We start from the raw sequence: 115,343 nt of genomic DNA on the forward strand, positions 1-115,343 counted from the left end.
GGATGAACATCGGGAACAGCAACAACCATAGGTTCGTCGTACAATGGCAGCTCAATAAAATGTTCGGTTTCTTTTACCGCAGCCAGAATAAGGCAGTCCAGCTTGCCAGTTTCAAGCTGATGCACCAGCTGATGGGTTTGAGCCTCATGCAGGAACAATTCCAAATCGGGAAATGACTGCTTGAGGGTTGGGATAATCAACGGCAACAGGTACGGACCAACCGTTGGAATAAAACCGATATGCAGCGGGCCAGCCATACTTTCACCTTGCTGGCTTGCCAATTCGGTCAGAACTTTCACTTCCACCAAGACCTTCTGTGCCTGCGCCACCAGACTCAGCCCGGCATCGGTAAATAACACCCGGCGACTGGTACGCTCTAGCAACGAGACCCCTAATTCGTCTTCCAGCTTGCGGATCTGCCCGCTCAGCGTCGGCTGACTGACAAAGCAGGCTTCTGCCGCCTTTCTGAAATGTTTGTGCTCAGATAAAGCAACCAGATATTCAAGATCACGGATGTTCATGTGGCTTTTGCTCAACGATAGGAATTAACTATCAAAACCATAGCAGCAAACGATTGGAGCTATCAAGCCAGAAATCGCATAATCATCACATCAAAACGGAGAGCAGATTGATACGCTCCAATTGAACCAGACAAACAATTAAAATTTAAGGAATACGATTATGTTTACATCTAAAGAAGGTCAGGCTGTACCACAAGTTACTTTCCCAACCCGCCAGGGCGACCAATGGGTAAACGTGACAACAGAAGAGTTATTCGCAAACAAAACGGTGGTGGTTTTCAGCCTGCCGGGGGCATTTACCCCGACTTGTTCTTCAAGCCACCTGCCGCGTTACAACGAGCTGGCATCCGTTTTTTCTGAGCACGGTGTTGACGACATTCTGTGTGTATCAGTAAACGATACCTTCGTAATGAACGCATGGAAAGCCGATCAGGAAGCAGAAAACATCACTTTCATCCCAGATGGTAACGGTGAGTTTTCACAGGGCATGGGTATGCTAGTCGACAAAAAAGAGATCGGTTTCGGCCCGCGTTCATGGCGCTACAGCATGCTGGTCAAGAACGGTGTAGTAACAAAAATGTTCATCGAAAATGACGAACCAGGCGACCCGTTCAAAGTCTCAGATGCCGACACCATGCTGAACTACGTTGCACCAAACCACAAGATGCAAGAGTCAATCACTGTATTCACTAAGCCGGGCTGTCCGTTCTGTGCCAAGGCAAAACAGAATCTTATCGATAAAGGTCTTCAGTATGAAGAGGTAATCCTAGGTAAAGATGCAACGACAGTGAGCCTGCGTGCCGTATCAGGCAAGAGCACAGTACCTCAGGTATTCATCGGTGGTAAACACATCGGTGGCAGCGAAGAACTAGAAGCGTACCTAGGCTAATCCGGCCAAAGCAATAATAAAGTGGGTGGGGTGAGCGTACCCCACCATGACGGAGATTTAGGCCGGATACTGGCAAGACTTGACTGGAGAGAACCGAAATGAAAACCCTGAATGTTGATGTTGCAGTTATTGGTGGTGGTACTGCAGGCCTGGGCGCATACCGTGCAGCCAAAGCCCATACAGATAATGTAGTAATAGTTGAAGGCGGCCCTTACGGCACCACTTGTGCACGTGTGGGTTGCATGCCATCGAAACTACTGATCGCCGCGGCGGAAAGCGTTCACCAGATCGAAAAAGCACCGGGCTTCGGTATTCATCCACAGGGAGAAATCGTGATTAACGGCCGTGAAGTCATGGACCGGGTAAAGCGTGAACGCGACCGCTTTGTTGGCTTTGTGCTGGAAGGGGTTGATGAGATCCCTGCGGAAGACAAAATTTCTGGCTATGCCACATTTATCGACAACACGACCCTGGCTGTTGATGACCATACCCAGATCACGGCCAAGCGTATTGTTATCGCTACCGGCTCTCGGCCGGCTTACCCTGCAGCGTGGAATGAGCTGGGGGATCGCCTGATCATCAATGACGATGTATTTGACTGGGACGACCTCCCCCGCTCAGTGGCCGTATTTGGTCCGGGCGTGATTGGCCTTGAACTTGGTCAGGCGCTAAAACGCCTTGGGGTTGAAGTGGTAATGTTTGGCCTTGGCGGCCAGGTTGGCCCGCTCACCGACCCAGCTGTGATGGCCTATGCCGATAAAACCTTCAACGAAGAGTTTTACCTCGATGCCGATGTCAAACTGGACAGCATGAAGCGCCAAGGAGACGTCATTGAAATCAAATATTGCGGCAAAGATGGCGAGCTCAAAGAGATCACCGTTGATTACGTACTGGCCGCAACCGGTCGTCGACCTAACGTCGACAAGCTGGCGATTGAAAACACCACGCTTGAGCTGGATGAACGCGGTGTACCTGCTGCCGATCACTTCACTCTGCAAACGTCCGTCGACAGCATTTTCATCGCCGGCGATGCCAGCAACCAGCTACCGCTGCTGCATGAAGCTGCCGATCAGGCACGGATTGCTGGCGATAATGCCGGACGCTTCCCGGATATCCGCGCCGGACTGCGCCGCTCCACGATCTCGGCGGTATTTTCCGACCCGCAAATCGCAATGGTTGGTGAAACCCACAAGGAAATCATCACCCGCCTTGGCAACTGCGGTTGCTTCGAAACCGGTGAGGTGTCATTTGAAAACCAAGGCCGCTCACGTGTCATGCTGCGCAACAAAGGGGTGCTGCATGTTTACGGCGAACACGGAACCGGACGCTTCCTGGGTGCCGAGATGATTGGCCCGAATGCCGAACATCTGGCGCACCTGCTGGCGTGGGCGCACCAGAACAAGATGACCGTTGCCGAGATGCTGGATATGCCTTTCTACCACCCGGTGATTGAAGAAGGTGTCCGTACCGCCCTGCGTGACCTGAACGCCAGGCTGCACCTGGGTCCGGCAATGATTAAACACTGCCTGGACTGCGGCCCGGGCTGCTAATCAATAGAATGTACTGGTACCAGTAATACCGGTAAAAATATGCCCTCACCTGGTGAGGGCTTTCCGTTAGCGCATAGCTGAAAGTGTTTGCGCCTAATTAAGCGTACAATGCAGGTGTCATGGGGTGATTTGAGAACTAAACAATGGGATGTAACCGCTGCCGCAGTCGTGCTTTCAGCCAACAGGCGTTCAAACAAAAGTTAGGCCGTTGTCGCCAATGCATGGGGCAGCTAACCATGCTAAGTGGATTAAGTTGGGCCGCGTGGTGGTATTTCTACCGTAGCCAACCTGCCATGGTTGAATCTATCGCCCTCATCTTTGCCGCCAGTGCATTTTCACTGTTGCTCGCGGCCCACCTGCTGGTCGCCTTCATTCGGCGCCTACGTATCAGACCAACCGGGATGAAATAGTCTGAAATTCTTGTTATTAAAGAAAAAACCGGCTAATAGACCGGTTTTTATCTTTTAAGTCGTTTTATCCAAAAAGGCCGATAAATTCAGATTTAAGCCACATTCACGGTCGGAATAGCCAGTTCCTGATCCAGCCGCACCTCCAGTGCCACTTCATCGCAGGCATGCTGACGCGGGCAACGATCGCAATCTTTCATCACCTTTTCCGGCAGCAATGATTTAGATGTCGGTATAAAGCCCTGCTTCATAAAGAATTCTGGCACCCGGGTTAGGACAAAGACATTCTTAATCGCCATCTGGCGGGCCTTCTCAAGCAAATACTCGACAACCGCCTTGCCCTGCCCCTGATGCTGCCAGCCGGCTTCTATACCCAGCGAGCGGATTTCAGCCAGACCTGAATCATAAACATAAAGCGAGGCACAGCCTGTTACAGTACCGTGGTGTTCGGCGACCGCAAAAGAGCCGATATCGCGCACCAGTTCATTGCGTTTACGCGGCAGATTTTCACCCAGGCCAGCCCAGTAAACCACCATGCCTTCAATCGCGTCGAGATCAGTGAGACGAGCGCCGCGTACTTTCACCTCGGGTGAATAACGCTTCTCTAACCGCTTCTCAACCTGCCCAATCGCATAGTCGACCTGATTAGGCGCCACGCCTCCTAGCGCGCAACGCTTATCTAAGCATGACTCAATAGTCAGGATCGGATAGACATCCTCTTCAATTACCGCAGAAAATGCTTTCATCTCATCAAGTGACAGCTCTTCTAAGGCACATCCTTTAGCAATAGCGGCCACAACCGCTACCCCCACAATGTGGTGCGCCTCGCGGAACGGAATGCCTTTTGCCACCAGGTAATCCGCCAGCTCTGTGGCATTCGAATAGCCTTGCATGGCAGCTTCGAGAGTACGCTCTTTGTTAACCTGAATACCGTCAAAACAGAGTGCTGCCATTTCCATGCAGTCATTCCAGCTGTCTAGCGCATCAAAAAGACCTTCTTTATCTTCCTGCATGTCTTTGTTGTAAGCCAGTGGTAACGCTTTAACGGTCATCATCATACCCGTCATGGCCCCGTAGACCCGGCCACATTTACCTCGGATAAGTTCAAGAGCATCCGGATTTTTCTTTTGTGGCATCAGTGACGATCCTGATGTCACGGTATCCGCTAACTCAATGAAATTCGATTCACCCGAGTTATAGAAGATTAAGTCTTCCGCCATCCGTGACAGGTGCAGCATCGAAATTGACGCCGTCGATAGCAATTCCATCACATGATCGCGGTCAGAGACTGAATCTAAGCTGTTACGAGTCGCCCGTTGAAAACCAAGGCTATGGGCCAGCATTTCACGATCAATCGGATATGCCGTACCCGCCAGTGCGCCAGAGCCCAGAGGACAGGTATCAAGGCGATTTAACGCATCATGCAAACGCGAGTAATCACGCTCAAACATTTCAACGTAAGCCAGACACCAATGGGCAAACGTGACGGGCTGAGCACGTTGCAAATGGGTATAACCAGGCAGGACGGTGGCTTGATGCTCACGCGCCACCGACACTAGCTGATTTTGCAATTTATCAAGCATAAGAAGAAGCTCTTGCCCCTGCTGACGGCACCAAAGTTTCAGATCAGTCGCGACCTGGTCGTTACGAGAACGTCCCGTGTGCAGCTTCTTACCTAAATCACCGACTTTGCCGATTAGCTGTTGCTCAACCCAGCTGTGAATGTCTTCGGCATCAGAATGTAAAATCTGCTCCGGATCTTCCATCACGGCTAGTTTCAGCTCATTCAGCGCCAGCTCTAACCGCTGCTGCTCACCTTCCGTCAACACATCAACCTGGTGCAGTGCTTTTGACCATGCTATAGAACCAACGATGTCCTGCTCCGCCAAACGGTAATCAAAACGTAGTGAATCGTTGAACTGCTTAAACCGTGTGTCAGCTGCCTGACTAAAACGTCCGCCCCATAATGCCATGGTACTTCTCCTATGCTTCGCGACTCGACTTGCTCATTGCTTCAATGAAATTATTTTTGTTTTTTCAGTTCGTTCAACGCACGAATACGACTTGCCAGCGAGTAAAGACGAATAAAGCCGCCGGCATGACTGTGGTCATACACCTCATCTTCCCCGAAGGTCGCAAACTCTTCTGAGTACAAGCTGTTCAGCGAGCGTTTCTGAACCACAGTCGCCTGACCTTTATACAGTTTTACCACAACTTCGCCACTCACATCTTTAGCAAGTTCCTCGGCGGCGGCTAAAATCGATTTACACAGAGGGGTAAACCAGCGGCCATCGTAGATGAGGTGCGAGGCTTTCAAGCCGACCGTTTCACGGAACTCGTACGATTCTTTATCCAGCACGAGTTGCTCAACGGCACGCAGGGCTTCGTTCATGATGGTGCCACCCGGCGTTTCATAACAACCACGGGACTTCATGCCAACCAGACGGTTTTCAACGATATCGATACGACCGACACCGTGCTCGGCACCTTTTTCATTGAGATATGTCAGGGCATTAAATGGTGACATTGCCTTGCCGTCAACCGCAACGACTTCGCCTTTCTCGACCAGAATTGACACTGTTTCCGGGGTGTTTGGTGCGTCTTCCGGATCTTTTGTCCATACCCAGCATAGTTCATTCGGCTGGTTCCACGTATCTTCCAGCACACCGCCTTCGGTAGAGATATGCCATGCATTGGCGTCACGCGAATAGATTTTTTCCAATGTTGAAGTGCAAGGGATATCACGCTCTGCCAGGTAATCCAGCAGGGCTTCACGGCTACGCAGATCCCATTCACGCCAAGGTGCAATCACAGTAAGGTGCGGAGCCAGAGCAGCGAAGGCTCCTTCAAAACGAACCTGGTCGTTGCCTTTACCTGTACAGCCATGGCACAGTGCATCCGCCCCCACTTTCAGGGCACACTCGACCTGCGCTTTGGCAATGATTGGACGCGCCATGGACGTACCCAGGAGGTATTTCCCCTCATAAATCGCACCGGTTTTCAAGCTTGGGTAGATATAGTCTGCCACCATCTCTTCTTTCAGATCGGCGATATAACAAGATGATGCACCTGATGCGATGGCCTTCTCTTCAATGCCTTCAAGCTCTGCTGCGCCCTGGCCAACATCGGCAACGAACGCAACCACTTCACAGTCATAGTTCTCTTTCAGCCATGGAATGATTGCTGATGTATCCAGACCGCCGGAATAGGCTAATACGACTTTAGTTACCTTGCTCATGATGCTCTCCTCGTGCCCGCTCGACGGTCATCCCGTTCAGGCTGCTTTAAAATGTTCTGAAATAAATTGTTCTACAACTGTTTTTGTTAAAACCCCATTTCGACTGTACTGTTGGCAGTGACAGTGAATACAGGCTTTACACCGAAAATTTAGTACCGATACTCTGGCCATCAAATAATGCTGCCAGCCTGTCGGGATAACGCCAGGTGGCGACTTCAATCGGACGGCCTAAGGCTTTTGCCGCTTCAAAAGCCGCACGAACTTTTACGATCATGCCGTCAGTGATCACCGCTTGAGTGATCAAGGCTTCAGCTTGTTGCTCTGTTAGGCTCGGGATCAGGTGTCCCTTGCCATCTAATACGCCGCTGACATCCGACAGCAGTACCAATTCCGCATCGAGAGCGGCGGCGACAGCAACAGCCGCCTGATCGGCATTCACATTCATCAGTTCACCGTTGGCATTAAGGCCAATTGAACTGACGATAGGCAAATAACCCGACGCCATGATTTGGCTTACCAGGTCGCAGTTACCCGGCGCGGCCTTACCCACCGCCCCTAAGTCCGGATCCAATTCGGTGACCTGACACAGCCCGCCATCAGCCAGACTCAGCCCCACCGCCGAAACACCGGCTTTCATCGCTTGTCCTTGGAGTATTTTGTTCGCGGTTCCCGCCAATGCGCCGGCAATAAATGGGATCAGCTCTTTCGGCGTTACCCGAAGCCCTTCTTTCTTAACGGTCTCCAGTTGTAATTTCTTCATCAAATCATCAACCAGGTAACCGCCGCCATGTACGATCAGTAATGGACGCTGGGCGCTTTCCTGATAGTGATGAATGGCATCAAACAACTTTTCCAGCGTTTCATCACACGACAGCGCTGCACCGCCTAATTTAATAACCAAAGGGATCTGACTCATGGTGACGGCTCCTATACCAACGCAGTTAATTGCGCGAAGTCATTTCGAATATTTATGCACTGCACCGCCTGACTGGAGGCGCCTTTCCATAAATTATCAATCGCAGATGTTAAAATAATGTGCTGACCCTGTACTTTCCAGCCAATATCGCAGAAGCAGGTATTGACAACATTCTGGATACTGGCCGTTTGCTCACCCAGCAGCCTGACTGCATGGCCACCAGCAATCCCCGGATAGGCCATCGCCATTGCCTGCCCGACCTGCTCAGCCTCGACACCCGCCGCTAGCTTCGCGGTAATCGTCGCCAGAATACCGCGCTTGAAGCTGCCTAGGTGGGGAGTGAAAATCACTTCACTGCCGAGGTGGTTGGCAATTTCCGGTTGGTGGCGGTGACTGAACAGGCCATAAGCCTGTAAACTCACCTCACAAAAACTATTGATCATGGATGCTTTACGCCCTGCCCCCGACACCCCGCTCACCGCATTGATAACAGGCCATTGATTTACATCGAGCAAGTCAGCTTCAATCAGGGGTTTAAGCGCCAACTGAGAAGCCGTTGGATAACAGCCGGGCACCGCAATTAACTGGGCATGTTTAATCGCCTTGCTGTTCCATTCCGCTAAACCATAAACGGCCTGTTCCAGCCATTGAGGGTGCTGATGGACAAAGCCGTAATACTGATTATAGAACTCATCATCCTTTACTCTGAATGCACCAGATAAATCAAACACCTGACAACCGGCGGCCAGAAAAATCGGAGCCAGGTCATGGCTCACTTCATGGGCTGTTGCCAGTAAAACAATGTCCGCCTGCTCGGCAACCGCAGCCGGTTCAGATAAAGGTTGCAGCGGCAGATCCACGATACCCTTGAGCTGGCCATGCAGATCGCTGATGGGCTTATTGGCATCCAGGCTATTGGCCGAGACAAACAGGCCTGCCAATTGAAGATGCGGATGGACATGCACCATTTTTGCCAGCTCAGCGCCGGTATAGCCGCTGGCACCGATAATGAAGGTGTTCAACATAAGAAATTCCGTTTTATCTGCTTTGGTTTTTTGTAAAGCATTAGGTTTTGAAACAGTGCTGTTAACACAGCGAGTGATGGGGTGCACGAGAGGCACCAAGCGAATCAGACTTAGCGTCGTCGGAGGGAGTTCTGATTGTTGATCTTCGCTTGGTTCATGTTAATTTTTTCCTACTTCTGGCTTAAGAGCCCGGTTGCATTTGTTATCAATCAGCGCAAGAAAATACAAATAAATACTTATTCATCTTGCTTGCATTTATATTTTTACCGTCTAATCCTTAGGCTGTCAACAACAGAAGTAGAAAAAATGGTCATTTCAGGCTTTAGCTATGCTTATAAAGAGCGGATTTACCAATCGGTTCCTCGCTCTGCCAATATACGGTTCGAAGCAAAGCAATGAGACGGGCATATCTCTGGTCATCAAAAACGACAGTATTGCCGGAGGAAATTTTGCCGGCTTGCCATTTCACTGACAGTAAAATGACACAAATAATGTGCCACATGACACATATTGACGAAATAAACTTTCAGGACGAAAAGCAGAGTATGACCAAAATCAAGGTAGACTCGATTTATCGCCCGCAAATGCAATCACGGTTGACCTGAAAGTGGGATCGCGGATAGATTGTCACAATACTGTTGCAGATTGGATGTAACAAAATTACGAGATGGATACGATATGAAGGAAAAATACAGCGCGTTAAGAAGTAACGTAAGTATGCTCGGCCACATGCTGGGTAATACCATTAAGGATGCACATGGCGAGCCTCTGTTTGAGAAGGTGGAAACCATACGTAAGCTGTCAAAATCGGCTCGGGCAGGTAATGACGACGATCGCGCGAGACTGATCGATGAATTACAAAACCTCCCTGATGATCAGCTTCTTCCTGTTGCTCGTGCCTTCAGTCAGTTTCTTAACCTGACCAATATCGCCGAACAGTACCATACGATCTCACGCCACTGTGAAGAGCACATTTGCAGTCCGGATTCTATCGATTCCCTGTTTGGTAAGCTCAACGCCAATAATGTCAGTCAGCTTGACTCTATTCAGGCGGTGCGTGATCTGAACATTGAGCTGGTACTGACGGCTCATCCGACAGAGATTGCCCGTCGCACCATGATCCACAAACTGGTACAGATCAACAAGTGCCTGTCGAGCCTTGAGCTGAGCGAACTTTCTCACAGTGAACGCCTGCGCGTGGAGCAACGCCTAGAGCAGTTGATTGCCCAGGCCTGGCACTCTGACGTCATCCGCAAACAGCGACCGACGCCGCTCGATGAGGCCAAGTGGGGATATGCGGTGGTAGAAAACTCGCTGTGGCAAGCGGTGCCTGAATTCCTGCGTCAGTTTGACGAGAAACTGGTTCACCATCTGGGCGAAGGCCTGCCTCTTGATGCCTCACCGGTTAAATTTACCTCATGGATGGGAGGAGACCGCGACGGTAACCCGTTCGTGACCTCAGAAGTCACCCGAGAAGTGCTGTTGCTGTCCCGCTGGAAAGCCGCCGATCTGTACCTGGGGGATATCCAGGAACTGGTTAGCGAGCTGTCAATGGTCATATGCAACGATCAGGTTCGCGAGCTCGCCGGCGATGAGCATGAACCCTACCGTGCCATCCTGAAAAAATTACGCACCGAGCTGACCAACACCCGCGACGTGCTGGATGCCAAAATTCAGGGCCATGACGCGCCTAACCTTAAAGTGATCACTCATGTTGATCAGCTGTGGGATCCTCTGCACGCTTGTTACCAGTCTCTGCACGCTTGCGGCATGGGGATTATTGCAGACGGTCTGCTGCTTGACGTTCTGCGCCGTATTAAGTGCTTCGGCATTCACCTGGTCCGTCTTGATATCCGCCAGGAAAGTACCCGCCACTCTGATGTTATTTCAGAGCTGACCCGTTATCTGGGGATCGGCGATTACGATCAGTGGAGCGAACAAGATAAGGTGGCGTTCCTGATCCGCGAACTGGCGTCAAAACGTCCGCTGTTACCACGCGACTGGCAGCCCTCAGCAGAGGTCCAGGAAGTCATCGATACCTGTAACACCGTGGCCGAACAACCCCGCGAAGCGCTGGGCGCCTATGTGATATCAATGGCACGTACCGCTTCTGATGTATTAGCGGTGCACCTGCTGCTGAAAGAAGCAGGCTGTCCGTTCCGCATGGATGTCTGCCCGCTGTTTGAAACACTGGAAGATTTAAACAATGGCGCCGCCGTCATCAGGCAATTGATGAACATTGACTGGTACCGCGGCTTCATTCAGAACTACCAAATGGTGATGATCGGCTATTCTGACTCAGCGAAAGATGCCGGGGTGATGGCGGCAGGCTGGGCACAGTACCGCGCAATGGAAGAGCTGGTTGAGGTCTGTGAAGAGGCGGGGGTTGAACTGACTCTATTCCATGGCCGCGGCGGCTCTATCGGCCGTGGTGGTGCACCGGCACATGCCGCACTGCTCTCTCAGCCTCCTCGCAGCCTGAAAGGCGGCCTGCGTGTTACCGAGCAAGGGGAAATGATCCGCTTTAAGCTGGGCCTGCCGGATGTGGCAGTCAACAGCCTGAGCCTTTACACCAGTGCCATTCTTGAAGCAAACCTGCTACCGCCACCCGCACCAAAACAAGACTGGCGCGATCTGATGGACGTGCTGTCTGAAGTTTCCTGCGAAGCATACCGCAACGTGGTGCGTGGCAATGAGCAATTCGTGCCTTATTTCCGCGCCGCGACGCCAGAGTTAGAGCTGGGCAAACTGCCATTAGGCTCCCGTCCGGCGAAGCGAAACCCGAACGGCGGGGTCGAAAGCTTACGTGCGATCCCTTGGATTTTTGCCTGGAGCCAGAACCGCTTGCTGCTACCTGCCTGGCTAGGTGCCGGTGAGGCGATCCAGTACTCAATCGACAAGGGCCATGCCCAGCTACTCGAAGATATGTGCCGTGAATGGCCCTTCTTCTCGACCCGCCTGGGCATGCTGGAGATGGTGTACAGCAAAACCAATGTCGGCATTGCACAGTACTATGATCAGCGCCTGACAGATAAGTCATTGTGGCCGCTGGGTCAGCAACTGCGCGATCAGTTGCAACAAGACATTAAGACGGTGCTGAATGTTGAAAACAACGCGCACCTGATGGAGCAGGATCCGTGGGGTGCCGAAGCCATTCGCTTACGTAATATCTATGTCGAGCCACTCAACATGCTGCAGGCTGAATTGCTGTACCGGACGCGCCAGCAAGAAGAAATATCACCGATACTGGAAGAGGCGCTGATGGTCAGTATCGCGGGTATCGCAACGGGAATGAGAAACACGGGTTAATTTGCCGCACCGGAGAAAAAATCAGATAAAGGTCACTTCGTGTGACCTTTATTTTATCCTACCTGAACCGCCGTATCCCTGTTGAACACCATGATCTTATCGCCCAGCGTTTATTTTATTCTGACGCAATATTGAGACAAACGCCCAGCAATGTCTTGCACTAGAGTAAATGATGAACCTTGTGAAAGCAGGTGATGCAAAACCGATTGCAATGCCAGTCTGGATAAAGGTCACATGATGAGTAATTGACAGCCTAAGTGAATAAATTATTTATTCTGTCAGGTATCAGTATTGAGCATATTGATGATATCCTATGTGATCTCGATCAGGCAGTGCAACATGACGATTATAACAAACGCCAAAGAGCGAAGGGTAACGTCCGGTTGATTGTATTTTTTACTTTGCAGTATTTTATCGGATAGAAGAGATGTCACTACCACACGTAATTTTAACCGTGCTAAGCAATCGCGACGCAACCGGTTACGATATCACCAAAGAATTTTCACACAGCATCGGTTATTTCTGGAAAGCGAGCCACCAGCAGGTGTATCGCGAACTGAATAAAATGGCCGGCAATAACCAAGTAACCTGTCAGCTTGAACCTCAGGAAGGTAAACCGGACCGTAAGGTCTACTCGATTACCGATCTAGGCCGTCAGGCATTATTTGAATGGTTCCAGGAACCCGCTCGCAATCCAACGATCCGCGATGAGTTCTCGGCCAAGCTACTGGTTTGCGGTGTTCATAATTCAGAGCCAATGCAACAACAGCTTGAGGCGCTCATTGAAGAGTCTCACTCGCTAATGAACAACTATGAGGAGCTGGAAAAAGTCCACTTTGCTAACTACAAAGAAATGGATCGCCAGTCTCGTCTTGACCGCCTGACTCTTCGCCGCGGCATGCATAACCGCCAGGCGTGGATTAACTGGGCAGAAGAAGTTCTGGCTGAGCTGAAAGATCTGGATAGCGAAACAAGCAAGGTTGCGATCACCAAGTAACGGAATATCGCTATTTCGCCATACCGACTAAAAAAGCCGCTCAGAGCGGCTTTTTTATTGGCACCGATAGCATGTCCCTATTGGGATTAAGCCTCGACTCCTGGCTTTACGCCCAGGGTATGACAAATGGCATAAGTCAGTTCTGCCCGGTTAAGGGTATAGAAGTGAAAGTCTTTAACCCCTTCGCGGCTCAGAATTCGCACCATATCGATCGCATTGCTGGCACCAACCATCTGGCGGCTAAGCAGATCGTCATCCAGCCCCTGATATTGCTTCTCTAACCAGCCTGGAATTTTAACGTTGTTCGCCAGTGCAAATCGCTTGGCTTGCGTCATGTTGGAGACAGGCAGGATACCCGGCACAATTTCGACATCGATACCCGAGGCTGCACAACGGTCGCGGAAACGCAGATAACTTTCGACATCAAAAAAGAACTGAGTGATCGCACGGTTCGCCCCCGCATCGACTTTGCGCCTGAGGTTGATCAAGTCGGACTGAGCACTTTTCGCCTCTGGATGCACTTCCGGATAGGCAGCCACCGAAATATCAAAATCGGCCTCCTTACGTAGCAACTCAACCAGATCTGCAGCATACATATCAGGCTTTACGCCTTGTTGGGGTAAGTCTCCGCGTAATGCCACGATGTCGCGGATCCCATTGTTCCAGTAATCACGGGCAATGGTACGCAGCTCATCGCGGGTGGCATCAATACACGTCAGGTGAGGGGCCGCGATAAGCCCGGTTTGATCCTTAATCTCTTTAATAATGCTGTGAGTTCGATCCCGCTCACCCGAGTTGGCTCCATAAGTCACTGAGACAAATTTCGGCTTCAGCGTTTTCAGACGATGAATAGAATTCCATAGGGTTTCTTCCATTTTCTCACTGCTTGGCGGAAAAAATTCAAACGAAACATTAATGTCACCATTAAGATCTGCAATATTTTGATTTAACGAATCTAAGTGACTTGCGTGAGAATACCCCATAGTCAATCCCTTCCTATTCTGGCCTGCCCTCGGCCTATTCAGCAACAAATGTGACGTCTGAGAAATAACCGTTTAGACGTCTATATGTCTACAGAATGTCTTGTAACCAAATTAATGTCAACAAAGTGATCATGAATTTTTCTCAACTTCACATTGCATAAACTTCAACATCCCTTAAACACAAAAGCCCGCTACGGGCGGGCTTTTGATGGATATCTGGTGATTAATTCCATATTTGCGTTATACAGCGCTATATCCAGCCGAACAGGTCGCCGTTTGGCATACTCTATAACATCGCAGCCAGACGGTTAATATCAGATAACAATGCGCCGGCGGTAACATCACGCCCGGCTCCGGGTCCGCGGATCACCAACGGATTATCACGATACCAGCGGCTTTCAATGGCAAAAATATTGTCGCAAGGCAGTAAGTTGGCCAAGGCATGCTCTGCCGGCAACGCTTCCACCCCTACATGTGCTTTGCCATGCTTATCCAGACGCGCAACATAACGCAGCACTTTATCTTCTTTCTGGGCTTTGTTCAGACGTTCGAACAACAGCTCGTCAAGCAGATCGATCTGCTCAAAGAATCCGTCAAGCGTCAGCTCCGCCAGTTCTGCAGGCACTAGCGAGTCCACCTTGACCTGCTCCGGCTCTAACGCCAGCCCTGACTCACGAGCCAGGATCACCAGCTTGCGCATCACGTCGCTGCCGTCGAGATCATGCCGTGGATCCGGTTCGGTCAGCCCTTGCTGCCACGCCTGCTCCAGCAGTTGAGAAAAAGGCTGCGAGCCATCGAACTGCTGGAACAGCCAGGATAACGTTCCGGAAAAGATCCCCGATACCGCAATAATTTCATCCCCACTTTCACGCAAGTCCCGTACCGTGTGATTCACGGGCAGGCCCGCACCGACGGTGGCGTTATATAGCCAATGACGGCTGGTTTTGGCAAAGGCATCCTGCACCGCATGGTAATCGTCGCTCGAGGCTGAGCCCGCGACTTTATTCGCTGAAATCAGATGCAACCCATTTTCAGCCACACTGGGGTATTTGGCCGCCAGTTCAGCACTGGCCGTCACATCCAGCACCACCACGTCATCATAAGGGTTAGAGGCGAAGGTCGCGAGCAGCTCCCCGTCGGCGTACTCCACGGCTTCATCCTCGAACGCGCTAAGTGCACGCGTCGGTTCAATGCCCTGAAAATCAACCCAGTAACGGCAACTGTCAGCAACCCCGATTAAGGTAAAACTCATACCATGGCGCTTCTCGAGCTGTTCTTTCTCGGCAGCAAACAACTCAAGCCAGCGGCTACCAATATTGCCTTTGCCGCACAACACCAGGCCAATACGTTTCTGAGCCTGAAACAGGCTCTGATGAATACCGGCAATCACGTTTTCAGTATCGACCTTACGCAGCACCGCAACCAGGCTCAGGCCGGATTCCGCTTCTTCCATAAACTCCACCGGCAGCCTTTTCAACTGCTGATAGAAGCCGTGGCAATGCACGGGGTTATTGACCACACCCGCCCCTACCGCGGCAACCATTGAGAAGCCTTCTCGCAACCTCAACTCGGCAGCAATCCCACTGTCTTGCAGCAGTGCCAATACGCCATTCACCACCTCGCTGGTATATGCCAGCAAAATACGTCCCTGATCGGCCTCAGTGCTCTGTGCCAGCGGTAACAGTTGCGCCCGCAGCAAGGTACGAACCAGCTCGGCCTTTACGGGTTCAAGTTCATGTGAACGCGGGACATCTATTTCAATCAGGCATATCTCGTCTAACGAGGTGACAATTTTGGCACCACGCCCGGAAGCTAATATCCGCTCTACTCGGGTCGAACCGGATTCCGGTTGATGGCTGCTGCGCAAGGTTAAACCAATCGCACTCTGGGCAACCGGCTGTAAGGTTCGGCTATGCAGCACGGGGGCCGCCAGGCGGGCCAGTTCATTGGCTTCATCCAGGCGCAGCAGAGGCAGCAGGCAGGCATCACCGACTTTGCGCGGATCTGCGCTGTATACGCCAGCCACATCGCTCCAGATAGTCACCCGCGACACCTCCGCCAGGGCACCGATCACCGTGGCGGAATAGTCAGAACCATTACGCCCCAGCAACACCGTTTCTTGCTGCTGATTACGCGCCATGAAGCCGGTGATCACAATACGATGCAAGCTGTGCTGGGCCAGCTGCTCTTTCAGCAACGGCCAGGATTGAGCACGATCCACTTCCGGTTGAGCCACCCGCTCTGCGCGGAGGAAGCTTCGCGAATCAAGGTAAGTCGCCTGCATCTCATGGTGATTGAGTAAGGCGGCCAGCAATCGGGCAGACCACAGTTCGCCATGGCCTAAAATTGCCGCGTATACCGGTTCTGTCATATCCTGCTCATTGAGCTTAGCCAGGTTACTCAGTTCTAGATGCAGCTGGGTCAATAGCGCATCAGCAACAGAGCCGGTCACCAGCGCTTCGATTAATCCTTGCTGATACTGGCGCAAGCTCTGCAACGTCTCATGGGCCTGCCGCCCGTCTTTGCCGAGTTGTTCAATCCACTCAATCAGCTTATTCGTTGTTTTTCCGGCTGCTGAAACCACAATCAGATCTTCAACATCGGAATACTCTTGCAGGATCGCGGCGACCCGACGATAGCAGTCCGGATCGGCCAGGCTACTGCCGCCAAATTTATGGAGCTGGCGATGGGCTGGCTGTGTCATCATGCCCCAACCTCCGCCGTTTGCTTAAATGCCTGCTCAAGATCTGCGATCAGGTCGCGAGGATCTTCCAGGCCAACCGACAGCCGTAACAGGGAGGGCTTAATACCGGCTTCGGCCTGCGCTTCATCGGACATCGCACGGTGAGTCATACTGGCAGGATGGGCAATCAGGCTTTCCGTGCCCCCGAGAGATTCTGCCAGTGAAAAACAGTTAAGAGCCGCGACAAATACTTCCAGCTGACGCGGGCTGCCTGCCAGTTCAAAGCTGAGCATTGAACCAAACCCCTGCTGCTGGTGAACGGCAATATCATGACCCGGATGATCCGGTAACGCCGGGTGATAAATCTGCCCGACCAGCGCCTGAGTTTGCAGGTATGCCAGCACCTGGGCTGCATTTTCTTCATGCATTCTCATCCGGGGCACTAAGGTTCTTAACCCTCGCAGGGTTAAATACGCATCAAACGGCGCGCCTGTTGCCCCGATGCAGTTCGCCCACCAGGCAATATTCTCGGCTTGCTCCGGATCTTTGGCAATCAGGATCCCCCCCACCACATCAGAATGACCGTTGATATATTTCGTGGTGGAGTGGACCACAAAATCAGCCCCCAATTTTATCGGCTGCTGCAAGACCGGCGATAAAAAGGTGTTGTCAACCGCAACCAGCGCACCAGCCTGTGCTGCATGCCGGCACAAGGCTTCAACATCAAGCACCCGTAACAGCGGGTTTGACGGGGTTTCAACCCAGATAATTTTAGGTTTTTTCGCCAGTGCCGCCGCAAGTGCGGCCGGATCGGACTGATCGACAAACTCAACCTTGAAATCACCTTTATTGGCACGGGTATTAAACAAACGGTAGGTTCCGCCGTAGCAGTCATGCGGGGCAACAATTAAATCTTCCGGGCCTAACAGCGCTGAAACCAATAAGTTGATGGCTGCGGTGCCGCAACTGGTGACCACGCCTCCGGCCCCCCCTTCCAGTTCTGACAAGGCATCGGCTAACATATTGCGGGTCGGGTTACCCGAGCGTGAATAATCGTATTGGGGAGGCTCACCGAGCTCTGGAAAGCTATAGGTGGAAGTAAGATAAATAGGTGGAACAACGGCATGGTGTTGGCTGTCTGATTCAATACCGGCACGTACGGCGATGGTGGCAAACTGCTTGTCACTCATAATAACCTTCCTTGTCTCGGGCTAAGCCCTGTTCCCGAATAAAATTGCAGCAATCACATTAACTACATTTAATTGAGCCGTCAACACTTCTAGACGTCTATATGTCTTTCCTTATGGCAGTAAATCCCGCTAAAATTCGGAGATATAGTTATTTGATCCCAACATCGCTGAGAAGGTATAACATGGCAGAGTGGAATGGCGAATACATCAGCCCATACGCGGAACACGGTAAAAAAAATGAGCAAGTTAAGAAAATTACTGTTTCGATTCCATTAAAGGTTTTAAAAATACTGACGGATGAGCGTACTCGTCGTCAGGTAAATAACCTGCGTCACGCAACGAACAGTGAATTGCTTTGTGAAGCATTCCTGCACGCTTATACAGGTCAGCCGTTACCAACCGATGACGACATCCGTAAAGATTGCCCTGATGATCTGCCAGCAGAAGCCAAAGCCCTGATGGACGAAATGGGGATCAAATACGAAGACATCAATGAATAATCGCACAGCTACGCGATCGTAAGCCACCCGCTATCTCTATTTACCGATGATAGACTGATATAAAAAAACCAGCCAATCGGCTGGTTTTTTGTTATCGGCATAAAGCGATCTGTCGGTATTCAGTTTGCCGCTCTATTTCAAGAGCACTTTTATTTGTCTTCCATGTAGCCAACAGGCATCTCAATCTGGGCAACGCCCGAATCAATCGCCGCCTGGGCGACAGCTTTGGCCACACGAGGAAGCAAACGTGGATCCATTGGCTTGGGAATAATGTATTCCATACCAAATGCCAGCTTGTCGACGCCGGCGGCTTTTAATACTTCCGCAGGAACCGGCTCTTTGGTCAGTTCACGAATGGCTTTAACTGCGGCCAGTTTCATTTCGTCATTAATTTTGCTCGCGCGTACATCCAGGGCACCGCGGAAAATGAATGGAAAACAGATAACATTATTGACCTGGTTAGGATAATCAGAGCGGCCAGTCCCCATGATAAGATCATCGCGTACCGCATGTGCCAGCTCTGGCTTGATTTCCGGATCCGGATTGGAACAAGCGAAAACAACAGGCTTATCAGCCATCAATTTAAGTGCTTCAGGCTCCAATAAATTCGGACCCGATACCCCGACAAAGATATCAGCGCCTTCGATAACATCTTCCAGTGTACGTTTATCGGTATTATTCGCGAACAGCTGCTTATATTCGTTAATGTCATCACGGCGCGTATGGATGACCCCTTTGCGGTCAAGCATGTAGATCTTCTCGCGCTGGGCACCCGACTTGATCAGCAGTTCCATACATGCCACCGCCGCCGCACCGGCACCTAAACAGACAATAACAGATTCACTGATCTCTTTACCTTGCAGTTCAAGGGCATTCAGCATTCCGGCGGCTGTGACAATCGCGGTACCATGCTGATCATCGTGGAAAACCGGGACGCTACAGCGTTCAATCAGACGTTTTTCAATTTCAAAACAGTCTGGCGCTTTGATATCTTCCAGGTTGATCCCGCCAAAGGTATCAGCGATGTTGGCCACTGTATCAACAAACTCATCAATCGTGCGGTGCTTCACTTCAATATCAATAGAATCGAGACCCGCAAAACGCTTAAATAGCAGTGACTTACCTTCCATTACCGGCTTCGAGGCCAGAGGACCGAGGTTACCTAAACCCAGAATTGCCGTGCCGTTAGTAATGACCGCAACCATATTGCCTTTACCCGTGTATTTATACACATTCTCTGGATTTTTGGCGATTTCTCGAACAGGCTCAGCGACACCCGGGCTATACGCCAGCGCCAGATCTTCAACCGTATCTGCCGGCTTAGTAAGTGCTACTGCAATTTTTCCTGGTACTGGGTAAGCATGATAATCAAGTGCTTGTTGGCGAAAATCTTCAGACATAGTGTTCTGGGTCCTAAGTAAAAAGGAGAGCTTGATCCTAAATGAAAATGATGTTCAGTTCGATCTTGAGAGGCAGATCATATTCTATCGCGATAGAAAATCCTAGTTCAGTACAACAGGTCCAGCCAATTGGATGCTCATTTAGGATACTTATGCCGAAAAGCGGGTGGGAATTGTGCTACACAGGAAGAAAGGAGAGATAACGCAGCCAGGATGACTTAATAAAACGGTCGAAAACTCGTGAGCAAAATGAAAAAAAGGGATGCATATGCATCCCTTTTTTCGGAATTCATCTGGCTAATATTATTTAGCAGAAAGAGCACCGAAACGCTTGTTGAACTTGTCGATACGACCACCAGAGCTAACTTCACGCTGCTTACCAGTGTAGAATGGGTGACATTTGTCACACACATCAAGGTTAACATCTTTACGCATAGTTGACTGGAATACGAAGTTGTTGCCGCAAGAACAACGAGCGTTCACTGCTGAGTAATCTGGGTGGATACCTTGTTTCATGGGATAACCTCAAGCTAAGGCCGTGTCGCTCTCCCGATCCAAAGCCGGGCACCACACGTCGTTAAATACAGTATGCCGCAAATGCGACAAATTAGGCGGCGTATAGTAATCAATCATGCAGCCTAGATCAACCAACTCGCTACTTTTTTCATCACATTATTCATCGCCTGCTTGCTATGGCTCGATTTATACCCAAACGACGTCAAAATAGATCAACCCTGCCTGTTGCAATTGCCGGGAGAACTGCTTGTTACTGACAACATATGCCGGGCTACCTCCGTTTATTTATCCGTTTGGGATAAAGCGCCGGGCAAGGTACACTTCCCTGATAACATAAAAGTCTTCCTTCATTATAGATCCTGCAGCCGTTCAGCTCTCTCGAACTGGATAGCTACAGCTTTTTCAGCGGTTAGTTATGACACCCAAGATTGCCAAAGTGGCCCTTCCAGTTCCACTGGATAAAGCCTTTGATTACCTGGTCAAACCCGGCACATTCCCAGTCGTGGGTGGTCGGGTACGCGTTCCATTCGGGCGGCAGCAGCTGGTTGGACTGGTCATCGCCCTGACAGATCACTCTGATTTCCCGCTTAACCAGTTAAAACCTCTTAATACGGTGATCGATACCGCACCATTGTGGCAACCCCCGCTGTTCAGTTTGCTATCTTGGGCCAGCAGTTATTATCAGTATCCATTAGGGGATACCCTGGCCAACGCCATGCCGGCGTTACTGCGCAAAGGACGGAGTGCCTCTCCTGCCACCCTGAAATTCTGGACGCTGACCGAAGCCGGCCGGGATCAACCGCTAACGGCACTCAAGCGTGCGCCGCGACAGGCACAAGTGCTGAATATTTTGCGCCACGGCAACACCAGCCATGAAGCCTTACTGGCCGAGGAAGTCAGCTCTGCAACGCTGAAAAACTTGACGGAAAAAGGCTGGATTGCAGAGCAACAGGAAAAACCGCGCCAGAACAACTGGCACAACGATTTTGCCCTGACCGAAGAAAAACCCCGCTTGCATGAAGAGCAGGCCCTGGCCGTCGCCACCGTCAATGCCAATCCCGATTTTGGCTGTTATTTACTGGAAGGCGTCACCGGATCCGGCAAAACGGAAGTCTACCTCAATCTGTTAGAGCCGGTATTAGCCGCTGGCAAGCAGGCACTGATCCTGGTGCCCGAAATCGGCCTGACCCCGCAAACCATAAACCGTTTTCGCCGCCGTTTTAATGTTCCGCTGGAGACCGTGCATTCTGGCCTCAATGATACCGAGCGCCTCTCTTCCTGGCTCGCGGGGCGCGATAACCAGGCAGGGATCATTATCGGTACCCGCTCAGCCTTATTCACCCCCTTTAAGCACCTCGGCATCATCATTGTTGATGAAGAGCATGATGCCTCGTATAAGCAGCAAGACAGCTTGCGTTATCATGCCCGAGATCTGGCCGTCATGAGGGCCAATAAAGAAAATATACCCATCGTATTGGGATCGGCCACGCCGGCGCTGGAAAGCTTGCATAACGCCAAAACCGGTAAATACCACCACCTGCAGTTAACCCGGCGGGCAGGCAATGCACAGGTCGCCCGGCACGGCGTCTTAGATGTCAAAGGATTGTATTTGGAAGCCGGGCTATCCGCCCCTTTAGTGGCGCAAATGCGCAAACATTTAACCGCGGGTAACCAGGTCATTCTGTTTCTCAACCGCCGCGGTTATTCGCCGGCGATGATCTGCCATGAATGTGGCTGGCTGGCTGAATGTGACCGTTGTGATGCCTACTACACCCTGCATCAGCAGTCGGGGCAGTTACGCTGCCACCACTGTGCCACCCAACGTCCGATCATGCATCAATGCGAGAGCTGTGGCTCGACCCAGCTTCATGCGGTCGGGGTCGGAACCGAGCAGCTGGAACAACAGCTGGCGACATTGTTCCCTGAATACAAAACCGTGCGTATCGATCGCGACAGTACCCGCCGCAAAGGGGCGCTGGAAAATTACCTCGAGGCCATCAAGAATAATGAATTCCAGATCCTGATCGGCACCCAGATGCTGGCCAAGGGTCACCATTTTCCCAATGTGACCTTAGTATCGTTGATTGATGTCGACAGTGCGCTGTTCAGCAATGACTTCCGGGCATCAGAACGCCTTGCCCAACTGTTTATTCAGGTTGCAGGCCGTGCCGGACGCGCCAGTAAACCGGGTGAAGTTCTGCTGCAAACTCACCACCCGGAGCATGCCTTGCTGCAAGCTTTGTTGCACAAAGGATATGATCATTTTGCCGATAACGCGCTGCTTGAACGCAAACAAGCCTTGCTGCCACCTTATACTCATTTGGCACTGTTTCGCTCAGAAGCCAATAATAGCGACCATAATGTCCAGTTTTTGCAGCAAGTTCGCAGTATTTTCGAGTCAAACCCGCTATTTAGCCAGACCGATGAACACCATAAAAGCTATGTCATGGGGCCAAATCCCGCCCCTCTGGCACGCCGTGCTGGTCGTTATCGCTGGCAGTTGTTACTGCAAGCCCCTGATCGTAAAACCCTGCAACGCATGTTGACCATTGCCAAACCCGCGATTCAATTACTGCCTCTTGCCAAGAAGGTTCGCTGGTCAATTGATGTCGAGCCACAGGATTTAACTTAAAACAAGCAATGCGATACAGATCACATTGTTAATGTAATTTATGCTATTGAGGGCATGTTTAATCGCACTCTTAGCGCCTACAATAACAGCCTTGTCGGCATAGGTATCAGCTCTATTTGGCTAGGGTCCTCCGGCAATATTATGAGAGAAATAATAGGAGGAACTGCAATTATGGCGACAATGAAGGATGTTGCCCAGCTTGCCGGTGTCTCAACAGCCACGGTTTCCCGTGCCCTGATGAACCCGGAAAAAGTCTCGGCCTCGACCCGGAAAAAGGTCGAACAAGCCGTTATGGAAGCTGGCTATTCGCCCAATTCACTAGCTCGGAATCTTCGCCGCAACGAATCAAAAACCATTGTGACAATTGTCCCTGATATCTGTGATCCCTACTTCACAGAAATCATTCGCGGCATTGAAGAAGCCGCGATGGAACATGGCTATCTGGTTTTACTTGGTGACAGTGGGCAGCAAAAGGTCCGCGAAAATTCCTTTGTTAACCTGGTGTTTACCAAACAAGCGGACGGCATGTTATTGCTCGGCTCCGATTTACCCTTTGATGTCAGTAAACCCGAGCAGAAAAATCTACCGCCTTTGGTAATGGCGTGCGAATACGCACCAGAGCTGGAATTACCCACCGTTCATATCGATAATTTAACCGCCGCGTATGAGGCCGTTAACTATCTGACTCAGATGGGCCACAAGCGTATTGCCCAAATATCCGGTCCGGATCAAGCGCCACTATGCCAGTTCCGATCTCAGGGATATCAGCAAGCACTCCGCCGGGCTGGCATTGAACTCAACCCGGCCTACACCATCAAGGGTGACTTCACCTTTGCCGCTGGTGCCCGTGCAGTCACGGCCCTGCTATCACTGCCTGAGCCACCGACGGCCCTGTTTTCCCACAGTGACGTCATGGCTATCGGGGCAATGCAGCAAGCAAAGCGCCTGGGATTGCGTGTACCGCATGATCTGTCAATTGTCGGATTCGATGACATTCAATTCGCAGAATACTGCGATCCACCGCTTACTACCGTTTCCCAGCCACGTTATGAAATCGGCCGTCAGTCGATGTTAATGCTGCTGGAGCTCTTAAAAGGTAAGGAAGTACAGGCAGGTTCTCGCTTACTGGATGCCAAGTTGGTCATACGGGAAAGTGCCGCACCGCCCGCACATTAAGTGGCAGTCAGATATACGGTGAGCTTATGAGTTTTGGCATAAGCTCACAAATATCTGCAACAGACCGACGTTTGCCCTCATCCAACGCCACAGAAACACTGGTCAGCCACCGTCCAAGTTTGTAACATAGGGTTATTATTTTGCCGTTATATTGTCATCATTGTGGCCACTAAAGATTATGTAAAACGCGGACGCTCGCCCAAAAAGCCAGCCCGCCACAATCGTAAAGCGCCAGTATCCAATGGCTTCCCTATTAAATGGGCCATCATTGCCCTGATCCTTGTCAGTGCTCTCGGTTATGGCTTGTATTTCCTATCTAGCTCACCGGCTCCCAAGCCAGCCCCTGAGCCAACAAAACCGGTAGCAGTGAAACCAAAGCCTAAACCACTGACTAAAGCCAAAGAGACGGCTTTACCGCCCAAACCAGAGGAAAAATGGCGCTATATTGAAGAGCTGGAAAATAAAGAAGTCCAGGTTGAATCAAAGCAAGCCCAGAAGCCAAGTCGGCCGTACCTGATGCAATGCGGAGCGTACCGCAGCAAAGATCAGGCAGAACAGCGCAAGGCGATGATTGCTTTTCAGGGGCTTGAGAGCCAGGTGAAAACCAGCCAGGGTGAAAAAGGCAACTGGTATCGCGTCATTCTTGGCCCATACCCACAAAAGCGTAAAGCCGAAAGCGATCGCAACATGTTACGCCGCGCGGGAATTGAGCCATGTGCTATCTGGTTTTGGGAGTGATCGCCGATCAGGCATAAGCCTGACCACCCCAAGCGCGACTTAATATCTTTACCAAAAGGATGCCTGAGCATCCTTTTTTGTTATCTGCGACCTCCAATTGACAACATCGTTTATCACTTTTGGCTTGAAAAATTATTCTTTCATCCCAACTATAGTAATAACATCGATACCGGCGCTGCGCCGGAGAGAACCAAAGAGGTTAGACCGTGACAACAATCGTATCTGTACGTCGAAACGGTAAAGTCGTTATTGCCGGTGATGGCCAGGTTTCCCTGGGCAACACTGTGATGAAAGGTAACGCGCGCAAAGTACGCCGTTTATACAACAACAAAGTTCTGGCTGGCTTTGCTGGCGGCACTGCCGATGCCTTCACTCTATTCGAGCGTTTTGAGCGTAAGCTTGAAATGCACCAGGGCCATCTTCTTAAAGCGGCGGTGGAACTGGCCAAAGACTGGCGCACCGACCGCATGCTGCGTAAACTCGAGGCCCTGCTGGTAGTCGCTGATGAAACCGGCTCATTGATCATTACCGGCAATGGTGATGTAATTCAGCCAGAAAACGACCTGATTGCTATCGGCTCAGGGGGGAATTTTGCCCAGGCGGCAGCAACCGCCCTGTTGGAAAACACCGATTTAAGTGCCCGCGAAATTGCCGAGAAAGCACTGTATATCGCTGGCGACATCTGTGTGTTCACCAACCACAATCATACCATTGAAGAGCTCGATACTAAGTAAGGAAGCCGCTATGTCTGAAATGACTCCTCGCGAAATTGTTCATGAGCTTGATCGCCACATTATCGGTCAGGACAAAGCCAAGCGTGCCGTTGCTATTGCACTGCGCAACCGCTGGCGTCGGATGCAGCTTCCTGAAGAGCTGCGGGTCGAAGTAACACCAAAAAATATTCTGATGATTGGCCCGACAGGCGTCGGTAAAACCGAAATTGCCCGCCGTCTGGCAAAATTAGCCAATGCGCCTTTCATTAAAGTAGAAGCGACTAAGTTCACCGAAGTCGGCTATGTTGGTAAAGAAGTCGAAACCATTATTCGCGATCTGACCGATGTTGCGGTAAAAATGACTCATCAGCAGGCGATGGAAAAAGTCCGTTTCCGCGCTGAAGAGCTGGCCGAAGATCGTATTCTTGACATCCTGCTACCTCCGGCACGTGATGCCTGGGGCAAAAATGAAGAAGCTGACAATAGTTCTGCGACTCGCCAATCATTCCGCAAGAAGTTGCGCGAAGGCAAGCTGGACGACAAAGAGATCGAAATCGATGTCGCAGCACCGCAGATGGGCGTTGAGATCATGGCGCCTCCTGGCATGGAAGACATGACCAACCAACTGCAGGGCATGTTCCAGAATCTTGCCGGTAATACCACCAAAAAGCGTACGATGAAAATCAAAGACGCAATCAAGGCGGCAACCGAGGAAGAAGCGGCAAAACTGGTTAATCATGAAGAGCTGAAAGAGCATGCGATCTACGCGGTAGAGAACAACGGTATTGTCTTCCTTGATGAGATTGACAAGATCTGCAAACGCGGTGAAGCATCCGGCCCGGACGTTTCTCGCGAAGGCGTCCAGCGCGATCTACTTCCTTTAGTTGAAGGCAGCACGGTATCGACCAAACATGGGATGGTAAAAACTGACCATATCCTGTTTATCGCTTCCGGCGCGTTCCAGATGGCAAAACCTTCAGATCTGATCCCGGAACTGCAAGGCCGACTGCCTATTCGGGTGGAACTTGAAGCCCTGACCAGCGGTGACTTCAAACGTATCCTGACAGAGCCCAATGCATCGCTGACAGAGCAGTACATCGCGCTGATGGCAACGGAATCGGTTAATATCGACTTTACTGAAGACGGTATCAACAAAATTGCGGATGCGGCATGGCAAGTTAACGAGCGCACAGAAAACATTGGTGCCCGCAGACTGCACACCGTCATGGAACGCCTGATGGAAGAGCTGTCTTTCGACGCGACAGAAAAGTCGGGTGATAAGTTCATTATCGACGAAACCTATGTTATCGACCGTTTGGGTGAGCTGGTTGAAGACGAGGATCTGAGCCGCTTTATCCTTTAGATCTGATCCATAAAGCTGCGATTGAAAATGCAGAAAACGGCGTCATTCGACGCCGTTTTTTTGTTCTTAAACAAACATTATGGCGATAAAGTTGCCCATCTCTGTGTTTTCGCCATAATACCCTTTCAACAATTCGCTAAGTAACGACATTATGAAATCATCTTCACTCGCAATCTGGCTTGATGCCGCAAGGCCCAAAACCTTGCCATTGGCCGTCGCATCGATTCTATGCGGCAGCGCAGTGGCAGGATGGCAAGGACGTTTTTCTGCATCAATCACAGGCCTCGCCCTGCTCACCGCTCTTTTACTCCAGATTTTATCAAACCTGGCCAATGACTATGGTGATGCTGTTAAAGGCACGGATAATGATGCCCGTCTTGGCCCGCAACGGGCTGTTCAGTCCGGCTTAGTGACGCCTGGTGCAATGCGTAATGCCATGGTACTGAATATTATCCTGACGATAGCCAGTGGATTGAGCCTGATTTTCCTTGCCTGTAATAATTTACAGGACATGTTTGGCTTTATGTTATTAGGTTTGATGGCGATTGCAGGCTCTATTGCCTACACCGTCGGCAATAAACCTTATGGTTACCGAGGCCTGGGCGATCTGTCCGTGCTGATGTTCTTCGGCTGGCTAGGTGTTGCCGGCACGTATTATCTGCAGGCCGGTTCGATTGATTCGATCATTATGCTACCCGCCACCGCGTGTGGCCTCTTGGCTGTCGGTGTACTTAACATCAATAACTTGAGAGATATCGAGAATGACCGAGCCTGTGGAAAGTTAACGTTAGCGGTACGCATGGGGCCGGACTGGGGACGCAAGTACCACCTGTTCCTGTTAGCCGGTAGCGTCGTCTGCTTAACCCTGTTTGCACTCCTGGAGCTGCACTCACCGTTTGGCTGGTTATTTATTTTCAGCTTTCCGCTGCTGTTCCAACACGGCAAACAGGTATTTCAATCAGCAGATGGCGCAGCACTGCGCCCGATGATGGCGACGATGGTGAAATGCGCGTTACTGACCAATCTCCTGTTTGCTGCGGGCGTCATTCTGGCTTAAGCGCCGTATTCATCACAAACGATCGCTGACACCGCACATACACTCAGGCAAGAATCAGTCATTAAGAATGGACGCCGGTTACCATTACATCCTTGTTGCAATGCAAGCACAGCTGGTTATAATTCCACCAGGCCAATGATGTTAAGTTAACCAATCTCCCCTTTTCTTTTGCCACAACAAGAAGCTAGCTTATGGAATATAATACCTCCGAACTATGCGATATTTACCTGGAACAGGTGGATGTCGTTGAGCCAATGTTCAGTTCTTACGGCGGGCGAAGTTCCTTCGGCGGCCAGATTTCTACAGTAAAATGCTTTGAAGATAATGCATTGATCCGCTCGGTACTGGAGCAATCCGGCATTGGCCGCATATTATTGATTGACGGTGGTGGCTCGTTACGGCGTGCATTGATTGATGCTGACATTGCCCAGCTTGCTGCTGACAATGAATGGGAGGGGTTAGTTGTCTACGGCTGCGTGCGCCATGTCGATGATCTCGATGAGCTCGACATTGGTATTCAGGCTCTGGCTTCAATACCGGTAGGGGCCGATAAACAAGGTGTAGGAGAAGCCGATGTTGCCGTCAATTTTGGTGGTGTCACTTTCTTGCCGGAAGACCACCTCTATGCTGATAACACTGGGGTGATCTTATCGCCTGAACCGCTCGATATTGAGTGACCCGCAGTGCCATCAAGGTACAAGATACCATCATGTACCTGAGATAAAAAAACAGAGCCAATCGGCTCTGTTTTTTATTCTACGTGATCCATCTTACCCAGCAGTGTGCGAACGCGCTCTTGCCATGCTTGATGATCATTCTGTAGTTTCTGGTTATCCTGCTCTAATACTTCACGGTTTGAACGTAGTTCTTGCGTTTCTGCAGTCAGGCTTTCGTTTGTTTCTTTTAATTCTTCAATTTCCATTTGTAGCAGAGAAATTGTATCAACAGCCATTTGTACTTTGGCTTCCAGCTTTTCCAACATTTCTAAAGACATATTGTTCACCTGATCTAAGCCCATATCATTCCCTTAAACCGTTAAGGTAATACCACACGAGCATGGTTTATATTCGTTGCTGCGCCTATTCTAGCGAGGCAGCCGCCATCTGGCATCCTCTAATCCATCCCTTTTTTGCAAATGGATGAATTTCACCCAATCTTGATAGAAATTGTACCTTGTTCTTCAAATCAAATTGCCTAAAAAAAAGCTTTGAGCTTCGCTGCCTTTGCCATTGTAACGGCCTCAGTAACAAAACAAGTTAATTCTCTGTTATAAAATTTCTATTTTTCTCTCCGCTCCAGTCTGTTGATCCCCCCGTGACTGGAAACTGGCCACAGCGCTAAAAATAACACCACCTCAGTTACAGAATGCTTGAAATTGCGATCTAACTCAATTTTCATGCAGCGCTTGCGTGCTAATTTTTATCGTGATCGTATCTCTCTTGGAGAAATCCAAGAACTTGCCCTCTTGGCATATCCGACCTAATTAAGGTCGGATTTTTTATTTTATCCAGTCATTTATACCAAAAAAAACCCCACCCCAGCCCTAAAACTCACATTCCATTAATACATATCAGCGTCAACTCACCAAAAGCGCAAACGATTGGCTTTCGCTCGGAATAACCCTCTTTTTATGCTCGAACGCACATTTTTAGTTCAATTTTATTCCAATAATAGATATATGCGGTACATTAACGCTCGAATAACAACTATAAAGCAATCCCCCTACAATCTATCGACAAAAGGACTGAGAAATGGCTAACTCGAAACAACACACGCTACTCGGTGAGTGTCTCGCCGAGTTTATAGGAACCGGTTTATTGATCTTCTTTGGTGTCGGCTGCGTTGCGGCACTGGTGCTGACTGGAGCAGAATTTGGCCAATGGGAAATAAGCATCATGTGGGGCTTAGGCGTCGCAATTGCCATCTACTGCACGGCGGGCGTATCAGGCGCACACATCAACCCCGCAGTCACTATCGCTTTAGCCCTGTTCCATGGGTTTGATAAGCGTAAGGTTGCCCCTTATATCGTGGCGCAACTATTTGGTGCGTTCTGCTCCGCAGCTTTAATTTACGCCCTTTACAGCAACCTCTTTACGGAATATGAAGCTACCCACCAAATTGTACGCGGCACCCAAGCCAGTCTGGCCACTGCCGGTATTTTCTCAACTTATCCGCATCCCGCGCTTTCATTCAGCGGTGCTTTTGCGGTTGAGTTCGTTATTACGGCAGTACTGATGTTCGCTATTTTAGCCATCGGCGATGAGAAAAACGGTGCGCCACGCGGCGCGATGGGTCCGCTGCTTATCGGTATCTTAATCGCTGTCATTGGTGGCTCTTTAGGTCCGCTGACTGGTTTTGCAATGAACCCAGCCCGTGACTTCGGCCCTAAATTCTTTGCCTTCCTGGCAGGCTGGGATGAAATGGCACTAACCGGAGGCAAAGACATCCCCTACCTGATTGTGCCGATCCTTGCACCAATCTGCGGTGCAGCCTTCGGGGGCTGGCTCTACCCTAAAGCCATCGAGCTTTACCTTCCTGGCAACAGATGCACCATTCCGAACCAGTGTGAAGGTGCTGACGGTCAAGAAACAGCCAACGCTTAATTACCTCTATACCCTATAATAAAAAGTTAAAGGACATTCATTATGACTGAACAAAAGTATATTGTTGCGCTTGATCAGGGTACCACCAGCTCCCGCGCCGTTGTGCTGGATCACGACGCCAATATTGTTTGTACGTCACAACGCGAATTCACCCAGATCTACCCTAAAGCCGGTTGGGTGGAACATGATCCTCTAGAAATCTATGCGACCCAAAGCTCGACTCTGGTTGAAGTTCTGGCTAAGGCGGGGATTCGTTCTGATCAGGTCGCTGGTATCGGTATTACCAACCAGCGTGAAACCACTATTGTCTGGGATAAGAACACCGGAAAACCCGTTTACAACGCCATTGTCTGGCAGTGCCGCCGTACCGCAAGCATTTGCGAAACCCTGAAAGAGCAAGGGCTGGAAGAGTATATTCGTGAGAACACCGGCCTGGTTGTTGACCCATACTTCTCAGGTACCAAAGTCAAATGGATCCTCGACAATGTTGAGGGCGCTCGCGAAGAAGCGGAAGCCGGCAACCTGTTGTTTGGTACTGTCGATACCTGGCTGATCTGGAAAATGACTCAGGGGCGCGTACATGTCACTGACTTCACCAACGCCTCACGTACCATGCTGTTTAACATCAACACCCTGCAGTGGGATGAAAAACTTCTGACGGCAATGGATATTCCGCTATCTATGATGCCGGAAGTAAAATCCTCTTCTGAAATCTACGGCCAGACCAATATCGGCGGTAAAGGCGGGACCCGTATTCCAATCTCTGGGATTGCCGGCGATCAGCAGGCGGCTCTGTTCGGCCAGATGTGTGTTGAAGCCGGTCAGGCAAAGAATACCTATGGTACCGGCTGCTTCCTGCTAATGAATACCGGTAAAGAGAAAGTCACCTCACACAACGGACTGCTGACGACCCTTGCCTGTGGCCCTAAAGGCGACGTCGCTTATGCCCTTGAAGGTGCGGTGTTTATGGGCGGTGCATCCGTTCAGTGGCTGCGTGACGAAGTTAAGCTGCTGGGTGATGCCAACGACTCTGAGTATTTCGCAGAAAAAGTGGGCAGTGCTAACGGTGTCTATGTTGTACCGGCCTTTACGGGCCTCGGCGCACCATACTGGGACCCGTATGCGCGTGGCGCCATTGTTGGCCTGACGCGTGGCGTGAATGCTAACCATATCATTCGTGCAACGCTTGAAAGCGTCGCCTACCAGACTCGTGATGTCTTAGATGCCATGCAGGCAGACTCCGGTATTAAGCTTGCGGAGCTGCGTGTTGATGGGGGCGCGGTAGCCAATAACTTCCTGATGCAGTTCCAGTCAGACGTACTGAACACTGAGGTTGATCGACCCGTCGTAACCGAAGTGACTGCGCTGGGCGCGGCTTATCTGGCTGGTCTGGCTGTTGGTTTCTGGGACAGTCTTGACGAACTGCAAGACAAAGCTAAGTTAGATCGCAAGTTCCTACCATGTGCAGATGATCAGAAACGTAACCGTCGTTACCGCGGCTGGAAACGTGCGGTTGAATGCGCGAAAGGCTGGGCACTGGAAGACGAAGAGTGATCCCGTGTTAGGGTTTTATTTAACAACGCGTTACTCAATAAAGCCTAGCCAGATCCATTAACCGGCCCATTTACGGTTCCGTTTAAAGCAAGGCCTGCAACTGCAGGCCTTTTCTTTGCACTGCTTTTTCGCCCTTCCCCCGCGGCGCAAAACAGTCGCTAAAATGCCTCGCTGTATTCGATTTGAAGAAACGCAAACGTTTCACTGTGAGCTATGATAAAATCGCCGCCAGTTGAAACACCAATCAAAGATACCTAAATATCCAAACCCACTGATTCTATTTCTGGAGTAACCATGAAGCGCGATTTAGCGATGGCATTTTCTCGTGTAACTGAAGGCGCAGCCCTGGCTGGCTACAAATGGCTTGGCCGCGGCGATAAAAACGCTGCTGACGGCGCGGCGGTAGAAGTAATGCGCACCCTTCTGAACCAAACCGAGATTGAAGGTGAAATTGTTATTGGTGAAGGTGAGATCGATGAAGCCCCTATGCTTTACATCGGTGAAAAAGTCGGAACCGGTGGTGATGCTGTCGATATCGCGGTTGACCCGATTGAAGGGACTCGCATGACGGCGATGGGACAAAATAACGCACTGGCAGTACTGGCTGCAGGTGAAAAAGGTTCATTCCTTAAAGCGCCTGATATGTACATGGAAAAGATCGTTGTAGGTCCTGGCGCTAAAGGGTGTATCGATTTGGCCTTGCCACTGATTGACAACCTGAAAAATATTGCCGACGCATTAGGTAAGACACTGGACACCCTGGTTGTTACCACACTGGCTAAACCACGCCACGACGAGACGATTGCCCATATGCAAGAGATGGGAGTACGCGTTTTTGCTTTCCCTGATGGTGATGTGGCAGCCTCTATCCTGACTTGTATGCCAGACAGCGAAGTTGACGTGATGTACTGCATTGGTGGTGCACCGGAGGGCGTGGTATCTGCCGCTGCCATTCGTGCGCTGGGCGGTGACATGAATGGCCGCCTGCTGCCTCGTCATCAGGTAAAGGGTGATAACGAGGAAAACCGCCGCTTAGGCCAAATCGAAATCGATCGCTGCCATGAAATGGGGATTGAGCCAAATATCGTGCTACGTATGGAAGACATGGCACAGAGTGACAATGTGATTTTTGCCGGTACCGGTATCACGAAAGGCGATCTGCTTGAGGGTATCAGCCGTCAGGGCAACATCGCGACCACCGAAACGCTGTTAATTCGTGGTAAGTGCCGTACGATCCGTCGTATTAAATCGACTCACTACCTGGATCGTAAAGACGAGGCGATCAAAGGGCATATTCTGTAATATCCCCCTCCAGATTACCAAGGGCGTGCTCAGGCGCGCCTTTTTTGATCCAGCAAAATATGGCAAGTTACTCTATTCTTACTAAGTAAAGCCGTTGCTTTATTTACCATGCTGGTTACATAATATAACAAACCTCCCCTCGGTGGTTTGGGTATAGCGGCAAGCAAGGAATAGACAGGTTGACATGAAAACTATAGATAAAATCCTCTATCATATGAAACGGGAAGGGGCTGTAACCGCCAAGGTGCTGGCACAGGAATTCAGCCTCACCACGATGGGGGTACGGCAGCATCTTCAGGGACTGGAGGATGACGGTTTGGTTGATTTTCAAGACGTAAAAGTCAAAGTTGGCCGGCCAACTCGACACTGGAACTTGACCGCCAAGGGACATCGCCGCTTTGCCGATCGCCATGGCGAACTCATTATTCAAATGATTGATTCTGTCGAAGATATCTTTGGCACCCAAGGCTTAAACCAAATCATAGAGCGTCGAGCGAATCAAACTTTTGAACAATACCAAAAGGCATTAGCAAGCCGTTCAACTTTAAAAGAAAAATTAGAAATACTGACTACACTGAGGGAGCAGGAAGGTTACATGGCTGAACTTCAGCAAGACGGTAACGATTTTATTTTGGTGGAAAACCACTGCCCGATTTGCCATGCCGCACTCCGCTGTCCTTCGTTATGTAAAACAGAACTCTCTGTGTTCCAGCGCCTGTTGGGTGATGAATATCAGATCGTAAGAAGTGAACACATTATTGCCGGAGAGAGACGCTGCGCTTATCGAATTCTTAGTTCTAAATAGTGAGGAGAATATTATGGCTGACTGGATCCCTGCAGAGGTAATAAACAACCGTCATTGGAACAATGACCTGTTTAGCCTGGTCTTACACGCTAACATCGAACCCTTTAAAGCCGGCCAGTTCACCAAGCTCGGCTTAGAAATCAATGGCAAAATGATCCAGCGCGCGTACTCCTTTGTCAACCCGCCGAGCGACAACCAAATCGAAATCTATGCCACCCGGGTAGCCGACGGCCTGCTCTCCCCTCGTCTTCATGCGCTTAAAGCCGGCGACACTGTATTTATTTCCGCCCGTGCCAGCGGCTATTTTACCCTCAATGAAATACCCGAGAGCGAGCACCTATGGATGCTTGCAACGGGAACCGCCATTGGCCCTTACCTGTCCATTTTACGTGAACAGGAAGTCTGGAAACGCTTCCGTAAAATTGTGTTAATCCATGCCGTTCGCTTTGCCTCTGACCTCAGCTACCAGGCTGAAATTAATGCCCTTAAAGAGCAGCATCCCGATCAGTTCATCGTCCAGCCTTTTGTCAGCCGAGAACCGGCTCCGCTGAGCTTGCCGGGACGAATTCCGCTGGCGATTGCTGATGGCATGTTAGAACGTCATGTGGGCCTTTCCCTTGAGCCAACACGCAGTCAGGTAATGCTGTGCGGCAACCCGGAAATGGTCAGAGACACCAAAGCGGCCCTGGAGGCAAGAGGACTGGTAAAAAACCTCCGTAGCAAACCCGGCCAGATCACCATGGAGCATTACTGGTAACGATCTCAAGTTATCCTGCCGTCTCATCTTGGTCCCATCTGAAATTCTCATAAATGAGTCAGCCTTGCACCCGCAGGCTGATCTACCTTAAATAAAAGAGAACAACCGCAACGATCAGCACTAAGATTAATAGTACCTGAGAGGATAACAGGCAGGGAAATCGCGATGCAGACATTACCGTCTTTTGATGAACTCAAAATAATGGCAGAAAGCAAACCAGAAGAATTGGAAGCATTACGGTTGCGCATGAGCGAAGAGATCATTGTCGGATCCAGCCCGTTGATGCAGCCTCGACTACGGGCGCAAATGAGCCATATCAACCAGGTAATAAACCGAGGTAAAAACCCCAATCACACCAATGTGCTATTGATGTCGGAGTTACAGCAGCATCTCAAGCGCTTTGCCCAGGCGCTCAATGCACCTGAAACCCTGACTGAACACCTGGCTGAAGTGAAGCCCTTCAATCGCCCCTCTCAGCCAAAGAACTGAACGTCAGCTGGTCCGGAAGATCTCCGGGGTGTATATTTATCAAACACCTAAAGCTCCGTTATACACTGACTTTCAAAAAGCACTCAGGATCCATATCTCGAATATCGATGGTTAAGCTATTAATCATACTGGCATGCTGCTCCAGAACCGACATTAAGTCCCGAGACAATTGCCGCTTCTGCTCAGGATGGCGACCCGCCAGCATGCTCAGCCCGAGATGAATAAAGGTTTTGCGATCGCCTTCTTCACCGAGCTGCCAGCTATGACAAGGATAAGAGCGGGACTTTACCGAATCCGGCTCAAACAACCCGCTGATTAACAGCGCCCGATGCAAATCTTCCAGTAACCCTTGTATATTGACACGCTCCGCAACCGGATCGGAATACTCCATCACCAAATTAGGCACAATTTCTCCTCCATGATCCCTCATCTGCTCACCACCGACGGCATAAGCTTACACGGCAAATACCTTACGTTGTGCAAAGTTTCACCTGCCAACTTACCCGATACCGAATCGATAAGCTAAGCTATTGGATGGAAACTCAGCCCGTGATCACTCTCTTTTTTGTCTGGAATAACCAGATAAAATAGTTTATTGAGGAAAAATTCGGCTTCAGGAGTTCACTTTTTAGCGGGAAAAAGGTACAACCAAACACATTAATGATTTTGAACAGTAAAAATTTCAACCAAAACTGTTATATTATTACGTAATAGTCTTTCCCAGTCCGATTAAATAACCACACATTCCGCACGTTATCGGGGTGTATCGTTACTTAATAAGATTGGTCTTAATTATTTACATTAAATTGATTTGGAGAAAAGCTATGCGCCATCCTGTAGTTATGGGTAACTGGAAGCTAAACGGTAGCAAGGAAATGGTCTCTAACCTACTTAAGGACCTTAACGCTGAACTTGAAGGCGTTACGGGTGTTGACGTTGCCGTTGCTCCACCTGCACTTTATATCGATCTTGCTGAGCGTGTGATCGCTGAAGGCGGTAACAAGATCATTCTTGGTGCCCAAAATACTGACCTGAACAACAGCGGTGCATTCACCGGTGATATGTCTCCTGCGATGCTTAAAGATTTCGGTGCAAGCCACATCATCATCGGTCACTCTGAGCGTCGTGAATACCACGCTGAGTCTGACGAGTTTGTTGCTAAGAAATTCGCATTCCTAAAAGAAAACGGCCTGACTCCTGTACTATGTATTGGTGAGTCTGAAGCACAGAACGAAGCGGGCGAAACCGTTGCCGTATGTTCACGTCAACTTGACGCTGTGATCAAAACTCAAGGCGTTGAAGCTCTTGAAGGCGCAATCATCGCTTATGAACCAATCTGGGCAATCGGAACGGGTAAAGCGGCAACAGCTGAAGATGCACAGCGTATCCACGCTCAAATCCGTGCTCACATCGCAGAGCAAAGCGAAGAAGTTGCTAAGAATGTTGTTATCCAGTACGGCGGTTCTGTTAAACCAGAAAACGCAGCAGCATACTTCGCACAGCCAGACATCGACGGAGCTCTGGTTGGCGGTGCCGCTCTTGACGCGAAAAGCTTTGCAGCTATTGCAAAAGCAGCAGCTGAAGCCAAAAAATAATACCGCTTTTAAGCGATAGTTATTTTCAAAGGCCACCTTCGGGTGGTCTTTTTGTCTCCGTATCGAGTGTCGCGGCTCGCGTTACTCGGCTCTGAGCCTAAAAAAAGCCGACTCGGTGAGTCGGTTTTTTATATATCAGCTTAAGCGATTAAATGCTTGCTTAGAACAGCTTATCCGCGAGTTCGTAAAGATCTTTACGGACCGGACGCTTCATATTTTCAATCGCATCGATGATGTCGTGGTGAACCATTTTTTCGTTCTGGATCCCCACACAACGACCACCTTCGCCTTTAATTAACAGCTCAACAGCATAAGCTCCCATACGAGAAGCTAGGATACGGTCAAATGCCGTAGGCTGACCACCACGCTGAATATGACCCAGTACGGTGGCACGGGTTTCACGGCCAGTTTCATCTTCAATGTACTTAGCCAGTTCATTCGCGTCAGTCATCAGCTCTGTGATCGCGATGATGGCGTGCTTCTTACCTTTGTAGATACCTTCTTTGATCTTCGCCAGCAACTGCTCTTTATGCAGGCCAGTTTCAGGCGTGATGATGTATTCACAACCACCCGCAATCGCAGACATCAGAGTCAAATCACCACAGTGACGCCCCATTACCTCAACAATAGAGATACGCTGGTGAGAAGACGATGTATCACGCAGACGGTCAATCGCGTCGATTACCGTATTAAGAGCCGTCAGATAACCGATTGTGTAATCAGTACCGGCAACATCGTTATCAATGGTACCCGGGATGCCGATGCATGGGTAACCCATCTCTGTCAGCTTCTTCGCCCCCATATAAGAGCCATCACCACCGATAACAACCAAGGCATCGATACCGTGAATCTTCAGGTTTTCGATCGCCTGAGCACGTACTTTTTCATCTTTAAACTCAGGAAAACGTGCTGAACCAAGGAAAGTCCCTCCCTTGTTGATCACGTCTGATACACTTGTGCGAGTTAGCTTTTGGATACGGTTCTGGTGGAGGCCCTGATAGCCGTCATAGACACCGTAAACTTCCAGGCCTTCTGATAACGCAACACGTACCACACCGCGAACCGCTGCATTCATACCAGGTGCGTCACCACCACTGGTCAAAACACCAATCTTCTTAATCATGGTTACCCTCTGACTTTGGGAATTGAAAAATCAAATCCGGCACGAGTTACCGAGGTTCCCCCTCTCGGCACCATAAGCGGTTTGACCGACTCATGCTCGCGTAAACTGTAACTTTCCTACTAATGTAGGAGTATTACAATTTTGATAATAAATTTTGTTGATTCATATCACGATCACTTCGGACTGAGGTCAATTGCAATATGAAATAAAACCGCCAGCAGTAGGATTGACAACTAACCTAAAAAACGCGATCCAACCGGATGGCTGGTTTCTTAAGTATATATTCTGTCGCCAAAGCCACCAGTAAAGCGTTAACAACAGGCGGTAACCGTGGGTACATCCATGCTCACCACACAATATTGACAAGCGCTTACGGGACAAACCTATGCGTATCTACTGCTTAATATCCCGCAGTATAGCTGTTTTGTGATGAAAATTAATAACAAAAAAAGTTTGTTGTGGTAATTAAGATAAACAAAAAAGACATTTGATAAACACAAAAAAGCCGCAACACGGGTTGCAGCTTCATTATCAGTATGGACCCACTTTCGTTTTTACTGGTTTTTTTCTGCCCAGCGCGCTTCACATTTAGCCCTGCGTTCTGACTGCAGCTGCTTATATTTTTCTTTCTGCTCTGGGGTCAGAATATTCAGCATTTTGTGACGATTTTCTAACATCGCCATACGCTGCTCTGCTTGTTCGCCAGACATCTTTTCGGCCAACTCCCGCACCGCGACATCATCAAAATTGTCAGCCAGCAGCAAAGCTTGCATTTGATCATGATTCGCCTGCATTGCCGCCCGCAGGCCCTGACGCTGCGTCATCATCGCGGATCTATTTGCTCCACGAAGTGATTTCACTTCATCTTGCTGGGCATCGGTCAGAGCCAGCGCGCGGAAAACTTGTCGCCCACCTTGTATATCACAAGCGTTATGTTTACCGCCGTTATGACCACTACCGCCGTACGCCAGTACTGACGCAGAGCCAAGTGTCAGTGGCAGTGCAATCGCCATGACCAGTGCTTTTTTGAATGTCATCATAATGTTCTTCTCCAAGTGACCTTAACCGGTATGTCATTAGCGTACGCCTTGTAAGGTAAAGTGCTGTCGAATGAACGTAAAACTGCGTAAAGCTTACTCACATTAACTTGGCTGTTAGTGAGAGTTCAGAGATACTGTCATTAAGCGTGTCACGTCATTAATGGCATGTATTTATAGCGAAACGAAAGGCGTAAGTATGGCAAAGATTCTATTGGTCGATGACGATACCGAGCTCACCTCTCTGTTAACCGACATCCTGGAAATGGAAGGTTTTGAGGTCATTGAGGCCAATAATGGCGAAGAAGGCTTGTTAAAAGCAGATAGCAGCGTCGATCTTATCTTGCTCGATGTGATGATGCCGAAAATGAACGGTACTGAAATGCTGCGAAAATTAAGAGAAAGCCATACCACACCGGTATTAATGCTGACAGCAAAGGGCGAAGAGATCGATCGGGTCATCGGGCTGGAGCTGGGGGCTGATGACTATTTGCCGAAACCGTTCAGTGATCGGGAACTGCTGGCACGAATGCGTGCGATTTTACGCCGATCTCAAAGCGCCGCCAATGACACCCGCTCTAGCGCACCGGAATGTTTACTCTATCAGGATATTAAGATCTATCCGGGCCGACAGGAAGTCTTCTGCCGTGAACGTTCGATTGAGATGACAGGCACTGAGCTTGCCTTACTCAGTTATTTTATCCAGCATCCGGGGAAAATCATTGCCAAAACGGAACTCAGTATTGAGGTGCTGGGTAAACGTCTTGCACAATTTGACCGTGCCCTGGATATGCATGTCTCCAATCTGAGAAGGAAACTCCCCGAGCGGGCTGACGGCAAACCGCGGATTAAAACCTTGCGGGGAAAAGGCTACCTGCTGGTTGAGGAGATTTAATGCGATTACCGGGCTTTTCGAGTTTATACGGCCGTATCTTTGCTGTTTTCTGGCTGACACTGTTGATTGTCGTGGTAACGATTGTGCTGCTACCCAACCTGGACCCCCGGGCGCAGCATACCATTGGGGAACGGCATCTTGGACGGATGCAAAGCTCGGCACAAGAGATCTCTCAACAGCTACGTAATGAAAACGGCCCGCTGCAAAGTAAACTGCAGCGCTTTACCGAGCGGGATCGCCACCAAGGCCTTCAGATCTATTTCACCACCACCGACGGCGAAATTATTACCCCTCACGGCCATAATAAGGCTCTGCGAAATTTTATTACCATTGCCGATGATCCCGCCAGCCCCAAACAAAGGTTGTACGGCCGCAGAATGATAGCGGGCCCCTTTGCGGTTACTGACCAACAACAAACCGCCCTGATGTATGTCGCCCGAATCTGGCGTCAGCCTCCTCCCTTTTTCGTCCAGATCCTGGATAAACCCTTCCCGCTCCTGCTGGTGACCATGCTGGTCAGCACCCCGTTGCTGCTATGGCTGGCATGGGCGATCAGTATTCCGGCCCGGCGCTTACAGCAAGCTGCTGAGCGCGTGGCGACGGGGCAGTTTAAAGCCGATCCGACGCTGGAAACCGGCCCGACAGAATTTAAGCAGGCCGGGGCGAGCTTTAACCAGATGGTGCAGGCCATTAACCAGATGATCAATGGCCAGCAACGCCTGCTCTCAGATATCTCACATGAACTTCGATCGCCTCTGACCCGCCTGCGCATGGCCACCGCACTGGCCCAGCGCAAGCAAGGGAAAAGCAAAGAGCTGAGCCGTGTTGATACGGAGGCAGAGCGACTGGAAAAAATGATCAGTGAATTGCTGGAGCTGTCCCGTATGCAGCTCACCAGCCATGAACATCAGCAAGCCACTGATGCCAGCAGCCTGTGGGATGAGATGCTGGAAGATGCCCGCTTTGAAGCTGAACAGAACCACAAAACATTTACCTGCGACACGCTTGAGAAGTGGCCGCTCAGTGGCAGTCCGAACTTGCTGATCAGTGCCTTGGAAAATGTCGTTCGTAATGCGATAAAGTACTGCAATGATGAGGTCACCGTCCATTTCAGCGAACAAAACGACATGCTACATATCGTCATTGACGATAATGGCGAAGGCGTGCCAGACGATGAACTGGATCGCATCTTCCGCCCCTTCTATCGGGTTTCAACCGCCCGAGACCGCAGCAGTGGAGGGACGGGGTTAGGACTGGCTATCACTGAAAGTGCTATTCGGCTGCATAACGGCACCATCACTGCCTGCCGCAGCCCATTCGGCGGATTGCAAGTAACCATCAGACTGCCACTGAACCGCTAGCGTGTGACTAAGCTCGAACTTGGTGAATAAGAGTAACAAGTAAACAATTTGCTTGTTACTCCCACCCTTGTCACAATAACCCAAATTTCCAGCAGCGCGCCTTCTAAAAAATATGTTTAATATTGCCCTTTACGAACCTGAGATCGCCCCTAACACCGGGAATATTATCCGGTTATGCGCAAATTGCGGTGCAAACCTACACCTGATTGAGCCTTTAGGTTTTGATTTGGAAGAGAAAAAATTGCGTCGTGCCGGTCTGGACTATCATGATCTGGCCCATGTCCATCGACATAAGGATTTTACCGCGTTCATGGCAGCGATGGCTGGCCGCCGGTTGTTTGCGTGTACCACGAAAACCACTAACTACCATACCAATGCCCAATTTTCAGAAGGCGACGTCTTGATCTTCGGCCCTGAAACCCGTGGATTGCCGGCAGAATTTATTGCAAGCTTGCCGCTTGAACAGCGTCTGCGTATTCCCATGCACCCTGACAGCCGTAGCCTGAACCTGTCCAATGCAGCGGCCATCATTGGCTATGAGGCATGGCGCCAATTGGGATTTAAAGGTTCGGTCTAAAAGGGGCGTGTATGAGTGACGAGAAGCGAGCGTAACTCGCCTCTCGTCTCTGGTTTATATCCCGTCACCCGCAATAAAGGTCTTGTCACTGCCATTAAATTGTTGGTCCATATCCATCGATGGCTTAGCACTGCTCGGGCGCCCCACAATTTTGGCCGGCACACCCGCGACCGTGGTGTGTGGCGGCACCGGATTGAGAACCACAGAACAGGAGCCGATTTTGGCCCCTTCCCCGACTTCGATATTTCCCAGTACTTTGGCGCCGGCACCAATCATCACCCCTTCACGGATCTTCGGATGACGGTCGCCACTTTCTTTACCGGTACCGCCGAGTGTGACGCCCTGAAGGATCGAGACATCATTTTCGATCACTGCGGTTTCACCCACTACGATACCGGTAGCATGGTCAAACATAATGCCCTGACCAATCGTCGCCGCCGGGTGCACGTCGACCTGACAGGTCACTGAGATCTGGTTTTGCAAATACACGGCCAAGGCGACACGATCATGCTTCCACAACCAGTTCGCAACACGGTAGCCCTGCAAGGCGTGATACCCTTTAAGATACAACAGAGGGATTGAATACATGTCTATCGCAGGGTCACGCTCGACCACCGCCCGGATATCACAGGCGGCCGATTCTGTGATCATGCAATCGGCCGCGAAGGCTTCCTCAATCACCTCACGAACAGCCATCGCCGGCATCGATGGGGTGGCCAGTTTATTGGCCAGAATATAACTCAGTGCTGAGGCTAAGTTATCATGCTTAATAATCGTCGCATGATAAAAGCTGGCTAACATCGGCTCTTGTTCTGACTGCTCTCTCGCTTCTTGCTTGATGGCCTGCCAGACCTCATGTTGTTGACATTCCCTCACATCGCCCTCTGCTTATCTATTTAATAATCTCGTAATAACTCATACTGTCAGCATAATCATCTGAACAAACAGAGAATGGTGCTGATTGGTGTCACCATGACCTTTTAACTTTAACGGGCTTAGAAAAAAAAACAACGCGTGCTTTTCAGCCCACGTTGCTTTTACTAACGAAGTAGCGATGCAAAATAGCCGCTATTCGAATTTTTTCTCACGAGCCAGCAAGTCTTTCGCGGCTTCCCGGGCATCTTTACCTTGATACAGTACCTGATATATCTGCTCGGAAATCGGCATCTCAACACCATAACGCTGAGCGAGGGCCCAGACTTCTTTGGTGTTGCGGTACCCTTCGACGACCTGACCAATATCGATTTGAGCCTGCTCGACCGACTTACCCTGCCCCAGCGCCAGCCCAAAGCGGCGGTTACGGGATTGGTTATCGGTACAAGTCAGTACCAAATCGCCGAGTCCCGCCATCCCCATAAAGGTTTCCGGCTGGGCACCCAGCGCAGCACCAAGACGACACATCTCCGCCAGGCCGCGGGTGATCAACGCAGTACGGGCATTGGCACCAAAGCCGATGCCGTCAGACATACCGGCACCAATTGCAATGACGTTTTTGACGGCGCCACCCAACTGCATACCAATAAAATCGGAATTGCTGTAGACACGAAACGTTTTGCTGCAGTGGATCTTCTCCTGAAGATCACGCACAAACGCATCATCCGGAGATGAAACCGCAATCGCGGTCGGCATACCCGCCGCCAGCTCTTTCGCAAAGGTCGGACCGGATAAAACGGCTAATGGCACCTTATCACCCAGCACCTCAACCGCAACGTCCTTCAGCAGGCGTCCGGTTTCAGGCTCCAGTCCCTTGGTGGCCCAACAGATACGTGAATCATCACGCAGGAAAGGTTTTACGTTAGTCAGTACCTCGCCAAAGACATGGCTGGGTACGACAACCAGTAAATCACGGCTTGCCTGTACGGCAGCTTCCAAGTCCGCTGAGATAATCAGCGACTCAGGAAACGGTACACCTGGCAAAAACGCTTCATTGGCACGATCCATTTCCAGCTGTGCCATGTGCTCCGGCTCATGCCCCCATAAGATGATATTGGCACCATTACGGGCAAGAGAAATGGCCAGCGAGGTACCGTACGAGCCGGCACCGAGTACGGTCATTGTGATCGCATTGTTCGTCGCGTTCTGATTCATATCGGCTTATAGTCGTGATTAAGCTTCAGTGCTTGTGGTATTAGGCTCAGCTTTATTGGCTTCAGCCTGATTTTGCAGGTAGTTCATGAACAGTGCGTCAAAGTTAACCGGCGCCAGGTTCAATTGTGGGAACGTCCCTTTCACAACAAGGCTGGAAATGGTTTCACGTGCATACGGGAACAGGATATTCGGGCAGAATGCACCCAGGCAATGTGCTAGCTGAGATGCTTCCATGCCTGCTACAGTGAAAATACCGGCCTGCTGAACTTCACATAGGAACGCCGTATCTTCAGCATTCTTCACAGTTACAGTAAGACGTAACACAACTTCGAAAGTACCTTCGCCTAATTCACGGCTTTGGGTATCAAGATCCAGTTTCACATCCGGCTTCCACTCTTTCTGGAACATGTCCGGTGAGTTAGGTGCCTCGAAAGAAACATCTTTCAGGAATACACGCTGGATCTGGAAGTTTTGTTGTGCTTCGTTGTTTGCTGCTTCAGCCATCTTTGAGTCCTTTTATCTTTACAATCTCATCACATGAGATGATTCATACATTCGCAACGGTGGCCTGAAAGCATCACAAGCTGCGAAAATTATTAACGATAACCTGATGTTACTTCCTGCCAGTTACTTCTTACCTTTGCTGCGGATAAGTGGCAGATTGGCTTCATTCCAGGAAATCAGACCGTCTTTTAGCAGGTTAACGTTTTCAAAACCGGCTTTACTCAGCAGATTTGCGCTCTCTTGCCCTGTCTGACCTGTTTTACATACCACAATGATTGGGGCCGATTTGTATTTTTCAAGATCAGTAATATTCTGTTCTTTAATTTGGCTTGGCAAAATGTGAAGTGCGCCAGCAATATGGCCCTGGCGATACTCGTCTCGAGAGCGAATATCGATAAACACACCATTTTCGCGATTGACCAATACCGTCGCCTCGTTAGGCGCCACCACGGTGTAGCTAGCGGCCTTTTGCTTCACAACTGACGCAATGATCGCCACAACCAGGCCAACCCAGGCAAGGGATAAAATAGGATTACTTGTAACAAAATCTATATATTGCTGCATGACTTTCGCTCTATATACCTAAAACTAAACATCCAAGAGTAGGGCTAAACTCGGCTCAAAAAGGAATCTGAGTATACCTGCGTCGCCTGCCTTGTAACAGCAGCAGTCCACAATTCCGCGCACTGGCTCACTTGCTCCCGTGCTCATATACCCAAACCACGCCAAGTTGCAGGATTCATTGGCTTTTAGGCAAGGCAGGCATTTTTATGAAGAGTGGTTCCTTTAAAAAACACCTAACGAATAATAAAAGCCAGTGATACTCGCCCTTCGGGCGCTTGTCTGGAAATGAAGTCAGTGTTAAACGAGATTGGCATAGAGGGCTAGACCTTTACTCGCTTACCTTGAACATCATCCCCTGAGGTAGCTCTGAACCAAGCAACCTGAGGCAGTTTGGGTATAGTATAAGAGGTAAACAAGCTCCTACCAATCAATGAAATAGAAAAAACTGTGACGCAGGGCTTACACTCAGAGCAATAAATGAATATATTTTATGTAGGAAGATAACAATTTATTGACAACATTGTTTGATCTTACCCTACAGTTTATGGCAATAGTTGTAGTAAAATTACAATCTTCCATACCCATTGCCTGAAACATTTTCCGTAACATCAGATGTTTAATGTAATTGGTATCAGATTTTTAACTTATGAGAGGACAACCTATGTCTGCTAAAAAGCCACTGGCTTTAGTGATCCTGGATGGCTGGGGCTATCGCGAAGACAATGAAAACAATGCAATTGCAAACGCTCAGACACCAGTAATGGACGCTCTGATTGCAAACGAAGCAAACACACTGATCTCAGCCTCCGGCTTGGATGTCGGTCTTCCTGATGGTCAGATGGGTAACTCTGAAGTTGGTCATACTAACATCGGTGCCGGTCGCGTGGTTTATCAAGATCTGACTCGTATTACTAAGTCTATTGCTGACGGTGACTTCTTCGAAAACGAAGCGCTGGTTAATGCCATGGATAAAGCAATTCAGGCCGGAAAAGCGGTTCACATCATGGGCCTGATGTCGCCGGGTGGCGTTCACAGCCACGAAGACCACATTGCCGCAGCTATCGAAATGGCCGCAAAGCGCGGGGCAGAAAAAATCTATCTGCATAGCTTCCTGGATGGTCGTGATACTCCGCCGCGTAGCGCACAGGCATCACTGGAGCGTTTCGATGCACTATTTGCAAAGCTGGGCAAAGGTCGTACGGCTTCCCTGATTGGCCGTTACTACGCCATGGACCGCGACAACAACTGGGATCGTGTCGAGGTTGCCTATAATCTGCTAACAGCAGCGAAAGCTGAGTTCACGGTTGATTCTGCGGTTGCGGGCCTGACAGATGCTTACACCCGTGATGAAAATGATGAGTTCGTTAAAGCAACTGAAATCCGTGCTAAAGGCCAGGAAGCGGCAATCATGGCGGATGGCGATGCGGTTATCTTCATGAACTACCGTGCTGACCGTGCTCGTGAAATCACCCGTGCTTTTGAAGCCGATTTTACCAGCTTTGAACGTGCACAAACGCCGGCATTGGCTGATTTCGTGATGCTGACTCAGTACGCTGCAAACATTAACCTTCCAGCAGCGTTTCCACCGGCAAGCCTGGAAAACACTTTGGGTGAATGGCTGTCGAAGAAAGGCAAAAAGCAGCTACGTATTTCAGAAACAGAGAAATACGCTCACGTGACTTTCTTCTTCAACGGCGGTGTGGAAGACGAATTTGACGGTGAGACACGCTCACTGGTCGCTTCACCAAAAGTTGCCACCTACGATCTCCAGCCAGAAATGAGTTCGCCAGAGCTGACCGAGAAGCTGGTTGCCGCAATCAAAAGCGGCGAATTCGATACCATTATCTGTAACTACCCGAATGGCGACATGGTTGGCCACACGGGCGTATACGACGCGGCAGTTAAAGCCTGTGAAGCGCTTGATAGCTGTATTGGTCAGGTTGTCGAAGCGATTAAATCTGTCGATGGCCAGCTGTTAATCACCGCGGATCACGGTAACGCTGAAATGATGATCAACCCTGAGACCGGTGGTATTCATACCGCGCATACCAGCCTGCCGGTACCGCTGATTTATGTGGGCAACAAAGACCTGACTCTGAAAGACGGCGGAAAACTGTCTGACTTAGCACCAACCATGCTTAGCCTGTCAGATCTCGAAATCCCAGCAGAGATGACTGGTCAGGTTCTGTTTGATCTGAAATAATCCCCCCATGCGGGATATGATCACACACCTAAACCATACTATCCGCGCCAGTGCATTATGCACTGGCGCTTTATTATGCCTGATGTTTTCTCAGCCAAGCGTCGCAACCAGTAAAAATCAGCTGGATGGCGTCAAACAGGAAATCTCACGCCAGCAGAACCAACTTGGCAGTAAGCAGACCCAGTTCAACACCCTGCAAAAAGAGCTCAGACAACAAGAGCTGGACATTGCACAAACGGCGAAGAAAATTCACCAGGCAGACAACCAGCTCAACACGCTCAACCGCTCCATCAACCAGCTTGAGCGCGATCAGACTAAGCTCCAGCAGTTACAGGTCGGCCAGCAGGAAATGCTGAAAGAATTGCTCGATACCCAATATCGGCAAGGAAAAAACGATCAACTGGCGAGCCTGCTAAGTGGCCAGCAAAGTACGGAGCTCGATCGGATGTCGGTTTACGCCGAGCGGTTAAGCCAGGCGCGGAGCCAGGCACTTAATGAGTTAGCGGCGACCAATACCGAGTTACAGCTCAAGCACCATGAATTAGCCCAGCAACGCCAGCAACAGCAGATCTTACTTACTCAGCTGAAAACCGAAAAAAGCACCTTAGAATCGAGGCAAAAGCACCGCAAGAAGACCCTTACCAGCATTAAAAATCAGATTAACTCCGATAACCACTACCTCACTGAGCTGCACGCCAACGAAAAACGCCTGCTGGCAGAAATTGCCAAGGCAAAAGCCGAAGCGAAAGCTGCCCGGCAAATCCCGATGGACGGTCTGGCCCAACATCAGGGTAAGCTGCCATGGCCGGTGAAAGGCGCCGTACTCCATACTTACGGTTCGGTTCAGAAAGGCGAATTACACTGGAAAGGGATGGTGCTCAGTAAACCTTCCGGCAGTCAGGTCAAGGCCGTGTATTCCGGAAAGGTGGTTTTTGCCGATTGGCTGCGCGGCTACGGCTTAATGCTCGCTATCGATCACGGTAAAGGTGATATGAGTTTTTATGGCTATAACCAAACCCTGCTGAAAAAAGTCGGCGACACCGTACAGGCAAGCGAAGCCATCGCCTTGGTGGGTGTCAGCGGCGGTCAGGAACGTTCGGGCCTGTACTTTGAGATCCGCCGTAAAGGGACCCCGACAAATCCAAGAAACTGGCTAACAAAATAACCCTAACAGCCTATCCTGATTGCAAAATCAGGGAGCCTAAGCTCAACCACAAAGATTACCAGGAACGACGACATGCGACGGAACGCAATTTGTTTCTCTTTTTTGATCATTCTACTTATGGCAAGGCCCGTCCCGGCGGCCAGGTTAGCGATCGTGATCGATGATTTAGGCTATCAGGCCATGCCGCTCCAGCTCTCTGCGTTACCACCTGAAATCAGCATCTCCATTCTGCCCGATACTCCTTTTGATTTGGCCACCGCGCATCAGGCCGCACGAGAAAACCGGGATACGTTACTGCATATGCCCATGCAGCCACAACGGCAGGCCCCGTTAGAACTGACAACACTGACCGCCGGTATGCTCCGGGAAGAACTACAGCAAACGTTGCGCCATGCTCTCAGCCGCGTCCCCAATGCGATAGCCATCAATAATCACATGGGAAGCGGACTGACCCAGAATACCCAAGCGATGGACTGGGTGATGACGGTGCTCGCAGAACAAGGCCTCTCTTTTTTGGATAGCCGAACCACCAGCCAGACCGTGGCATTCGACCGGGCGCAAGCCAACGGTGTGCCCGCACTGCGCCGCCATATTTTTCTCGATCACTTCCGCACCCGGGAATTTATCCGACAACAGTTAGCATCAGCCCTGAAACGGGCCCGGAAGGAGGGTTATGTGGTAGCCATTGGCCACCCCTATCCCGAGACTCTGGAGACGCTGCAACAGTGGTTGCCTGAAGTAGAGAAGCAGCAGGTCAGACTGGTGCGGCTATCAGAGCTGTATCTGCAGATGTAGCACCAATTTGACTCTTTACCATACTGTCAGCGGCGGGATATTAAAGGCCGACGACAGAGAAACCGGCTATTACGATACGTCACGCTGTACCTGATCACAATAATGCGACTCGAGCTGGAGCACCCGCTGTTTTCCTTCACTCGTCGTCAGAGGACGGACAATACTTAGCATCTGTAATACCCCTTGATAAATCACCCCTTTGGTGATTTTAGCGCCCGGGACTTGAGTGGTCTGATAACAAATCCAGCTCGATGCCACTAATTTTAGCGTGTTAGCCAGGCTTAACAGCTCATTTTCGTCCAGATCCAGCAGTCCACTCTCTTTGAAGCTGCTCATCAATGCCATGATATTGCTGTGTAATTCTTCCTGAGCTTGTAAATACTTCCTCTGCAACTCCTGATCACGGCTAAGAATATCTGGCAGGTTGGCGTAAAAAAAACGATAGCGCCACATCAACATAAACACGGCATCCAGGTAGGCCAGCAAACTTTCTGCCGTCGCATCAAATGCTGCCTGGGGCTGAAAACGAATACTCAGATCGCGGGCGTATTCATCAAAGATACAGTGTATAATCTCTTCCTTATTGCGAAAGTGATAATAGAGATTGCCGGGGCTGATCCCCAAATGAGCAGCTATATGGTTGGTGGTAACGTTAGGCTCACCACTCTCATTAAAGAGTTCCAGTGCGGCCTGAATAATTCTGTCGCGGGTTTTCATGCGCTTCTCACTTCCTTCACCCAATGGCTATCGCTTGATATTATCATAACTCATAACCGATATTTGTAACGGTGGCTAACGAAAGCCGTTCGATCAATGTATTAGCATTAGGATAACCCATGATTGTTGTAACTGGCGGCGCCGGCATGATCGGCAGCAATATCGTTAAGGCCCTGAATGAACAAGGTCATAACGATATTCTAGTGGTTGATGACCTCAAAGACGGCACTAAATTTGTTAACTTAGTTGACCTCGATATCGCTGATTACATGGATAAGGAAGATTTCATCACCCAGATCATGGCTGGCGATGAATTCGGCCCAATCGACGCCATCTTCCACCATGGGGCTTGCTCGGCAACTACCGAGTGGGACGGCAAATACATGATGCTGAACAATTATGAGTACTCTAAAGAGCTGCTGCATTTTTGCTTAGAGCGCCAGATCCCATTTCTGTACGCCTCTTCTGCTGCCACCTATGGCGGTCGCGATCACGGCTTCATTGAAGAAAAACAGTATGAAGGTGCCCTGAACGTCTACGGTTATTCAAAACAGCAGTTTGATAATTATGTTCGCCGCATCTGGCAGGATGCAGAAGTCCATGGCGAAACACTGTCTCAAATTACAGGCTTTCGCTACTTCAATGTGTATGGCCCGCGCGAACAGCACAAAGGCAGCATGGCGTCTGTGGCTTATCATCTGAACAGTCAGATTAAAGCCGGTGAAAACCCAAAGCTGTTCGAAGGTTCCGAGACCTTCAAACGTGATTTCGTCTATGTGGGTGACGTGTGTAAAGTCAACCTGTGGTTCCTTGAAAAAGGCGTGTCGGGTATCTTCAACTGCGGCACCGGCCATGCCGAATCATTCCAGGCCGTCGCCGATGCGGTGATCAAACACCATGGCAAAGGCGAAGTAGTCACAGTCCCATTCCCAGAGCACCTGAAAGGTCGTTACCAAACATTTACTCAGGCAGATTTGACCAAGCTTCGTGCGGCGGGTTATAACCAGCCGTTCAAGTCAGTTGCCGAAGGCGTGGCTGAGTACATGGCCATTTTTAATAAGTAACGTTGAACTATCCCGATGACAGAACATGATGACAAGCAAGCTTATAACCCGGCGTTTTCCTGGTCTTTCTTGCACCCTAAATACTGGGGAACCTGGCTGGCGGTAGCTCTCGCGACCCTGATCTGCCTGTTTCCTCATTCAGTCCGCCGGGCACTTGCCTCCGGATTTGCGAAACAAGCCGTGAAGCTAAACAGCAAAGCCAACCGCCGTGCCCGGGTAAACCTGCAAATGTGCTTCCCTGAAAAATCAGAACAAGAACGTGAGGCGATACTGCTGCAGAGCATTATCACCGCAGGTACCTTCCTGATGGGGTTTCCCTCGCTGTCGGTACGTAATCGCCAGTGGCTGGAGAACAACACCATTATTCGTGGTGAAGAGCACCTGACAGCATTAAAAGACCAAGGTCAAAATGCTATCTTGCTCGCTCCCCATACCTGGGCCATTGATGTGCCCGCAGTACTGCTTGCCTCTCGCGGCCTGCCCGTGGTGGGAATGATAAAAAAACAGAAAAACCAGGTTTCTGACTGGCTAATGCATAAACAGCGAGTGCAATATGGCGGGCGCGTGTATGAACGAAGCGCGGGGATTAAGCCCTTTATCCGCTCGATCAAGGAGGGCTACTTCGGCTATTACCTGCCAGATGAAGATCTCGGCCCGGAACACAGTGTGTTTGTCGATTTTTTTGCCACCACCAAGGCAACCATTTCGGGTCTGGGACGGCTGTCAAAACTAAGTAGAGCAAAGATTGTCCCACTGTTTGCCGTGTACAATAATGACACTGGCAAATACGAAATAGACATCAAGCCAGCACTCGCCCCCTTCCCGAGCGAGAGCGAAGAGCAAGACGCCCGTATCATGAACGCCTGTATCGAAGATTACGTTAGCGTTAAGCCCGAGCAATACATGTGGATTTTACGGTTACTGAAAACCCGCCCGAACGGTGGGGAAAATCCTTATCAGGTGACAAAGTAGTATGAATAAAAAAGCTATAACCCACTTTCTGATCCTGCTGCCTTTTATTTGGCTGTTCAGCGGAATGCTTGTGATGAGAAGCGGTGATAAACCCATGATCGCTATGATCGTCATTTCTATCATTGCAACATTAATAAGCCATGGTCTGGACTCGATTAAAGAGAACTTGAAGCGCGATAAAACACTGTGGGTAGTGTTAATCACGACCGGGTATGCTCTTTTCAGCTATCACTATCACGGACTAAGTTCACGGGAAATACGCTCATTGCTCGGCGCTTCACTATTGTTGCTCTGTTTCCCAAGACATTTACTAACACCCAGGCTCTTGCAAGGTTTAACCCTAATAGGTGCTATTGCATGTGCTGGTTTTGCCATTTATTACAGCCAAGTTGCTGAGTTGATTAGAAGCAACTGGCCAATAAATGCCATTCCACAGGCAACACTGAGTGCCTCTATTGGCATCATCGCCCTTGCGCAGGTCATGAAGCACAGCAATAGAACGGAGCTTGTTCTCTCAATTATTTCGTTAATATTTAGCCTTACTGCCATTATATTCAGTCAAACCCGCGGGATTTGGTTGGGATTTGGGATAGCTTCTGGCTTAATGTTACTGCTTCACTTCAGAAGTAAACAAATAAACTGGAAGTTTATTACAGTCGGACTGGCCATGACCTTTACGGCTGGTTTTGCATTAAAACCTCAGCTAGAGCAGCGTATAGAACAAACACAACATGAGGCAAAGCAGATAATTGCCGGCAACCTCAATACGTCGATTGGATTAAGGCTACAAATGTGGCAACTCAGCCCATACCTGTTGAGTAATGACTGGTTGCTCGGCACCGGCGATTCTCAAAGCGATAAATTTCAATCTTTGTACAAAAAGGAGTTAGTTTCCGAAACATTATACCGTTTTAAGCCTGCACACTATCACAACCAATATTTAGACCGCCTGATCAAAAATGGCGTGATTGGTCTGGCTTTAATGCTATTGATACTCGTTGTGCCCTTGACTCAGCTCAACAAGCAGCCATCAAGTAAACGCTATAAAATTATCGGTCTGGTAGTATTATTCGCGATAGCAGCCTTAACCGATGTCCCGCTAAACCATGGACAAACTCTGTTTATGTATCTGTTATTGGTTTGTGGTCTCGCCACATATTCATCAAAAGCTGAAGAAAATTAATTTATTATGATCGATATTTTTGTCATCAATTTAGAATCATCCACTGATCGCAGAGCTCATATATCTAAGCAGCTTGATGAACTTGGCGTTAATTATCATATTTTTTCTGCCATCAATGGACACAAAGGCCACCACCCATTGTTCGATATGTACGATGACGGTCTCAGTCAACTGTACCGAGGTAAATCATTGAGCAAAGGCCAAATTGGCTGTTATGCCAGTCATTACCAACTTTGGCAACAGTGTATTGAGCTCAATAAGCCTATTATTGTAATTGAAGATGATGCTCTGATTTATCCTAAGGCATTTAAGGCGTTCATCCAGCACCTTCCTCAATTAGAGGATAACTATGAATGTATACGTCTGTTTGATAACAAAAGAAAATGCTTTAGTTTCAATCCGGTTAAACAACTCGATTCAATAACGATTTGCAAGTTTAGCAAAGGTCATATGAGCGCAACAGGCTACTTCATCACACCAGCCGGGGCAACAAAGATGCTAAAGCACTCGACACGCTGGTACATGGCTGTGGATATCTATATGGATCGCTTCTGGATTAATGACGTGGAATGTTATGGTACGTCACCAGCTTGCCTGACCAATGATCCGATCTTTGAATCGGATATTGGCTATGGCAAAAAAGCCCCGAGAAGCTTCTTAACCCGCTGTAAACGCGAATGGTTTAACCTCACTGAGCTGATTAAACGCGAAATCCATAACTTACGATTCAAAATCAATAACAATAATAAGTGAGTGCTATGAAAATCCTAATTGCCAGCTCATATAATCATGCTTGGAACAGCGTACGCCCTGAAGCCGAAATGTTCATCGAAATGGTTAAGCAGGGTCATGAAGTGACGGTCTTAACCCAAGGCAATGCGCCATATGTTGAACGGTTTAATGCGCATGGAGTTAAAACCATTGACTGCTATCCAAAAAGAAAGGTCTGTTTAGACACCATTAAGAAAATGCGTAAAGAGCTGGTAGAGGGCCAATATGATATTTTCTACGCGTTTAACTCAAAAACCATTCCCAATGCAATTTTGGCAAGCATCGGAACCAAGGCAAAGGTTATTACCTACCGCGGAACGACGGGAGGATTATATCGTCATGATCCAAGTGCCTACCTGACCCACCTGAATCCTCGTGTAGACGGTATTATTTGTGTATCAGATGCGGTTCGGCGAGATGTAGCCAAACGGGTCTGGAAAATCAAAGATAATGTGATCACGATCTATAAAGGCCACCAACTGGATTGGTATCAGGTGCCGGCAACACAAAGAAGTGAGTTCGGATTAACTGACGATCATATTATTGCGGTGTGTGCCGCTCATGTCAGACCTAGCAAAGGCATCTCAGTTTTAATTAAAGCAACATACGCGATTAAAAATGAAAACTTCCATCTTTTATTGGTGGGCAGCGGCTTTGAACCTCATTTAGAAGAAATCGCACAAAGCCCGATGGCGGATCGCATTCACTTAGTTGGCCACCGCAAAGATGTCCCTTCAATTATGACTATGGCCGATTTTCAGGTTCAGCCTTCAATCAGCGGCGAAGGCCTGCCGCGCACCATCATTGAAGCCATGGCCAACGGTACGACTTCGGTTGTGACCACTACGGGAGGCTCACCGGAGCTGGTCGATGATGGCAAAACCGGCTTTGTTGTCCCTGCCGGCGATGCCGATGCTTTCGCTGATGCGATGAATAAACTCATTGCCGATAAAAATAAAATTTCTCAATTCAGTGCCGCCGCTAAGCAAAAACTGGATAAAGAATTCAATGCCGCACAGACCGTGAATAAGCACATCGCATACTTTGAAAAACTGTGTAATAAAGGCTAACAAAATCAAAAGCCGTAAGTACCGTTGCGGCGAGCCAGTAATAATTCAGTCTATTATACGAATAACTAAAAAGACTAAATAACAACTTTAAATACACAAATAATAACTTTCGGAAAAGAAAACATGGAAGCTTTTGTGATAAGCCTTGCAGATAACCTAAGGCGACGTAAAAAGGTAACAGATACCCTTGATAAACATCATATTAATTTTAATTTTATAGATGGCGTTGATGGCAGAAAAGGAAATCATCCTTATCTGGAAAGATACAATGAAAAAGAATTTCTATTCAATTATGGCAGAAAAGCAGCACCGGGTGAAATAGGCTGCTACGCGAGCCACATGCTGGCATGGCAGAAATGCGTTGATTTGAACCAGTCTATTCTGGTGTTTGAAGATGATCTATCGATTAAAGATGGCGTGCTTGAGGCTTTCAGTGCCTGTGAGAAACTCATCGATAAATACGGTTTTATCCGGATGGAAACAACCAATAAAAAACCTCAGTACAAAGTCGCTACAGTTGATGGTATGACATTATCTAATTTCCTGAAAGTACCACAATGTGCCACTTGTTATGCCATTTCTCCAGCGACGGCAAAGGCGTTTCTTGATAACAGCCAGGAACTTTGTCTTCCCGTTGATGTGTTTATCCGCAATGTCTGGATGCATAAACAAGCCATCTACGGATTAGAACCCTATTTTGTATCAGCCAGCGGAGAAGACTCAATCATTGGAAAAAGAAATAGAAGTCAGAAGAAGTCCATTAGCACTAGGGTTATCTGCCTGGCGTATAAATTAAGAAATATGGCAGGTAATTTCATCAGCCAGATTTCGTTTTACCTATCTCGATAAAATAAACCGGCTTCAGCATTTCCCGTACCCTTGCATTGACATACGATATACTTGGAGTTTGGCGGTTACTCTCTCCAAGTATACCTTAATGCCCATCCAAACAATGATACCGCAAGGCTTTCTATTGCTCTTCAAGAATGGTGGCACTATTTTTTAGTTTTGCTCTCTTGCTCAAGCAGCCATAGCCCAACATACTTATTAAAGTTCACTTGGGCATAGGTCATCGCGATAATAAAACCCACACTACCATCGAGGAACCCTCGGCGAATTATATAAATATGGAAGAAGGTCCAGATAGCACGCAGCAGTGCCAATACCAAACCATGGGACTTCTTGCCCTTGCGGTTATATTTTTGGGCACCTAGCCAAGCATACTGAGCCGCTTTATCTAGGCCGTGGCCGTAATCTCGATGAGTGTAGTGCAACAGAAAACCAGGCATGACACCTTTATCGCCAGAAGCCGGAACCACCGTTTCATGCACTTCATCTAAGGTATAGCGTGCGCCCTCACGCTTGAACAAACGTAACACGGAGCGGGCACTGCGCCCATATTTCAACGTCTTGCCATAAAGGGTCACTCCCCAAGGCAGACGATAAGCTGTTTTATCGATCGTCTCCTGCTTAAGTAACGCAACTAACGCATTTTGCATGTCGCTATCGAGCGCTTCGTCGGCATCTATCGACAAGACCCAGTCACCAGTTGCTTTATCTAAAGCTCGTTGCTTTTGCTTACCAAAACCAGGCCAGTCCGTCACTGTGACGTTATCAGTAAAACGCTGGCAAATTTCTACCGTTTCATCTGTCGAACCACTATCCAGGACAATGATTTCATCGGCTACGGATGCGACGGATCGCAAGCAGTTCTCGACCCGATCGGCTTCATTTTTTGTAATTAAAATAACTGACAGTGTATGTTTTTGCATGTGATTACCACTTCCAATAGCCCATTTTCTTGCGCACTTTAAGGTTGCGAAAAATATTCGCCGGCTTTTTATCCTGCCAACCCTCAGTCAGCATTTCAGTGACTGCAGCCAAAACACGATGAGCCGACTGGCCATCAAGATAAGGCGTAATACCTGGGCCATAATGTTTAATATGAGTTTGTAATTCTTTACTTGGGGCCAATGCATCACTTATCGCTGACGCAAGGTTTTCTGGCTCAGTAATATTAATAAAACAAGGTTGAACCTCACGGTTATTCACGGTGACAACAGGTTTATTAAGCAACAAGAACTCCTGGAATATCGAGGAGTTATCACAAACCATCACGTCAGCTCGGTGAAGCAGTTCAATCACTTTATCATTATCGAAAAAGGTTAAATTATCACTTTCAAGCTGACGATATTTCTCAACCGTTTGCGGATCCATCTTCGGATGTAAGGTGATTAACCAATGCCAGTCACCTTGCTGGCTTAGCGCCTTAATTTCGTCATATACGGATTCAGCACAGGACAAACTCGGGGTGAATGTCGAGGCAAACAGGATCTGAGGTCTTGAGTATGCTGTCTCTGACTTGAAGTTAAATAAACTATCCAGTTTTAGCCAGCCGGTCTCTTTAACTCTGAAATAGCCTCGCTTTTCAGCTAACGGTTCCAGCATACCAGTTCGTTCATGGCCTTCGGTACAATACAGATCGAACATCCCCCGCTCAGGGTATACATTGCCTCGCTTGCTTTCGTTTAAACCATGAAACACTTCCACTTTCAGGCCGGGAATAAATGACGGCACCCGGTCCCCCGGTACAAAAACAGCGTTGGGGCTATAAGCTACGGCCTCTTTGATGGTGAGAAGCTCTTCTTCATCGTCAGCAAGAAAATCTTTCGACACCTCACCGCCTGCCAGCAACCACTTAACCTGATGGCCAGCAGCAATCGCGACAGCTTGCAGTGGACGCAAAATAGCAAAGGAATAATTTTGTTCGACATAAAATAAAAAACGATATGATGGCGTATCATTCAAGCTATTAGTGGTTTGCTGCATGTATAAAAGTCCCGGTGTAAACAAGCGCCTTGATAAAACAAGCCTAAGTACAAAAGCATGATCTCGTTGAGCGGTAATCATATCAGAAAATGGCTGTTAACCCTTGCATGGTTGTAGCAATAGTAAAACGTCATTAAGACCCTTCGCAACATCATTGCTACCCCTTAAAATGCAGGACTCACTGAAATTTGAATTCCCATATCTAACTCTGAATCTCGCATCTTGGGGTAGTTTGGGTATACTCCGTCAAGAAAACTGTCCGACTGATATCAAGGAACATGCCATGCTCATCCGCTGGTTTTACACCTTATTACTTTCCCTCGCCTCCCCTTTTCTGCTTTATGGCCTGTATAAGAAAAAACCAGGAAAGCCGTCATTCGGCAAGCGCTGGAAAGAGCATTTTGGCTTTACGCCACTGCTTAGCTACCAAAACACTGCCATTCGCCCTATCTGGATCCATGCCGTATCGGTGGGTGAATCTATTGCTGCAATTCCAGTGATTAAAGCCTTGAAAGCGCAAAACCCGGAGCAACCCATCGTCGTCACAACGACAACGAGCACAGGCGCAGAGCAAGTGGCTAAACTGGGCGATCTGGTTGAACACCGCTACATGCCACTTGATTTTTCATGGTGTGTTAAAGGTTTTTTAAAAACGATACACCCTTCTGCAATGCTGATTATGGAAACCGAACTGTGGCCAAATACCCTCGCGACGGTTCACGACTCAGGCGTTCCGATCATGATTATGAACGCCCGCCTGTCCGCCCGCTCAGCGGCTCGCTATCGCCAGTTTCAGCCAATCTTCAATCTTCTCGCCCGCAACATTGACCATGTTTTATGCCTACATCATGATGATGCGGAGCGCTTTAAAGCGTTAGGAATGAAAGAGCAGAATGTCACCGTGACAGGCTCAATAAAGTATGACATCGAGATTTCCGCTTCAATTGAGCAGCAAGCAAGAGATCTTCGCAGCCAGTTAGGTGCGCAGCGGCCGGTATGGGTCGCGGCCAGCACCCACAAGGGGGAAGATGAGCAAGTATTGGAAGCGTTCAGGTTAGTGCTGAAGAAGTACCCGGACAGTTTATTGATTCTCGTGCCGCGTCATCCTGAGCGTTTCAATCAGGTTGAACAGCTGTGTGCGGACACCGGATTTAGCTGTGTGCGCCGCACAGCCAATGCAGAGGTTTCAACCGACACTCAGATCTATTTGGCCGATACGATGGGAGAAATGCTGCTCTTCCAGGGCGCTGCTGATATCACCTTTATGGGCGGCAGTTTGATCGGGGCGGCGGTCGGCGGGCATAACCTGTTAGAACCTGCCGCCTTGGGCAAACCCGCGCTCACCGGGCCAAGCTTTTACAATTTTACCGACATTACTGAGCAGTTATGCTCCGCCGATGCGGTCTGGATCTGTGCCGATGCCCGGGAGCTGGGACAGATGCTAACGCAACTCTTTGCGAGCCCTGAGCAATGCCAGGCCATGGGAGCTGCCGCTTTGAAGGTGGTCAAACAAAATCAGGGCGCAGTGGCCAAAACATTAACCGCTCTCAACCACCAGCTTTCGATTCAGGCCCCGGCGTAACCTTGCAATAGACATTGCCAACAGGTTTGCTGAAACCGGATACCACGCTTACCCTGCTCTTTAACAAAAGAGCGGTGTAAGCGGGCCAGATTCTTCTCTTTCCACTTAGAGCCCGGCTGCTCATAGCACTTATCAAAATCAATCAGCCAAACCTGCTCGTCACCATCCAGCAAAATATTGTGAGCGTTTAGATCGGTATGGCAAACCTGTAAATCATGCATTTTTCGGACTGTCGCCCCGATCTGCCGCCACACAGAGTCGGGAAGGCTGTTTTTTTGCAACAACGCTACCAGATCTCTGGCGTTATCAATCTTCTCGACCAGAATATCGGCACGGTAGGTTAACCCTGAGCGGATCGCCCTCGCCGCAACGGGGCGGGGAACACGCACCCCACCTTGCGCCAGCTTATGCAGCAATAACGTTTCTTCTGCGCAGCGCGTTTTGCTCCAGCCAAGAAACCAATATGAGTCTTCTACCAGCTTACCAAACAGCCCGCCACGGCGATAATGCCGCAGTGCCATCGGTAACGTCTTCCCCTCAACAAACCAAGTTGTGCCCCGGCCTTGTGCCGAACCAATCACTTTTGATCCTTGCTGCCAGAATGCCGGGTCAAAACATTTATCCGGCTCTTCCTGCAACAAATTCGGGTCAAACCAGATGCGCTGGTTAGCAAAACACAATTCTTTCACGGTGAAACTCCTGACAGGTTACGCTTCGTTATTTTACAATCACCGGAGTGAACTGCATAATTCCATCTTCAAATCATTATTGGGTATCAGCAATGGCGCTATTTTCAACTTCGCCGAAATCTTTGTGTATTCTGCGATTATCTGCAATTGGTGATGTCTGCCACGCCATTGCCGTGGTGCAAGCAATCCAAAGCCACTGGCCACAAACAGAGATCACTTGGGTTACCGGGAAAATAGAAGCCCAGCTCATCGGTGACTTACCGGGGATAACCGTCGTCAGCTTTGATAAAAAAGCCGGTCTTGCCGGCATGCAGGCGGTATGGCGTGCATTAAAAGGGCAAAAGTTTGATGCCCTGATCCATATGCAGGCAGCACTGCGAGCAAGTGTACTATCATTGGGCATTAAAGCTAAATACCGCGTCGGATTTAGCCGCAACCGCACCAAAGAAGGACAATGGCTGTTTACTAACAAGCACCTGCCAGAAACCGAAGCCTTCCATGTCCTGGACAACTTCGCGGACTTTGCCCGTTACCTCGGGGTTCCGTTTTCTACGCCAAGCTGGAATATTCCGCTGGCGGAAGCAGACGTCCGGTTTACTCAGCAATACACGGCGGGAAAACAGACCCTGCTGATCTCGCCCGCAGCCAGCAAAGACGAGCGTAACTGGCTCACTGAGCGATATGCTGAAATTGCCGATTACGCTAACAGCAAAGGAATGCAGGTACTGCTATGCGGTTCACCGGCTCCCAGAGAAATAGCGCTGGGTAAAAAAATAGAACAACACTGCCGGCAGCCTGTCGTTAACTTGATTGGCAAGACCAGCTTGAAGCAGTTAACGGCCTTATTAGGGCAAGCTGATGTTGTCTTGGCCCCGGATACCGGTCCTGCTCACCTGGCTACCACCCAGGGAACACCGGTTATTGGCCTGTATGCTCACAGTGATCCGAACCGGACCGGGCCTTACAATAGCCTGGATCACGTGGCGAGCGTGTACGATCAACATGCCGAACAGCAACATGGTAAACCTGTTGCGGCCCTGCCTTGGGGCACTCGAGTAAAGGGCGATGACTTAATGCAAGACATCAGTGTCGAACAAGTCAAGTCCCGACTCGACAATCTGATCTCGCCATCGGTTTAGCACTAAACAAATTATTTTTATTTAACGGAAGATCACCATGACAACACGCGTTATCTACCCGGGTACTTTTGATCCAATTACCAATGGCCATCTTGACTTAATTGAGCGTGCAGCCGCAATGTTTGATCATGTCGTGGTCGGTATTGCAGCCAGTCCCAGTAAGCAACCCCTGTTTGATCTGCAAGAGCGTGTCACGCTCACGCAGGCCATCACCAAGCATTTATCCAACGTTGAAGTTGTTGGTTTTTCTGGTCTGCTGGTTGATTTCGCCAAGGAATCCAATGCTAACATCTTAGTCCGCGGCCTACGCGCGGTCTCTGACTTTGAGTATGAATTCCAGCTGGCGAACATGAATCGCCGTCTGATGCCAGAACTGGAAACCGTCTTTCTTACCCCATCCGAAGAAAACTCTTTTCTCTCTTCAACCATGGTTAAAGAAGTCGCACTGCACAAAGGCGATGTAAGTCAGTTCGTCGCCCCTCAAATTACCGCAGCGCTTAACGCCAAGTTTCATCAAAAGTAACCCTTAATCAATCCGCCAGCAAAAAGGAGGCCGCAGCCTCCTTTTTTGCCGTTCAGGTAATTAGATCATCAACACTGATAAAACGCTCGATACCAGTCAACAAACGCCTTAACGCCTTCTTTCACTTTCACCGCGGGCTGATAACCGGTAGCGTTAAATAAGTCGTCAGTATCGGCATAGGTTGCATACACATCGCCGGGCTGCATTGGCATGAAGTTTTTCTTCGCTTCAATCCCTAACGCCTCTTCCAGTGCTTCAATAAAGTCCATCAGCTTCACCGGGCTGCCATGGCCGATGTTATACACCTTATAAGGTGCCGAGCTGGTTGCAGGCGACCCCGCCTCGACCGTCCAGTCTTTGTTCTGTTCCGGGATCACATCCTGAATACGGATAATGCCTTCAACAATATCATCGATGTAAGTGAAATCACGGCGCATGTCGCCATTGTTATACACATCGATGCCCTGACCTTTGACAATCGCATTGGTAAATTTGAATAAGGCCATATCAGGACGGCCCCAGGGGCCATAGACAGTGAAGAAACGCAATCCGGTGGTCGGAACACCATACAAATGCGAATATGTATGGGCCATCAACTCATTGGATTTCTTCGTTGCGGCATACAATGAAATCGGATGATCCACACTGTCACTGGTATTAAACGGCATCTTTTGGTTGAGGCCGTATACCGAGCTTGAAGACGCATAGACCAGGTGCTTGACGTTATTATGGCGACACCCTTCGAGCACGGCTAAATGGCCGACTAAGTTACTGTCGGCATAGGCCATCGGGTTATCAATCGAGTAACGTACTCCGGCCTGGGCTGCCAGATGAATAACGCGATCAAACTGCTGCTCGGCAAACAAAGCCGCCATGCCGTCACGATCGGCTAAATCGAGCTCGATAAAGGTGAATCTTTCATGAGCCACACGTTCAAGACGCGCATGCTTGAGCGAGACATCGTAGTAATCATTCAGGTTATCGATACCAATGACGTCATGGCCCTGGTCGCAAAGGCGTTCCGTTACCGCACTACCAATAAAACCTGCTGCACCTGTTACGAGATATTTCATACTTTGCCTGTTTTTTATCGCCGTTCACCTCATCGCTATGTCATCGACAGCAAAGAGACGAACAGCGGCATTTGTCTTTAAATCACGGGACGAATACTGTCGCCGCGGCCAATCGCGTAATAATTGAAACCGCGCTCTTGCATTAATGCCGGCTCAAATAAGTTACGCCCGTCAACAATCACTTTTTCTTTTAACGTCGTCGCAATAAAATCAAAATCAGGGGCACGGAAATTCGTCCACTCGGTACAGATCACCAGCGCGTCGGCGCCTTGCAATGCCGCTTCTTTGGTCCCCATGAGCAACAGATCGTCACGATTACCATAAATACGCTGACACTCTTCCATCGCTTCGGGATCAAAGGCCTGAACCTTGGCTCCCGCCTGCCACAGTGACTCCATTAATACCCGGCTGGACGCCTCACGCATATCATCGGTATTGGGTTTAAAGGAAAGTCCCCAAACCGCAATCGTTTTGTCTTTAAGATCAGAGTTAAAGTGGTGGTCCAGATTCGCCATTAGCTTATCTTTCTGACGATAGTTGACACGTTCTACCGCCTCCAGCAATTCAGAACGGTAGCCAATTCCCTGAGACGTGCGCACCAATGCCTGCACATCTTTCGGGAAGCACGAACCTCCGTAACCACACCCCGGATAAATAAAGTGATAGCCAATGCGGGGATCAGAACCGATCCCCTTGCGCACCTGCTCAATATCCGCTCCCAGCTTTTCTGCCAGGTTCGACATTTCGTTCATAAACGAGATCTTGGTCGCCAACATGCAGTTTGCGGCATACTTGGTCAGTTCGGCAGAGCGAACATCCATAAAGATGATCTTGTCATGGTTGCGATTAAAAGGCGCATACAACTCGCGCATCAGCTTTCTAACCCGCTCTGAATCCGTACCAATGACAATACGATCAGGCCTGCGACAATCTGCAACGGCCGCGCCTTCCTTTAAAAATTCAGGGTTTGAGGCCACATCAAACTCAATCTCAGCCCCACGCTCTGCAAGCGCTTTTGCCATATGATCTTGTACTTTGTCGGCGGTACCGACCGGGACTGTCGATTTATCGATGATCACTTTGTAATCATCCATATACTGGGCAATCGTGCCTGCAACCGCTAGCACATATTGCAGATCGGCAGAGCCATCTTCATCTGGCGGTGTACCGACAGCTATAAACTGCATTTGACCATGTTTGACGCCCAGCTCAGCATCGGTGGTGAAGGTGATCCGGCCTGATTCGTAGTTTTCTTTGACCAGCGGTGTCAGACCCGGCTCATAGATAGGAATAATACCCTGTTTCAGGTTCTCAACCTTATTCTGATCCACATCGACACACACCACCTCATGGCCAACTTCCGCCAGAACGGCAGCCTGAACTAGGCCAACATACCCAATACCAAAAACTGTAACTTTCATGCTCTGTTCCCAAAATAATTAAAGCGGTTTTGCACCAACTCCGCTAATGGCGAGTATACGGCGCTGACACCATGAAGATAACGCTGATTCGCTCTCTTCATACTATCTTGAATTCTATTTTTGACAGTGACTACAATACACCGTAGCACGCTGGCCAATTTTCATGTCACTCAATATGTTGTCGCATCGCGGGCAAGGCTCGCCGCCTTTGCCGTAGACTTGTAATTCTTGGGCAAAATAGCCCGGCTTGCCGTCCGCATTTTTAAAGTCTTTTAAGGTGGTCCCGCCCTGCTTGATGGCAAACGCCAACACGGCTTTGATTTCAGCCACCAAGATTGCCATACGTTGCGACGAGATATTGCCGGCCGCACGCTTCGGATGAATACCCGCGCTGAACAGTGATTCATTGGCATAGATATTACCCACCCCGACCACAATCTGATTATCCATAATCAATTGCTTGACCGCGGTGCGCTTACCTTTCGCCCGCTCAAGCAGGTACTCGGCAGTAAATCCATCACTCAATGGCTCCGGTCCCAGCTTACTGAGTACCGGATGCTGTCGCTCCGGCTGCTCCCATAACCAGGCACCGAAACGGCGTGGATCGTTATAACGCAGCACTTCACCATTTGAGAGAACCAGATCTACGTGATCATGTTTTCCTGCTGGTAGGGATGCCGGTAAAATCCGTAAACTGCCTGACATACCTAAATGAATAATCGCGTATCCCGCATCTGTCTGTAGCAACAGATACTTCGCCCGGCGGCTGATACTGCGGATCACCTGCCCCTCAATCTGCTGAATATCTTCAGGGATCGGCCAGCGTAAACGTGAATTCCGAATAACAATTTTTGTCACCATCTGGCCTACCACATGAGGCGTGATCCCCATCCGGCTAACTTCTACTTCAGGTAATTCAGGCATAGAGATCCTCGTACTGCCTTCTGTCAGTTAGGAAATAAATAAGTCTCATCGACAGAAATTGCCAGCCATCGTCCTTCCCAGCCTTGCAACAACCAGAACTGGGGCAAGTGGTACACAGTCACACGTACCGGCTCTTCTGTCATCGTCAGCCAAATTTCGACGGTACGCGGCGCTGCTAACTGAGGTTTTAACTGCGTTATGGTCTCGTTATCGACGGCAGTACCCGCAATAGCTTGCCAGCGATTGACAACAGCCGGCAGATCCGACTGCATAGACGGCTCAGCGGCCCACTGACCACCTTGTAACATAAGCTGATAGTCTGGCAGCACCAACTGAGTGATCACCGCCTGTTCGGGCAGCAAGCGCCGCAGAGCCGCTGAAGGCGTCGTCGATGAAGACGATGATGCATTTGAAAAACGCTCTTTTATCAGCTCAGGAAGCTGCACCATTGCAATAAAACCAACAACGGCAGCAATGATTACATTATTCCATCCGCGGCGTGATAGTTTCATTCAGGCACTCCTTGGCCCCAGTAATATCATAAGCTTGAATCATAACATTATAGCAATTGTATAAAAGTAGAGATAAAAAGGAAGGGAGCGGGGAATTTCAGATATAAAAAAACCCAGTCTAAACTGGGTTTTTATCAAAGAATTTCAAATCAATTACTTGATTTTAGCTTCTTTGTACATAACGTGCTGGCGAACTACTGGATCAAATTTCTTGATCTCAAATTTGCCTGGCATGTTACGTTTGTTCTTATCGGTAGTGTAGAAGTGTCCTGTACCAGCAGATGATACTAGGCGGATCTTCTCACGAATGCCTTTAGCCATTTTTTAAACTCTCTCTTTAAACGTTCTCGCCGCGAACACGCATCTCTGCAAGAACGATATCAATACCTTTCTTGTCGATGATACGCATACCTTTCGCAGAAAGACGCAGTTTAACGAAGCGTTTTTCGCCTTCTACCCAGAAACGATGAGTTTGCAGGTTCGGCAGAAAACGACGCTTGGTGGCATTACGTGCGTGTGAACGGTTGTTACCCGTTACAGGACGCTTGCCAGTTACTTGGCATACTCGGGACATTGCTGTCTTCTCCAAATCGTTTCAGCTCGATATCTACCGTGGTTAATTCAATGTGAAAACGCGTTTTCACATATAACCACAGCTATCAAAGGTCGCGCATTATACTAAGTCAAAACCAGTTGCTCAAGTCCCGAGCGATCCTTTCTCATCTTTTTCCGCAAATTTAGCTTAATTTATAGCCAACCTCGCTCTGCGAAAGAGACAATCTCTCCATCACCGACAACAAAATGATCCAGGACACGAATATCGACTAAACCTAGCGCATCGCTGATTCTTCGAGTAATTCGACGGTCTGCCTGACTAGGTTCAGCTACGCCTGATGGGTGATTATGCGCTAAAATGAGTGCGGCTGCATTAAATTCTAACGATCTTTTTACCACTTCCCTTGGATACACAGACGCAGAATCAATCGTTCCTTCGAATAAAACCTCGCCGGAAATGACCCGATGCTGGTTATCAAGAAACAAAACAAAGAAGGCTTCGCGATGCCGATCTCGCAATAACTGGCTTAAATAGTGCCTAGTCTGTTGCGGGCTAGTCAGCGCATCACCTTTCGTCAGCGTCTCTTCCAAATGACGGTGACTCATTTCTAATACCGCCTGCAGCTGAGCGTATTTTGCCGGGCCCAGCCCCTTGTGACAGCAAAACGCTTTTTTATCGGCGGCTAATAAGGCCCGAAGTGAGCCAAACTCGTTAAGCAGGTAAGTCGCCAGCTCGATCGCATTCATCCCTGGCATACCGGTACGTAAGAAAATGGCGAGCAGCTCGGCATCTGATAAGGCCCTGGCTCCCCGAGATAATAGCTTTTCCCGCGGTCGAGATTCAGCTGGCAGTAGCTTTAGTGACATAAACACCTCTTCGGCAATCGCCTCAGAAGATGTGTTTTCATGATCAAATTCAACTTGCGCATTCTGTTGTGGGAAAATCCTCGCAGTTTATTGTCACGCTTACATTGCACTTGCCCCCAATCTACGATCTTGCCCGCTCATTGGTTCTTAAAATACCGGGGGTCTTGGCAAGCCCATTTTCAGAACCTTCTCTAACGATGAATCAGCCCTCCTTTAATGTTATCTTGTGCTGCAGTATTGGGTAAGCTTGCCTTTCATCATTGCAACCGAAAGATAAACAGACCCTGGTTTTAAGCAAAGCTTTTTGGTTTAGATACATTTTGATTTGGGTAAAACAATGCAAACACTGGCAGGAAAAAAAATACTTCTGGGTATCAGTGGCGGAATTGCCGCTTATAAGTGCGCAGAGCTGACGCGTCGCCTGATTGAGCGTGGTGCCGAAGTACGCGTCGTCATGACTAAAGCGGCACAAGAGTTTATCACGCCGCTGACCATGCAGGCCGTTTCCGGCAAACCGGTTTCCGATAGTTTGTTCGATCCCGCGGCAGAAGCGTCAATGGGACATATCGAGCTGGCAAAGTGGGCAGATCTAGTGCTCTTGGCACCCGCTACTGCAGACTTAATGGCGCGGATCAGTGCCGGTATGGGTAATGATTTATTAACCACCCTATGCCTTGCGACAGATTCTCCGGTCGCCGTTGCGCCCGCGATGAATCAGCAGATGTACGGCAACATCGCCACCCAGGAGAATATTGCCACCTTAAAACGCCGGGGGTTCTATCTCTGGGGACCCGCCAGTGGCGAGCAAGCCTGTGGTGATGTTGGCCCGGGTCGCATGCTGGAACCCATGCAATTAGTCCATCTGGCTGAAGATTTTTTCCAGCCCGCCGATTTAGCTGGCCTGAAAATTGCCATTACCGCAGGCCCGACCCGCGAGGCGATTGATCCGGTCCGTTACCTGACCAACCACAGCTCGGGAAAAATGGGGTATGCCATTGCCGCCGCCGCCGCTCAGCGCGGCGCTCAGGTCACTCTGATCAGCGGCCCGGTTAATCTGGCCACACCTGCCGGTGTCACCCGTATTGATATCAACAGTGCCGAACAAATGCATCAGACGGCAGTCAAGCACGCCGTTGAGCATGATATTTTCATCTCTTGCGCTGCCGTTGCCGACTTCCGCCCAGCAGAGGTTGCCGAGCAGAAGATGAAGAAGCAATCAGATAGCAATGAAATGGTACTGCGGTTAGTCAAGAATCCGGATATTGTGGCCAGCATCGCCGCACTGGCGCACCAGCGGCCCTTTACCGTCGGGTTTGCGGCTGAAACCCAGGATGTGGAACAATACGCCCGCGACAAATTAATCCGTAAAAATTTAGATTTAATCTGCGCCAATGATGTCGCCCGACAGGGCCAGGGCTTTAACAGTGACAGCAATGCACTGCACCTGTACTGGCCTGCTGGCGACAAGGCCCTGCCACTGAGCTCAAAAAGTGAACTGGGACAACAACTGATAACAGAAATCACTGCGCTGTATAAAGAGAAAAAGCATGAAAAAAATTGATCTGAAAATCCTCGACCCACGTGTCGGTAACGAATTCCCTCTGCCAGCCTATGCGACCGAAGGCTCTGCAGGCCTGGATCTGCGTGCTTGCCTGGATGAAGCGCTGGTTGTCGAACCGGGACAGACCCATCTAGTGCCAACCGGCCTGGCAATCCACATTGCCGACCAGAGCCTGGCTGCAACCATTCTGCCGCGTTCAGGTCTGGGCCATAAGCACGGTATCGTACTGGGCAACCTGGTTGGGCTGATCGACTCAGACTATCAGGGCCAACTTATGGTCTCGGTATGGAACCGAGGCCACAGCACATTTACCATCGAAGCTGGCGACCGTATTGCCCAATTGGTTTTCGTCCCTGTGGTACAGGCTGAATTTAATATTGTCTCAGACTTCGATTGCAGCGAACGCGGCGAAGGCGGCTTTGGCCATTCAGGCCGCAGCTAGCAAACCAGATCAGGGCAAAAAAGCATTCATAAAGTGTTTAGCGATTAAGCGATTGATATCAAATATAAAGCGCAACCCTACAGGTTGCGCTTTTTTTGTCGATAAAGAGATCACTATCTGCAGCTTGCGCTTTTCACAACGCAGCAGCATCGCTAAGATAGACGGGTTTCACGATGTTCTAAGACAGTATCATTCGAAAAGGAACGGTTACTCATGGCTGGCAACAAAAAAAACAATCGTCGCGAAGAGATCCTGCAAGCCCTAGCGCAAATGCTGGAATCGACCCAAGGCAGCCAACGCATTACAACAGCAAAACTGGCGGCACAAGTCGGCGTATCTGAAGCCGCGCTGTATCGACATTTTCCAAGTAAAGCTCGCATGTTTGAAGGCTTGATTGAGTTTATTGAAGATTCCATCACGACCCGCATAAACCGTATCCTGGATGAAGAAAAAGATACCATGAACCGCTTGCGCATGATGCTGCAGCTCATTCTGGTCTTTGCGGAACGCAATCCGGGACTGACCCGCATTATGACCGGCCATGCCCTGATGTTTGAGCAAGACCGCCTGCAATCGCGGATCAACCAGTTATTCGAGCGGATTGAAACCCAGATACGTCAGGTCCTGCGCGAACGAAAACTGCGTGAAGGAAAAGGCTTTCCGGTCGATGAGATCATTCTAGCCGCTCAGCTGCTAGGTCAGGTTGAAGGCAGCCTGAACCGCTATGTTCGCTCCAGCTTCAAATACAAGCCAACCGAAAACTTTGACGACTACTGGCAACTGCTTAGTGCGCAGTTGGGGTAAGGACAGGGGCGAGAGCCTAGGCGCGAGTTTCGGGTTTCAGCAAAAAAGCGACAGGTGAATACCTCTCGCTTTTTTTTCGCCACTCGAACCTCATTACCTGAAACTTCTTATTCCCTAGGATTTCAGGGCCATCGTAGCGCTCTTCCCGCTTTTATACCCCGTATTCAGCACGGTAGGCTTTCACTGCGGCTAGGTGGGCATCCATCCCCTCTTGCTCAGACAAGTAGGTAACTACGTCGCCCAGAGACACAATCGAAATCACCGCGCAGCCGAAATCGCGTTCCACTTCCTGAATCGCAGACAATTCGCCTGTGCCTTTTTCCTGACGGTCAATCGCCACTAACACACCGGCCAGATCCGCACCGTTGGCCTTAATGATTTCCATCGACTCACGAATTGCCGTCCCGGCCGTGATCACATCATCAACCAGCATAATGCGCCCTTCCAGCGGGCTACCGACCAGGTTGCCACCTTCACCGTGGTTCTTCGCTTCTTTACGGTTGAAGCAATATGGTGTGTCGACATCGTGGTGATCCGCCAGCGCAACGGCCGTGGTCGTCGCAATTGGGATCCCCTTGTACGCAGGGCCGAACAGCACATCATAATCGATACCCGCATCCACCAAGGCTTCTGCGTAAAAACGGCCAAGGCGTGCTAAATCACGGCCGGTATTGAACAGACCCGCATTGAAAAAATACGGACTCCGGCGGCCAGACTTCAGAGTAAACTCACCAAACTTCAATACCCCTTTTTCCAGGGCAAATTCGATGAACTGACGCTGATATGCTTTCATGGTATCTCCTTAACATTGCTATATAGGTATTTCGATTTACGCGCTAACTTTATCGGATTCATTGATTCGACAAATTTTAGACAAAAAAAAGCGACTCAATCGAGCCGCTCAATAATTAGCTTGCCAATGCCGTTTTCTGCATCGTGATAATGTCGGCAATGCCGTCTTTCGCCAGGGCGAGCATGGCCAGCAACTCTTCGTGGCTGAAGGCTTCTCCTTCTGCCGTCCCTTGGATCTCGATCATCTTGCCTTCTTCGGTCATGACCACATTCATGTCGGTTTCTGCCGCTGCGTCTTCAAGATACTCAAGATCGCAAATAGCTTCGCCGTTATAGATACCGACAGAAACAGCAGCCACCATGCCTTTTAACGGGCTTTTTTTCAGGCTGCCTTTTTCAATCATGTAATTGATCGCATCAACCAGCGCAACCATTGCACCGGTAATAGAAGCCGTACGCGTGCCGCCATCAGCCTGGATAACATCACAGTCTACCGTGATCATCTGCTCACCCAGCGCTTCCAGATCAACCGCCGCACGCAGGCTACGGGCAATCAGACGCTGGATTTCCATGGTGCGACCGCCCTGCTTACCACTGGATGCTTCACGGCGGTTACGGGTATGAGTTGCTCGTGGCAGCATGCCGTATTCTGCAGTAACCCAACCTTGGCCTTTGCCTTTTAACCAGCGAGGTACATTTTCTTCCACACTTGCGGTACAGATCACTTTGGTATCGCCGAATTCGACTAATACTGAACCTTCAGCATGTGCTGTGAAGTTACGGGTGATCGTAATTGGACGTACTTGACTGGTGCTTCTTCCGCTTGGACGCATCGACGCTTTACCTTTCGCAGGGCTACATTGACCGGCGATTATAGCTACATCCGAGTTCGAAGTGTAGAGCGATATAGCCAAACCGCCCCAAGAGACTGGATCACGCAGTAGAAGTTGCTCGGTAATATAGAGACATAGTCAGGATTTTAGAAGCTACGGCCTGTTGATTTCTTTTATAATCAATGGTGGGTATAATCCGTGCTATCTGGTAACTACACACCTATTCTTTCTGTTACGCTTCCTGCTGCATGTCAGTAAGCTTAATAAGTAGTTATATTCCACCTTATAAAAAGGCCAATAGCCAATGATCCATAGCATGACCGCCTATGCCCGCCGCGAAGTAAAAGGCGACTGGGGCACTGCCATTTGGGAAATCCGCTCTGTTAATCAACGTTATCTGGAAACGTATTTACGTATGCCTGAGCAATTCCGTAGTTTAGAACCGGTATTGCGCGAGCGCTTTCGCCAGCGTCTGGCCCGCGGTAAAGTTGAATGTAACTTGCGTTACGAAGCCAATCAGGCTGCAACCAGTGAACTCTCCATCAATGAAGATTTGGCTAAACAGGTCATCAATGCCGCCAAATGGGTAAAAGAGACGGCAGGCGAAGGCAATATTGGTCCTTTCCAGGTACTGAACTGGCCTGGCGTGATGGAAGCACCGGAGCAAGATCTGGATGCCATCAATAAAGATCTGCTAGCGGGTTTTGATGCGGCCATTACCGACTTCATCGCTGCACGTGCCAGTGAAGGCGAAAACATGAAAGAGCTGATCGTGCAGCGTCTTGACGCTATCTCGCTTGAAGCCGGAAAAGTGCGCCAACGGATGCCTGAAATCATTAACTGGCAGCGCGAACGTCTGACGACCCGCTTTGAAGACGCAAAAGTTGAACTGGATCCTAGCCGCATTGAGCAAGAGCTGGTTATGATGGCACAAAAAAGTGATGTCGCAGAAGAGCTGGACCGCCTCGATTCTCACGTTAAAGAGACTCAGAAGATCATGAAGAAAGGGGGCGCGTGTGGCCGCCGTCTGGATTTCATGATGCAGGAATTTAACCGTGAAGCGAACACCCTGGCTTCAAAGTCGATCAGCACCGACATCACCGCATCGGCGGTTGAGCTGAAAGTACTGATTGAGCAGATGCGAGAGCAGATCCAGAATATTGAATAAGGTTCACTTCGTCTCATAAAGATGCTGACACGCTGAACAACAAATTTTTTGATTGTTTAAGTTTCAATATATTGTCGCAAACCGAAGTGGTGGATTATGATCGTCATCAGAATCCATCACTTCCAGCATTATGTCGCTAAACTCGCCAGCCGTTATTTTCCTCCTGATATGATACTTCAATCCATCCATGACTCTCTTTCTGCAAGCTGAATTACCGTGAAATTGAAGAGAGATTGGCAGAGCGGTGGCCTAACGGATAGAAGTTAGGAACATACATTTTCCGTTAACTAATTTAAAGCTAGGACTTATGGGCGGGCTGGTTTAGTAAAACCATTAAACTTTTACCATAATAGGCAAGTTGTGCACTACATGATACATCCATTTTTTTAAATAAATTACTACGATGTATTTCAGTTGTTCTCAGTGAGATATGTAATTTATCTGCAATGATTTTATTAGGAACACCTTGGATAATTAATGGTATTAAACTTTTTTCCCTTGGCGTCAACGTGTTAAACTTATTGATGATGTTTTGTTCTTCTAAATTAGATGATTTCTTAATATTACACTTACCATAGACCTCTAAAATACTCTCGATCAACTCCTCCGCATTAATGGGTTTTTGTAATAAATCATAAGCATTTAATTTAAAAGCCTGTTTGGTTAGATTAACATCAGCATGACCGGTTAAAAAAATAACACCTAATTGAGTGTTTATTTTATTTAATTGACGAAGTAATGTGATCCCATCCATTTCTGGCATATTAATATCTAATATAGCGACACCATGCTTAATAGGATTGACTTCAGATAAAAAACAAGCAGGCGATGAAAAAGAGAAAATGTTAGCGCCTTCATTTTCAAGCAACCATGTTAATGCATCTAATATGTTTTTTTCATCATCAACTAAATAAATATCAATTCCATCTAACATGAGTTACTCTCCACATACTTAGGTAATTTTATTTCAATTAATGCTCCCTGCGGTTGATAGACTGCATGGATCTGACCATTATGTTCATTAATGATCTTTTTACAGATAACCATTCCTAATCCAATACCATTTTTTTTAGTGCTATTAAATGGCATAAACAGTTTTTTTATCTGCTGCTCTGTTAATCCAAAACCATTATCTAGTATATGAACAATAATATATTGACTGCTTTGTGAAGTGATTACATTGATCTTCTTATGGTCATGTTCCATCATAGAAAACGAATCTATTGCATTTTTTAAAATATTTGTTATTACTTGAGTTAATAATACATTATCACCGAAAACATAACTTTCGCAACTATAACGGTGGTCAATAGCGATAGCTTTTCTCGTTGCCTCATTATTGAATAGTTTTAATGACTGTTCAATAATTTCATTAATATCTACTTTCTTTCGATTATCGTCATTAACAGACATAAAGCCACGCATTCTCTGAATGATCTCTTTGGCATTATTTGTTTGATTCTCTATTTGTAATAACACTTGGCTCAGTTTATTAGCATCTAACGCGTTACTGTCGAGCTGCCGTCTACAACCTGAAGCATAAATAGAGATTGTTGTTAAAGGCTGGGTTATCTCATGAGCTAATCCAGAAGCCATTTCACCGGCCAATAATACTCTTTGTGCTTGAAAAAGTTGATGGGTCTCCTGCTCTAATTTAAGGCTAGTCTGCTGGTGTTTCAATGACTCATCCTGCAACTGTTTTGTTCGTTGATAGACTTTTCTTTCGATAGTTAAATGATAAATAAAAAAAAGTAATAAACTTAAAGTGATGGCGATGATCCATTTATCATATTTTTGCCAATAGATTGTAATCCAAAAAGGCGAGATATCTACTTTCAATGCATTAACGAGAGAGTAGACACTTGAGTCATCGACTGGTGCACTCCATGATTTATACTCTCCTGCCTTAGCTATAGGGTTATCTTGCTGGATACTTAGCAGCAATTTAACCGTAATATTTGATATCTTGCTTGGTACTGTATGGCTAACGGATAAGCCAATATTAGGGTACAGTTTTGAAGAACTCACGCATGAAAAATCATCCTGAGTTTTTAATATATATTTAGCCGAAACTGCCAGTGCATTCTTATTTTCTTTTGCTTGTTCTTTCTCTAACAGACAGGTAGGGATAATACCGAAGTCGGCCTTGTTTTTAGCGACCATCTCGATAACATTACTTTGCGGTATACCAACAAAAGAGACATTATTCAATACCACATGAGTGCCACTATCATATAGATCTTTCATCATAATTTGAAACCCACCAAAAGCAGCGGGTGATGATGAGATGATTCGGCTTCTCTCCAGCATTTTCCAATCATTAATCATAGCACGGTCTTTTTTACCAATAATGACCGAACCGATTGCATGTTGACTATCTCCAGTCAATGGAGAAAGGTTTAATACTTTACTGTATCTGTATTGATGTTTTATTTTTAAAAATTGAACACCATTACTAATAATAAAATCAACAATGTTTTTTTTTGCCAACTCAGTAATAGTTACAATATCTGCTAATATCAATGAGTAATGTAACTCCGTACTATGGCTATTTAGGTAGTCTATCGTAGGCTGCCATCGTTGTAGAGAGACTTCATTACTATCAAAGTTTAATACTGCAATTCGTACTTGTTTTTTGGCATAGACAGGGAAAGAACAAAGAGCAAAAAGAGCAATGAGTAGGAAAATAGTGAGATGATTTTTTACTTCATTTATCATAATGAACCTATAGCCGAGATTCCACAGCTAATTTTAAACGAAGATAGCTACATTTCATTGCAAACAGTCAAACTTGCGAAGTTTAAAATAGTTAATTTTAATTACCGTACAAGTTGGGAATTCATGTTGCCACAGCCGGATACTGATATCATAATTCGCATTAGCATTCTACATTTTCTTCGATAGCCTATCTCAAACCCTAAGATAGCTCACAAAACCAAACGTCAGAATCAGCTGAGGAATAGCTAATACAGTCTATCTGTTTTACCGGAAAATAATTTTTATATTATTTTAAGTCCACTTTTCTATCTTGATTTAGATCAAGGTTATATTCGGACTGCGGTTTACCACTATACCGCTCTCAGCATGGGGTGAATATCTTATGATGCATGATTTTACTACTAGTGATTAGGTAATTAGGTATGAGTGGCTTAGATAATAAACGAAGGGATTTTATAAAAAAAAGCTTAGGTATGGCATCGCTTATACCACTATCGTCCGCGGTGTTATCGACAACGGCATTTGCAGCAACTGATCCTGACACCATTCAATGGGATGAGGAGATGGATGTATTGGTTGTCGGCAGTGGTTTAAGTGGACTGGCTGCGGCAATCAGCGCTGCAGATATTGATGCTACCGCTAAAATAGTTGTCGCCGATAAGATGTCTCGCTTAGGTGGTTCTTCATTGATATCTGGCCTTAATATGGCTGTTGTCGGATCTCAAATGCAAAAAGACATTGGTGTAACGGATGATAACTGGGAGCTGTTATATCAAGATATTGAAAAAGAAGCACGTGGTTATAATCACCCTGAATTAACAAAAGTTTTGGCCCAAAACACTTTAAATCTATATAACTTTTTAACCGACCATGGCGTTGAATATGATATGTCTATCGGTGGTGGAACTGGCATTAAGAAGCTCGGTGGACATAACCGTGCTCGTGCCGTATGGCCAAAGCATGGTGGAACTGGGGTCATTAAAAACCTATTAAAGTACTGCGATAACAACCTAGCTAATGTTGAAATTCGCAAAAAAGTATTAATTACCGATATTCTTCGTAACAATGAAGGACGTGTCATTGGCGTAAAAGTACGTGAGGGGTATTGGTTTAATCGTAATACCGACGATATGGGTAATAATGATAAGACATCATTTAATAATACCGGTGATGTTAAATATTATAAAGTGAAGCGTGGGTTGGTAATGAGTAGTGGTGGTTTCAACCAAGACCGTCAATTCCGTGCTGGTGAAATTCCTGTCATGTATAATGCCGCAGCAACAACCCAACCAGGAGCGACGGCGAGTGGCATTAAGCCGATGATTAACGCGGGTTATAAACCTGCCCATATGACGCTGTTCCGCTTTGCTTTCCCAATTCCAACAGAAGATATTTTATGGGGTGTGCTATTAAACCCTCGTACTTGTGAACGTTTTGTTGATGAGTTTAACCATAATGATCGTCAAGCTATTGGTATGGCAATCTTAAGCGAAAGAGCAAAGATTGATAATGAAAATGCCGTATTAATTTACGATCAAAAAGGCATTGATAACTATCACGATAAGCAACGGCTAACATTATCTTTAGAAGGTAAAAACGGCACGGGTGGCGACATTTGGAAATTTGAAACCCTTGAAGAGCTAGCTTCTTATTTCAAAATGGATATTTCAAAACTGAAATTATCATTACAGAAATATAATGAGAATATGGCCAAAGATCAGGATGAGTTCGGTAAACCTAAAAGTATTATGTCGACATCTACATCGCTTGATACAGCACCTTATTATGCTATGCAGTTAAATCCTCGTTATAACTATTCACAAGGTGGGGCTTTAATTACACCAAAAGCACAGGCAATTGATATTACAACAGATGAGCCAATTCCGGGTGCATTTGTTTGTGGTGAGGCTGCAGCAGGCACCTTTGGTTATATTCGCCTAACGGCTTGTTCATCATTGGATTGTGGTATTTTTGGTATGATTGCAGGTCAAAATGTAATCAAAGAGATCCCTTGGGCTTAGGACTGAATATGTTTAAAAAACTCCTTATATTATTTGCGATGGTAAGTTGTTTTTCAGTTTATGCCGAAGCTGATAAATCAACAGAGTCATCTGACCCACTCTTTTCATCAACAGAGTTGGTAAAAGCTTATTCCACTAAGCAAGTGGCATCAAAAGAAGATTTTGGATTAAAATCCCATCATGAAAAACTGCAGTTGGAGTGCTCTGATTGTCATGTTAATTCAGACAAAGGTGAGTATAAACGTTTAGAGACAAACGACTGCCTACAGTGCCATAACTCAACAGAGACCGTGGCAAAACGTACCCAATTTATGGATGCCAACCATACTAATCCACATAATTCACTTCATGATGGCTTGGATCTTGATTGTTATGAGTGTCATGCAGAACATAAGCCATCACAGAACTTATGCTCATTCTGCCACAACACCACAACATGGATGGGACAGGTGCCTTAGGGATTAATCATGAAAAAATATAAATTAATAATAATATTGATCGTTCTTGGTGGGATCCTAGGATTAGGGGCTTCACTGATCACAGCAGAAGTGGTCAAGCATACCAGTGGTGAAGAGTTTTGTGGTAGCTGCCATTCGATGGAACCGATGGCAAAAACCTTCAAACTTGATATTCATGGTGGGCAGAATGAGCATGGATTCGTTGCAGAATGTGTGGATTGTCACTTACCCCACGATTCAGTTTTCAATTATATGGTCGCTAAAACAGCCCATGGTATTAATGATGTCTTCAAAGAGACCTTTACCGATACCAGTAAAATTGACTGGTTAAGTCGACGCAAAAATCGTGAAGAGTTTGTGTATGACGATGGTTGCTTAGAGTGTCATCGACAACTATTAGATAAGACAACCGCTGCTAATCCTAAGTCTCTCGTTTTGCATGCTAAATATAAAACGCTAAAAGAGACAGAAGAGCCTCTATATTGTGTTTCATGCCACGTGACAATTGGCCATGATGGACAATTAAGAAGCGAATTAAATAAAACCAGCCCTGAATATACTTTTGGTGTTGAGCAATAGCAGATGCCAACGAACAAAGAAGCCTCCAAATAAGGAGGCTTCTTTGTAATAAGAGAAGGGCATCGTCATGCTAAGACCATTGGTGGATTTTCGAAAGCCTGCGGAGTTCGCGGTACGAGCCGATCGCGGGAGGACTCATTAAGCCTTTCCAGGACTTAAAAGCACCAATAGGCTCACCAGATAGTTCGTCAGCGTAACAGGTGAAATAATCGCTCAACCCTGTTAACAGGAAAAACATAAGCAACTGAAAAATAAATAAATAAAAATGACATCTATATTCATACCCAGAACATCAAACTACCAATAGCCATCATACTCACTCTCTTAACCGTGAATAAGACAGGCTGATACAATACCTTTTTTATTATTGCTGATAACTTTGAAATTAAAGTAAAAGCCAGCCAAGCTTAAGCTGTTAGGTATATGTCGTCGGCTAATATCGTATTGACGACAAAAAAGATGAAATTTCAAGCAATCAGCTAATTTCAATTCTGCGCAGTTCGTGATAATCTGCGCGCCCTTCTAGCACTGAGTGAAAACAGGCAATGAGCAAAGGTACTCTATACATCGTGTCGGCCCCGAGTGGCGCTGGTAAATCAAGTTTGATTAATGCACTCCTTGAAACTAACCCGACCTATGACATGAAAGTATCCGTCTCCCACACCACACGCGGTATGCGCCCAGGTGAGGAACATGGTGTTCATTACAATTTCATCAGCGTTGAAGAATTTACTGATCTGGCAAATAAAGGTTTATTCCTTGAACATGCAGAAGTATTTGGCAATCACTACGGTACGTCTCGTCTCTGGATCGAAGATCAGCTTAATAAAGGTATTGATGTCTTCTTAGATATCGATTGGCAGGGCGCGCGACAAATTCGCAAGCAGATGCCAGCCGCGAAAAGCCTCTTCATTCTGCCTCCTTCAAAAGAGGAGCTGGAACGCCGCCTTAACACTCGCGGTCAGGACAGCGAAGCGGTAATTGCACGCCGCATGCAAGAAGCGCGTTCAGAAATTTCGCACTATAACGAATACGATTATGTGATTGTTAACGATGATTTCGATGCCGCGCTGATGGACTTTAAGTCCATTATCCGTGCAGAACGATTGAAGCAAGACAAGCAAACTGCTAAATATAACAGTATGCTGAATAGCCTACTGGCAGAACAGTAAGTATTTTTGTACAATTTTTACTCTTTTTATATAACCACTGGAGCCCTCCATGGCACGCGTAACCGTTCAAGACGCAGTTGATAAAATTGGCAACCGTTTCGATCTGATCCAAGTAGCTTCTCGCCGCGCTCGTCAAATGCAAACTGGCGGTAAGGATCCACTGGTTCCGGAAGAAAACGACAAGTATACAGTGATTGCCCTTCGCGAAATCGAAGAAGGCCTGATCACTAAAAACATTCTCGATGCTCGTGAGCGTCAGGAAGTTCAAGAGCAAGAAGCAGCAGAGCTAGCCGCTGTTAGCGCTATTGCAGGCGACCACCGTTAATTCAGGGAACCGGGCGAATTGTATCTTTTTGATAGCCTGAAAGAAGTCGCAATTGATTACCTGCCAGAGTCTCAGATAGAGGCTCTTCGGCAGGCGTATCTCGTTGCGCGTGATGCTCACGAAGGGCAAACCCGCTCAAGTGGCGAACCCTACATTATCCATCCGATAGCCGTCGCCCGTATTCTTGCCGAAATGCGCCTCGACTACGAGACGTTAATGGCAGCCCTGCTCCATGACGTTATTGAAGATACTGAAGTCACCAAGGACGATCTCGACAGCCGCTTTGGCTCGACCGTCGCGGAACTGGTTGACGGGGTATCGAAGCTGGATAAGCTGAAGTTCCGCGATCGTAAAGAAGCGCAGGCTGAAAACTTCCGCAAAATGATCATGGCCATGGCCCATGATATTCGCGTTATTCTGATCAAGCTGGCTGACCGCACGCACAACATGCGTACCTTAGGTGCCCTGCGTCCGGACAAACGCCGCCGTATTGCCCGTGAAACCCTAGAGATCTTCTCTCCCCTTGCCCACCGCCTAGGTATCCATAATATTAAAACCGAACTCGAAGAGTTAGGTTTTGAAGCACTTTATCCTAATCGCTACCGGGTATTGAAAGAAGTCGTTGCTTCTGCACGGGGCAACCGCAAAGAAATGATTAACAAGATCCACGCTGAAATCGAGGGACGTCTCATTGACGCGGGGATCGAAGGCAAAGTCTTAGGCCGCGAGAAAAACCTGTATTCCATCTATAACAAGATGAAAAACAAAGAACAGCGTTTCCATACGATTATGGACATCTACGCTTTTCGGATCTTAGTGAAAGATTTGGACACCAGTTATCGCGTATTGGGCCAGGTCCATAACCTGTACAAACCTCGCCCGAGCCGGATGAAAGACTATATTGCCATTCCGAAGGCCAATGGCTACCAGTCACTGCATACCTCCTTAGTCGGCCCTCACGGGGTGCCGGTTGAAGTCCAGATCCGTACTGAAGATATGGATCAGATGGCGGATAAAGGAGTGGCGGCTCACTGGGCGTATAAAGACGGTGAAAATCCCGGCACCACCGCCCAGGTTAAAGCCCAGCGCTGGATGCAAAGCTTGCTGGAATTGCAGCAAAGTGCCGGCAGCTCCTTTGAATTCATTGAAAATGTTAAATCCGATCTGTTCCCGGATGAAATTTACGTCTTTACCCCGAAAGGGCGCATTGTGGAGCTCCCCGTCGGTGCCACAGCCGTCGATTTTGCGTATGCGGTACATACCGATGTAGGCAATGCCTGTGTCGGTGCGCGCGTTGATCGCCAACCGTACCCGCTGAGTAAGCCGCTAAAAAACGGTCAGACTATCGATATTATCAGTGCCCCCGGTGCTCGTCCGAATGCTGCATGGCTGAACTATGTGGTGACCTCTCGTGCCCGTACCAAGATCCGCCAGGTACTGAAAACCATGCGTCGAACAGAGTCAGTGACTTTAGGTCGTCGCCTGCTCAACCATGCCCTTGGTGAGCTCAGTATTGATCAAGTCGCCCCTGATACAATGGCTAAGTTGCTGGCAGATCAACGCCTCGCGAGTATTGATGACTTATTAGCCGATATCGGTTTAGGCGAGTTAATGAGCGTGGTCGTTGCCCGCCGTTTGCTCGATAATAACAGTGACATCAGCCGAACCAACGAAACCGGCAGACGGATGGCCATTCGTGGTGCTGATGGTATTTTGCTGACCTTTGCCAATTGCTGCCATCCCATCCATGGTGATCCGATCATGGCTCACGTCAGCCCGGGTAAAGGCTTGGTTATTCATCGCGAAGAGTGCGCGAATATCCGAGGTTATCAGCGCGAACCTGATAAGTACATGCCAGCTGAATGGAGCGAAGAATTCGATCAAGAATTCATCACCGTTTTAAAAGTCGACATGCAAAACCATCAGGGTGCACTGGCCGCGTTAACCAATACTATTGCTGCAACCGGCTCCAACATTCAAGGCCTTGCGACCGAAGAAAAAGATGGTCGCCTGTACACTGTAAAGGTACGCCTGACCACCAAGGGGCGTATTCATTTAGCCAACATCATGCGCCGTATTCGTGTGATGCCGAATGTGGTTCGCGTATCACGCCAGAAAAATTAACGTCCGGGAGCGAGTTTCTAGCGAAACTCGCCTCTAGAAACTGAACAACTCAACCCTCGCCCTTCAAACAAAACACTAGACTGCTTATGACTCCTGATCGTTACCAGCGAATCCACTCAGTACTGGCGACCCGCCAGCCCGATTTAACCGTATGCATGGAAGAAGTGCATAAGCCGAATAACGTATCAGCCATTATTCGTACGGCTGATGCGGTCGGGGTTCACAAAGTCCACGCCGTCTGGCCGAAAGACAATATGCGGGTACTCAGCCATACCTCTGCCGGGGCACGTAACTGGGTCGAACTAGAAACCCACGACAACATGGTTGCAGCCGTCAGCCAGCTGAAAGCCCAGGGCATGCAGGTACTGGCGACCCATTTGTCAGACGCCGCAATTGATTTTCGTGACGTCGATTACACCAAACCGACCGCAATTATTTTAGGCGGCGAGAAAAACGGGATCACCGCTGAAGCACTGGCAATGGCGGATCAGGACATCATCATTCCGATGGTGGGTATGGTACAGTCGCTTAACGTCTCGGTGGCCAGCGCCCTGATCCTGTATGAAGCACAGCGTCAGCGTCAGCTTGCCGGCATGTATGAACGAGAAGCGACCCTGTTGCCAGACGACGTTGTTCATCGCATTCTGTTTGAGCGCGGTCATCCGGTATTAGCCAAAGTCGCCCGGCGCAAAGGCTTGCCTTATCCGCCGCTCGATAGCGAAGGCCAAATCGTCGCCGATGAGGCATGGTGGGCAACCATGCAGGCCATTGAGCCGAAGAAGAAAACCAAATAAGGATCAGCAACAGCAATGAGCGGAAAGTTATTAGAGACCATCACCCTGACCGAGCTGTCCGGGGTTGGCGCTAAAATGGCAGAAAAATTAGAAAAAGTGGGCCTGGTTACGGTTCAGGATCTGCTTTTCCATCTGCCGCTCCGCTATGAAGATCGTACCCGCATCTGGCCTATCGCCAGCGTCATGCCGGGTCAGCACCTTGCCGTTCAGGGCACCGTGGTCAATAACAGTATTACCTTGGGTAAACGTCGCATGCTGATGGTCAAAATTGCTGATGACACCGGCTCAGCGACCTTGCGTTTTTTCAATTTCAATGCGGCAATGAAAAACAGTTTATCGGAAGGTAAACAAGTCAAAGCCTATGGTGAGATAAAACGCGGTAAATACGGGTTGGAAATCATCCATCCTGACTACTCAGTTTTTTCTGAGCCGACCAAGCTGACCGTGGAAGAAACGCTGACCCCGGTTTACCCTACCACGGAAGGATTACGCCAGCTGACCTTGCGTAATCTGACCGATCAAGCGCTGAATTTACTTGATAAGGCCGCCGTCACGGAACTGTTGCCGGATGGTTTGTACGATCGCCAGATGACCATGGCACAAGCGCTTCATGTGATGCACCGGCCAACACCGGATGTCTCGCTGGATCAGCTGGAAGAAGGCAAGCACCCCGCCCAGCACCGGCTGATTTTAGAAGAGCTGCTGGCTCAGAACCTGTCGATGCTGGCACTGCGCTCGAAAAGCCAGCAACATAATGCTTGGCCGCTCGCCCCAAGCGACAACCTAAAAAGCCGGCTCCTTGCCAGCCTGCCATTCAGCCCGACCGGCGCCCAGCAGCGCGTTGTCGCCGACATCGAAACCGATCTGGGACAGGCCAAACCGATGATGCGCCTAGTGCAGGGGGACGTGGGGTCAGGGAAAACCCTGGTCGCTGCACTGGCCGCCCTACGGGCAATCGAACACGGCTTTCAGGTTGCCTTAATGGCACCGACAGAACTCCTGGCCGAGCAACATGCGCAAAACTTTGCCCAGTGGCTGAATCCGATGGATATTCAGGTTGGCTGGTTAGCCGGTAAACTCAAGGGCAAAGCCCGCGAAGCAGAACTGGCGCGGATTGAAAACGGCGAAGCCAAAATGGTGGTCGGTACCCATGCCCTGTTCCAGGAACAGGTGGTGTTTAATAACCTGGCCCTGGTGATTATCGATGAGCAACACCGTTTTGGTGTCCACCAGCGATTAGAGCTACGGGAAAAAGGCGCGAATGAAGGACGTTATCCTCACCAGCTGATCATGACTGCAACCCCAATCCCCCGGACGCTTGCCATGACCGCTTATGCCGATCTTGAAACCTCAGTAATAGACGAATTACCACCGGGCCGAACACCGATCCAGACCGTGGCCCTGCCGGATTCTCGTCGCGCTGAAATCGTTGAGCGAATTCGCTCCGCTTGCCTTAACGAAGGCCGCCAGGCGTATTGGGTCTGTACCCTTATCGACGAGTCAGAAGTGCTAGAAGCGCAAGCCGCTTCCGATACCGCTGATGAGCTCACGGCATTACTGCCAGAGCTAACCGTGGGTTTAGTCCATGGCCGCATGAAGGCGACAGAAAAACAGGCCGTGATGCAGCGCTTCAAAGCCGGTGAACTGCATTTACTCGTCGCCACCACCGTCATTGAAGTTGGTGTGGATGTGCCCAATGCCAGCCTGATGGTTATTGAAAACCCCGAGCGTTTAGGCCTGGCCCAGCTCCACCAGCTCCGCGGCCGTGTCGGTCGGGGAAAAGTAGCCAGCCACTGCGTATTGCTCTATCACGCCCCGCTATCGAAGACAGCCCAAAAGCGCCTTGGTGTGTTGCGCGAGAGCAGCGATGGATTTGTTATCGCCCAGCGTGACTTAGAAATCCGTGGCCCGGGGGAACTGTTAGGGACAAAGCAGACGGGTATCGCCAATTTTAAGATCGCCGATCTGGTTCGTGACCAGCACCTCATTCCGCAAGTACAGAAAATGGCTCGCTATCTTCACGATCAATACCCGAGCAATGCCAAAGCCATTGTTCAGCGCTGGCTGGGACAGCGGGAAAACTATTCGAATGCTTAACGAAGGCCGGCGACCTCATATTAAGCCGGCTTGATTTGAAAACCTGCTTGAAAACAGGAAAACATCTTGTTTCTGGCCAGTATTCAGTCCCAAATAAGCAACATTAATCCTCAGTGTGATCTGCATTGCCCAGTAATCATAAGTACTCCGGCACATCTGTGCCCCTTTCCTCCGCTCTGCCCTAATCGTCCATCAAGTGAAATTTTATCGCCACAAAACAACCGCAATCGTTTGCTATTTACGGAAAGATAATTAAAATAGCGCACAAATTTCACCCACATTCGCTTCTCCTTGTGTTGGCCTGGATCTGAGTAACAGCAATCACAGAACTATCCGGCTTTCACGTATTGATGCCCATTCAGCGCATCCGATCGGGATACAGAAGTAAACTTAGGATTAACACGGCCATGACCCGCCAGCATAGCAACATTGAAACACCACACCATTCTGATCTGATCTACCGCTTAGAAGACCGGCCGCCACTGCCGGAAACACTCTTTGCTGCCACCCAGCACCTGTTGGCGATGTTTGTGGCGGTGATCACTCCGTCGCTGATCATTTGCCAGGCACTCGGCTTACCCGCCAGTGACACCAACACCATTGTCAGTATGTCCCTGTTCGCCTCCGGGATTGCCTCGTTTATCCAAATCCGCACCTTTGGTCCGGTGGGCTCTGGCTTGCTGTCGATTCAAGGCACCAGTTTCAACTTTCTCGGCCCGATCATTGGCGCCGGCTTGGCACTAAAAGCAGGCGGTGCCGATATTCCAACCATGATGGCGGCTATCTTCGGCACAATTCTGGTCGCCTCACTCACTGAAGTATTCATTTCACGCGTATTGCAACACGCCCAGCGTATTATCACTCCGCTAGTTTCAGGCATTGTGGTTACCCTGATCGGTCTCACTCTGATCCAGATTGGCTTAACGTCTATGGGTGGCGGTTATGCTGCGATTGAAAACGGCAGCTTTGGCAGCCTGGATAACCTCATGCTTGCGGGTACCGTCTTGGGCTTCATCGTCTTGTTGAACCGAGTAAAGAATCCCTACCTGCGCGTATCATCAATCGTGATTGCGATGGCTGCGGGTACATTGCTGGCATGGTTTACCGGTATGCTGGACACTTCCCGCGCCACAGAAAGTGCTCTGATTGCGATTCCGATGCCGATGCAATACGGCTTAGGGTTTGACTGGGGGCTGCTGATCCCGCTGGTTATTGTTTTCGCCATCACCTCGCTGGAAGCCATCGGCGATATCACGGCAACATCAGAAACCTCAGAGCAACCGGTGGCAGGCCCTGTCTACCTCAAGCGCATCAAGGGCGGTGTACTGGCCGACGGTATTAACTCGGCGCTGGCATCGGTACTGAACAGCTTCCCTAATTCAACCTTCAGCCAGAACAACGGTATTATCCAGCTGACGGGCGTGGCCAGCCGCTATATCGGTTACTTCGTGGCAGGTATGCTGGTACTTCTCGGCCTGTTTCCGGGTGTTGCGAACTTAGTGCAGCTGATCCCTGAGCCGGTATTGGGCGGTGCTACCATTGTGATGTTCGGTACTATTGCCGCTTCCGGGGTCCGTATTATCTCGCGCTGTGAACTCGACCGCCGCGCCATTCTGATCATGGCGCTGTCATTTTCGATGGGGCTGGGTATTGCTCAGAAGCCTGAAATTCTGCAGTTCATGCCCGACTGGGTGAAAGGCATTTTATCTTCCGGCATGGCTGCCGGCGGGATCACGGCGATTATCCTGAATCTGGTGTTACCAGAAGATAAAAAATAACGTGAGTAACGTAACTGACGGCAATAACAAAAAGTAAGAACGAAAAAGCGAGAGCCAAGGCTCTCGCTTTTTGTCTTCTGGTTCCGGCAAGCCTAAAAGATGAATCAAGCTATTGCTCTTCCTCTAGACACTAGGTTCTAGAAACTCGCACCTTCAACTCACTACTTCTTTGCTATCAGCGGCAGGCTGATTTGCACTTTCAGCCCCCCTTCACTGCGATTACTCACCACAATGCTACCGTCATGCTGATCAACAATGCGCTGCACAATGGCTAAGCCCAGTCCGGTTCCTTCCGCCTCACTGCCGCGGGCAGAATCGCCGCGGGTCAGCGGCTGGAACATCCGTGAAACCTGATCCGGTTCAATCCCCGGGCCATCATCTTCAACACTGTACCAGACTGATTTACGATCAGCAGAAGTACCGCTGGTGATCTTAGCCCAGCCATTACCATAACGGAGCGCGTTGACCACCAGGTTAGCGGCCAATCGCTTCATCGCAACACTATTGGCTTCAACGATGCCGGGAATATCGCCCAGTTCAAGCTCAATTTCGCACTCGTAGCCGCCTTCGCTTTCCGCCACTTCCTGCAGCAAGTGATTTAAGTCAATCACTTCAACTGCCTGCTTTTTAGTGGATTTCAGATACTCCATAAACTGACTGATGATTTCATTACACTCTTCGGTGTCTTTGATCATGCTGTCGGCAAGATAGCTATCTTCGGTCGACATCATTTCCGTGGCCAGACGAATACGGGTCAACGGCGTACGTAAATCATGGCTGACCCCGGCCAGTAGCAAGGCGCGATCATCTTCCAGCTGTTTAATCCCTTCCGCCATCCGGTTAAAGGCCTTGGTCACGGCACGGATCTCCGACGCGCCTTTCACCGGCAAATGTGGCGGGCTCTCCCCTCGCGCGACTTGCAACGCCGCATTTTCCAGCGCCACCAGCGGTCGGTTCTGCATCCGAATAAACAGCCAGCCACCGGCAATCACCATAAAGGCAATCATCAGGCTGTAACGAAACAGTGGCGAGAAATCCTCTTCCTGCAATTCCGAGAGCGGGATCCGCATCAGAAAGCCCGGCATCGCATCACACTTCATCCACAGCACATAACTGTCAGCACCCAGCACTAAGCGTACTTCGGTCGGCGAATTCAGTTCGCGGCTCATCTCTTCACTCAGGTATTCCACTTCGGTCGCCTGATGGTACTCAGCATTATCTGGTCCATCGACAGGATGCAGGGTTACCCCGAGCTGCTCCAGCAACTGCCGCCGCACCGGCGTATCAAGGTGGAAGGTATGACCGTCGGCCAAATCCAGATCTTCTTTAAGCATCAGTCGCACTTCATAGGCCAGAATGCGATTGAACTGCTGCAGACTGGGCAGCAACGCGTAGTTTACTACCGCAAGGTAAGAGAAAATCTGGCTTGCGATAAGCAAGCCGGTAAGCAAAATAATGGTACGGGCCAAGGTACTGCGGGGAGACATCCGCATCAATTACGCCTCGTCACCATCAGGAACGAAAACATAGCCTAGGCCCCATACGGTCTGAATATAACGCGGACGACTCGGGTCTTCTTCAACCATTCGCCGCAGGCGTGAAATCTGGACGTCAATCGAGCGCTCCATAGCTGAGTATTCACGACCACGCGCCATGTTCATCAGCTTATCACGCGACATCGGCTCACGCGCATTGGTGACCAGTGCCTTCAGTACCGCGAATTCGCCCGAGGTGAGAGGCATGGATTCGTCGCCACGGAACATTTCACGCGTGCCAAGATTCAACCGGAAGTCGCCAAATTCAATGACTTTACTGTCAACACTTGGCGCACCCGGCGCTTCAATCGTCTGACGGCGCAGTACCGCACGAATACGCGCCAGCAGTTCACGCGGGTTAAACGGTTTCGGCAGGTAATCATCCGCCCCGACTTCAAGCCCGACAATACGGTCAACCTCGTCACCTTTCGCGGTTAACATCAGGATAGGCAACGTATTATTAGCATTACGCAGACGGCGACAAATCGACAGGCCATCTTCACCCGGCAACATTAAGTCAAGCACCATCAAGTGGAAGGTTTCACGGGATAACAAACGATCCATTTGTTCACTGTTCGCTACGCTGCGCACCTGGAACCCCTGTTCCGACAAGTAACGCTCCAGCAATGCCCGTAAACGCATGTCATCATCAACAACCAGAATCTTATAATTTTCCTGCATATTTCACCTTACCTGCATCGATCTTGTTATCGAGCTCAGCGACTATTTTACTCAACTCCCGCGCCTTGGTGCTGAATAGGTCACCAAATCACGGTCAAAAATTGTTACGGGTTATGTCGAATGCTTACCAATCAAGCTTTAACACCGATATTGGTTCTTATTTCAGTCAATATGAATAGCATTCCTCCCACAAAACGAGTCAAATTCAACTCATTAAAACCAAACACGAATCATTATTCACTGATAGATTTAATAACAAATATTCTTGCCATATAATCCCTACTACTCAATTGATTGCATTGAAATATACTGCTCAGGCCATGTCAGCAGTACAACTATTTTGCCATCACTTCGAGCGACAAAACGATTCACACCTAACATCGTGCGAATAATTCTTCTTTAATTACATTAATCAATAAGTAAAACATGAATAAATTCACATTAGCGACTCTTCTTACTCTTGTATCTCTTGGCACTCACGCCGCAGACTTCAATACCATTTCAAACTTCGGTGACAGTTTGTCCGATATCGGCAACAAACACCTGATCACCATTGATATGAATGATAAAACTTCAGGAAAAATTGGCGTTCGCGCATCAGAACCTAATTTCAACGGCCACTTCAGCAATGGTCCGGTCTGGACCGAATATCTGGCCGGATTTCTTGCAATGCCAGCGCCAACCCGTGCCCATGGCAAAATCGAGAGCAAGCTAATTCTTCAAAACCAAGACGGAAAACGTGTCACCTATCACTATAACGATAAGCCCCTGTTAGGCACCAACTGGGCGGTTGGCGGTGCGATGTCTGGTCTGGGTCATTTCATCGATATTGATGCCTCCAATGGTTTTAGCGCCGAATCTGGCCTTGATGTACTGGCAAACAGCGGTCAGCAAATTAAACAACGTATTGCCAACAAAGGCCAGTTCAATGGCAGCGAGCTGGTTAGCTACATGAGTGGCACTAACAATCTGTGGTTCACCCTATTCGGCGATCTCAACCAATCCGGTGACAAAGCGGCCTTCTATGCCCTTGCGGATGTGAAAGCCTTAATTGATGCTGGCGCAAAACAGATCTTAGCCGCAAATATTCCAAATTTTGTTGACGCACCATGGTTTGCAGGCCAGCAAGACAAAACGATCCAGTTTATCCAGTCACACAACCTGGCCTTAAAAACAGGGTTAGAAAGCCTGGCAGCAACCCATCCCGATATCGAAATCTTCTACTTTGATACTTTCGCCGTGTTTAATAAAGTTATTGATGATGTGAAAAATAAGGGCCAGTACCGAGATGCCGATCTGGCTGTCACCATCACTGATGTGACAAGTGAGGCATATAGTTATGCTACTGGAGAAGTTATCGCCCAGCCAAACCATAACCTGTTTTGGGATGGTCTTCACCCGACAACTGCAATGCACAAAATTATCGCTAAAGATGCTGCAGATCTCATCAAAGCCGGACGGGCATTATGATTTCACTCAAATCCATACGCCATCAAATCATCATCGGTGCAGCAAGCTGCCTCTTAATTTCGCTCATCGCGGTGCTGCTTGTCGGCCTGAAATACTCTAATCAGCTTGAAGAGATGGTCTACAACAAAACGCATACCTTTGCCAATCAAGAACAGACCCAGCGGCTGGAAGATACCAGCAAATACCGGTCAGAGCAGATCCAAAACCAGCTGTCTGTTGCGATGAACTCCGTTGAGGCTCTGGGCAGTGTCTTATCTGGAATGGCGAGCAGCGATGACGGCCAAACCAAGCTCAGCCGTGAAGATCTTTCACTGGTAGTACGCGATCTGCTGGCAGGCAACAAGAAGTTTCTCGGGGCCTATATCGCTTTCGAACCCAATGCCTGGGATGGAAAAGATGCGCTTTACGAAGCTATCGACGGTAAAGGCCAGTTCAACGTGTACTGGACCCGTGGTAGCGACAACCAACTGAAGCCCTCATCGGTAGATTCCGATCGATTTTATCTCCAAGATAAGACCAAAATAGGTACCCGTGTCAGTGAATGGTACCTCTGTCCGCTTGAGACCGGCCGCAGCTGCCTGATCGACCCCTGGGCATACAATGTTCAGGGCAAACAGGTGTTAATGGCTAATCTTGTCACCCCGATCAAAGCCAATGGCCGCACCATCGGCATGATAGGTATCGATTTGTCGGTAAACTTTATCAATGAGTTGGCACTCAGTCTCAAACAGAACCAGTTTGGTCAAAACTCCCATGTCAGCATTATCACCTACAACGGTGTGGTTGCGGGTGATACCGATCCGGTCTCTCCGCTCGGTGAAGTACTGTCAGACTGGAACCAGCGCAAATCCCAGTTTCAAGCCGGCAAACAGTTATGGAACTCTACTGATGAATTCTCCAGCCTGGTAACCCCTATTAAGGTGGGAAACACCAACACCCCATGGATGTTATGGATTGCTATTCCTAAGGCCGATCTGTTAGAAGACATCAATGCGTTACAAGGTGAGTTAAAAACATCGTTCAGTGATTTTCTCAACGCCCAATTAATAGCAGGTCTGTTGATTTCTGTCTTAGCACTCGCCGTGCTCTATATCCTGGCTAAACGTATTTCCACCCCGATCCAGCAAGTGGTGAACATTGTTCAACAGCTCGGCCGAGCTGGTGGTGATCTGACCAGCCGGCTAGATGTAACGAGAAAAGATGAAACCGGCGCTCTGATGAACGGCCTTAATATTCTGATGGCCTCGTTGCAGAGTATGATCCGCGATATCGCTAGTTCAGTCGATCATTTAAAACTATCGGCAAATCGATCTGCCGGTATTGCTGAAGCATCGCATCAAGATGTACAACAGCAACGTCAGGAACTGGAACAAGTTGCTACCGCCATTAATGAAATGGCCTCTGCAGCAAGCGAAGTGGCCAGCAATGTAGCTAACACAGCCAGCTCGGTAGAAGAGGTAAATCAGGCCATTACGCGTTGCGGTGACGTGGTCAATGACAGCGCCAGCAGCATCAACCAGTTAGGTCTGGAAATGGAACGTTCCTCAACGACGATTATTGAACTAGAAACTCAGAGCCACCAGATCAGCAGCATTCTAGAAGTAATTCGGAGTATTTCAGATCAAACCAACTTACTGGCCTTAAATGCTGCGATTGAAGCGGCGCGGGCGGGGGAACATGGTCGTGGATTTGCAGTTGTTGCCGACGAAGTGCGTCAGTTGGCATCCAAAACCCAAAACTCCACTGAAGAGATTCAGCAGATGATCAACCAGTTCCAAAATCAAATTAAGCTGACAGTAGAGACGATTTCAACTGGCAGAACCTTTACCCATAACAGTATCGAAAGCAGTAAAACGGCAGTCTTGGAGTTAGAGTCGATAGTCGCTGCCACAGCAACCATTCAAGAAATGATGTGCCAGATAGCAACAGCTTCAGAAGAACAACATCAGGTGACTGAAGATATTAATCGCAATATCAATGCGATTACCGACATCACCATCAAAGCCGCTCAAGGGGCTGAAACATCAAACCACGAAGCACAAGGGATGTTGACGCAAACCAGTGAGGTTGAAAATAAGCTGAATAAATTCAAATATTAAAATTAATTCAGTCTGTTTCATCGGCGACTCTGTCGCCGATTTTTTCAGTCGCAATGATTGACGCCTTCTGCAATCCGTTACACTATCTATTCAGGAAAAACAGCGACTCAGGATCAGACAATGAAAACCAACCTAATCACCCGCGAAGGGTACGACAAGCTGAGACAAGAGCTGGACTACCTGTGGCAGGAAAAACGTCCTGAGATCACCAAAAAAGTTACTTGGGCAGCCAGCCTGGGTGACCGTAGTGAAAACGCAGATTACAAATATAACAAGCAGTTATTACGAGAAATAGACCGCCGCGTACGTTACCTGCGCAAGCGCCTCGATATCGTCAAAGTGGTTGATTACTCCCCCCAGCAAGACGGCAAAGTGTTCTTTGGCGCCTGGGTTGAAATTGAAAATGAAGACGGCGACAGCAAAGCATTCCGGATCGTCGGCCCCGATGAAATCTATGGCCGAAATGACTATATCTCGATCGACTCGCCGATGGCTCGCGCGTTGTTAAAAAAAGAAGTCGATGAAGAGGCCGAAGTGATGACCCCGCAAGGGAAAAAGCAGTGGTTCGTCAACCGTATTACATATCGCTAAGCTGTTCCTTGGCTCAGGCGGCGTTTCGCTACTCGCCTTCCATTGTCATCATAATCAGCCGCCACCGACACACTCTTAACACACCGCATCTTGTCACCACCAGAATCCTCCGTAGAATGGAACGGTTAACGACAACCAAGAGATACCAACGGATGAGCAACTCTATCAATCAGATAATTGCCAGCGAACTGAATGTTCGTCATGAGCAAGTTACCGCGGCAGTGACTCTGTTGGATGACGGTAATACCGTTCCTTTCATTGCCCGTTACCGTAAGGAAGTCACCAACGGGCTGGATGATACCCAGTTACGTAATCTGGAATCCCGTCTGGGCTACCTGCGTGAGATGGATGACCGCCGTAAGGTCATCCTGAAATCCATTACCGAGCAAGGGAAGCTGACCCCGCAGCTAGAAGCGGACATTTATTCTGCCGACAGCAAAACCCGGCTGGAAGATCTGTACCTGCCTTACAAACAAAAGCGTCGCACTAAGGGACAGATAGCCATTGAGGCGGGACTGGAGCCGCTGGCAGAGACCTTATGGCAACAACCAGAAAAGGACCCGGCAACAACCGCCGAGCAATATATCAGTGCCGACAAGGGCATTAGCGACACCAAAGCCGCCCTGGATGGCGCCCGTGCCATCCTGATGGAGCGCTTTGCTGAAGATGCCGGCCTGCTGGACAAGATCCGTCGCCACCTGCTGGCCAATGCCGAACTCACTTCACGCATGGTCGATGGCAAAGAGCAGGAAGGTGCGAAGTTTAAAGACTACTTCGAACATAACGAACGACTGACCAACGTCCCGTCGCACCGCGCACTGGCGATGTTCCGCGGCCGTAATGAAGGCTTCCTGCAGTTATCACTCAACGCCGATCCCAATCAGGACGAAGGCGTACGGAGCTCATACTGCGAAGTGATTATTGCCGATCACTACGGTGTGAATCTGGGCAACCAGCCGGCTGATGTCTGGCGCAAGCAGGTGATCAGCTGGGCATGGCGCATTAAAATCTTAATGCACATGGAGACCGAGCTGATGAGCGCGCTGCGCGAGAAAGCCGAAGAGGGCGCCATGCAGGTCTTTGCCGACAACCTCAAAGATCTGCTGATGTCGGCACCGGCCGGCCCCCGTACCACACTGGCACTCGATCCGGGCCTGCGTACCGGCTGTAAAATTGCAGTGATCGATACCACCGGCAAGCTGGTTGATACCGCGACCATTTATCCGCATCAGCCTCAGCGCCAGGTCGCGCAGTCAGAAGCGACGATACTGGCACTGCTTAACAAGCATCAGGTCAATCTGATTGCCATCGGTAACGGGACGGCTTCACGTGAGTCCGACAGCTTTATCGCCAAACTGCTAAAAGATAACGATCTGAAAATTCAGAGCGTGATGGTGAGCGAAGCCGGGGCATCGGTCTATTCCGCCTCCGAGCTGGCGGCAAACGAGTTCCCGAACCTCGATGTATCAATACGGGGGGCGGTCTCTATCGGCCGCCGCCTGCAAGACCCACTGGCTGAGCTGGTGAAAATCGATCCGAAATCGATCGGTGTCGGCCAATACCAGCACGACGTCAGCCAGAGCATGCTGGCAAAACGCCTTGATGCGGTGGTGGAAGACTGTGTCAACGCCGTCGGTGTAGATGTCAATACCGCCTCTGCGGCGCTGCTGACCCGGGTTGCAGGTTTAAGCAAAACCATGGCTCAGAACGTGGTCGATTATCGCGACGAACACGGCCGCTTTGAAGCCCGGACCACGCTGAAGAAAGTGGCTCGTTTAGGCCCTAAGGCCTTTGAACAGTGCGCAGGTTTCTTGCGTATCATGAACGGCAAGAACCCCCTCGACGGCTCTGCAGTACACCCGGAATCCTATGCGGTAGTCAAAACGATTGCAGCCAACAACAGCAAGCCGATAGAGGCCATTATCGGTAATACCGAGTTCCTGCGCAGCCTGAAAGCCGCTGATTACACCGATGATAAATTTGGTCTGCCGACCGTCACCGATATTATCAGCGAGCTGGATAAACCCGGCCGCGATCCACGTCCTGAGTTCAAAACCGCTACGTTTGCCGAGGGCGTCAATGAAGTGAAAGATCTGATCCCGGGAATGGTTCTGGAAGGGGTGATCACCAATGTCACCAACTTCGGTGCCTTTGTGGATGTCGGCGTCCATCAGGATGGTCTGGTCCATATTTCTGCACTATCAGACAAGTTCGTCTCTGATCCCCGCGAAGTGGTCAAAGCCGGTGACATCGTTAAAGTCAAAGTGATGGAAGTGGACTTGGCGCGTAAGCGCATTGCCATGTCGATGCGGATGAGCGATGAACCGGGACAAGAAAAACCGGCTCATAAACCGCAAGCTCAGCGTCAGGAGAACAATCGCTCGAAGCCAAACAATGGCAACCACAGCGGTAATAACAGTAACCGCAGTAATAACGCGAACAACGCCTCCGGCAATGCCATGGGCGGTGCCTTTGCGGCTGCATTTGCCAAAGCGAAGAAATAGTTCACAGTAACGAGGAGCTAGAGGCGAGGATTCTCGTCTCTAGATCTTTCTAGGCTCAGGTTTTAAATCTAGAAACTAGAATCTCGAACCTAAAAACTCGCCTCTTTAACCTAGATACTCGAATCTAAAAAAACTCGTCTCTATAACCTCTTTACAGCACCACTAGATAATCGGTCGGCGGGTTGGGCACCGTCGCCTGGGCATAACGATGGGCAATCACCCCGCGGGTACGTTCAGTCTGGTTAATTTTCTCTAGCTGTTCAAGCAATTCACGCGGTAATTTAATGTGCATCGAATAGCCGAGATCCGTGACTTCGGCCAGGTAGCTATCAGCCGATAATGCTTTTACCAGCAGCTCAAATTCAGCCTGATAGCCATACTGTTTTTCTGCTGTCGGTGGCAACTCGCTGTAATCAGGGTGCTCACTCGGATCCCAGGAGGGCTTCTTTAGCTGCTTTTCTTCGCTGCTTAAGGGTTTTTCCCGGGGAGATTCGGGGCTTTGGCTCGGCGGGACAATTTTTTCACGCACGCGATTATCCCGAGCGGTCTGCTCGGTTGGTGGGTTAACAGAGGGAGCAATGATCGGTGCTCCCGCATTCACAGGTGAAAAAATCATGCTGATGTGGCTCTCCAAACATCAGCTAATGGTTTACACGATAGCGAGCAGCACAGCGCCAACCGTTCCTATCGCAGACAAAACTTGCCCTGCCGTATAGAAATCATCGGTATTGCTTTTCACTTCGTCGGGATGATCCATCCCCAATGCCCCATAGGTAAAAGACTCGGCCATACCAGCCGCTTCAGCCTTAGTGGTTCCATCAGCTTTTGTTGCCTGTGCACCTGCTTCAGCCGCTTGTTGACGTTTCGCTTGCTCTGAAATAGAGACCGTCGTTTGGGCTGCTTTACCGGTACTGTTTTTATCCGCCGCTTGATTCCCTTCTTCAGTTTTCACTGAGACCGCAGCCGACCCGTGTAATGATGCTGGCGAATAAGTTGAATTATTGCCAACGCTTCCTATTGTCATTATGGCCTCTCTAGTCGAATAAACCGAGCAACTCCATGTTTTTATTATCGGCAACCGCTGTAGAAAGTTTAAACAATAATTGCCGATACCCTACACACATGACAAAAATCAGGCCTAGTCGATGAATTTACGCAACGCTTGCACAAACTCCTCAGGATGAGAAATAAACGGTGCATGCGATGCCGAGGCAAAGACTTGCCGCTCTGACCGCGGTGCCAGTCGATCTAATTCCGTCGCAATTTTGACCGGCACCAAGCTGTCTAACCGCCCGTACAGCCGTAGCCAGGGCTGGGAGATCTGCTCGACCTGTTCCCGTAAATCGACTTCAGCCAGCAGCCGAAGACCAACCGATAAGGCTTCCGGATTCGGCTGCGGACGTGACAGCACCGCTTGTTTAAGCAGCTTAATATCCTGCCTGGCCGTTGGACTCCCCATGGCCTGCAGCGCCATGAAACGCTCTACCGTTAACCGAAAGTCTTTTCCTAACTGCTGCCGAAAATCATCCAATACCTGAGGCTTGATCCCTCGCCATCTGTTCTCTGCCGCAAACCTCGGGGAACTCGCGACCGTAATTAAACGCGAGACCCGCTCCGGGGCTAACAAGGCGGCCTGAGTTGCTACCAAACCGCCCAGTGACCACCCCAACCAGGTTGCCGACACTGGTGATTTATTAAGCAATAGGTGTGCCATTTCTTCAATACTATCGACCTGCATCTCATGGCTGTGGCCATAGCCCGGTAAATCAAGCCAGTGCACCCGAAAATGCGGCGTCAGCAGCGGCAGAACCTGTTGCCAGACGGCACCGTTCATTCCCCAGCCATGAATGAGAACCAGATCCGAACCTTGCCCTTCCGTTTGCCAATGTAGCGTAGTTGTCATTTACACTTCCTTTCTTCGACTGTAATGACACATAGGATGGCAAGGATGTTATCCCCTTCATCGCTAAGATCAATCTTTCAATGGATCAATCAGCAATGTCAGCTGTGCCACCTGCCATTATCATCCGGTGAACGGGTATGGTGCCATCATTGCCTGGCCAGTTTCCCCCAGCCGCCTTATTGCTCGCATTGCGGTGCCACGACCCTTGCTCCCGCTAACCATTGCGGCCAGTGCCTCGCATCGCCGCCTCCATGGCAGCGCTTATACCGACTGGGCGAATATGGTTTTCCGTTGAGCCAGCTGATCCACCAGCTGAAGTTCGGCAAAAAATTCTGGCTGGCACAACCTTTAGGCCAGCTGCTAGCACAGCAAATCGATCAGCCGGCACCGCTTCTCTTGCCGGTACCGCTGCACCCTTTGCGCCGCTTTTCCCGAGGTTTCAACCAGAGCAGTGATTTAGCCCGGGCTATTGCCGACAATACCCATAGCCGATGTCTGCCCGATGGCTTTTGCCGCATACGCCACACTAAAGTTCAGAAACAGCTGACGAAAAAGGAGCGCGAGAAAAACCTGCACCAAGCCTTTATACTTAATGCAAAGCCGTTGCCTGATCATATCGCCATTGTCGATGATGTGGTGACCACCGGCAGCACGGTCACAGAGCTCACCCACCTGCTGCAAAACGAGGGGGTTAAGCGGGTTGATATCTACTGTATCTGCTACACGCCAACGATGAAATGATCACAAAAATCGTCCAAACCGGCGGTGAAATCATTGTTGCAAAGAATAAGGGGGTGATAGAAACTGCGTCTAAGAGTAGAATAGGTTAAATCTTACTAAATAAGTCAGGTATTACGTTGTGTCTATGATCACTATTTCTGAAAGCGCTCAGCAGCACTTCGGCAAGCTTCTTGCCCAGCAGCCTGAGGGTACCAATATCCGAGTTTTCGTGGTTAACCCCGGAACTCAAAATGCAGAGTGCGGTGTCTCTTATTGCCCGCCAGAAGCAATTGAAGCGAGCGATACTGAAATTAAGCTCGAACTGTTCTCAGCTTATATTGATGAGCTAAGTCTGCCTTTCCTGGATGATGCTGAAATTGATTTTGTTACTGACAAAATGGGTTCACAGCTGACGTTGAAAGCACCTAACGCCAAAGTACGTAAAGTGTCTGACGATGCCACCCTGATGGAACGTGTTGACTATGCTATCCAGACTCAGGTTAACCCGCAGCTAGCCGGCCACGGCGGTAACGTCTCCTTGGCAGAAATCACCGAAGACGGGGTAGCCATCCTGCAGTTCGGCGGTGGTTGTAATGGCTGCTCAATGGTTGATGTCACCCTCAAAGAAGGGATTGAGAAAGAACTGCTGGCTCAGTTTGACGGTGAGCTTACCGGTGTTCGTGATATTACCGAACACGCCCGTGGTGAGCATTCGTATTATTAAGTGCTTAGAAGCAGAAGCTAAAAGGTCTTCGACGTTTATATCTCTGTTTTTACCCACAAAAAAGCCGCATCATGCGGCTTTTTTATCATTCGATTTTATCTGCACTAGTCAATTAGGGTAATCGTCACTGAACGGCGTCCCCAGTTTCTGGCCGCCTGAATATCTTTGCCCATGTAGATATCAATCTTGCGTGACCAGCGCTTGTGCATTTTATCCAACACCACGTATTCCCCGGCCAGCCCTGAAATTTTCACTTTCGCGCCTCGGGTCAGTCCCATTGCCAGCAAATCGCGGGAGACGGCGATCGCTTTCATTCCGGGCTTTAACGTGTCACCCCAGGCCGCTCGGGTGGGGTTGGTATTCGTTTGGGCTCGTACCGAATTGTACGCTGTCGCAGTCACTTTAAGATTTTTTACTTGCCCGTGAGCCACTGCATTGGCCCCCCAGCCAAGTGCCATCACGGTCAGTAAAAAAACACATATCGTTCGTTTCATCTCAATTACCCACTCCACCATTGTGCGCATTTTAAACAGTTCGATAAGCGGATGGATAGCGCTTTTTGTCGTAGAAAGAATCAATAGCTGTTGAATCCTTCTAACTAATTGTTTGCACTGGCGGGCTCCAGGAAAATATTATTTTGCCATTGGTAAGCAAATATGACCGCCAGGCCAATTCCGCGCATCGCCATGAAACCGAGCATCGCCGCCCACAGGGCGTGGTTGCCAAAATCGCTCAACCCCCACCAGATAGCAAAGAAACAACATACCGCAACAAACATGCTATTGCGCATTTCTTTGCCCCGGGTGGCCCCGATGAAAATACCGTCCAGCAAGAAACACCACATCGACACTAACGGCACGGCCGCCAGCCACGGTAAATACTCCATCGCCTCTTGCTGTACCGCAGGAAGATCTGAAATTACCCCGATAATTTCACGGCCAAACACCGTGAAAGCCAGCGTCAGAAGAAGAGAGATGATCAGGCTCCAGAACGTGGTACCAATCAGGAATCGTCCCAGAGCGTTGCGGTCTTTCGCCCCGATCGCTTTGCCCACCAAGGCTTCCATGGCGTAAGCAAAACCGTCCATCGCATACGACACCAGCATCAGAAAGCTCATCAGTACCGCATTGGCCGCCACCACATTGTCACCCAGCGTGGCTCCCTGAAACGTCATAAAGACAAATGTCAGCTGCAAACACAAACTGCGCAGAAAAATATCCCGATTCAGTTTCATCAGCCGTCCCATACCATGGCGCACACTGCTGATTTTATCTCTGAGCGAGGGCAACATCTGCGCCAGCCAATGCCGGGAGACAAACCACAGCCCGAGCAACAACCCGCTATAGTCAGCCATAACCGAAGCCGCCGCAGCGCCTTGCACCTTCCAGCCAAATCCGAGTACAAACAAGACATCGAGGACAATATTCACCAGGTTGGTGGCGATCAGCAGCCACATCGGGGAGCGGGCATTCTGCGTTCCCAGCAGCCAGCCCATGATGACAAAGTTAGCGAGTGCGGCCGGCGCGCCCCAGATACGAATAGAGAAGTACTGCTCAGCGTAAAACTTCACCTCTTCACTGGCACTGCTGAGGTGAAACACCAGCGAGGCAACCGGCTGATGGAACACAATCAGCACCAATGCCAGCAACCAGGCCATAGCAATGCCCTGAACGAACACCCCGGCTTGCGCATCCTTATCACTGGCGCCATAGGCCTGAGCACATAATCCGGTCGTGGCCATCCGTAAAAAACCGAGCAGCCAGAAGGTCATGTTAATCATCGTGCCCCCCACGGCCACCCCGCCCAGATACCAGGACTGATCCAGGTGGCCGATCACCGACGCATCAACCAGCCCCAGAAGCGGCACGGTAATATTGGATAACACCATAGGGATCGCCAGCGCAAAAACCTGACGATGTAATGAGACATTCTTTAACGCTGCTAGCACTGCAAACCCCAGCCTGATGACGACCGATTTCAACCGAGATCAGAAAATTAATATGACACCACAGTGTAGCGACTTGCTGCCGGTGACAAAAGCCACCGGCAGTGATTAGAGGAATAAATCTAATGCCATTACAGCAATGCCGTTAGCCAGTGATCCGCCAGCAGCACCACAAACAGCGCTAAGAGATGCCAGATTGAATACTTGAAGGTGGCCCAGGCGTGACCGACCGTATCGGCAAATTTCAGCTTCACCGCATAACCAATAAAACCGGCATTCAACAGGCTGCTGCCAATCAGATATAAGCCTCCGCTCATGCCTGTCAGCCAGGGCAGCAAGCCAACCACAAACAGGATCACGGTATAGAGCAGCACCATCGTTTTGGTAAATTCAATGCCGTGCGTCACCGGCAGCATCGGAATACCTGCTTTGGCGTAATCCTCTTTGCGATGGATAGCCAGCGCCCAGAAATGCGGCGGGGTCCAGGTAAAGACCAGCATCACCAGTAACAGGGCGTGCGGATCAAGCTGCCCGGTCACCGCCGTCCAGCCCAGCAACGGTGGCGCTGCCCCTGCCAAGCCGCCAATCACGATATTCTGCGGCGTGGCATGTTTTAGCCACACGGTATAAACCAGCGCATACCCCACCAGACTGGCCATGGTGAGCCAGGCCGTCAGAGCGTTTAGTGCCAGCAGCAGAGCAAACCCCAGCACCATTAAGCCGGAAGCAAATAACACCGCTTTATACGTCGCTACCCGGCCTTTGGCCAACGGGCGGTGATAAGTCCGCGCCATCTGAGCATCTAAACGGCGATCCAGTACATGGTTAAACACCGCCGCCGCCGCTGACTGAAAACCGATCCCCATCAGCCCGAGCACAACGACTTTGGCGGGAGGGATCCCCGGCACCGCCAGGCACATGCCGACCAGGGCAGTAAGCAGTAGCATTGCCACCACTTTCGGTTTGGTCATGGTGAGATAGTCACGCCATAACGCCGGTTTCCCCCTTTGCAGGGGGGCCGTGCTGGATTGAACGGTGGTTTTGCTGGCAGCAGTACTCGCGCCACTTCCTAACAGCTGAGATTTAGCCATGACTTCTGCCCTCCGGTGCCAATTTGTCGGTGTACCGCTGAACATCGCGCCAGCAGTAAAGATAATAATTAGTCGCGACCAGGATCTGTAACAGGATCACCCCGACCAGATTATGTCCGACGGCAACCAGCAGCGGCAGGCTCGCCACCACATTGGTGATCCCCAGACAAAGCTGCAGGGCAAGAACAGCGCCGATCCCCAAACTGTACCGACGCGGTACTGATTGCCGCCATAAACGCCACATCAACAGCACCAGAACGATGGTCGTCACCATCGCACCGATCCGGTGAGCGACATGGATCGAGACGCGCTGGTGGTAATGCAGAATCCCATATTGATAACTGTCATGCTCAGGCTGGATCAGATCAAAGGCGCTCAGATCAAAGTGCCGCTGCCAGTCCACCTCACAAATCGGCAATTGGGTACAGGCGACGGCGGCATAGTTTGCCGCTGTCCAGCCGCCCAGGGCGATCTGCCCTGCGACCACCAGCAACGCCGCCAGCGCCATAACTTGTAACGATGATAACGACTGTGGTGGCGAAAATGAGTGGCCTGATGAAGACGCTGTCGGTAAAGAGGGCTGGATCTCACGCTGACGGATTCTTAACGCCAGTAGCAGCAGTAAAGACGCGGTGGTAAAGCCGCCAAGCAGGTGTCCCATCACCACGACTGGCATCAGTACCAGAGTGACCGTCCACATTCCGAGCAAAGCCTGAAAAATGACGGTAACCAGCAGCAAGGCAGGCAACCGTTTTGGCGTCTCGGGACGTCGCCAGGCGATGATATTGATCACCAGGATCAGCAGGCCTAAACTGCCGGCAAAATAGCGATGAACCATTTCATTCCAGGCCTTGCTCACCTCAACGGGCGCATCAGGAAAGGCCTGCTGAGCCAGCAGTTGCTGCTCGCTGCCTTGCGGTACCGAAAGAAAACCATAACAGCCGGGCCAGTCAGGACAACCCAGCCCGGCTTCCGTTAAGCGGGTATACGCGCCCAAGGCGATAACGCACAAAGACAAGACAAAGGTCAGGTAGATAAGATGCTTGAAGCTGAATAATGGCATGGGCTTAACCTATCCTTGAGACTTTCAGCAGCCGTTTCAAATCGCGCAGCAGATCTTTTCCCTGCGCCAGAATAGCCGTTTTGCCTTGCGCTAACGGGTAGGCCATCATCACGTTCCCGAGGGGATCGGCAAGGTAAATCGCTGCAGTGCCATATTTCAGCGTCTCGATCTGAGCCACCACATGATCAGGTACCCGCATCAGCTGCAACCCCGCGGTGAGCGTCTGCATGTCTGTTGGACTGGGTATAATAACCGCCGGCTTTTGGAACGCAGCCTGAGATTGAACCGCGTTATCCGAGGCGAATGAGGCTGGCAGATCAACCACCAGTACTACACTGCTGACGCGCTGCTGATCCGCACCGATGGCCTGCGGCACCTGGCGCAAATTAAACAGTGCCCCCTGACATGGCTCATCACACGATGGTGGCAACAAATAGACCAGCTGCCATTTACCGGGTTCCGTCAGCCAGTCTGATGCCAGCGGGAAAGCCAGCAGCTGACCGCGATTGGTCACGCCCCCTTGGTACCAGTTAAGATCCAGGACTATTTTGGCCAGTAGCAAGGGCAGCAGGAAGACCCCGAGTAGCAGCAATAACATTCCATGTTTCTTCATACACGGCTCCTTTTTAGCCACCAGAACGCCAGCCCGGAGACCGCAACGGCCAGCAGAAACCACTGCAGAGCATAGGCATAGTGCTTTTGCGGTCCCATCACGACCGGTATCCAGGTTTGTTGTAATGCCACCGCATGGTCGGGATCGATCTGCAATATCCACGGTTGCAACGGCAGCTCCATCTGCTGTGAGAGTTGATCAAGATGAATATTCTGTACCCGCAGCGGCCAGCTTTCCCCTAACGGCTCTGCCGCCAGTTCAATGAGCTGTGAAGGCGGAGCAATGACACCGGAAATCTGTAACTCACCGTGATGCTCAGGCAAGACAGGCACTTGTTCACGGTAAACGGGTGCCGCAATCCAGCCCAGATTCACCAGCAGCCAGCCATCATCAACGGCAAATGGATACAGCAGGTGGTAACCGGGCTGACCGCGGTATAACTGATTATCAAGCAGGACGGCTTTGCTGTGATCGAACCGGCCAGGGAGGGTTAAGCCATACCACAGCGGATCATCCGGCAAGCTGGCCAAACTGTAATAAACCTGTTCGCTGCGACGCTCCAGCACGGTATTTAGCGCTTCTTTTTCCTCGCCGCGAGACATTTGCCACAGGCCTAACTTGACCAATACCAGCATTACCGCCACAGTAAAAAGTATGAATCCGATCCTTCGCATACTTATCCTTATGTTCCGGAGACGCCATGCTCATCAAAGCCATCATCGTCTGCCTGCTGATCTTCATTGTGCTTAATCTGTTCCGGGCCTTGTCTTTGATGCTCAAAAGCAACCCGGCTGAAAAACCTGCCTCGCATTACCTAGGCCGCCGAATCGTGTTCTCCGTGATCGTATTTGCCATTCTGCTGGTTGCAGTGGCCACCGGCGCTATCGAGCCAAACCCCAGGCCATATTGAGTTCAGCGTCGAGAAGCTAGTACCTAAAACCTAGAATCTCGCCGCCTCGCCCCTAAAGAATGTAAACAAACACAAACAGGCACAGCCACACCACGTCGACAAAGTGCCAGTACCAGGCACCGGCCTGAAAAGCAAAATGCTGCTGTGCTGAAAAATGGCCTTTCACTATCCGGCACCAGACAATGAATAAAATAATGGTGCCCAAAGTCACGTGCATGCCGTGGAAACCAGTCAGCAGAAAGAAAGTATTGCCGTAGATCCCGGCATCGAGGGTCAGCCCCATTTCATGGTAGGCATGGACATACTCGACCCCCTGCAGGTAAACAAATAAGCCGCCTAACAAGACCGTTAGCAATAAGAACAAGGTGACGCGGGGGCGTTTATCTTGCTCCAGGGCAGTATGCGCGATGTGGACGGTGACAGAGGAAGTAAGCAGGATCAGGGTATTGTACAACGGCAGCCCGAATGGCCCCATAGCCTGGGTTTGTGTGCCGCCCGGGGTGGTCAGCAACGGCCACTGAGCGATAAACTCCGGCCACAATACCGCGTTGGTCATCGCATTATTACCGGCCCCGCCAAGCCAGGGAACGGCAATCATCCGGGCATAGAACAACGCACCAAAAAAAGCGGCAAAGAACATCACTTCCGAAAAAATAAACCAGCTCATGCCCTGGCGAAACGAGCGATCCATCTGGGCACTGTACAGCCCGCCCATCGACTCCCGGATCACATCACGGAACCAGCCCGTTAGCATAAACAACAGTACACCCACCCCGGCCAGCAGGATCCATGGCCCCTGGCCACCAAACAGACCTCCAACCGTTGCCCCCGCGCCAAGGGCGATAAGAAACAGCGCCACCGCCCCGATGATTGGCCAGATACTCGCTGCCGGCACATAATATTGCTCATGGGGCTGATGGATGGATGGATCGTGCTCTGTGTATGGATTCGACATCTTCAACCTCATTGCGTTGGTGCCGTGCTCGCCGGCTGGGCGTTATACAGCGTGTAAGCCAGGGTCAGGGTATTTATCTCTTCCGGCAGTTCCGGGTCGATAAAAAAAACCAAGGGCAGCTCAGCCGATCCCCCCGCCGCCAGTGGCTGGTGATTAAAGCAAAAACACTCAATCTTATTGAAATAGCGGGCTGCCGGTCCGGGCGAGACCGAGGGGACGGCCTGACCGACGGAAGGGCTTGCCGTCAGATTACGGGCCGCATACTTAATCGTCTGAACCTGACCCGGGTTCACCACCACCCGGGTAACTTGCGGCTCGAATATCCAATCCATCCCCGGATTGATATAAGCGACAAATTCCACCGTGACTTCCCGCCCGCGATCAACTTCCCGGCTTTGGCTTGTTGGCGTATTTGCCGTTTTGCCGTTGATCCCGGTAATTTCGCAAAACACGTCATACAGCGGCACCAGGGCAAAGGCAAAACCAAACATCGCCACCGCCATTAGCACCAGAGACCACAGCGAGCGCTGTTTTGCGCGATGGCCTGATGGCCTGTCATGGCCCGGAGGGGTCTTCTGCTCTCGGTGCTGGCTCATCTCACGTTCCTTCACTTAATCGATTTTGGGCGGGGTCGAAAAAGTATGGTGCGGCGCAGGGGAATCCACCGTCCACTCGAGTCCTTCGGCGCCTTCCCAAGGCTTGGCTGCGGCGGGCTCTCCGCCCCTGACGCATTTGATCACCACCCATAAAAAGATCAGCTGCGACAAGCCAAACATAAAGCCGCCGATACTGACCACCGCATTCACATCGGCAAACTGCAATGCGTAATCAGGAATACGGCGCGGCATCCCCGCCAGCCCGAGGAAGTGCATCGGAAAGAACAGAATATTGACCGACACCACCGAGCACCAGAAATGCCACTTCGCCAGCCGTTCATCGAACATATGGCCGGTCCACTTCGGCAACCAGTAATAGGCCGCCGCCATGATCGAGAAGATGGCGCCCGATACCAGCACATAGTGGAAGTGGGCCACCACAAAATACGTATCGTGGTACTGGAAATCGACCGGTGTAATGGCCAGCATCAGGCCGGAAAAGCCCCCGATGGTAAACAGCACGATAAAAGCAATGGCAAACATCATCGGGATTTCAAAGGTCAGCGAGCCGCGCCACATCGTGGCGACCCAGTTGAAGACCTTGACCCCGGTCGGTACCGAGATCAGCATGGTGCAGTACATAAAGAACAACTCGGCAGCGACGGGCATACCGGTGGTAAACATATGGTGCGCCCAGACCAGGAAGCTCAGCCCGGCAATCGAGGCAGTGGCATACACCATCGAACTGTAACCAAAGAGTTTCTTACGGGAAAAGGCCGGTACAATCGCCGAAATGATGCCGAAGCTCGGTAAAATCATGATGTAGACTTCCGGGTGACCGAAAAACCAGAAGATATGCTGGAACATTACCGGATCGCCCCCGCCCGCAGCATCAAAAAAACTGGTTCCGAAGAACTTATCGGTCAGTACCATGGTCACCGCACCGGCCAGTACCGGCATCACCGCAATCAGCAGAAACGCGGTGATCAGCCAGGTCCAGACAAACAGCGGCATTTTCATGTAGGTCATGCCCGGTGCCCGCAAATTGATAATAGTGACAATCACATTGATTGCCCCCATGATCGAGCTGATCCCCATAATATGGATAGAGAACACAAACAGCCCGGTACTTTGCGGACTGAATGTCGTCGACAGCGGGGCATAGAAGGTCCAGCCGAAGTTGGGCCCGCCCCCTTCAAGAAACAGCGACGACAGTAACATCGCAAAGGCAAAGGGCAGGATCCAGAAGCTCCAGTTATTCATCCGTGGCAGGGCCATATCCGGCGCGCCAATCATCAGCGGGATCATCCAGTTTGCCAGCCCGGTAAAAGCCGGCATTACCGCCCCGAATACCATGATCAGGCCATGCATAGTGGTCATCTGGTTAAAGAAGTTAGGCTCAATCAGCTGCAGGCCCGGCTGGAATAACTCGGCCCTTATCACCATCGCCATCACCCCGCCAGTCAGGAACATGGCAAAGCTGAACATCAGGTAAAGTGAACCAATATCTTTGTGGTTGGTGGTAAACAGCCAGCGCTTAAGACCGGTCTGGTGAGGGGCGTGGGTGTGATCCGTTTCCGTCTCTTCACCTTCCGTCTGCTCGCGTAACATATCCGTCATCGATCATCGCCCCTTATAAATCTTCACCGTTAAGCACGGCCTGCACTTCTGCTGCCTGTACCGTATCGCCCGTATTATTACCCCAGGCATTACGCTCGTATGTGATCACCGCAGCCAGCTCCTTCAGACTTAATTGCGGACCAAAAGCCTGCATCGCGGTACCGGCACGGCCATGGACCACCACACTGATATGTTCTAATTGCCCGCCTGGATCGGCCGCCACCCCCACTCCTGCCAATGCAGGGAAGGCACCGGGAATACCCTGGCCATTGGGCTGATGGCACATGGCACAACGCGCGAGATAGGTTTTTTCACCCAACCCCATCAGCTCATCCATCGACATTTCCATCGCCAGCAAACGCTGCTCTTCTTCACGGGCCTGCTGCTGAGCCACCTTAGTCATCTGCAGCCACTCTTGATACTCAGCCAGAGGTTTTGCAATCACCACAATCGGCATAAAGCCATGGTCTTTACCGCACAACTCTGCACATTGGCCACGATAAATACCCGGCTTATCAATCCGGGTCCAGGCTTCGTTGATAAAGCCGGGGTTGGCATCTTTCTTAACGGCAAAATCCGGGACCCACCAAGAATGGATCACATCTTGCGAGGTGATCAGGAAGCGCACCTTCTGGCCAACCGGCAACACGAGCGGACGATCCACTTCCAGCAAATAATTTTCGCGTTTCTCTCGGGTATTATCGATTTGCGCCGGAGATGTGGCGAGAAGAGAATAAAAATCAACATCTTCGTTGAAATAGCGGTAATGCCACTTCCATTGAGAACCGGTTATTTGAACGGTGAGATCAGATTGGGAGATATCTTCCATGGCGAGCAAGGTCTTCGTTGCCGGCACAGCCATCATGATCAGAATGACGAAAGGAATGATGGTCCAGATGATCTCGACCTTAGTGCTTTCGTGGAACGAAGCCGCAACCGCACCGCGTGATTTACGATGATGAAGAATGGCCCAGAACATCGCACCAAAAACCACAATCCCAATCACGACGCAGATGTAAAAAATAGTCATATGCAAATCAAACACCCGCTGGCTAACCTGAGTTACCCCTTGCGTCATGTTCAATCGCATACTTTCTGTTTCGGCAGCCGCGGGTAGTGCCCAGACTCCTGCCATCATTGCGCTGATCAGTTGGCGAATCATCCCCCTGCCCCTCCCTCTGTCATCCTGACATTCATCAATAACTGGTAAATAACATTCATCCCAAAAGCACCATGAACAAATACGTGCAGCAGTACACCGAGTGACATTTAACACTTTATTTACATTCAACTTAGGACAAGATCAGAGAAATGAGCAAAGAATTGCCGGCAAATAATAAAAAGGGGTAACAGAGATATGCTGGTGCTAACCAATGGAAAAACAGAGAAAAATAAATGGAGCGAGGGAGATCTACAGACGAATATGGATCAGTACGGGTGTAATGCGGTATTTAAATTTGGGCATTTTTGCGATCCAACGCTGCCACGAACGCCAGCGGGGACAATGGCTATCCAGCGGACTGTAGCAGCTCACCAATTCAGCCCAGGGTAACCAGTTAAGCACTTGCCGAGTCGGATCTTTGAAGCCGTGGCTATATTGCTCAGCGCCCATCTTGTTCGCTAACACCGTTCCACAGCGATCACCTGCAATAACAAAACAGGCTTCTATTTTACTAAAATGGTAACCGATACCTTGAACAAACTGCGCCAGCTCCTCGCTATTGCATGCCAGTAAAGCGTGATCACACAGTAATAATACCGGGGCGTTATTGGTCATTGGCAATGACTTGAGCCAGGACAGCTCCGTTACCGAACCGCTACGCATGGTGTAACGCTCGCTTCGGTGAAACAATCGTTCGCGCCATAACAAATTTTCATCCGTATCCAGTTCAAACCAACGGCAACGACCATTATCTAACCGGTAAAAACGGGTATCGAGTCCGGCACCAACATTAATAATAAAACCGTTGGGATGACGCCGGAGAAATGTCAGCACCTGTTTGTCACATTGCAGGGTCAGTGTGGAATATAATAACTGACGCTCGGTAACATTACCGCTTAAGCAGTCAGGTACCAGCTGGCACCGGCTACAGGCTGAAGCAGCAACGGGATCATAGATAAGGCCGTTATCAGCTAAACTTTCCCTACTCCGAAGCCAAAGTGGCTGCAGTAAGGCGGAGGGAATGTTGTAGCGGGAAGGATTAGTCATTAGCAACTCCATATGAACCACAGGAGATGGTAATGACTATCATTAAGATTTGCAAGACATTCTACGTCAGACGGCAACCGTCCTCGAGGTTAGACGCGCTCTTTTACCGCAGGTATCGCAACGAACTATATTCAGTACCAACTATATTCAGTACCAACTACATCCAGTCGGCGTTACGTATAACACCGACGGCAATGCCTTCGATCGTTAGCTGCTGGTGCTCGAGATCGACAACAATCGGCTCGAACTCTTTATTCTCGGCGTGCAACAATACCTGAGCCCCTTGCTTATCCAGCCGTTTTACGGTGACATCATCGTCAACACGGGCAACCACCACCTGACCGTTACGGACGTCCTGGGTTTTATGCACGGCCAGTAAATCACCATCCATAATACCGATGTCTTTCATGCTCATTCCATTGACCCGCAACAGAAAGTCGGCGCGAGGTTTGAACAAGGCCGGGTCGACATTGTAATGGGTTTCAACATGCTCCTGAGCCAGGATCGGCTCACCGGCGGCAACACGGCCAATCAAAGGCAATCCTTGCTCTTGTGGCTCATCACTGTTGACCAGGACCCGAATCCCCCGGGAAGCGCCCGGAATGATTTCAATCACTTCTTTACGGGCTAAGGCTTTTAAATGCTCTTCAGCAGCATTAGCAGAACGAAAGCCAAGTTCACGAGCAATTTCAGCACGTGTTGGCGGCATCCCACTATCTTCAATTTTTGCTTTGATTAAATCAAAGACTTCTTGTTGGCGCGGCGTTAACGGCTTCATGGCTTACCTGTTTGTTTATACAGTTCACTGTGAGTATATCCAGTGTTTATGGGCTTGAAAAGGCAATTGTTTACGAAAAGAACAATTTGCCGAAGAAGCATCAATCATTGTCCGGCCCCTAGCTGCAGGCGCACTTGGGATCTCCCCCCTTGCTCACCTCGTCATGCCCCCGCCCGGGATGAGTTGATTAACGGAAGAAAAAATTCACCGGAAACATCATTCAAATTGATAACTTTGCGATGATATCTTGCATTTTCGCTGCATGAGCGCCACTATTTTCTGCTATCCTAGCCACGCATTAAGAATTCGAGGCTAGTAAAAGACATGTCCAGTTGGCAGAAAATCTATCAAAAATTACTGAATTTGCCGCTTTCCCTGCTGGTTAAAACCAATTCAATTCCTTCTGATCCGGTCAAAGATCTGGAGTTGGATTTAGAGCAACCAATTATCTATATCTTACCATTTCGGTCTAACACCGATCTGATGACTCTGCGCAGCAGCACCCAGGAACTGGGATTACCGGATCCGCTATCTCCGCTGGTCATTGGCAATCGCCAGTTTCCCCGCCATGCGTATGTCGCCAACGGACCCAGTATTTTTGGCACCAAAGGCGAGTTACCGCAAGAATATATCGATCTGTTTATCGAGTTGCTGGAACAGCACAAACAGGATTCAGAGCTGAATATCCAACTGGTGCCGGCATCTATTTTATGGGGGCGTAAACCCGGTAAAGAAAGTAATCGTGGTCCGATCCTCCATCCGCTTAACGGGCCGGAAAAATTAGCGGCTATTCTCGGCCACGGCCGCGATTGCCTGGTACGCCTGAGTACGCCGGTATCACTGCGTTACATGGCTGACAACCACGGTACCGATGACGCCATTGCCCATAAACTGGCGCGGGTGGCTAAAATTCATTTCTCGCGTCAGAAAATTGCAGCTTCAGGCCCCCGACTGCCTGATCGCCAGGCACTGTTTAAGCGCTTGCTGGCCTCAAAAGCCATCGACAAGGTCGTCAGAGAAGAAGCCCAGAGCCGGGATGTGCCGATTGAAAAGGTACGCAAAGAAGCCATCGACATGATGGAAGAGATTGCGGCCGACTTTTCTTATTCCCTGATCAAAAAAGGCGAACGTTTCCTTGGCTGGCTATGGAACAGACTGTATCAGGGGCTTAACGTTAACAATGCCCAGCGGGTGCGTAAACTGGCACAAGACGGCCATGAGATCGTCTATGTTCCTTGTCACCGCAGCCATATGGATTATCTGTTGTTGTCTTACGTTTTGTATGAGGAGGGGTTGGTTCCTCCGCACATTGCGGCAGGCATTAACCTGAACTTCTTCCCGGCGGGTCCTATTTTCCGCCGTGGTGGTGCATTCTTTATTCGCCGCAGCTTTAAAGGTAATCGCCTCTATTCCACGGTGTTCCGCGAGTATCTGGCTGAACTTTTTGCCAAAGGTTACTCGGTCGAGTATTTCAGTGAAGGCGGCCGTTCCCGTACCGGTCGATTGCTGCCTGCTAAAACCGGCATGCTGTCAATGACGATTCAGGCCATGCTGCGCGGTCTGAACCGTCCGGTCACCTTAGTGCCGGTCTATATCGGTTACGAACATGTGATGGAAGTGGCAACCTACGCCAATGAGCTGCGTGGTAAACGCAAAGAAAAAGAAAATATCGGTCAGGTTCTGCGCACCTTGCGTAAGCTGCGTAATCTGGGCCAGGGCTATGTAAACTTTGGTGAGCCTATCCCGCTTAACCAGTATCTCAATGATTTCGTCCCTGAATGGCACAAAGACATTGACCCGATCGAGCCGCAAAAACCAGCCTGGATGAACCCTGTGGTCAATCAGCTGGCAACAAAGATGATGACCCATATCAACGATGCCGCAGCAACCAATGCCCTGACCCTGTGTGCACTGGCACTGTTGTCATCGCGCCAACGCGCACTCAGTCGTGAAGAGTTGGAACAGCAGATCGACAGTTATTTGCAAATTCTGCGCAATACGCCGTATTCCAGCCAGAGCACCGTTCCCGATAACGATGCCAAAGAACTGGTCGAGCATGCTATCGCGATGGATAAATTCATTGTTGAGCGTGACAGTCTGGGAGATGTCGTCTCGCTCAACCGTCAGCAATCAATATTGATGACCTATTACCGCAATAACATCATTCACCTGTTTGCGCTGCCGTCACTGATTGCCCATATCGTGATCCAGTATCAAAGTCTGACGGTTGATGAAATCCGTCAGCAGGTTGGACGACTGTACCCGTTCCTCAAAGCGGAATTGTTCCTGCGCTATGAAACAGAGGAACTCAACGAGGTGATTGATTCGCTGATCCAGGAGCTGGTTCGCCAGCGTCTGCTATTAAGTGATGGCCTGACGATTTCACTCAATAGTGCCCGTATCGGACCACTGCAACTGTTAGCCCGTACGATCACCGAGACGCTGCAGCGCTATAGCATTACCCTGACCCTGCTATGTGCCGAGCCGCAGATGATGAAGAGCGAACTGGAACAGCAAAGCCAGATGATGGCCCAGCGTCTGAGCCGATTGCACGGCATCAATGCTCCCGAGTTTTTTGACAAAGGGGTATTTGCTATTCTGGTGAAGACCCTGCGCCGTGAAGGTTACCTCAACGACGAGTGCCATGCGGTATCGCGCCCCGTGGAAAACCTTGCCGATCAGTTAGCGGCACTGGTCTCGCCGGAGGTGAAGCTCACAATCCAGGCCGTTATGAACCGGGATGATAAGCCAGTAAATAACGTCTGACGGGTATCTCGAATCGAGCAACTCGATTCGGCCCCCCCCCCTTCAAAGCTGGCTCAGTGCCAGCTTTTTTGTTGCCCCAATAGCCGTTGTTTTTAGCTTTGGACTTACCGGTACCCCGAAGCTCTATAAGGTGTACAGCTATATAAGCTTTTAAACCACCGGTAACCCAAAGCTCTATAAGGTGTACAACTATATAAGCTTTTGACTGGCCTTTGTGCCAATACCCCTGACACAAAAAAAGCGCCATAAGGCGCTTCTTCACTACGTAAATTGGCGATCAGCCGAGGTATACGCTGATCCCCATACCGCCGCAAATCAGCATACCCACGTAATTGTTGTTCAAGAACGCTTTGAAGCATAACTCTCTCTCACGACTGCGGATCAGCATCTGCTGGTAAACAAACAGCGCAGCGGCAGCCAGCAGGCACCAATAATAAGTCTGATTCAACGCCAGCATCTGACCAATAGCAATCAGCACCACCAAGGTGCTTAGCTGTAATAAGCCAATGATGATTTTGTCAAAACGTCCGAACAATATAGCGGTCGATTTGATCCCGACATGGATATCGTCATCACGATCAACCATCGCATATTGCGTATCGTAAGCTATGGTCCAGAGAATATTGGCAATGAACAGCAACCACGCTGCAGCAGGTAATTCACCGGCTTGCGCGGCATAAGCCATAGGGATCGACCAGCCAAAAGCCATCCCCAGGATAAGTTGTGGCAGGTGGGTATATCGCTTCATAAACGGATAAGCCGCCGCCAGCAATAGTCCGACCACCGACAGCATAATAGTCAGGGTATTCATGGTCAGCACTAACAGGAACGACACTAATACCAGCAGACCAAACAGGCTTAATGCCTCACGCTCTGACACTTTGCCCGACGGCATCGGCCGGTTGACCGTACGCTTTACATGACCATCAAAATGGCGGTCGGCAAAATCATTGATCACGCAGCCTGCGGCACGCATAAAAACCACCCCGAGCACAAAGACTACCAGCACCGGCAGATCCGGTAATCCATCGGCAGCCAGAAACAAGGCCCAGAGTGTTGGCCAAAGCAGCAACAAACTCCCGATCGGGCGATCAAATCGTGCAAGCTGCCAAAATGCTCTCGCCTTGGTCATCGCTAACATTGGCTCTCCTTTGAGTATACCGGTGCCTGCATCAGAAATAATTCGGCCACCAGCAAAGGTTTATCATTTATCCATAAGCGCGAACGCCGTGCCCACAAAGGCTTATCCTCTGTGCCAACATTGGCTACCACAAGCGCATCACGACGCGCACTGCGATCAGTAAAAACTCTGAATCCTAATGGCGTCTCACCTAACTGTTCTAAATCACGTTCCTGCCCTGTCAGGGTTGATAACGGGATTAAGGTACGGGCAAACACCCACGGCTGGCCATCGCCGCGCAATAGCACCTTGCGCATCAGGCACCCGGTATCCCCGAGCAGGGCTCGCTCATCTTCTGATAACAAAGATTTATCTATTTTCTGCAGCTCGAGCAGAGAAACCGTAAATGTGTCACAATGCCGTTCAAAACGACGTGATAATGAATCAGGTTCAAGCAGCCAACGCCCAAACTCTGTCCCCTCGAGTGCCACAGCCTCTGGCGGTTGCCAACAGGCGCTATCCAATAAAGGGTTATACAACTGTTTGAATTTCGACATCTTTCCAATACAAATTCTACCAGCCGAACATGAAAAGAACTTGGTAGAATGCGGTTAATTTATTACCATAAAGAAACACTATTGTAGCAAGCTGTAACGGATACGAATATCGTTCC

At 49.5% G+C, this 115,343-nt stretch carries 108 protein-coding genes (1 of these 108 only partly in view); 56 read left to right on the plus strand and 52 right to left on the minus strand.

Annotation, left to right across the window (positions count from 1 at the left end):
* Positions 1–521 carry the 5' portion of a DNA-binding transcriptional regulator OxyR gene (gene oxyR, locus AC2204_RS09755; protein ID WP_318925307.1) on the minus strand. 379 nt of this gene lie to the left of the window's left edge, so the window shows 521 of its 900 coding nt (coding positions 1–521); its start codon is at positions 519–521; the stop codon falls past the left edge of the window.
* 160 nt (positions 522–681) lie between these two features.
* Here oxyR and AC2204_RS09760 point away from each other — a divergent pair, with 160 nt between their 5' ends.
* From AC2204_RS09760 to AC2204_RS09770, 3 genes are all read left to right on the plus strand, one after another.
* The gene (locus AC2204_RS09760) at positions 682–1,410 is read left to right on the plus strand and encodes a glutathione peroxidase (RefSeq protein ID WP_318925308.1); all 729 of its coding nucleotides are present in this window, start codon (positions 682–684) and stop codon (positions 1,408–1,410) included.
* A gap of 98 nt (positions 1,411–1,508) precedes the next feature.
* A complete protein-coding gene (locus AC2204_RS09765; protein ID WP_318925309.1) occupies positions 1,509–2,960 on the plus strand; it encodes a dihydrolipoyl dehydrogenase in 1,452 nt (483 codons plus the stop codon).
* A 143-nt stretch (positions 2,961–3,103) separates the two neighbouring features.
* Positions 3,104–3,370, plus strand: coding sequence for a DUF3624 domain-containing protein (locus AC2204_RS09770; protein ID WP_318925310.1), 267 nt, complete (start codon positions 3,104–3,106; stop codon positions 3,368–3,370).
* Between the two features lie 92 nt (positions 3,371–3,462).
* On the opposite strand, the gene argH is transcribed toward AC2204_RS09770, so the two are convergent.
* The 4 genes from argH to argC form a co-directional block, all read right to left on the minus strand.
* Positions 3,463–5,340 carry an argininosuccinate lyase gene (gene argH, locus AC2204_RS09775; RefSeq protein WP_318925311.1) on the minus strand — a complete coding sequence of 626 codons (1,878 nt, stop codon included), beginning with the start codon at positions 5,338–5,340 and terminating at the stop codon, positions 3,463–3,465.
* Between the two features lie 50 nt (positions 5,341–5,390).
* Complete coding sequence (locus AC2204_RS09780) at positions 5,391–6,605, minus strand: argininosuccinate synthase (RefSeq protein ID WP_318925312.1); 1,215 nt, start codon at positions 6,603–6,605, stop codon at positions 5,391–5,393.
* A gap of 136 nt (positions 6,606–6,741) precedes the next feature.
* The gene (gene argB, locus AC2204_RS09785; RefSeq protein WP_318925313.1) at positions 6,742–7,521 is read right to left on the minus strand and encodes an acetylglutamate kinase; all 780 of its coding nucleotides are present in this window, start codon (positions 7,519–7,521) and stop codon (positions 6,742–6,744) included.
* Between the two features lie 11 nt (positions 7,522–7,532).
* Complete coding sequence (argC, locus tag AC2204_RS09790; protein WP_318925314.1) at positions 7,533–8,546, minus strand: N-acetyl-gamma-glutamyl-phosphate reductase; 1,014 nt, start codon at positions 8,544–8,546, stop codon at positions 7,533–7,535.
* Between the two features lie 678 nt (positions 8,547–9,224).
* Here argC and ppc point away from each other — a divergent pair.
* Together ppc and AC2204_RS09800 are read left to right on the plus strand one after the other, a co-directional pair.
* Positions 9,225–11,855 (plus strand): phosphoenolpyruvate carboxylase, encoded by a 2,631-nt coding sequence (gene ppc, locus AC2204_RS09795; RefSeq protein ID WP_318925315.1) that lies wholly within the window; start codon positions 9,225–9,227, stop codon positions 11,853–11,855.
* Between the two features lie 427 nt (positions 11,856–12,282).
* Complete coding sequence (locus tag AC2204_RS09800; protein WP_318925316.1) at positions 12,283–12,852, plus strand: PadR family transcriptional regulator; 570 nt, start codon at positions 12,283–12,285, stop codon at positions 12,850–12,852.
* Positions 12,853–12,938: 86 nt separating this feature from the next.
* On the opposite strand, the gene metF is transcribed toward AC2204_RS09800, so the two are convergent.
* The 3 genes from metF to AC2204_RS09815 form a co-directional block, all read right to left on the minus strand.
* The gene (metF, locus tag AC2204_RS09805; RefSeq protein WP_318925317.1) at positions 12,939–13,835 is read right to left on the minus strand and encodes a methylenetetrahydrofolate reductase; all 897 of its coding nucleotides are present in this window, start codon (positions 13,833–13,835) and stop codon (positions 12,939–12,941) included.
* Positions 13,836–14,121: 286 nt separating this feature from the next.
* A complete protein-coding gene (locus AC2204_RS09810; protein WP_318925473.1) occupies positions 14,122–16,539 on the minus strand; it encodes a bifunctional aspartate kinase/homoserine dehydrogenase II in 2,418 nt (805 codons plus the stop codon).
* Entirely contained in the window at positions 16,539–17,708 is a 1,170-nt protein-coding gene (locus AC2204_RS09815) for an O-succinylhomoserine (thiol)-lyase (RefSeq protein ID WP_318925318.1), read from the minus strand. Before AC2204_RS09815 ends, AC2204_RS09810 begins: the two co-directional genes overlap by 1 nt.
* A 182-nt stretch (positions 17,709–17,890) precedes the next feature.
* Between AC2204_RS09815 and metJ the strand changes: the two genes are divergently transcribed.
* Entirely contained in the window at positions 17,891–18,208 is a 318-nt protein-coding gene (metJ, locus tag AC2204_RS09820; protein WP_107283464.1) for a met regulon transcriptional regulator MetJ, read from the plus strand.
* Between the two features lie 149 nt (positions 18,209–18,357).
* Here metJ and AC2204_RS09825 read toward each other — a convergent pair whose 3' ends face one another.
* Together AC2204_RS09825 and rpmE are read right to left on the minus strand one after the other, a co-directional pair.
* Positions 18,358–19,608 carry a malic enzyme-like NAD(P)-binding protein gene (locus tag AC2204_RS09825; protein ID WP_318925319.1) on the minus strand — a complete coding sequence of 417 codons (1,251 nt, stop codon included), beginning with the start codon at positions 19,606–19,608 and terminating at the stop codon, positions 18,358–18,360.
* A 303-nt stretch (positions 19,609–19,911) separates the two neighbouring features.
* Complete coding sequence (gene rpmE / locus AC2204_RS09830; RefSeq protein WP_318925320.1) at positions 19,912–20,124, minus strand: 50S ribosomal protein L31; 213 nt, start codon at positions 20,122–20,124, stop codon at positions 19,912–19,914.
* A gap of 415 nt (positions 20,125–20,539) precedes the next feature.
* Here rpmE and priA point away from each other — a divergent pair, with 415 nt between their 5' ends.
* The 7 genes from priA to rraA all read left to right on the plus strand — a co-directional run bounded on the left by priA (position 20,540) and on the right by rraA (position 28,480).
* Positions 20,540–22,756, plus strand: a complete 2,217-nt coding sequence (priA, locus tag AC2204_RS09835) for a primosomal protein N' (RefSeq protein WP_318925321.1) — start codon at positions 20,540–20,542, stop codon at positions 22,754–22,756.
* A 171-nt stretch (positions 22,757–22,927) separates the two neighbouring features.
* Positions 22,928–23,932, plus strand: coding sequence for a DNA-binding transcriptional regulator CytR (gene cytR, locus AC2204_RS09840; RefSeq protein ID WP_318925322.1), 1,005 nt, complete (start codon positions 22,928–22,930; stop codon positions 23,930–23,932).
* Between the two features lie 162 nt (positions 23,933–24,094).
* Entirely contained in the window at positions 24,095–24,670 is a 576-nt protein-coding gene (locus AC2204_RS09845) for an SPOR domain-containing protein (protein WP_318925323.1), read from the plus strand.
* Positions 24,671–24,876: 206 nt separating this feature from the next.
* Positions 24,877–25,404 carry an ATP-dependent protease subunit HslV gene (gene hslV, locus AC2204_RS09850; RefSeq protein WP_318925324.1) on the plus strand — a complete coding sequence of 176 codons (528 nt, stop codon included), beginning with the start codon at positions 24,877–24,879 and terminating at the stop codon, positions 25,402–25,404.
* A 10-nt stretch (positions 25,405–25,414) separates the two neighbouring features.
* Complete coding sequence (gene hslU / locus AC2204_RS09855) at positions 25,415–26,746, plus strand: ATP-dependent protease ATPase subunit HslU (protein WP_318925325.1); 1,332 nt, start codon at positions 25,415–25,417, stop codon at positions 26,744–26,746.
* 151 nt (positions 26,747–26,897) lie between these two features.
* Entirely contained in the window at positions 26,898–27,803 is a 906-nt protein-coding gene (locus AC2204_RS09860) for a 1,4-dihydroxy-2-naphthoate polyprenyltransferase (RefSeq protein ID WP_318925326.1), read from the plus strand.
* 191 nt (positions 27,804–27,994) lie between these two features.
* Positions 27,995–28,480, plus strand: a complete 486-nt coding sequence (gene rraA / locus AC2204_RS09865) for a ribonuclease E activity regulator RraA (protein WP_318925327.1) — start codon at positions 27,995–27,997, stop codon at positions 28,478–28,480.
* Between the two features lie 74 nt (positions 28,481–28,554).
* On the opposite strand, the gene zapB is transcribed toward rraA, so the two are convergent.
* Positions 28,555–28,797 carry a cell division protein ZapB gene (gene zapB, locus AC2204_RS09870; RefSeq protein ID WP_318925328.1) on the minus strand — a complete coding sequence of 81 codons (243 nt, stop codon included), beginning with the start codon at positions 28,795–28,797 and terminating at the stop codon, positions 28,555–28,557.
* Between the two features lie 757 nt (positions 28,798–29,554).
* Between zapB and AC2204_RS09875 the strand changes: the two genes are divergently transcribed.
* The 6 genes from AC2204_RS09875 (at position 29,555) to AC2204_RS09900 (ending at position 35,313) form a co-directional block, all read left to right on the plus strand.
* Positions 29,555–30,406, plus strand: coding sequence for an MIP/aquaporin family protein (locus AC2204_RS09875; RefSeq protein WP_318925329.1), 852 nt, complete (start codon positions 29,555–29,557; stop codon positions 30,404–30,406).
* A 42-nt stretch (positions 30,407–30,448) separates the two neighbouring features.
* A complete protein-coding gene (gene glpK / locus AC2204_RS09880; RefSeq protein WP_318925330.1) occupies positions 30,449–31,960 on the plus strand; it encodes a glycerol kinase GlpK in 1,512 nt (503 codons plus the stop codon).
* Positions 31,961–32,254: 294 nt separating this feature from the next.
* Positions 32,255–33,262 carry a class II fructose-bisphosphatase gene (gene glpX / locus AC2204_RS09885; protein WP_318925331.1) on the plus strand — a complete coding sequence of 336 codons (1,008 nt, stop codon included), beginning with the start codon at positions 32,255–32,257 and terminating at the stop codon, positions 33,260–33,262.
* Between the two features lie 184 nt (positions 33,263–33,446).
* A complete protein-coding gene (locus AC2204_RS09890; RefSeq protein ID WP_318925332.1) occupies positions 33,447–34,067 on the plus strand; it encodes a helix-turn-helix transcriptional regulator in 621 nt (206 codons plus the stop codon).
* A 13-nt stretch (positions 34,068–34,080) separates the two neighbouring features.
* Positions 34,081–34,824, plus strand: a complete 744-nt coding sequence (locus AC2204_RS09895) for a ferredoxin--NADP reductase (RefSeq protein WP_318925333.1) — start codon at positions 34,081–34,083, stop codon at positions 34,822–34,824.
* Positions 34,825–34,989: 165 nt separating this feature from the next.
* Positions 34,990–35,313 (plus strand): DUF3135 domain-containing protein, encoded by a 324-nt coding sequence (locus AC2204_RS09900; protein WP_318925334.1) that lies wholly within the window; start codon positions 34,990–34,992, stop codon positions 35,311–35,313.
* Positions 35,314–35,371: 58 nt separating this feature from the next.
* Here the strand turns inward: AC2204_RS09900 and AC2204_RS09905 are convergent, their stop codons facing one another.
* Positions 35,372–35,719, minus strand: a complete 348-nt coding sequence (locus AC2204_RS09905) for a 5-carboxymethyl-2-hydroxymuconate Delta-isomerase (RefSeq protein ID WP_318925335.1) — start codon at positions 35,717–35,719, stop codon at positions 35,372–35,374.
* A gap of 418 nt (positions 35,720–36,137) precedes the next feature.
* Here AC2204_RS09905 and tpiA point away from each other — a divergent pair, with 418 nt between their 5' ends.
* Entirely contained in the window at positions 36,138–36,908 is a 771-nt protein-coding gene (tpiA, locus tag AC2204_RS09910; protein WP_318925336.1) for a triose-phosphate isomerase, read from the plus strand.
* A gap of 160 nt (positions 36,909–37,068) precedes the next feature.
* Here the strand turns inward: tpiA and pfkA are convergent, their stop codons facing one another.
* On the minus strand, positions 37,069–38,031 hold the full coding sequence (gene pfkA, locus AC2204_RS09915) for a 6-phosphofructokinase (RefSeq protein WP_318925337.1): 963 nt from the start codon (positions 38,029–38,031) through the stop codon (positions 37,069–37,071).
* 554 nt (positions 38,032–38,585) lie between these two features.
* The gene (locus AC2204_RS09920; protein ID WP_318925338.1) at positions 38,586–39,071 is read right to left on the minus strand and encodes a CpxP family protein; all 486 of its coding nucleotides are present in this window, start codon (positions 39,069–39,071) and stop codon (positions 38,586–38,588) included.
* Positions 39,072–39,267: 196 nt separating this feature from the next.
* Here AC2204_RS09920 and AC2204_RS09925 point away from each other — a divergent pair, with 196 nt between their 5' ends.
* From AC2204_RS09925 to trmL, 3 genes are all read left to right on the plus strand, one after another.
* Positions 39,268–39,963, plus strand: coding sequence for a response regulator (locus AC2204_RS09925; RefSeq protein ID WP_318925339.1), 696 nt, complete (start codon positions 39,268–39,270; stop codon positions 39,961–39,963).
* On the plus strand, positions 39,963–41,324 hold the full coding sequence (gene cpxA, locus AC2204_RS09930; RefSeq protein WP_318925340.1) for an envelope stress sensor histidine kinase CpxA: 1,362 nt from the start codon (positions 39,963–39,965) through the stop codon (positions 41,322–41,324). The genes AC2204_RS09925 and cpxA overlap by 1 nt, the downstream gene beginning before the upstream one ends.
* A gap of 112 nt (positions 41,325–41,436) precedes the next feature.
* Positions 41,437–41,901, plus strand: a complete 465-nt coding sequence (gene trmL, locus AC2204_RS09935) for a tRNA (uridine(34)/cytosine(34)/5-carboxymethylaminomethyluridine(34)-2'-O)-methyltransferase TrmL (protein WP_318925341.1) — start codon at positions 41,437–41,439, stop codon at positions 41,899–41,901.
* Between the two features lie 54 nt (positions 41,902–41,955).
* Here trmL and cysE read toward each other — a convergent pair whose 3' ends face one another.
* The 4 genes from cysE to AC2204_RS09955 form a co-directional block, all read right to left on the minus strand.
* Entirely contained in the window at positions 41,956–42,777 is an 822-nt protein-coding gene (gene cysE, locus AC2204_RS09940) for a serine O-acetyltransferase (protein WP_318925342.1), read from the minus strand.
* 192 nt (positions 42,778–42,969) lie between these two features.
* Entirely contained in the window at positions 42,970–43,989 is a 1,020-nt protein-coding gene (gene gpsA, locus AC2204_RS09945; RefSeq protein ID WP_318925343.1) for an NAD(P)H-dependent glycerol-3-phosphate dehydrogenase, read from the minus strand.
* Positions 43,990–44,007: 18 nt separating this feature from the next.
* On the minus strand, positions 44,008–44,493 hold the full coding sequence (secB, locus tag AC2204_RS09950) for a protein-export chaperone SecB (protein ID WP_318925344.1): 486 nt from the start codon (positions 44,491–44,493) through the stop codon (positions 44,008–44,010).
* A gap of 123 nt (positions 44,494–44,616) precedes the next feature.
* Positions 44,617–45,057: a rhodanese-like domain-containing protein gene (locus AC2204_RS09955; protein ID WP_318925345.1), complete on the minus strand. Its 441-nt coding sequence runs from the start codon at positions 45,055–45,057 to the stop codon at positions 44,617–44,619.
* 661 nt (positions 45,058–45,718) lie between these two features.
* Between AC2204_RS09955 and gpmM the strand changes: the two genes are divergently transcribed.
* From gpmM to AC2204_RS09970, 3 genes are all read left to right on the plus strand, one after another.
* Entirely contained in the window at positions 45,719–47,260 is a 1,542-nt protein-coding gene (gene gpmM, locus AC2204_RS09960; protein ID WP_318925346.1) for a 2,3-bisphosphoglycerate-independent phosphoglycerate mutase, read from the plus strand.
* Between the two features lie 16 nt (positions 47,261–47,276).
* Positions 47,277–48,425: a peptidoglycan DD-metalloendopeptidase family protein gene (locus AC2204_RS09965; RefSeq protein ID WP_318925347.1), complete on the plus strand. Its 1,149-nt coding sequence runs from the start codon at positions 47,277–47,279 to the stop codon at positions 48,423–48,425.
* Positions 48,426–48,497: 72 nt separating this feature from the next.
* Positions 48,498–49,220: a divergent polysaccharide deacetylase family protein gene (locus AC2204_RS09970; protein ID WP_318925348.1), complete on the plus strand. Its 723-nt coding sequence runs from the start codon at positions 48,498–48,500 to the stop codon at positions 49,218–49,220.
* A 69-nt stretch (positions 49,221–49,289) separates the two neighbouring features.
* Here the strand turns inward: AC2204_RS09970 and AC2204_RS09975 are convergent, their stop codons facing one another.
* A complete protein-coding gene (locus AC2204_RS09975) occupies positions 49,290–49,937 on the minus strand; it encodes a TetR/AcrR family transcriptional regulator (protein ID WP_318925349.1) in 648 nt (215 codons plus the stop codon).
* Positions 49,938–50,056: 119 nt separating this feature from the next.
* On the opposite strand from AC2204_RS09975, the gene rfaD reads away from it, so the two are divergent.
* From rfaD to AC2204_RS10005, 6 genes are all read left to right on the plus strand, one after another.
* Positions 50,057–51,001 carry an ADP-glyceromanno-heptose 6-epimerase gene (rfaD, locus tag AC2204_RS09980; RefSeq protein ID WP_318925350.1) on the plus strand — a complete coding sequence of 315 codons (945 nt, stop codon included), beginning with the start codon at positions 50,057–50,059 and terminating at the stop codon, positions 50,999–51,001.
* A gap of 15 nt (positions 51,002–51,016) precedes the next feature.
* Positions 51,017–51,973 carry a lauroyl-Kdo(2)-lipid IV(A) myristoyltransferase gene (gene lpxM / locus AC2204_RS09985; RefSeq protein WP_318925351.1) on the plus strand — a complete coding sequence of 319 codons (957 nt, stop codon included), beginning with the start codon at positions 51,017–51,019 and terminating at the stop codon, positions 51,971–51,973.
* Position 51,974: 1 nt separating this feature from the next.
* On the plus strand, positions 51,975–53,156 hold the full coding sequence (locus AC2204_RS09990) for an O-antigen ligase family protein (RefSeq protein WP_318925352.1): 1,182 nt from the start codon (positions 51,975–51,977) through the stop codon (positions 53,154–53,156).
* Positions 53,157–53,162: 6 nt separating this feature from the next.
* Entirely contained in the window at positions 53,163–53,909 is a 747-nt protein-coding gene (locus tag AC2204_RS09995) for a glycosyltransferase family 25 protein (protein WP_318925353.1), read from the plus strand.
* A 5-nt stretch (positions 53,910–53,914) separates the two neighbouring features.
* Entirely contained in the window at positions 53,915–54,997 is a 1,083-nt protein-coding gene (locus AC2204_RS10000) for a glycosyltransferase family 4 protein (protein WP_318925354.1), read from the plus strand.
* A gap of 123 nt (positions 54,998–55,120) precedes the next feature.
* Positions 55,121–55,846, plus strand: a complete 726-nt coding sequence (locus AC2204_RS10005; RefSeq protein WP_318925355.1) for a glycosyltransferase family 25 protein — start codon at positions 55,121–55,123, stop codon at positions 55,844–55,846.
* Between the two features lie 146 nt (positions 55,847–55,992).
* Here AC2204_RS10005 and AC2204_RS10010 read toward each other — a convergent pair whose 3' ends face one another.
* Together AC2204_RS10010 and AC2204_RS10015 are read right to left on the minus strand one after the other, a co-directional pair.
* A complete protein-coding gene (locus tag AC2204_RS10010; RefSeq protein WP_318925356.1) occupies positions 55,993–56,769 on the minus strand; it encodes a glycosyltransferase family 2 protein in 777 nt (258 codons plus the stop codon).
* Between the two features lie 4 nt (positions 56,770–56,773).
* Positions 56,774–57,826, minus strand: a complete 1,053-nt coding sequence (locus tag AC2204_RS10015) for a CDP-glycerol glycerophosphotransferase family protein (protein WP_318925357.1) — start codon at positions 57,824–57,826, stop codon at positions 56,774–56,776.
* 283 nt (positions 57,827–58,109) lie between these two features.
* Here AC2204_RS10015 and waaA point away from each other — a divergent pair, with 283 nt between their 5' ends.
* Positions 58,110–59,408 carry a lipid IV(A) 3-deoxy-D-manno-octulosonic acid transferase gene (gene waaA / locus AC2204_RS10020; protein WP_318925358.1) on the plus strand — a complete coding sequence of 433 codons (1,299 nt, stop codon included), beginning with the start codon at positions 58,110–58,112 and terminating at the stop codon, positions 59,406–59,408.
* Here waaA and AC2204_RS10025 read toward each other — a convergent pair.
* A complete protein-coding gene (locus AC2204_RS10025; RefSeq protein ID WP_318925359.1) occupies positions 59,393–60,097 on the minus strand; it encodes a 3-deoxy-D-manno-octulosonic acid kinase in 705 nt (234 codons plus the stop codon). The genes waaA and AC2204_RS10025 overlap by 16 nt on opposite strands.
* A 92-nt stretch (positions 60,098–60,189) precedes the next feature.
* Here AC2204_RS10025 and AC2204_RS10030 point away from each other — a divergent pair, with 92 nt between their 5' ends.
* Complete coding sequence (locus AC2204_RS10030) at positions 60,190–61,236, plus strand: glycosyltransferase family 9 protein (RefSeq protein WP_318925360.1); 1,047 nt, start codon at positions 60,190–60,192, stop codon at positions 61,234–61,236.
* Between the two features lie 37 nt (positions 61,237–61,273).
* Positions 61,274–61,759 (plus strand): pantetheine-phosphate adenylyltransferase, encoded by a 486-nt coding sequence (gene coaD / locus AC2204_RS10035; protein WP_318925361.1) that lies wholly within the window; start codon positions 61,274–61,276, stop codon positions 61,757–61,759.
* Between the two features lie 68 nt (positions 61,760–61,827).
* On the opposite strand, the gene AC2204_RS10040 is transcribed toward coaD, so the two are convergent.
* The 7 genes from AC2204_RS10040 to radC form a co-directional block, all read right to left on the minus strand.
* A complete protein-coding gene (locus tag AC2204_RS10040) occupies positions 61,828–62,832 on the minus strand; it encodes an NAD-dependent epimerase (RefSeq protein ID WP_318925362.1) in 1,005 nt (334 codons plus the stop codon).
* A gap of 77 nt (positions 62,833–62,909) precedes the next feature.
* On the minus strand, positions 62,910–64,253 hold the full coding sequence (locus AC2204_RS10045) for a UDP-glucose dehydrogenase family protein (protein WP_318925363.1): 1,344 nt from the start codon (positions 64,251–64,253) through the stop codon (positions 62,910–62,912).
* 114 nt (positions 64,254–64,367) lie between these two features.
* A complete protein-coding gene (mutM, locus tag AC2204_RS10050) occupies positions 64,368–65,177 on the minus strand; it encodes a bifunctional DNA-formamidopyrimidine glycosylase/DNA-(apurinic or apyrimidinic site) lyase (RefSeq protein WP_318925364.1) in 810 nt (269 codons plus the stop codon).
* Positions 65,178–65,200: 23 nt separating this feature from the next.
* Entirely contained in the window at positions 65,201–65,689 is a 489-nt protein-coding gene (locus tag AC2204_RS10055; RefSeq protein WP_318925365.1) for a hypothetical protein, read from the minus strand.
* Between the two features lie 153 nt (positions 65,690–65,842).
* Positions 65,843–66,010 (minus strand): 50S ribosomal protein L33, encoded by a 168-nt coding sequence (gene rpmG / locus AC2204_RS10060; RefSeq protein ID WP_002535344.1) that lies wholly within the window; start codon positions 66,008–66,010, stop codon positions 65,843–65,845.
* A 16-nt stretch (positions 66,011–66,026) separates the two neighbouring features.
* Positions 66,027–66,263 carry a 50S ribosomal protein L28 gene (gene rpmB / locus AC2204_RS10065; RefSeq protein ID WP_107283510.1) on the minus strand — a complete coding sequence of 79 codons (237 nt, stop codon included), beginning with the start codon at positions 66,261–66,263 and terminating at the stop codon, positions 66,027–66,029.
* Positions 66,264–66,436: 173 nt separating this feature from the next.
* Entirely contained in the window at positions 66,437–67,111 is a 675-nt protein-coding gene (gene radC / locus AC2204_RS10070; RefSeq protein ID WP_318925366.1) for a RadC family protein, read from the minus strand.
* Positions 67,112–67,448: 337 nt separating this feature from the next.
* Between radC and coaBC the strand changes: the two genes are divergently transcribed.
* The 3 genes from coaBC (at position 67,449) to slmA (ending at position 69,918) form a co-directional block, all read left to right on the plus strand.
* The gene (gene coaBC, locus AC2204_RS10075) at positions 67,449–68,672 is read left to right on the plus strand and encodes a bifunctional phosphopantothenoylcysteine decarboxylase/phosphopantothenate--cysteine ligase CoaBC (RefSeq protein WP_318925367.1); all 1,224 of its coding nucleotides are present in this window, start codon (positions 67,449–67,451) and stop codon (positions 68,670–68,672) included.
* Positions 68,659–69,114 (plus strand): dUTP diphosphatase, encoded by a 456-nt coding sequence (gene dut / locus AC2204_RS10080; protein ID WP_318925368.1) that lies wholly within the window; start codon positions 68,659–68,661, stop codon positions 69,112–69,114. The genes coaBC and dut overlap by 14 nt, the downstream gene beginning before the upstream one ends.
* Positions 69,115–69,327: 213 nt before the next feature.
* Entirely contained in the window at positions 69,328–69,918 is a 591-nt protein-coding gene (gene slmA, locus AC2204_RS10085; protein ID WP_318925369.1) for a nucleoid occlusion factor SlmA, read from the plus strand.
* 151 nt (positions 69,919–70,069) lie between these two features.
* Here the strand turns inward: slmA and pyrE are convergent, their stop codons facing one another.
* Together pyrE and rph are read right to left on the minus strand one after the other, a co-directional pair.
* Entirely contained in the window at positions 70,070–70,711 is a 642-nt protein-coding gene (pyrE, locus tag AC2204_RS10090) for an orotate phosphoribosyltransferase (RefSeq protein ID WP_318925370.1), read from the minus strand.
* A gap of 115 nt (positions 70,712–70,826) precedes the next feature.
* Complete coding sequence (gene rph / locus AC2204_RS10095; RefSeq protein ID WP_318925371.1) at positions 70,827–71,543, minus strand: ribonuclease PH; 717 nt, start codon at positions 71,541–71,543, stop codon at positions 70,827–70,829.
* Between the two features lie 304 nt (positions 71,544–71,847).
* On the opposite strand from rph, the gene AC2204_RS10100 reads away from it, so the two are divergent.
* A complete protein-coding gene (locus AC2204_RS10100; RefSeq protein ID WP_318925372.1) occupies positions 71,848–72,711 on the plus strand; it encodes a YicC/YloC family endoribonuclease in 864 nt (287 codons plus the stop codon).
* A gap of 298 nt (positions 72,712–73,009) precedes the next feature.
* Here the strand turns inward: AC2204_RS10100 and AC2204_RS10105 are convergent, their stop codons facing one another.
* Both AC2204_RS10105 and AC2204_RS10110 read right to left on the minus strand, forming a co-directional pair.
* A complete protein-coding gene (locus AC2204_RS10105; RefSeq protein ID WP_318925373.1) occupies positions 73,010–73,645 on the minus strand; it encodes a response regulator transcription factor in 636 nt (211 codons plus the stop codon).
* Positions 73,639–75,429 (minus strand): sensor histidine kinase, encoded by a 1,791-nt coding sequence (locus AC2204_RS10110; protein ID WP_318925374.1) that lies wholly within the window; start codon positions 75,427–75,429, stop codon positions 73,639–73,641. Before AC2204_RS10110 ends, AC2204_RS10105 begins: the two co-directional genes overlap by 7 nt.
* 422 nt (positions 75,430–75,851) lie before the next feature.
* Between AC2204_RS10110 and AC2204_RS10115 the strand changes: the two genes are divergently transcribed.
* The 9 genes from AC2204_RS10115 to AC2204_RS10155 all read left to right on the plus strand — a co-directional run bounded on the left by AC2204_RS10115 (position 75,852) and on the right by AC2204_RS10155 (position 86,777).
* On the plus strand, positions 75,852–77,450 hold the full coding sequence (locus AC2204_RS10115; protein WP_318925375.1) for an FAD-dependent oxidoreductase: 1,599 nt from the start codon (positions 75,852–75,854) through the stop codon (positions 77,448–77,450).
* A gap of 8 nt (positions 77,451–77,458) precedes the next feature.
* Positions 77,459–77,908: a cytochrome c3 family protein gene (locus AC2204_RS10120; RefSeq protein WP_318925376.1), complete on the plus strand. Its 450-nt coding sequence runs from the start codon at positions 77,459–77,461 to the stop codon at positions 77,906–77,908.
* Positions 77,909–77,917: 9 nt separating this feature from the next.
* Entirely contained in the window at positions 77,918–78,487 is a 570-nt protein-coding gene (locus AC2204_RS10125) for a cytochrome c3 family protein (protein ID WP_318925377.1), read from the plus strand.
* A gap of 545 nt (positions 78,488–79,032) precedes the next feature.
* The gene (gene gmk, locus AC2204_RS10130; protein WP_318925378.1) at positions 79,033–79,659 is read left to right on the plus strand and encodes a guanylate kinase; all 627 of its coding nucleotides are present in this window, start codon (positions 79,033–79,035) and stop codon (positions 79,657–79,659) included.
* 49 nt (positions 79,660–79,708) lie between these two features.
* Positions 79,709–79,984, plus strand: a complete 276-nt coding sequence (rpoZ, locus tag AC2204_RS10135; RefSeq protein ID WP_107283518.1) for a DNA-directed RNA polymerase subunit omega — start codon at positions 79,709–79,711, stop codon at positions 79,982–79,984.
* Between the two features lie 18 nt (positions 79,985–80,002).
* Positions 80,003–82,108 carry a bifunctional GTP diphosphokinase/guanosine-3',5'-bis pyrophosphate 3'-pyrophosphohydrolase gene (spoT, locus tag AC2204_RS10140; RefSeq protein ID WP_318925379.1) on the plus strand — a complete coding sequence of 702 codons (2,106 nt, stop codon included), beginning with the start codon at positions 80,003–80,005 and terminating at the stop codon, positions 82,106–82,108.
* Between the two features lie 86 nt (positions 82,109–82,194).
* Positions 82,195–82,902 (plus strand): tRNA (guanosine(18)-2'-O)-methyltransferase TrmH, encoded by a 708-nt coding sequence (trmH, locus tag AC2204_RS10145; RefSeq protein WP_318925380.1) that lies wholly within the window; start codon positions 82,195–82,197, stop codon positions 82,900–82,902.
* A 15-nt stretch (positions 82,903–82,917) separates the two neighbouring features.
* Entirely contained in the window at positions 82,918–84,999 is a 2,082-nt protein-coding gene (gene recG / locus AC2204_RS10150) for an ATP-dependent DNA helicase RecG (protein ID WP_318925381.1), read from the plus strand.
* Between the two features lie 407 nt (positions 85,000–85,406).
* Complete coding sequence (locus AC2204_RS10155) at positions 85,407–86,777, plus strand: uracil-xanthine permease family protein (RefSeq protein WP_318925382.1); 1,371 nt, start codon at positions 85,407–85,409, stop codon at positions 86,775–86,777.
* Between the two features lie 161 nt (positions 86,778–86,938).
* Here the strand turns inward: AC2204_RS10155 and envZ are convergent, their stop codons facing one another.
* Both envZ and ompR read right to left on the minus strand, forming a co-directional pair.
* Positions 86,939–88,270: a two-component system sensor histidine kinase EnvZ gene (envZ, locus tag AC2204_RS10160; protein WP_318925383.1), complete on the minus strand. Its 1,332-nt coding sequence runs from the start codon at positions 88,268–88,270 to the stop codon at positions 86,939–86,941.
* Positions 88,271–88,273: 3 nt separating this feature from the next.
* Positions 88,274–88,993: an osmolarity response regulator transcription factor OmpR gene (gene ompR, locus AC2204_RS10165; protein ID WP_318925384.1), complete on the minus strand. Its 720-nt coding sequence runs from the start codon at positions 88,991–88,993 to the stop codon at positions 88,274–88,276.
* Between the two features lie 426 nt (positions 88,994–89,419).
* Here ompR and AC2204_RS10170 point away from each other — a divergent pair, with 426 nt between their 5' ends.
* The 4 genes from AC2204_RS10170 to AC2204_RS10185 all read left to right on the plus strand — a co-directional run bounded on the left by AC2204_RS10170 (position 89,420) and on the right by AC2204_RS10185 (position 95,657).
* Complete coding sequence (locus AC2204_RS10170) at positions 89,420–90,463, plus strand: SGNH/GDSL hydrolase family protein (protein WP_318925385.1); 1,044 nt, start codon at positions 89,420–89,422, stop codon at positions 90,461–90,463.
* Positions 90,460–92,562: a methyl-accepting chemotaxis protein gene (locus AC2204_RS10175; protein ID WP_318925386.1), complete on the plus strand. Its 2,103-nt coding sequence runs from the start codon at positions 90,460–90,462 to the stop codon at positions 92,560–92,562. The genes AC2204_RS10170 and AC2204_RS10175 overlap by 4 nt, the downstream gene beginning before the upstream one ends.
* 120 nt (positions 92,563–92,682) lie before the next feature.
* Positions 92,683–93,153, plus strand: a complete 471-nt coding sequence (greB, locus tag AC2204_RS10180; RefSeq protein WP_318925387.1) for a transcription elongation factor GreB — start codon at positions 92,683–92,685, stop codon at positions 93,151–93,153.
* A gap of 152 nt (positions 93,154–93,305) precedes the next feature.
* Positions 93,306–95,657, plus strand: a complete 2,352-nt coding sequence (locus tag AC2204_RS10185; RefSeq protein ID WP_318925388.1) for a Tex family protein — start codon at positions 93,306–93,308, stop codon at positions 95,655–95,657.
* Between the two features lie 151 nt (positions 95,658–95,808).
* Here AC2204_RS10185 and AC2204_RS10190 read toward each other — a convergent pair whose 3' ends face one another.
* The 3 genes from AC2204_RS10190 to bioH all read right to left on the minus strand — a co-directional run bounded on the left by AC2204_RS10190 (position 95,809) and on the right by bioH (position 97,560).
* Complete coding sequence (locus tag AC2204_RS10190) at positions 95,809–96,273, minus strand: ATP-dependent Lon protease (protein ID WP_318925389.1); 465 nt, start codon at positions 96,271–96,273, stop codon at positions 95,809–95,811.
* Positions 96,274–96,306: 33 nt separating this feature from the next.
* Positions 96,307–96,681 (minus strand): hypothetical protein, encoded by a 375-nt coding sequence (locus tag AC2204_RS10195; RefSeq protein ID WP_318925390.1) that lies wholly within the window; start codon positions 96,679–96,681, stop codon positions 96,307–96,309.
* 114 nt (positions 96,682–96,795) lie between these two features.
* Positions 96,796–97,560: a pimeloyl-ACP methyl ester esterase BioH gene (gene bioH / locus AC2204_RS10200; RefSeq protein WP_318925391.1), complete on the minus strand. Its 765-nt coding sequence runs from the start codon at positions 97,558–97,560 to the stop codon at positions 96,796–96,798.
* 36 nt (positions 97,561–97,596) lie between these two features.
* Between bioH and AC2204_RS10205 the strand changes: the two genes are divergently transcribed.
* Together AC2204_RS10205 and nfuA are read left to right on the plus strand one after the other, a co-directional pair.
* The gene (locus AC2204_RS10205; protein ID WP_318925392.1) at positions 97,597–98,301 is read left to right on the plus strand and encodes a ComF family protein; all 705 of its coding nucleotides are present in this window, start codon (positions 97,597–97,599) and stop codon (positions 98,299–98,301) included.
* A 124-nt stretch (positions 98,302–98,425) separates the two neighbouring features.
* Positions 98,426–99,004 carry a Fe-S biogenesis protein NfuA gene (gene nfuA / locus AC2204_RS10210; RefSeq protein WP_318925474.1) on the plus strand — a complete coding sequence of 193 codons (579 nt, stop codon included), beginning with the start codon at positions 98,426–98,428 and terminating at the stop codon, positions 99,002–99,004.
* A 104-nt stretch (positions 99,005–99,108) separates the two neighbouring features.
* Here the strand turns inward: nfuA and AC2204_RS10215 are convergent, their stop codons facing one another.
* The 6 genes from AC2204_RS10215 to AC2204_RS10240 form a co-directional block, all read right to left on the minus strand.
* A complete protein-coding gene (locus AC2204_RS10215) occupies positions 99,109–99,498 on the minus strand; it encodes a 3D domain-containing protein (RefSeq protein WP_318925393.1) in 390 nt (129 codons plus the stop codon).
* 104 nt (positions 99,499–99,602) lie between these two features.
* On the minus strand, positions 99,603–100,952 hold the full coding sequence (dinF, locus tag AC2204_RS10220) for an MATE family efflux transporter DinF (RefSeq protein ID WP_318925394.1): 1,350 nt from the start codon (positions 100,950–100,952) through the stop codon (positions 99,603–99,605).
* A gap of 128 nt (positions 100,953–101,080) precedes the next feature.
* On the minus strand, positions 101,081–102,040 hold the full coding sequence (gene cyoE / locus AC2204_RS10225; RefSeq protein ID WP_318925395.1) for a heme o synthase: 960 nt from the start codon (positions 102,038–102,040) through the stop codon (positions 101,081–101,083).
* The gene (locus AC2204_RS10230; protein ID WP_318925396.1) at positions 102,033–103,103 is read right to left on the minus strand and encodes a COX15/CtaA family protein; all 1,071 of its coding nucleotides are present in this window, start codon (positions 103,101–103,103) and stop codon (positions 102,033–102,035) included. The genes cyoE and AC2204_RS10230 overlap by 8 nt, the downstream gene beginning before the upstream one ends.
* A 4-nt stretch (positions 103,104–103,107) precedes the next feature.
* Positions 103,108–103,716 carry a cytochrome oxidase gene (locus tag AC2204_RS10235; RefSeq protein WP_318925397.1) on the minus strand — a complete coding sequence of 203 codons (609 nt, stop codon included), beginning with the start codon at positions 103,714–103,716 and terminating at the stop codon, positions 103,108–103,110.
* Complete coding sequence (locus tag AC2204_RS10240) at positions 103,713–104,390, minus strand: SURF1 family protein (RefSeq protein WP_318925398.1); 678 nt, start codon at positions 104,388–104,390, stop codon at positions 103,713–103,715. The genes AC2204_RS10235 and AC2204_RS10240 overlap by 4 nt, the downstream gene beginning before the upstream one ends.
* 26 nt (positions 104,391–104,416) lie before the next feature.
* Here AC2204_RS10240 and AC2204_RS10245 point away from each other — a divergent pair, with 26 nt between their 5' ends.
* A complete protein-coding gene (locus AC2204_RS10245) occupies positions 104,417–104,626 on the plus strand; it encodes a DUF2909 domain-containing protein (RefSeq protein WP_318925399.1) in 210 nt (69 codons plus the stop codon).
* Positions 104,627–104,678: 52 nt separating this feature from the next.
* On the opposite strand, the gene AC2204_RS10250 is transcribed toward AC2204_RS10245, so the two are convergent.
* The 6 genes from AC2204_RS10250 to lexA all read right to left on the minus strand — a co-directional run bounded on the left by AC2204_RS10250 (position 104,679) and on the right by lexA (position 110,784).
* Positions 104,679–105,581 carry a cytochrome c oxidase subunit 3 gene (locus AC2204_RS10250; protein ID WP_318925400.1) on the minus strand — a complete coding sequence of 301 codons (903 nt, stop codon included), beginning with the start codon at positions 105,579–105,581 and terminating at the stop codon, positions 104,679–104,681.
* A gap of 8 nt (positions 105,582–105,589) precedes the next feature.
* Complete coding sequence (locus AC2204_RS10255; RefSeq protein WP_318925475.1) at positions 105,590–106,084, minus strand: cytochrome c oxidase assembly protein; 495 nt, start codon at positions 106,082–106,084, stop codon at positions 105,590–105,592.
* A 108-nt stretch (positions 106,085–106,192) separates the two neighbouring features.
* Complete coding sequence (gene ctaD / locus AC2204_RS10260) at positions 106,193–107,797, minus strand: cytochrome c oxidase subunit I (protein ID WP_318925401.1); 1,605 nt, start codon at positions 107,795–107,797, stop codon at positions 106,193–106,195.
* A 13-nt stretch (positions 107,798–107,810) separates the two neighbouring features.
* Positions 107,811–108,959, minus strand: coding sequence for a cytochrome c oxidase subunit II (gene coxB, locus AC2204_RS10265; protein ID WP_318925402.1), 1,149 nt, complete (start codon positions 108,957–108,959; stop codon positions 107,811–107,813).
* A gap of 249 nt (positions 108,960–109,208) precedes the next feature.
* On the minus strand, positions 109,209–110,006 hold the full coding sequence (locus AC2204_RS10270) for a class I SAM-dependent methyltransferase (protein ID WP_318925403.1): 798 nt from the start codon (positions 110,004–110,006) through the stop codon (positions 109,209–109,211).
* 157 nt (positions 110,007–110,163) lie between these two features.
* Entirely contained in the window at positions 110,164–110,784 is a 621-nt protein-coding gene (gene lexA, locus AC2204_RS10275) for a transcriptional repressor LexA (RefSeq protein WP_318925404.1), read from the minus strand.
* A gap of 324 nt (positions 110,785–111,108) precedes the next feature.
* Here lexA and plsB point away from each other — a divergent pair, with 324 nt between their 5' ends.
* Positions 111,109–113,550 (plus strand): glycerol-3-phosphate 1-O-acyltransferase PlsB, encoded by a 2,442-nt coding sequence (gene plsB / locus AC2204_RS10280; protein ID WP_318925405.1) that lies wholly within the window; start codon positions 111,109–111,111, stop codon positions 113,548–113,550.
* A 277-nt stretch (positions 113,551–113,827) separates the two neighbouring features.
* Here plsB and ubiA read toward each other — a convergent pair whose 3' ends face one another.
* Both ubiA and AC2204_RS10290 read right to left on the minus strand, forming a co-directional pair.
* A complete protein-coding gene (gene ubiA / locus AC2204_RS10285; protein WP_318925406.1) occupies positions 113,828–114,691 on the minus strand; it encodes a 4-hydroxybenzoate octaprenyltransferase in 864 nt (287 codons plus the stop codon).
* Entirely contained in the window at positions 114,685–115,227 is a 543-nt protein-coding gene (locus tag AC2204_RS10290; RefSeq protein WP_318925407.1) for a chorismate--pyruvate lyase family protein, read from the minus strand. The genes ubiA and AC2204_RS10290 overlap by 7 nt, the downstream gene beginning before the upstream one ends.
* Positions 115,228–115,343: the final 116 nt, after the last annotated feature.

This window comes from Photobacterium sp. (assembly GCF_057456235.1).

Coding starts and splice junctions, on each gene's coding strand:
- AC2204_RS09760 (WP_318925308.1), top strand. CDS start 682: ATGTTTACATCTAAAGAAGGTCAGGCTGTACCACAAGTTACTTTCCCA.
- AC2204_RS09765 (WP_318925309.1), top strand. CDS start 1,509: ATGAAAACCCTGAATGTTGATGTTGCAGTTATTGGTGGTGGTACTGCA.
- AC2204_RS09770 (WP_318925310.1), top strand. CDS start 3,104: ATGGGATGTAACCGCTGCCGCAGTCGTGCTTTCAGCCAACAGGCGTTC.
- argH (WP_318925311.1), bottom strand. CDS start 5,340: ATGGCATTATGGGGCGGACGTTTTAGTCAGGCAGCTGACACACGGTTT.
- AC2204_RS09780 (WP_318925312.1), bottom strand. CDS start 6,605: ATGAGCAAGGTAACTAAAGTCGTATTAGCCTATTCCGGCGGTCTGGAT.
- argB (WP_318925313.1), bottom strand. CDS start 7,521: ATGAGTCAGATCCCTTTGGTTATTAAATTAGGCGGTGCAGCGCTGTCG.
- argC (WP_318925314.1), bottom strand. CDS start 8,546: ATGTTGAACACCTTCATTATCGGTGCCAGCGGCTATACCGGCGCTGAG.
- ppc (WP_318925315.1), top strand. CDS start 9,225: ATGAAGGAAAAATACAGCGCGTTAAGAAGTAACGTAAGTATGCTCGGC.
- AC2204_RS09800 (WP_318925316.1), top strand. CDS start 12,283: ATGTCACTACCACACGTAATTTTAACCGTGCTAAGCAATCGCGACGCA.
- metF (WP_318925317.1), bottom strand. CDS start 13,835: ATGGGGTATTCTCACGCAAGTCACTTAGATTCGTTAAATCAAAATATT.
- AC2204_RS09810 (WP_318925473.1), bottom strand. CDS start 16,539: ATGACACAGCCAGCCCATCGCCAGCTCCATAAATTTGGCGGCAGTAGC.
- AC2204_RS09815 (WP_318925318.1), bottom strand. CDS start 17,708: ATGAGTGACAAGCAGTTTGCCACCATCGCCGTACGTGCCGGTATTGAA.
- metJ (WP_107283464.1), top strand. CDS start 17,891: ATGGCAGAGTGGAATGGCGAATACATCAGCCCATACGCGGAACACGGT.
- AC2204_RS09825 (WP_318925319.1), bottom strand. CDS start 19,608: ATGTCTGAAGATTTTCGCCAACAAGCACTTGATTATCATGCTTACCCA.
- rpmE (WP_318925320.1), bottom strand. CDS start 20,124: ATGAAACAAGGTATCCACCCAGATTACTCAGCAGTGAACGCTCGTTGT.
- priA (WP_318925321.1), top strand. CDS start 20,540: ATGACACCCAAGATTGCCAAAGTGGCCCTTCCAGTTCCACTGGATAAA.
- cytR (WP_318925322.1), top strand. CDS start 22,928: ATGGCGACAATGAAGGATGTTGCCCAGCTTGCCGGTGTCTCAACAGCC.
- hslU (WP_318925325.1), top strand. CDS start 25,415: ATGTCTGAAATGACTCCTCGCGAAATTGTTCATGAGCTTGATCGCCAC.
- AC2204_RS09860 (WP_318925326.1), top strand. CDS start 26,898: ATGAAATCATCTTCACTCGCAATCTGGCTTGATGCCGCAAGGCCCAAA.
- rraA (WP_318925327.1), top strand. CDS start 27,995: ATGGAATATAATACCTCCGAACTATGCGATATTTACCTGGAACAGGTG.
- zapB (WP_318925328.1), bottom strand. CDS start 28,797: ATGTCTTTAGAAATGTTGGAAAAGCTGGAAGCCAAAGTACAAATGGCT.
- AC2204_RS09875 (WP_318925329.1), top strand. CDS start 29,555: ATGGCTAACTCGAAACAACACACGCTACTCGGTGAGTGTCTCGCCGAG.
- glpK (WP_318925330.1), top strand. CDS start 30,449: ATGACTGAACAAAAGTATATTGTTGCGCTTGATCAGGGTACCACCAGC.
- glpX (WP_318925331.1), top strand. CDS start 32,255: ATGAAGCGCGATTTAGCGATGGCATTTTCTCGTGTAACTGAAGGCGCA.
- AC2204_RS09890 (WP_318925332.1), top strand. CDS start 33,447: ATGAAAACTATAGATAAAATCCTCTATCATATGAAACGGGAAGGGGCT.
- AC2204_RS09895 (WP_318925333.1), top strand. CDS start 34,081: ATGGCTGACTGGATCCCTGCAGAGGTAATAAACAACCGTCATTGGAAC.
- AC2204_RS09900 (WP_318925334.1), top strand. CDS start 34,990: ATGCAGACATTACCGTCTTTTGATGAACTCAAAATAATGGCAGAAAGC.
- tpiA (WP_318925336.1), top strand. CDS start 36,138: ATGCGCCATCCTGTAGTTATGGGTAACTGGAAGCTAAACGGTAGCAAG.
- pfkA (WP_318925337.1), bottom strand. CDS start 38,031: ATGATTAAGAAGATTGGTGTTTTGACCAGTGGTGGTGACGCACCTGGT.
- AC2204_RS09920 (WP_318925338.1), bottom strand. CDS start 39,071: ATGATGACATTCAAAAAAGCACTGGTCATGGCGATTGCACTGCCACTG.
- AC2204_RS09925 (WP_318925339.1), top strand. CDS start 39,268: ATGGCAAAGATTCTATTGGTCGATGACGATACCGAGCTCACCTCTCTG.
- cpxA (WP_318925340.1), top strand. CDS start 39,963: ATGCGATTACCGGGCTTTTCGAGTTTATACGGCCGTATCTTTGCTGTT.
- trmL (WP_318925341.1), top strand. CDS start 41,437: ATGTTTAATATTGCCCTTTACGAACCTGAGATCGCCCCTAACACCGGG.
- gpsA (WP_318925343.1), bottom strand. CDS start 43,989: ATGAATCAGAACGCGACGAACAATGCGATCACAATGACCGTACTCGGT.
- secB (WP_318925344.1), bottom strand. CDS start 44,493: ATGGCTGAAGCAGCAAACAACGAAGCACAACAAAACTTCCAGATCCAG.
- AC2204_RS09955 (WP_318925345.1), bottom strand. CDS start 45,057: ATGCAGCAATATATAGATTTTGTTACAAGTAATCCTATTTTATCCCTT.
- gpmM (WP_318925346.1), top strand. CDS start 45,719: ATGTCTGCTAAAAAGCCACTGGCTTTAGTGATCCTGGATGGCTGGGGC.
- AC2204_RS09965 (WP_318925347.1), top strand. CDS start 47,277: ATGATCACACACCTAAACCATACTATCCGCGCCAGTGCATTATGCACT.
- AC2204_RS09970 (WP_318925348.1), top strand. CDS start 48,498: ATGCGACGGAACGCAATTTGTTTCTCTTTTTTGATCATTCTACTTATG.
- AC2204_RS09975 (WP_318925349.1), bottom strand. CDS start 49,937: ATGAAAACCCGCGACAGAATTATTCAGGCCGCACTGGAACTCTTTAAT.
- rfaD (WP_318925350.1), top strand. CDS start 50,057: ATGATTGTTGTAACTGGCGGCGCCGGCATGATCGGCAGCAATATCGTT.
- lpxM (WP_318925351.1), top strand. CDS start 51,017: ATGACAGAACATGATGACAAGCAAGCTTATAACCCGGCGTTTTCCTGG.
- AC2204_RS09990 (WP_318925352.1), top strand. CDS start 51,975: ATGAATAAAAAAGCTATAACCCACTTTCTGATCCTGCTGCCTTTTATT.
- AC2204_RS09995 (WP_318925353.1), top strand. CDS start 53,163: ATGATCGATATTTTTGTCATCAATTTAGAATCATCCACTGATCGCAGA.
- AC2204_RS10000 (WP_318925354.1), top strand. CDS start 53,915: ATGAAAATCCTAATTGCCAGCTCATATAATCATGCTTGGAACAGCGTA.
- AC2204_RS10005 (WP_318925355.1), top strand. CDS start 55,121: ATGGAAGCTTTTGTGATAAGCCTTGCAGATAACCTAAGGCGACGTAAA.
- AC2204_RS10010 (WP_318925356.1), bottom strand. CDS start 56,769: ATGCAAAAACATACACTGTCAGTTATTTTAATTACAAAAAATGAAGCC.
- AC2204_RS10015 (WP_318925357.1), bottom strand. CDS start 57,826: ATGCAGCAAACCACTAATAGCTTGAATGATACGCCATCATATCGTTTT.
- waaA (WP_318925358.1), top strand. CDS start 58,110: ATGCTCATCCGCTGGTTTTACACCTTATTACTTTCCCTCGCCTCCCCT.
- AC2204_RS10030 (WP_318925360.1), top strand. CDS start 60,190: ATGGCGCTATTTTCAACTTCGCCGAAATCTTTGTGTATTCTGCGATTA.
- coaD (WP_318925361.1), top strand. CDS start 61,274: ATGACAACACGCGTTATCTACCCGGGTACTTTTGATCCAATTACCAAT.
- AC2204_RS10040 (WP_318925362.1), bottom strand. CDS start 62,832: ATGAAATATCTCGTAACAGGTGCAGCAGGTTTTATTGGTAGTGCGGTA.
- AC2204_RS10045 (WP_318925363.1), bottom strand. CDS start 64,253: ATGAAAGTTACAGTTTTTGGTATTGGGTATGTTGGCCTAGTTCAGGCT.
- mutM (WP_318925364.1), bottom strand. CDS start 65,177: ATGCCTGAATTACCTGAAGTAGAAGTTAGCCGGATGGGGATCACGCCT.
- AC2204_RS10055 (WP_318925365.1), bottom strand. CDS start 65,689: ATGAAACTATCACGCCGCGGATGGAATAATGTAATCATTGCTGCCGTT.
- rpmG (WP_002535344.1), bottom strand. CDS start 66,010: ATGGCTAAAGGCATTCGTGAGAAGATCCGCCTAGTATCATCTGCTGGT.
- rpmB (WP_107283510.1), bottom strand. CDS start 66,263: ATGTCCCGAGTATGCCAAGTAACTGGCAAGCGTCCTGTAACGGGTAAC.
- radC (WP_318925366.1), bottom strand. CDS start 67,111: ATGTCACTAAAGCTACTGCCAGCTGAATCTCGACCGCGGGAAAAGCTA.
- coaBC (WP_318925367.1), top strand. CDS start 67,449: ATGCAAACACTGGCAGGAAAAAAAATACTTCTGGGTATCAGTGGCGGA.
- dut (WP_318925368.1), top strand. CDS start 68,659: ATGAAAAAAATTGATCTGAAAATCCTCGACCCACGTGTCGGTAACGAA.
- slmA (WP_318925369.1), top strand. CDS start 69,328: ATGGCTGGCAACAAAAAAAACAATCGTCGCGAAGAGATCCTGCAAGCC.
- pyrE (WP_318925370.1), bottom strand. CDS start 70,711: ATGAAAGCATATCAGCGTCAGTTCATCGAATTTGCCCTGGAAAAAGGG.
- rph (WP_318925371.1), bottom strand. CDS start 71,543: ATGCGTCCAAGCGGAAGAAGCACCAGTCAAGTACGTCCAATTACGATC.
- AC2204_RS10100 (WP_318925372.1), top strand. CDS start 71,848: ATGATCCATAGCATGACCGCCTATGCCCGCCGCGAAGTAAAAGGCGAC.
- AC2204_RS10105 (WP_318925373.1), bottom strand. CDS start 73,645: ATGTTAGATGGAATTGATATTTATTTAGTTGATGATGAAAAAAACATA.
- AC2204_RS10110 (WP_318925374.1), bottom strand. CDS start 75,429: ATGATAAATGAAGTAAAAAATCATCTCACTATTTTCCTACTCATTGCT.
- AC2204_RS10115 (WP_318925375.1), top strand. CDS start 75,852: ATGAGTGGCTTAGATAATAAACGAAGGGATTTTATAAAAAAAAGCTTA.
- AC2204_RS10120 (WP_318925376.1), top strand. CDS start 77,459: ATGTTTAAAAAACTCCTTATATTATTTGCGATGGTAAGTTGTTTTTCA.
- AC2204_RS10125 (WP_318925377.1), top strand. CDS start 77,918: ATGAAAAAATATAAATTAATAATAATATTGATCGTTCTTGGTGGGATC.
- gmk (WP_318925378.1), top strand. CDS start 79,033: ATGAGCAAAGGTACTCTATACATCGTGTCGGCCCCGAGTGGCGCTGGT.
- rpoZ (WP_107283518.1), top strand. CDS start 79,709: ATGGCACGCGTAACCGTTCAAGACGCAGTTGATAAAATTGGCAACCGT.
- trmH (WP_318925380.1), top strand. CDS start 82,195: ATGACTCCTGATCGTTACCAGCGAATCCACTCAGTACTGGCGACCCGC.
- recG (WP_318925381.1), top strand. CDS start 82,918: ATGAGCGGAAAGTTATTAGAGACCATCACCCTGACCGAGCTGTCCGGG.
- AC2204_RS10155 (WP_318925382.1), top strand. CDS start 85,407: ATGACCCGCCAGCATAGCAACATTGAAACACCACACCATTCTGATCTG.
- envZ (WP_318925383.1), bottom strand. CDS start 88,270: ATGCGGATGTCTCCCCGCAGTACCTTGGCCCGTACCATTATTTTGCTT.
- ompR (WP_318925384.1), bottom strand. CDS start 88,993: ATGCAGGAAAATTATAAGATTCTGGTTGTTGATGATGACATGCGTTTA.
- AC2204_RS10170 (WP_318925385.1), top strand. CDS start 89,420: ATGAATAAATTCACATTAGCGACTCTTCTTACTCTTGTATCTCTTGGC.
- AC2204_RS10175 (WP_318925386.1), top strand. CDS start 90,460: ATGATTTCACTCAAATCCATACGCCATCAAATCATCATCGGTGCAGCA.
- greB (WP_318925387.1), top strand. CDS start 92,683: ATGAAAACCAACCTAATCACCCGCGAAGGGTACGACAAGCTGAGACAA.
- AC2204_RS10185 (WP_318925388.1), top strand. CDS start 93,306: ATGAGCAACTCTATCAATCAGATAATTGCCAGCGAACTGAATGTTCGT.
- AC2204_RS10190 (WP_318925389.1), bottom strand. CDS start 96,273: ATGATTTTTTCACCTGTGAATGCGGGAGCACCGATCATTGCTCCCTCT.
- AC2204_RS10195 (WP_318925390.1), bottom strand. CDS start 96,681: ATGACAATAGGAAGCGTTGGCAATAATTCAACTTATTCGCCAGCATCA.
- bioH (WP_318925391.1), bottom strand. CDS start 97,560: ATGACAACTACGCTACATTGGCAAACGGAAGGGCAAGGTTCGGATCTG.
- AC2204_RS10205 (WP_318925392.1), top strand. CDS start 97,597: ATGGCAAGGATGTTATCCCCTTCATCGCTAAGATCAATCTTTCAATGG.
- nfuA (WP_318925474.1), top strand. CDS start 98,426: ATGATCACTATTTCTGAAAGCGCTCAGCAGCACTTCGGCAAGCTTCTT.
- AC2204_RS10215 (WP_318925393.1), bottom strand. CDS start 99,498: ATGAAACGAACGATATGTGTTTTTTTACTGACCGTGATGGCACTTGGC.
- cyoE (WP_318925395.1), bottom strand. CDS start 102,040: ATGGCTAAATCTCAGCTGTTAGGAAGTGGCGCGAGTACTGCTGCCAGC.
- AC2204_RS10230 (WP_318925396.1), bottom strand. CDS start 103,103: ATGCCATTATTCAGCTTCAAGCATCTTATCTACCTGACCTTTGTCTTG.
- AC2204_RS10235 (WP_318925397.1), bottom strand. CDS start 103,716: ATGAAGAAACATGGAATGTTATTGCTGCTACTCGGGGTCTTCCTGCTG.
- AC2204_RS10240 (WP_318925398.1), bottom strand. CDS start 104,390: ATGCGAAGGATCGGATTCATACTTTTTACTGTGGCGGTAATGCTGGTA.
- AC2204_RS10245 (WP_318925399.1), top strand. CDS start 104,417: ATGCTCATCAAAGCCATCATCGTCTGCCTGCTGATCTTCATTGTGCTT.
- AC2204_RS10250 (WP_318925400.1), bottom strand. CDS start 105,581: ATGTCGAATCCATACACAGAGCACGATCCATCCATCCATCAGCCCCAT.
- AC2204_RS10255 (WP_318925475.1), bottom strand. CDS start 106,084: ATGGCGGTGGCGATGTTTGGTTTTGCCTTTGCCCTGGTGCCGCTGTAT.
- ctaD (WP_318925401.1), bottom strand. CDS start 107,797: ATGACGGATATGTTACGCGAGCAGACGGAAGGTGAAGAGACGGAAACG.
- coxB (WP_318925402.1), bottom strand. CDS start 108,959: ATGATTCGCCAACTGATCAGCGCAATGATGGCAGGAGTCTGGGCACTA.
- AC2204_RS10270 (WP_318925403.1), bottom strand. CDS start 110,006: ATGACTAATCCTTCCCGCTACAACATTCCCTCCGCCTTACTGCAGCCA.
- lexA (WP_318925404.1), bottom strand. CDS start 110,784: ATGAAGCCGTTAACGCCGCGCCAACAAGAAGTCTTTGATTTAATCAAA.
- plsB (WP_318925405.1), top strand. CDS start 111,109: ATGTCCAGTTGGCAGAAAATCTATCAAAAATTACTGAATTTGCCGCTT.
- ubiA (WP_318925406.1), bottom strand. CDS start 114,691: ATGTTAGCGATGACCAAGGCGAGAGCATTTTGGCAGCTTGCACGATTT.
- AC2204_RS10290 (WP_318925407.1), bottom strand. CDS start 115,227: ATGTCGAAATTCAAACAGTTGTATAACCCTTTATTGGATAGCGCCTGT.